We start from the raw sequence: 113,854 nt of genomic DNA, 5'->3' as shown, positions 1-113,854 counted from the left end.
GCCCGCCGCGCGCACGACGCGTTCGAGCGCCGCGAGCGGCGCCGGCCGGTTGCACGCGGCGCACCAGCCGTCCGTCACGACGACGGGCCGCCCGCTGCGCGCGCCCCAGCCGCGTCCCGCGCGCTCGCCCGCGAGCAGCCGCACGACGTCGTCGACGTCGTGGTGCCCGAACGTGCGCACCACGGGCGCCGTCGCCCCCGCCGCGAGCCTGACCAGCGGGTACGCCGCCGCGTCGACCAGCACGACCGACGGCGCGAGCAGGTCCACGACGTCGACCAGCGCGTGCAGCACCGAGCGGTGCACGACGCCGGCGGGAGCCCCGAGCCGGGCCGCGACGCGTGCGGCGACCCGGCGGGCGGCTGCCGGCTCGTCGAGCGCCGCGGCACGGCCCGTCGTCAGGGACGCCCACCCCCCGGGGCCGCCCGCCGGGTGGTGCAGGCCGAGGAACAGCGAGGACGTCAGGTCCAGCACGTCGCACGCCCCTAGGCCCGCACGCGTGCGCGGCTGCGGCGGGCCAGCAGCACGGCCGGCATCGTCGCGTCGACCCCGAGCTGCAGGTCCACCCCCGTGACCGTGCGGTACGCGTGCACGTACCGGTGCACGGGGTCGCGCATGAGGCGGGCCCAGTTGGCGGCCGAGTCGGCCGTCAGCGAGATGTCGCTCCAGTCGCCCCAGCGGACGCTCATGACGAGCTGCTCGCCGTGCACCGCCAGCTCGTGGAAGCTCATGACGGACGTGTCGCCCCAGCCGCACAGCGTGCGCACCGTGTCGACCTTGTCCATCCAGGGCTCCTCGTACGGCACCATCGGCCGCCCGCCCAGGAACTCGCGCATCTCGGGCTGGGCCAGCACGTACTGCATGGCCATCGTCTCGACGCGCGACTGCAGCGCCACGCCGTCGAACTGGTTCTCCGCGCCCGGCGCGAGGGTCCGGTGCAGGTCGCGCAGCGCGTTGAGGACGGGGAACCCGTCCGCCACGACCGTGGTGTCGTCGTCGAGCCGATGGAACCGCAGCGCCTCGTGCAGCAGCGTGTGGAAGGACTCGAGGAACTGGCTGCGCCGCTCCACGTACTGCAACGAGCCGGGCACGGCGCGGCCGATGAGGCTCAGCCCGTACTCGTACTCGTACTCGGCCGCGCGGCGCCGCACGGTCAGGCGGTCGATCTCGTGGTCGCCCCACGTGTACAGCAGGTTGCGCAGCGGCCGCAGGTAGCTCAGGGAGAACCGCTCGAGCGCGAGGCCGTTCGGCAGCCGCCGGTTCTGGAAGCGCGCGAGGATGAGGTTCATCGCCTGGAACGACGCGCCCTCCTCGTTCCAGTACGTCCAGATGAGCTCGACGGGCGCCGGCCGGGCCAGCAGCTCCTCGTCGATGTCCGCCACGCCGTCCGCGGCCGTGCGGCCGAGGCGCGCGTCGGGGTACCGGCTCGCGACGTTCTCGAGGTACGGGAGGTTGCCGCCCTCGAGGTAGTTGCCGCCGGGGTCGATGATCGTGGTGGTGTCGCGCTCGAGGAACTCCCGGGTGGCGCGCAGGATCACGTCGTACGCCGCGGGCGAGAACGCCCCGTTCGTCTCGCGCTGCAGCGAGCGGTCGACGTGCAGCTGGTACTCCGCGAACCGGCGTGCCCGCGTGACCCGCAGGATCTCCTGCGTGAGCACGACGTCGCTCGTGGGGGTCGTCGCCGTGCGCGCCAGCTGCACGCGCGCGGGCGGCGGCTCCTCGTCGGCCGTCACCGTGCCGACCACGTGGAACTCGCTCTCCGCGACCACGACCTCGGGCGTCACGCCGACGTCGACGACCTGCGCGACGTACGGCCCGGAGGGCGCGTCGACGAGGGGCACGCCGATCTTCGCCGCCGTGCCGCTCGCGTTCGGGTGCACCGGACGGTCGATCGTCCCGAACTCCGCCGGACCGGCCAGCCGCGCCTCGTACCGGTGGTTGCGGACGAGCTCGGTGGCGGTGAACCGCACCTCGCCGTCGACGAACCGGGGCGTCTGGATCTTGACCATGGCTCTTCCCTTCAGGGCTGGGCGCTGGCCGCGACGGGTGCCGCGGGGCGCTGGTGTGCGGGACGGGGACGCGCGTGATGGGGGCGCGCCATGACGTCGATGGACGAGCGGACCGCCCAGGCGGCCAGCACGTCCGCGAGGACCGCGGACTCCTGCTGCGGGGCGACGAGCCCGGCGCCGCGCGCCTGGCCCATGACGGCGAACACGAGCGTCGGGGGGCGCCGGGCCAGCACGCCCAGGTCGTCGCCCCACGTGCGCCGCAGCGTCAGCAGCCGCTCGGGCGTGCGGGTGGCCAGCGGCAGGACGTCGGCGATCGTGCGACCGCCGAGCAGGCGCGGGCGGTGCCCGGCCATGAGGTCGGCGAGGTCGTCGGCCGTGCCCTCGAGGCGCGCGATGTCGGCGCGCAGCTCACGCGTCACGTCCTGCACCGGGTAGCAGGCCTTCCACGCCGCGACGAGCGCGTCCCACTGCGGGTGCGGGTAGAACGCGCGGCCGATCGCCGCGGACAGCAGCACCCGCACGTACGGCATGGGGTGCGGGTCGCCCCGCGGCGGCCGGAACGTCAGGGAGCGCGGCAGGCTCACGACGGCCAGCAGACCGAGCGTCGAGGAGATGCCGAGCTTGCCGACGGACCACAGGTCCGCGACGCACTCCGAGACGGTCGAGTGCCACCCGTCCCACGCGGCGGCCTCCGCCGGCCCGGCACGCGCGCGTCGCCGCGCGATCGCGTCCTGCAGGGACGGCACCAGCTCGAGCTGGGCGGCGACCTGGTGGCCGACCTCGTGGATCAGCGACGACGCCACGCCGTGCCCCACCATCCGCTCGCGCGGGACGCGGATGACGGCGACGGGCGACAGGCGCCCGCCCGGCAGCCGCGTGCGCGCCCGGCGGATCGCCGCGCCCGCACCCCGCGCGAGGTAGCAGACCAGCGGCGGCGGCTCCACCGGCGGGTCCGGCATGCCGACCGCGTCGGCGGCCAGCCGGTCGAGGCCCGACAGCCACACGCCGGTGCCCTGCTCGCTGCGCTGCGTCACCACCTCGGCGAACACGTCGAGCTGGGACAGGACGTCGTTGAACCGCATGCGGATCGCGACGAACCGGCGCTGCTGCTCCCACGCGGGTGCGGACGCCCCCGGCCCGGTGAGCCAGTCGAGGAAGCCCTCGACGTCGTCGCGCAGGGCCGTGCGCCCGACGTGCAGGAACCGCTCGATCGCCCGGTGGGCGTCGTACGGCAGCGCCGCGGCCAGCACCATCGTCTCGGTCATCACGAACGGGCGCAGGCGTCCCAGGCGCACGAGCAGCGCCTCGGCCTCCTGCGCGACGAGCGCCGGCGCGAGGGCGGCACCGTCCGGGACCTGGTCGCGGTCCGCACGCGTGCTCATGCGAACTCGAACCCGGTCTCGCCGGTGCCGTCGTCGGCACCGTCCCCGGCGTCCGCGCCGTCGTCCCACGGCGTGCTCCACCCGGGCCACGGCTCGGCGACGGGCCAGACGTCACCGCCCCACACGCCCCACCGGGAGCCCGGGCGCGGACCACGGCGGCGGCTCGGCCGGCCGGCGGACCCGTACCCGCCGGACGCGCCGTACCCGCCGTACCCGCCGGACGCGCCGTACCCGCGGCCCTGCGACCGCCCAGCGCGCGGGCCGTACGCGGGTCCCACGCGCTGGCCGCGCCGGCTGCGCCACCCGGGCGTCGAGGGGGTCGACGAGCGCAGCAGCGCCGGTGCGTAGCGGCGCGCGGCGGCGATCGTCGCGCTGCGGGCCACGGTCCGCGGCGGCACCGAGGGCGGCGCGGCGGCCGCGTACCGGGCGGTGGCCCGGCCGAGCTGCACGAACCGGCGGGCCGCCTCGAGCTCGGCCTCCTCCTCGCCGAGCGCCTCGGCCTCCTCGGCCTCGAGGAGGTTGGAGGCCATCGAGCCGAGCTTGCCGCCGATCGCGGTGCCGACGCCCGGTGCGACGAAGCTGCCGATCGCGGAGCCCACCATCGGCAGCGCGACCTTCGCGACGCTCTTCAGCGCGCCCGTGACGGCCTTGCCGACACCCGACTTCAGGAACTTGCCGGCGCCCTTGACGAGCTTGCCGAGGAACTGGTCGAGCTCCTCCTCGGACGTGATCTCGAGCAGCTCGTACGCGAGCTCGTCCTCGGACTCGCCCTCGCCGGACCACTCGCCCTCGGACTCGCCCGACCACTCGGACTCGCCGGACCACTCGCCCTCGCCGGACCACTCGCCCTCGCCGGACCACTCCGACTCGCCGGACCACGCGGACTCGGACTCCGACTCGCCGGACCACGCGCTCTCGCCCGAAGCGCCGGGCAGCTCCCACTCCTGCAGGGACACCTCGCCGGACGACTCGCGCCGGTCGTTGCTCTGGTAGGTCATGGCACCTCTCCTCACGCGTCGAGCAGGACGATGTTGCGACCGCGGCGGACCCACCGGCCGGTCGTGCGGTGCCCGCCGGGGCGGGTCGGGCCGCCGGGTGCGGGCGGTCGCATGCCCGCGACGACGGGGGCGAGCGGCGGCAGGTGGCGGCGGGCCGCGGCGGTGGCGGCACGCTGGGCGGCGACCTGCGGCGGCATCCCGGGGGGCGCAGCGGCCGCGATCCGTGCGGTCTCGTCGGCGAAGCGCACGAACGCCCGGCTGACCTCGTACTCGCGGTCCTCCTGGGACAGGCCCTCGAGGTCGGCCTCGAGCCTGCCGGCGACGAAGCCGCCGACCTTGCCGCCCGCGTCGGCGCCGATCCACGGCACCGCGCCACCGACCATGCGGCCGACGTGCGGCAGCGCCTGCTTGGCGGCGGACTTCAGCAGCCCGCCGACGGCGCGGCCGGCGCTCGACGACGCGAACGCCTTGCCCGCGCTCACGGCGCTGCGCAGCACGTCGCCGAGGAACCGGTCCAGCTCCTCCTCCGACGTGACCTCGAGCAGCTCGGTCGCCAGGCCGATCTCGCCCTGCCCCCCGAGCTCGTTCTCGGACTCGCCCTCCCAGGCGTTCTCCTGGCCCATCTCGAAGAGGGCTCGGTCGATGTCATGCATGGGCGCATCCCTTTCCCCGCTGCGGACTCCGTCACCCCCTACATGCACGTTCCGTGCCACGGGCGTGCGGGGGCTGCGGGGTCACGGGTGCGAAGGGCCGTTCGCACCCACGAAGCCCGCTTCCGCCGTCCGTGCCGGTCACCGGGCGTGATCCGGTTGACGTGGGGGACCGGTGTCCCCGAAGGTCGGGTCCATGCGAGCGGCCATCGCCCTCTCCGGCGGCGACGACGGCGACCTCGACCGGGCGAGGCTCCGGTTCTCCCCTCCCGACAACGAGGCGCCCGCGGCCGTCGGCGTGAGCGGCGTCGTCGGGCGGTCCCGCGACGCCGCGGTCCTGCTGGTCGGCCTCTCCCGCTACACGGCGGGCGTGCAGATCGACCTGGCGGTCCGCCTCCGCCTCGACCCGGAGCCGTCCGACCACCTGCACGCGATGCCCCACAGCGGTCTGCTCGTCGGCGTCGAGCTCGCCGACGGCCGGGCGGTCGTCGCGGGCCGGCCCACCTGGCCTGCGCCGGACGGGCCCTTCCTCGCGCACCTCGGCGGGGGCGGCGGTGGCCGCGAGTGGTCGAGCCGGCTGTGGCTGACCCCCGCGCCGCCGCCCGGTGACCTGGTCGTCGTCGTCGCGTACCCGGGCCTCGGCATCGACGAGTCACGCGTCACCGTGGGCGCGGCCGCGCTCGGGTCCGCCGCCGGCCGGGTCGAGGTCCTGTGGCCCCGCGAGCCCGAGCGGCCGCAGCCCGCGGTCGAGCCGCCCCCGGCCGACGTCCCGCCGGGCGGCTGGTTCGCCGCCGCGCTCGCCGACCCGACGACCTGAGCGCACCGCGCCCCGGGTGCCCGGCTCACGGCCCGGGCGCACGGCTCACGGCGCGGTGGACGCGGCCGCGCGGTACTTGGCCACGGTGCGGCGGGCCACCCGGATTCCGCGGGCCGCGAGGCGCTCGGCCGCCTCGGCGTCGGTGGCCGGCGGGTCGTCGGACGCGAACAGGGCCGCGACCGCGTCGCGCGCCGCGTGCGACGTGCCGAACAGGTCGGCGAGCGGCAGCACGCGGGGGCCCGGCAGGGCGACGACGGCCCCGGCGACGACGCGCGAGACGGTCGACGCGTGCAGCCCCAGGCGCGCGGCCACCTGCGCGCGGGTCAGGGGCCGGTGCGCCGACGGCCCGTGCCGCACGAACCCCTCCTGCACGTCGACGGCCACCGCGGTGACGCGACGCAGCGTGTCGGCGCGCCGTCCCAGCAGGTAGACGAGCTGCCGGGCGGCCGCGACGTGGGCGTCGCGCCACGCGGCGGCGGCGTCCTCGAGCGGCAGGGCGGTGAGCTCGTCGTCGAGCCCGATCCCGAGGTCGTCCGGCCCGAGCGCGTCGACGACGAGCCGCCCGTCGACCTCACGCACGACGACGTCCGGCGGCGTCGCGGGGCCGTCGGACGCGCCGCGGGGCAGCGGCGCGGGCGTCAGGCGCCGCACGACGTGCATCGCCGCCTCGAGCGCCGCGGGCGACGCACCGACGTGCCGCGCGAGGTCGGGGGTGCCGATGCGGGCGAGGTGGTCGCGGACGAGCACGAGGACGAGGTCCGGCGCGCCGTGCCGCACGTGCCAGCCCGCCTGCGCGACGAGGCTCGCGTGCAGCCCGCGCTCGGCGGTGCCGGGGGGTGCGACGGTGCGGACGGCGGCCAGGGCGGCCGCGAGCCGCGGCGCCGGCGGGTCGGGCGCGTCGGGCGGCAGCAGGCCGCGGTCGTCGAGGAGCGCGACGGCCGCGTCGACGTCACCCTCGGCACCCGGCGGGACCAGGGCGCGCGCGTCGAGGCGCACCCGGTCGCGCTCGTCGGCCGGTGCCGCGGGGTCGCGTGACCGCAGGTCGGCCCCGGAGCCGCTGCACGTCGGGCACCGGCCGCGGCGCAGCGGCGAGGCGCACCAGCGGCACCGCCGGGGGGTCCCGCGCACGAGCGCGGGGTTGTCGGCCACGCGGGCCTCGACGTCCGCGTCGACGTCGGCCTGCGTCGCGGCGAGCACGTCGAGCAGCTGCCGCGCGACCGTGGTCAGCGTGGCGTGCTGCTCCAGCCCGTGCTCCGTCGCCGGGCCGTGGACCGGCTCCACCCCACCAGTGTCGCCCCGTCCCGGGTCGGCGCCCGTGCGGGTGTCGCGACGGCCGCCGCCGCCCGCGCCGGGGCCCGTGCCGTAGGCTGACCGGCAGATCCAGCACAACTGAACACGCTGCTCGAACCGCGGCGGGAGAGCTCCCGTCGGCCGCCCCCGGGTGGTCGTGCGGGGCGCCGAAGGAGCAAGTTCCCCTCCGAATCTCTCAGGCACCCGTACCGCCGTGGCCAGGCAACTCTGGAAAGCGGCGCCGGCCAGGTCCGGTGCCCACCGACGGTGCAAGCCGGCGCGCCCCGGGGTCTCGTCCGTCCGCGGACGACGCCCACGGCGGACCGGCAAAACTCTCAGGTCACCCCGTACGGGGTGGATGACAGAGCGGGGAGCCCCTGCCCGTCCCGGTCCGTGCACCGCCACGTCCGGACGACCCCGTGGAGCAGCTCGTGACCGATCTCGTGACCGATCTGGCCGTGCCGTCCGTGGCTGCCGCCGCGTCCGCACCCCCGTCCACCGCGCCCGTCCGCTCGCCCGCAGCCGACGGCTTCGCCGACCGGCACATCGGCCCGCGCGGCGACGAGACGTCCCGCATGCTCGCGACCCTCGGGTACGCGGACCTGGACGCGCTCGTCGACGCCGCGGTGCCCGCCGCGATCCGCACCGAGCGTCCCCTCGACCTGCCCGCGGCCCGCTCCGAGGAGGAGGTGCTCGCGGCGCTGCGCGGCATCGCGTCGCGCAACCAGGTGCTGCGCCCGATGATCGGCCAGGGCTACTACGGCACGGTGACGCCCGCGGTGATCCGCCGGGGCGTCCTGGAGTCGCCCGCCTGGTACACGGCCTACACGCCGTACCAGCCGGAGATCGCGCAGGGCCGGCTCGAGGCGCTCCTGAACTTCCAGACCGTCGTGTCCGACCTCACGGGCCTCGACGTCGCGAACGCGTCGCTGCTCGACGAGGCGACGGCCGTCGCCGAGGCCGTCGCGCTCATGTGGCGGGCCTCGCGCGCGACGACGGGCACGGTCGTGCTCGACGCCGACCTGTTCGGCCAGTCCCTCGCCGTGACGCTCGGGCGTGCCGCGGCCGTCGGGCTGCCGGTCGTCGTCGCGGACCTGACCGACGGGCTGCCGGAGGTCGACGGGCCGCTCGTGGGGGTCGTCGTGCAGCAGGTCGGGGCGTCGGGTGCGCTGCGCGACCTGCGGCCGCTCGTCGCCGCTGCCAAGGAGCGCGGCGCCCTCGTCACGGTCGCCGCGGACCTGCTGGCGCTCACGCTCGTGACGTCGCCGGGCGAGCTCGGTGCCGACGTCGCGGTCGGCTCGGCGCAGCGCTTCGGCGTCCCGCTCTTCGGCGGCGGACCGCACGCGGCGTTCATGGCCGTGCGGACCGGGCTCGAGCGCACGCTGCCCGGGCGCCTGGTGGGCGTGTCGGTCGACGCCGACGGCGCCCCGGCCTACCGGCTCGCGCTCCAGACCCGCGAGCAGCACATCCGCCGCGAGAAGGCCACGAGCAACATCTGCACGGCGCAGGCGCTGCTCGCGATCGTCGCGTCGATGTACGCGGTCTACCACGGGCCCGACGGGCTGCGGGCGATCGCGCGGCGGGTGCACGGCCACGCGCGAGACGTGCAGCGCGGCCTGCGCGACCTGGGCGTGACGGTCGTCCACGACGACGTCTTCGACACCGTGCGCGCGCACGTGCCGGGCCGTGCGGCGGACGTGGCACGGGCGGCTGTCGACGCGGGCATCAACGTGTGGGTCGCCGACGCCGACCACGTGCAGGTCGCGTGCGACGAGACGACGACGGCGGACGACGTGGTGGCGGTGCTGGGTGCGTTCGTCGTCGCGGGCGTCACCACCGCCCCGGTCGCGGCCGACGGGACCGTCTCGTTCGGCGCGTTCGGGGGTGGCCCCACCGAGCCGCGCGCCGAGCTGCTGCGGACCACGGAGTACCTCACGCACCCCGTGTTCCACGTGAATCGTTCCGAGACGGCGATGCTGCGCTACCTGCGCCGCCTGTCCGACAAGGACCTCGCGCTCGACCGGACGATGATCCCGCTGGGCTCGTGCACCATGAAGCTCAACGCGACGGCCGAGATGGAGCCCATCTCCTGGCCGCAGTTCGCGGACGTCCACCCGTACGCGCCCGCCGACCAGACGCGGGGCTACGCGGCGCTGGTCACCGAGCTGCAGGACTGGCTCGCCGAGATCACGGGCTACGCGGCCGTGAGCGTCCAGCCCAACGCCGGCTCGCAGGGCGAGCTCGCCGGGCTGCTGGCCATCCACGCGTACCACGAGGCCACCCGGCCCGAGGGAGCCGAGCACCGCGACATCTGCCTCATCCCGGCCTCGGCGCACGGCACCAACGCGGCGTCGGCCGCGCTCGCGGGCCTCAAGGTGGTCGTCGTCGCGACGGCCGAGGACGGCGAGGTCGACCTCGCCGACCTGCGCGCGAAGCTCGACCAGCACGGGCCCCGCGTCGCGGCGATCATGATCACCTACCCCTCGACGCACGGCGTCTACGAGGCGCACGTGCGCGAGGTCTGCGACCTCGTCCACGCCGCGGGCGGGCAGGTCTACATCGACGGCGCCAACCTCAACGCGCTCGTCGGGCTGGCCCGGCCGGCCGAGCTCGGGGGCGACGTCTCGCACCTCAACCTGCACAAGACGTTCTGCATCCCGCACGGCGGCGGCGGCCCGGGCGTCGGGCCCGTCGCGGTCGCGGCGCACCTCGCGCCGTACCTGCCGGGCGACCCGACGCCGGGGGCCGCGGGCGTGCCGGTGCCGGGTGCGAGCGGCCCCGTCGTCGCGCCCGTCGCGGCCGCGCCCTGGGGCTCGGCCGGCATCCTGCCGATCTCGTGGGCCTACGTCGCCCTCATGGGGCCGGACGGCCTGCGCCGCGCGACCGAGACCGCCGTCCTGGCAGCGAACTACCTGGCCACGCGCCTGCGCGAGCACTACCCCGTGCTGTACGCGGGCCCCGGCGGCCTGGTCGCGCACGAGTGCATCCTCGACCTGCGCCCGCTGACGAAGGCCACGGGCGTCACGGCCGAGGACGTCGCCAAGCGGCTCATGGACTACGGCTTCCACGCGCCGACGCTGTCGTTCCCCGTCCCGGGCACGCTCATGATCGAGCCGACCGAGAGCGAGGACCTCGTCGAGCTCGACCGGTTCGTCGACGCGATGGTCGCGATCCGCGCCGAGATCGCGGACGTCGCCGACGGCCGCTGGCCGCTGGCGGGCTCGCCGCTGCGCCAGGCGCCGCACACCGCGGCGTCCGTCAGCGCGGACCGCTGGGACCAGCCGTACGGCCGCGAGCAGGCCGCGTTCCCCCTCGCGTCGCTGCGCGCCGACAAGTACTGGCCGCCCGTGCGCCGCATCGACGGCGCCCGCGGCGACCGTCAGCTCGTGTGCTCGTGCCCGCCCGTCGAGGCGTACGCGGACGACGTGCGATGAGCGCGCCCGGCACGCCGAGGCCCGACGTCCGACCCGCCGCCACGCCAGGAGTCCCGATGACCGACCTGCGTTCCCCGCTGCACGACGAGCACGTCGCCCTCGGTGCCGCGCTCACGGCGTTCGCCGGGTGGCAGATGCCGCTGCGCTACACGTCCGACCTCGCGGAGCACACCGCGGTCCGCACCGCGGCCGGGTTGTTCGACCTGTCGCACATGGGCGAGATCGAGGTGGCAGGGCCCGACGCGGGCGCGTTCCTCGACCGTGCGCTCGTCGGCGACCTCAGCGGCCTGCGGCGGCTGGGCGCGCGGTACACGATGATCGTGCAGCCCGACGGCGGGGTGATCGACGACCTCGTCGTCTACCGCACGGGCGACACCGCGTACCTCGTCGTCGCGAACGCGTCGAACCACGACGTGGTCCTCGCCGAGCTGCGCGAGCGTGCCGGTGGCACGGGGCTCGACGTGCAGGTCGAGGACCGTTCCGCCGCGACCGCGCTCGTCGCCGTGCAGGGGCCGCGCGCGCTCGCGGTCGTCGAGGCGCTGGACGGGCTGACCGCGGACCCCGCGGGGCCGGCCGACGTCACGCCCGCGACGCTGCGGTACTACGCGTGCCTGCCGATGCGGTTCGACGACGCCCCGGTGCTCGTCGCGCGCACCGGATACACGGGCGAGGACGGGTTCGAGTTCTTCGTCGCCGCCGACCGTGCGCCCGCCCTGTGGCGGGCGCTGCTGGCGGCGGGCGCCGAGCACGGCCTCGTCCCCGCGGGCCTGTCGGCGCGGGACTCGCTGCGCCTCGAGGCCGGCATGCCGCTGTACGGCAACGAGCTGGACCGCACGACCACGCCGCACGACGCCGGCCTGGGACGCGTGGTCCGGCTCGACAAGGTCGACGCGGACGGTGCGCCGATGCACTTCGTCGGGCGTGACGCGCTCGCCGCCCGCGCGGTCTCCGCGCCCGCGCGCGTGCTCGTGGGCCTGCAGGGCCTGGGGCGTCGCGCCGCGCGTCACGGCTACGACGTGCTCGCGTCCACGGCACCCGACGCGCCGGTCGTCGGCACCGTGACGTCGGGCGCGCCGTCGCCGACGCTCGGGTACCCCGTGGCGATGGCCTACGTGACACCCGAGATGAGCGCCGAGGGTGCCGAGCTCGCGGTCGACGTGCGCGGTCGGCGCGAACCCGTGCGCGTCGTGCCCCTTCCCTTCTACCGTCGTCCTCGGTGACGGTCCGCAGCACGCGGTCCGCCCGCACGTCCGCACGACCCGACCCGACAGGAGCACCCATGGCTGCCGAGCTGCCCGAGACGCTGCAGTACACCGCCGAGCACGAGTGGGTGGACGCCTCGGTGCCCGTGACGGTCGGCATCACCGCGGTCGCGGCCGACGCGCTGGGTGACATCGTGTTCGTCGAGCTGCCGTCGGTCGGCTCGGACGTCGCGGCGGGGTCGGTCATCGGCGAGATCGAGTCGACCAAGTCGGTCTCCGAGCTGTTCTCGCCCGTGACGGGGCGCGTGGTCGAGGTCAACCAGGCCGCGGTCGACGACCCGTCGCTGGTCAACTCGGACCCGTACGGCGAGGGCTGGCTCCTGCGCGTCGAGGTCACGTCGACGGGTCCGCTGCTCTCCGCCGAGGAGTACGGCGCGCTCAACCCGTGAGCCGTCCGGGTGACAGGTGGCGGGGTGCGTCCGTTCGGGTGAGACCTGGACGGTCGTCCATGCGTCCGGGTGCTTGCCCGAACGGGTGATGTGGCGCACAGTGCTGGTGACGACGTCTCAACCGTGATGTATCAGGGGGGCCTGGGCGTCGTCTGACAGGTGCAGCGATCGGCACCGCGGGGGGGTCTCACGGTGATTCAGAGAAATCGGCGAAAGTCGCGTCATAACCCTGACGTGCGCCGCTCTCATCCGGTACGCAGCCCACGCGGGGCCGGAGAGCCCGGGCCCGCCGCCCACCGGAGGACATCATGAGCATGCTGGACACGACCGTGAACCCGCACATCCTGGGTGCACACTCGCTCACGCGGCGCGAGCGCGTCGTCCTGGCGGAGCTGACCGAGGACGTGACGCTCGAGGACATCGCGACGCGGCTGTTCGTCACCCGCAACACCGTGAAGTCCCAGGTGCGCAGCGTGTACCGCAAGATCGGCGTGTCGACGCGCGCCGAGGCGGTCGCCTGGGCCGAGGCCCACGGCATCCGCTGACGTCACCGCCCCGCGGAGGGGCGGGAGGGATCCCTCCGCACCCGTACCACCCAGGTTCACGCGTCACGCCCGGCCGGTCCTCCCCGGCTGTGCGAACGACGTGAACAGCCGGGCACAGTGTCGTGACCCGGCCGTGACAGACGGCTGGCACACTCGAGGCATGAGTCCTGTGCTGGTCGTGGCCGCCGCCGTGGTCGACGACCTCGACGATCCCCGGCTGCTGCTCGCCGCCCGTCGCGCGACCCCCGCCAGCCTCGCCGGCCGGTGGGAGTTCCCCGGCGGCAAGGTCGAGGCCGGCGAGACCCCCGAGGACGCGCTCCACCGTGAGCTGCGCGAGGAGCTCGGTGTGCGCGTGGGGCTCGGTGTCGAGCTCCTGGGCCCGGACGACGGCGCCTGGCGCATCTCGGAGGAGTACGTCATGCGGCTGTGGTTCGCCGAGGTCCTCGAGGGCGGTCCCGAACCGCTCGTCGAGCACGACGAGCTGCGGTGGTTGCCCGCCGGGCAGTGGCTCGACGTGCCGTGGCTCGACGCCGACGTGCGCATCGTCGAGGGTCTCCTGGACTTCGTCGCCAGCTTCGCGCGGGACGACCGGCGGTCGGTCGACCGCTCGGCCTGAGGGCCCGCCCGACGGTCCCGCCAGGGTGTTCGCCTGCAGCGAAATCGGACCCTCGAGCGATTGGCACTCTCGGTACGAGAGTGCTAATTCTTGACATGTAGCCACCCGGCGGCGGGGACCGCCGGGGTAGCGCCGGGATCCGGGGGGACCGGACCCATGTCAAGGAGGTGATGGGGCATGGCTACTCGTTTCGACCCGTTCCACGAGATGGACCGCGTGCTCGGCCAGGTCCTCGCGGCCGACCGCGCCTCGGCCACCATGCCGATGGACCTGTACCGCGACGGCGACCACTACGTGCTGCACGTCGACCTGCCGGGCGCCGACCCGGGCACCATCGACGTCAGCGTGGACGACCGCACCCTGACGATCCGCGCGCAGCGCAGCCCGCGCACCGAGCACGACGTGCAGTGGCTCGCCAAGGAGCGCCCGGTCGGCACCTACGCCCGCCAGCTCACCGTGGGCCGCGGGCTCGCGCTCGACCGCATCAGCGCCACCTACAACGACGGCGTCCTCACGCTCACGGTGCCGGTGGCCGAGGAGGCCAAGCCGCGCCGCGTCGAGGTTCAGCACGGCGCCCCCGCGACGCCCATCGAGGCCACCGCGACCGCCGACTGACACCTCCCACCGGGTGGGCGCCCGCCCGCCCGCCGGCTTCATGTTCGGGTGGACGCGCGCCGCCGACGTGACGGTCCAGTGCACGGTCCCCGGGTTCGAGTACCCGCGCCCGGGCCTGGGCGACACGTTCCGGCTCGTCGGTCCGGTCGGTGTGCCGCGGGCCGGCAGCGTCGACGTCGACCCCGCGCTCCTGCCGGCCTGGTGGGGGGACCTCGACGGCCGGACCGTCGTGCACGTCACGCAGGGCACGGTCGCCAACGACGACCTCGGCCAGCTGCTGCGTCCGACGATCGACGCGCTCGCCGACGAGGACGTGCTCGTGGTGGCGGCGACCGGCGGCACACCCGTGGAGCGCCTCGGGCCGCTGCCCGGCAACGTCCGCGCCGCGACGATGGTCCCGTACGCCGCGCTCCTGCCCCGCACGGACGTCATGGTCACCAACGGCGGGTACGGCGGGGTGCACTGGGCGCTCGCGCACGGCGTCCCGCTGGTCGTCGCGGGGTCGACCGAGGACAAGGCGGAGGTCGGCGCGCGCGTCCGGTGGAGCGGCGCCGGCATGCAGCTGCGCGGCAACCGCCCGGCGCCCGACCAGGTGCGCGCGGCCGTCCGCACCGTCCGGGACGACCCCGCGTACCGCGCGGCCGCCCGGCGCCTGGCCGAGCAGATCGCGGCGTCGCCGGGCGTCGCCGGGGTGGTCGAGGCCGTCGAGGGCGGCCGTCCGGTGCCGTCCGGACCGCCGGCCTGACGGCCGCCACCGGGGCGCGCCCCGCCGTGCGCCCCGCCACGGACGGCCGTACGGTCGGACGCGTGACGACAGGTGCACGGCAGGTGCTGACCGACGGGTTCGGGAGGGTCGGTCCGGTGGTCCGGGCCGCCCTGGAGGGCACGGACGCGGCGGCGCGGACGTGGCGCCCCACGCCGCAGGCCACCACGCTCGCGTGGCTCGCGTGGCACGTCGCCCGCGGGCAGGACTCCCAGGTCGCGCCGCTCGCCGGTGTCGAGCAGCTCTGGACCGCGGACGGGTGGGCCGAGCGGTTCGGTCTCCCGTTCGACCACGACGCCACGGGCTACGGGCAGTCGCCCGACGAGGTCGCGCTCGTCGACGCCCCGCCCGACCTGCTGCTGGGCTACCTCGACGCGACGACCGCGCAGACCCTGGCGTACCTCGAGCGCGTCGAGGACGACGACCTCGCGACCGTCGTCGACACGTCGTGGGACCCGCCGGTGACGCTGGGCGTGCGGCTCGTCAGCATCCTCGACGACTGCGTGCAGCACGCCGGCCAGGCCGCCTACCTGCGGGGCCTGCTGCCGCCGGGCGTGGCACCCGCCTGATCCCCCGCCGCTGTGGGTGCCCGACGGTAGCGTCCCGGACGTGACGGAGTTCGAGGTCGACGCCCCGCTGTGGCAGGTCGAGAACGGGTCGTGGGTGTTCGCCGCGCTGCCGTTCCCCGTCGCCGACGAGATCGACGACCTCACCCGGGGCCGTCAGGGCGGCTTCGGGTCGGTGCGCGTCGAGGTGACGCTGGGCCCGACGACGTGGCGCACGTCCCTGTTCCCGGACAAGGGCCGGGAGACGTACGTGCTGCCCGTGAAGAAGGCCGTGCGCACGGCCGCCGACGTCACCGCGGGCGACGTGGTGCACCTGCGGCTGCGGCTCGTCGACGTGTGACGCGACCTCAGGAGGTGACGCGCCCCTTCGCGAAGTACGCGAGCGGGCCCACCCAGTTGACCAGCAGCGCGAGGCCCCAGGCGATCTTCGGCCCGTTCACCTGGTCGGCCGGCCGCTTCACCAGGTCCCGGAACGCCGACGCGGTGAGCGCCACCTGCGCCGCACCGACCGCCGCGACGACCACGCGCTGACCGCGTCGCATCTCGCGCCACTTCTTCTGCTTCAGGTGCATGTCGGACCTCCGTGTCGGTGGGCACGCGCCGCGGGGACGCCGCCCCCATCGTCCACCTGTCCGGCGTGCGGCGCTGGGCAGGACGTCCCGTCGTGCGGCGGAACGCACCGCGTCCGCCCCCACCGCGCCGTAGCCTGGCGCCATGGAGCTCACCCTGGGTCTCGACGAGGCCCTCACGCTGGCCCGCGCGGCCGACGCCATCCCGTCCGCGGTGACCGACGTCCGCGGGAGCGACCGCCTGGTGCAGGCGCAGGTCAAGGTGCACGAGCTGCCCGGCGTGCCCGGTGCCGTGCGCATGGCGACGCGGCTCGCAGGCCCGGTCGACGTGCGCGTCGAGGACCGTGGCGTCACGGGCCGCACGTGGAGCGTCGCGGTCGTCGCGTCGCACCCCGTGATGCGCATGGACCTCAGCGGGTTCGTCACCGAGGCCGTGCGGGGGCAGCTCGGCAAGCTGCCGCCGGGCGTCGCCACGGTCCACACCCACGAGGGTGCGACCGTCGTCGAGGTCGATCTCGACCGCCTGGGTCCGCTGGTCGGCGAGGCCCTGCCCGCGGCGCGCGCCCTGCCGGTGCGCGTCGACGACCTCACGCTCGGCGACCGGCTGCGCCTGACGGCCACCATCGGCTGAGACGGCCGGGCCCCCGGGGGCTCACCCGGGGGCCGACGCTCGCGCCGGTCAGGCCCCCGGCTCGACGACCGCGAGCGAGCGCAGGTGCCCCACGAGGATCTCCTGCGAGCCCTTCGCGAGGTACTCCCCCGACCACCGCTCCTTGAGCTCGATGCGCGACCCGTCGTGCAGCTCGACGGTCGCCTGCACCGGCGACGCGCGCCGGACGGTCGCCGTCCGGACGTCCTCGTAGGAGACGAACCGGTGCACGTGCGCGAGCTGGTGCACGGGCGCCGACTGCACGACGCCGACGAGACGCGCCTTGCCGCCGTCCGTCTTCTTGGGGCACGGCACCAGGACCAGGCCGCGGTCGAGGACGACGACGTCGTGGTCCGTGCCGTCGACCGAGACGTTCGCGAGCCCACCGAGCACCGACGCGCCGTGGGCGGTCGCACGCTCGTGCACCTGCCCGACCGCCTGCGCGTCCACGCCGAGGCCCGCGAGCCAGGCGCGCACCTGCTCGACGCCCGCGGGGTCGGCGGCGAGGTCCGCCCACGCCGCCAGGTCCGGCTGGTCACCCTCGCGGTCCCGCAGCGTGGCGGGGCCCGTCCAGTCGAGGTGCCAGCGCGCGGCACCGCCGTTGACGAGGGCCGAGGACAGCACGGGCTCGAGGGCGCCGGCCAGCGGGTGGGGCAGTCGCTCGCCCGCGGGGCCGACGGTCGGGCCCCCGGGCTCGATGCCGAGCTCGCGTGCCAGGTGGTCGCCGCGGCCCTGGGCCACGAGGTCCAGCACGGTGCCGAGCGTCGCGCGCGGGACGCCGGCGAGCCGGGCGGCCGCGCGGTGGACGCTGTCCGCGCTGCGCTGCTGCACGGCGGCGACGGCCGGCGGGATCAGCTCGGGCCAGGGCAGCCGCCGGCGGTCCTCGACGGCCAGCACCTCGTCGGCCAGGTGCGCCGCGAGGACCTCGATCCGCGGGACGAGCACGGTCGCGGGCCGCGGGTCGGGGGTGTGGGGGACGTCAGGCAGCCGGTCCATCGCGACGACGCGCTCCCCGACGGGCGGGTGGCTGTCCCAGCGTCCGGCCCGCTCGGTCCGCGGGGTGTCGCGCACGGCCGCCAGCTCCTCGGCCCGCCCGGCCAGCAGGTGCCCGAACCCTGCGAAGAAGGCGTCCGACGTCGGCGCGAGGCCGACCTCCCACCCGGCGTTCACGTAGCACTCCAGGTAGAAGTCCCACGCGGCGTCGAGCACGGGCACCTCGCGCAGCGCGGACTGCGCGGTCGCGCGGCCCACCGCCGCGACCGACATCGCGTCGGCGGCCAGCTCCTGCCGGCGGCTCGTGGCGGCGGAGACGAGCAGGTAGAGCTTGCCGTACTGGCGCAGCAGCCAGCCCGCCGGTGAGCCCGCCAGCTCGGCGAGGGTGGCGCCGATCGCGACGCGGCCGCGGTGCACGACCACGGACAGCCGCGTGTCGTCGTGCGAGTAGTGGCCCATCTCGTGGGCGAGCACCGAGCGCAGCTGCGCGACGGTCAGGCCCTGCAGCAGCGGCACGCCCAGCACCATGCGCCGCGTGCCGCCGACGAGGCCGAGGAACCGCGCGTCCTCCATGACGCCCGCGTTGACGTCGGGCGCGAGGCGGATCTCGTCGGGGGCGCGCGTGGCCGTCAGCACCGCGAGCTCGTCGACCACGGCCCACAGCTCCGGGGCGTCCGCGCGCAGCAGGGCCGGGCCCTGCGGCGGCGCGGGTCGTGCCCGTGCGACCTTCCACAGCGCGACGACGACGCCGGCGAGCGCGACGACCGTGACGACGCCGAGCTTGACCGCGAGCGGGCCGCTCCCCGACCGGAACGCGAGCACGGTCGCCGCACCGAGAGCGGCGATGACGAGCAGCGCGACGACGTAGAAGCCGGCGAGCGTGACGACCGCGACGACGGCGCGCGACCTGGTGCTCATGTGGTGCCTCCTGGACTCCCCTGGGGGCGCGGGCCGCCCGTCCGCGGGGGAGCGTAGCGGCGCGGGAGGGCTCCGCGTGGGCGAACGGGGAACGAGCTGTGGACGGCGCGCACATCCGGTCCAGGCCCTGGTCACGGTCGAGGGAATCGCGCAGGTCCGTGCGGCTGAACCCCTCGCGCACGCCCGATACCTGCCGCTACGCTGTACCACGTAGTCGCAGTGCTGTGTGTGTCCCGTTCTCCGGAGCGGACGACGGCCACCGTGATTCACCGGTCCCGGTCGTCGGGTCCGTAGTAACCGCATGAGGAGAATGACGTGCCCACTGGCATCGTGAAGTGGTTCAACGCTGAGAAGGGCTTCGGCTTCATCGCCCCCGAGGACGGCGGCCCGGACGTCTTCGTCCACTACTCGGCCATCCAGACGCAGGGCTACCGCTCGCTCGAGGAGAACCAGCGCGTGCAGTTCGACGTGCAGGCCGGCCCCAAGGGCCCGCAGGCCTCGAACGTCGCACCTGCCTGAGCGACGAGCTCACCGAGCCCACGGGCTCACCGAAGGGCGTCCCGACCACTGGTCGGGGCGCCCTTCGTCGTTTCTGCGGGCTATCCGGCCGCCCGCAACCCCTGAGTAAGTTGCGCCTCTACCTAGTCAGCCGTACTGTCTAGCCATGCCCTCCCCCACCACGCCGCCCGACGCGAGGCCGGCCACCGCCGGCGTCGACTGGCCCGGCGAGTGGCTGCGCGGCGTCCTGTCGCTGTGCGCCCTGCGCGTGCTCGCCGACGGCGCGACGTACGGCTACGACATCGCCCAGCGCCTCGCCGCCGCGGGGCTCGGCGAGATCAAGGGCGGCACCCTCTACCCGCTGCTCGGCCGGCTCCACGCCGCCGGGCTGCTCACCGAGGAGTGGCGCCCGGGCGACGGCGGCCCCGGGCGCAAGTACTACGCGCTGACCGACGCAGGCCGCGCCCACCTGCGCGACGAGAGCGCCCGGTGGGCCCGCTTCGCCGACCTGACCCAGACGTTCGTCACGAGCCCGGAGGACGCCCGATGAGCACCGAACCGACCGACATCGCCCCGCACGTCGACGCGGTGTGGGTCGACGCCTTCGTCGTCGAGCTGCGGATGCGCGACGTGCCAGGAGACGTGATCGGCGACGTCCTGTCCGAGGTGGAGTCGCACGTGCTGGACTCCGGCGCCGACGCCGCCGACGCCTTCGGCGACCCGGTGCAGTACGCCGCGCAGATCGCCGAGACGGCCGGCCGGCCCACACCCGAGGACCCCCGCACGATGGTGCCGATCGCGCTCGGCGGCGCCGCGCTCGTCCTCGCGGTCGACGGCGTCGTCGCCTGGTCGGGCGACGGGGCGCTCGAGGTCACCGGCGGCACCCTGTGCCTGGTGCTGGCGGTGCTCGCGATGCCGTTCGTGGTGCAGCGGCACGGCACTCCCCTGCTGCGCTACCTCGTCGCGAGCTCGTTCTGGCGGATCTGGCTGCTGAGCACGGTGCTGCTGGGCGCGCTGGTCGGTCTCGCGCTGCTGACGCGGTCGTGGCACGTCGTCACCCTGCCGGCAGCACCCGTCGCGGTCCCTGCGCTCGCGGTGCTCGCCGTCACGGCCGTGCTCGGCCTGCGCGACCGCTCGCTCGTGGACCCGGTGGTGGCCCCCGGCGCCGACCGAGCGGCCGCCGAGGCTGCGGCACGGCGCGACGCCCGCCGGACGACCCTGCTGGTCACCGGCATGCAGGTCGGCTGCCTCGCCGTGGCGGTGGGCATGACGCTCCTGCTCACGCGACTGGCGGGGTGACCCCGCCGCGGCGCCCGGGCACCGCGGCGGTCAGCGGCTCCAGCGCCGCACGACCAGCGCCAGACCGGCCGCGAACGTCGCGCCGGCCACCGCGAGGTACGGGCCGTAGAAGCGCCGCAGCACCGGCGCCGCGGCACCCGCGGCCGCGCCGACCACCGCACCGACCGCGAGCGACCGCGCGCCGCGCGCACCCAGCGCGTGCGCGGCCAGGGGCCCGGCCGGCACGCCCGCGGCGCCGGCCTCGGCCGCGTAGACCTTGACCGGCACGCCGTTGAGCGCCTGCCGCCAGATGCCCCGGGCGCCGGCCGCGGCGAGGTCGGCGGCGGCCCGCGAGCGCATCGCCGGCGTGGTCAGCGGCGCGGGCGGACGCTCGCCGCGGGCCGTCAGCGCGCGCGTGACCAGGATGCCCGCGACCGACCCGGCCGCGAGGAACGCGGCGGCCGGCAGGACGCGGCGCGGGTGGGCTGCGGCGACCAGCACGAGGTACATCTCCGAGGTGACCGGCAGGCTCACGGCCTCCGCGAACCCCCAGCCGAACGCGCCCGCCATGCCGGCGGGCCCCGACATGTGGTTGCGCAGCACCCGCCAGGTGCGCGACCGCGACGGCACCGGCGGCCCGGCCGCCAGCATCCCCTCGATCTGCGCGACGAGCGGTGCCATGTCCGTCAGCTCGTGCGGGTTCACCGGGTGACCCACCCGCACCTCGACCGGCCCCGGCGTCAGGCGGCCCTTCTTGGCGAGCAGCTCGCGCGTGCCGACGACGGCCACGGGCAGGATCGGCACGTCGAACTCCTGCGCGATGCGCAGCGCCCCGCTGCGGAACCGGCCCAGCCGCCCGTCGGTGGAGCGCGTGCCCTCGGGGAAGACCAGCAGGCTCGACCCGCTGCCGAGCACCTGCGTGGCGCCCTCGATGAGCGACTCGTACCCGCCGCCGCCGTGGCGCCGCACGGGCACGGCCCCGATCACGAGCTTGAGGAGACGCGCCTTCCAGGGGTCGTCGAACCAGTAGTCCCCCGCGGCGACCACGACCGGCTTGTACGGCGCGGGGAACGCCGCGACGAGCGCCGGGGTGTCGGCGTGCGACTGGTGGTTCGCGACGACGACCATCGCCTCGTAGGGCGCCGAGCCGACGACCCGGAACCCGCCGACGAGGTGGAACACGTTGCGCCACACCGAGTGCCGCACCGCACCGGCCAGGTTGAACCCCGGGGGCAGACCGACCCGACGTCGCAGCCGCCGGAACGTCTCGGCGGGCGTGTGGCCGTGGTCGTCGCGCGGGGCGTCGTCCGTGCTCACGCCAGCACCCAGGCGAGCGGCAGGACCAGCAGCAGGGAGTCGACGCGGTCGAGCAGCCCGCCGAAGCCGGGCAGCCACGTCCCCGCGTCCTTGACGCCCGCGCGTCGCTTCACCATCGACTCCACCAGGTCACCTCCCACGCCGCCGAGCACCACCGCCACCACCAGACCGGCCGAGAACGCACCGAGGACGACGAGCACGATCGTCCCACCCACGGCGGCACCCACCAGACCGCCGACCGTCTTGTTCGGGCTCAGCGGCGACAGCGGACGTCGCGCCCACGCGAACCGCTTGAGCCCCTGACCGCCGCACCACGCCGCGACGTCGGTCGCGGCGGCGGCGAAGCACAGCAGGAACGCGTCGGAGCCGACGAGCACGAGGTGCGCGAGCGACCAGCACAGCCAGATCGACCCGAACGCGGCGCCCGTCGCGCGCTCCACGCCGCGCTCGAGGTCCCCCGACAGCACCGCGGGCACCGCGCACAGCAGGGCCACGAGCGGGACCAGCGCGAGCAGGCCCGGGTCGAGCCACGCCGCGAGGGGGTACGCGACGGCCAGGACGAGCAGGATCGCGGTCTCCGGGCGGGGCAGCCGGGTCATGCGGGAGAACTCGCGGACCGCCTGCAGCGCGAGCAGGGCCGCGAGCAGCGCGGTCGGGCCGGGGCCGAGCCACATCGGGATCCCGATGACGGGCAGGATCAGTGCCCACGTCGTCCACCGGCGCCGCAGCTCCGGCTTGCGCGACAGCAGCACCGGGACGGCCGCGACCGCGAGGATCGCGGCGGTCAGCACGAGCAGGAAGACCGCACGGCCGTCGAGGTCGAGGTGCCACGTGCCGAGCCGCAGGTCGAGGGCGTACGCCGTGCGGTCCAGGCCCGTCCACGCGGCGAGGGGGTCGACCACCCCGGGACGCTGCGACGGGTCGAGGCTCACGCCCCGGCCCTGGTGACGGGCGACGTGAGCACGTGGTGGGCGCGCAGCGCCCGCACGACGCCGGTCAGCACCGACCCCACCACGACGACGACGGCCACCGCGGGCAGCAGCGTCGGGACGGCGGCCGCGAACACCGCGAACGCGCAGCGCTCGGTCTTGCCGAACGGGCCGCCGTTGAACCGCGGCGTCCCGGCCCCGGCGCCGGCGAGCGACACGAACGTCGGCAGCGTCGCGGCCACGGCCGCCACGAGCACCCACGACAGGGGCGTCAGACCGGCGACGGCGTCGCCACCGGTCCGCACGGCCAGCACGGCCAGGCCCGCGAACATCAGCAGGTCGGACACGCGGTCGCCGAGCTCGTTGAGGACGAAGCCCCACGGCCGCGCCACACCGCGCGCACGGGCGACCGCGCCGTCCAGGTTGGCACCCGCGAGGCGCACGGCCAGCAGCACGAGCGCCGGCAGCCACCAGCCGAGCGCGATCGCGGCACCCGCGAGCACCGCCCCGAGCACACCCACGGCGGTGAACGCGTCGGGTGAGGTCCCGCGCGCCACCGCACCGGCGACGAACCGGTGCAGCCGACGGGTGTACCAGGGCTTGAGCGCGTACAGCGACGGCATGGCGCGACTGTACCGACCGCTCGACGTGCCGCGGCACGTCCGGGCCGCGCGCCGGGCACCCCCTAGACTCGCCCCGTGATCTTCAAGGCCGTCGGCGAGGGGCGCCCGTACCCGGACCACGGGCTGACGACGCCCGCGCAGTGGGCGGACGTCCCTCCGCGCCAGGTCCGGCTCGACGAGCTCGTGACCACCAAGCGGACCCTAGACCTCGAGGCGCTGCTCGCGGACGACTCGACGTTCTACGGCGACCTGTTCGCCCACGTGGTCGAGTTCAAGGGGATCATGTACCTCGAGGACGGGCTGCACCGCGCCGTGCGGGCGGCACTGCACCAGCGGGCGATGCTGCACGCGCGCGTCCTGGTGCTGACGTGAGTGCGGTGCGCCGCAGGCCGGTGAAGGGCAGGACGTCGTGAGCGACCAGGACCGTGGACGCGCGCTGCGCCGCAGGCACATGCAGGAACGGCAGGCCGTCGTCTTCGGCGTGCTGCTCGCGTGCCTCGCGGTCGCCGGGCTCGGCTCCGCCGCCCTCTACACGGACAGCCTGTCGCTGCCGTTCCTCGAGCGCGGGTTCTCGGTGAAGCCCACGGTGGACACCGCGGCGCTCGCCACCTACTGCCCGCCCGAGGGCGCGCTGCCCGTCCCGACCAGCCAGATCACGGTCGACGTGTACAACGGCGCCGGCATCGGCGGGCTCGCGGGCACGACCGCCACGCAGCTCGCGGACCGTGGCTTCGTCATCGGCGTCACCGAGAACGCACCCTCGGCGGTCACCGGCACCGCGCGCATCATCTACGGCGCGTCGGGCAGCGCGGCCGCCTACACGCTGCAGGCCTACGTCCCCGACGCGGTCCTGCAGAACGACGCCCGCGGCGACGCCCTGGTCGACCTCATCGTCGGCAAGGAGTTCACGGGTCTCCTCCCCCAGGAGCAGGTGGTCCTGGACCCGGCCGCGCCGCTCGTCGGCCCGGAGGGCTGCACCCCGTTCGCCGAGATGACGGCCCCCGCCGCGCCGCAGCCCACCGGCGAGCAGCCCGCGCAGGAGCAGCCCGCCGAGGGCTGACCGCCCGACGACCTCAGCGCGGCAGCTCCTCGCCGCCGGGGACGGACGCCGGTGTCGCCGGCTCCTCGTGCGTGCCGCGCCACCGCGCGACGGCCCGCATGAGGTGGTAGAGCCCGATCGCGACGGCGGTGCCGATCGCGATGCCCTCGAACCGCAGCTCACCGGCCTGCCACGTGAAGTTCGCGATGCCCACGATGAGCGCCACCGCGGCGGGCATGAGGTTCACCGGTGCCGAGAAGTCGACCTTGTTCTGCACCCAGATCCGCGCGCCCAGCAGGCCGATCATGCCGTAGAGGACGGCCGCGGCGCCGCCGAGGACGCCCGCGGGGATGGTCGCCACGACCGCCCCGAACTTGGGCGACAGCGCCAGCACGAGCGCCGTCGCGGCCGCCACCCAGTACGCGGCCGTCGAGTAGACGCGCGAGGCGGCCATGACGCCGATGTTCTCGGCGTACGTCGTCGTGCCCGACCCGCCGCCCGTACCGGCGAGCGTCGTCGCGAGGCCGTCGGCCATGAGCGCGCGGCCCACGTACGGGTCGAGGTCGCGGTCGGTCATCGCGGCGACGGACTTCACGTGGCCCACGTTCTCCGCCACGAGCACGAGCACGACCGGAAGGAACAGCCCGAGGACGCTCAGGTCGAACGTCGGGGCGACGAAGGGCGGCAGGCCCACCCACGCGGCCTCGCGGACGGCCGCCAGGTCGACCTCGCCGCGCAGCAGCGCGACGCCGTACCCGACGAGCACGCCGACGAGGATCGACAGGCGCCCGAGGATGCCCCGGAACAGGACCGTGACCAGGACGATCGCGAGCAGCGTGACGGTCGCGGTCACGGGTGCGGCCCGGAAGCCCGAGCACGTGCCGTCGGGCTCGCAGGACCCCCACGCGGCGGGTGCGAGGTTGAAGCCGATGAGCGCGACGATCGTGCCCGTCACGACGGGCGGCATGAGCGCGTCGATCCAGCCCGTGCCCGCCAGGTGCGCGACGACGCCCACGACGAACAGCGCGAGACCGGTCACCAGGATGCCGCCGACCGCGACCGACTCGCCTCCGGTCGCGGTGGCCGCCGTGACCGGTGCGATGAACGCGAAGCTCGACCCCAGGTAGCTGGGCAGCCGGTTGCGCGTCACGAGCAGGAACAGCGCGGTGCCCAGGGCCGAGAAGAACAGCGTGGTCTGCGGGGAGAAGCCGGTGATGAGCGGCACGAGGAACGTCGCGCCGAACATCGCCACGACGTGCTGCATGCCGATGCCGACGGTCCGCCCCCAGGCGAGCCGCTCGTCGGGGGCGACCACCTCACCGGGCGGCACCGTCCGTCCGTCGCCGTGCACGGTCCAGCCCCAGCCGCTCATGTCTGCTCCTCGCGTCGCGTGGTCCTCGCCCGCTCGCGAGGGTAGCGAGCGCGGACCGGTGGCGTCAGGGACGGACGTCCGGTGCACGACGCCCGCCTCACGAACGACGCATTCCGCCCGTCACCGCCGGTGCCTGACGCACGTGGTGGACGCGGCACCGCCGCCGCCCCCGGGCGCTCGCGGCATTCCTCCCGGATCGTCCCTCGCCCGGCCGTCGTCGCGTAGCCTGGCGCGGCATCGTCACACCGAGGCAGGGGGCACCCATGTCCGCACCGTCAGGGGCGTCGCCTCGCACCGCGCCCGGACGGTTCGCCAGGGCGGCGCCGCCGAAGGCCTGGCGCACCCCGCTCGTGTGGGTCGCGTTCCTCCTCGCCCACGCGTGGGTCGCCCACGTGGGTCTCGTGGTGTGGGTCTGGACGCTCGGCGACCTCGGGCTGTACCGCTGGTGGGCCTACATGGCGTTCGTCGACGGCAGCTGGCCGGTGCTCGACTACGAGTGGGTCTACCCCGCGGGCGCGATCGTGCCCATGCTCGTCGCGGGGTTCGCCGGGCTGGCCGAGGGCGGTCCGTACCCGCTCGCGTGGCTGGCGCTCGTCGCGGTCCTCAACGCCGTGGCGGTGGCGCTGCTGCTGCGCCGCCCCCACGGACGCGTGGCGGCGCTGTGGTTCGTCGCGTTCATCGCCCTGCTGGGACCGGCGGGCCTGGGACGCCTCGACGGGTTCGTCGCGCCGCTGACCGTCGTCGCCCTGCTCGTGGCGCTCTCCCGCCCGCGGCTCTCGGCGGCGCTGCTCACCGCGTGCGCCTGGGTCAAGGTGGCTCCCGGGGCCGCGGTGCTCCCCCTGGTGCTCGCGGCCCGCCGTCCGGTGCGCGACGTCGTCGTGCCCGCCCTCGCCGTGTGCGTGGTCGTCGTCGGGACGGTCGTCGCGCTCGGCGGCGGGGCGAACGTGCTGTCGTTCGTCACCACGCAGGGCCAGCGCGACCTGCAGATCGAGTCGATCCTCGCGACGCCCTTCATGGTCGCGGGCCTCTGGTCCACCCAGGTGACCCGGGGCTACGACGACAAGATCTTCACGTTCGAGATCACCGCACCGGGCGCCCGGGCCGTCGCCGACGCAGCCACACCCGCGCTGCTCGTCGCGGTGCTCGCCGTCACCGTGCTGCTGTGGCGCGTGCGGCGCCGCGCGGGCGAGCGCCTCTGGACCGACACCGCGATGCGCGCCGACTTCGTCGTGCGCGGTGCGTTCGTCCTCACGCTCGTGCTGCTCGTGCTGAACAAGGTCGGCAGCCCGCAGTTCGCCGCGTGGCTCGCCCCTGCGGTGGCCGTGGCCCTCGCGCTCGGCCTGCCCCGGTGGCGCGTGACGGCGTGGGGCGTGCTCGCGGTCGCCGGTGCGACGCAGCTCGCCTACCCGTGGATGTACGACGACATCGTCGACGGCGTGGCCGGGCCGACGTTCCTCCTCGCGGGACGCAACCTCGCCGTGGTCGCCCTCCTCGTCGTCGCCGTCCGGGAGCTCGTGCGGCTGCCGGCACCCGAGAAGGACGCCGGGGCGGGCGAGGGGGCATCGGCGGCCGGGGGGGGGCCCGCCGCCCCGCCCCGGGGGGGGGGGGCGGCGGTCGTAGGCTCCACCCACCCACCCCGCCACGACCGCCCGGACCACCGGGCGGCCCCGGGCGACCCCTGCGAACGAAGGAACCGGCGATGACCTCGGCCGAGACGCCCGTGCACACGCGACTGCGGGACCTGCCCGCCACCTTCTGGTGGCTGTGGACGGCCCAGCTCGTCGTGTGGATCGGCCGCTTCGTGGTCCCCTACATGACGCTGTTCCTCACGTCGTCGATCGGCATGTCGGCGGCGGGTGCGGGCCTGGTCGTGGCCGCCTACGGCGCCGGGGTCGTGGTGTCGTCCCTCGCCGGCGGGGTCCTGGCGGACCGGTTCGGCCGGCGCCGGGTGCTGATCGGCAGCGAGCTGCTCAGCGTCGTCGTCCTCGTCGCCATCCCGCTCGTCGACGGGGCCCTGCTGATCGCCGCTCTGCTGACCGTGTACGGGCTGTTCAACGGGGCGGCGGGACCGGTCATCCACACGATGGTGGGCGACCTGGTGGAGCCGCGGCACCGGCGGGCCGCGTTCAACTACAACTACTGGGCCGTCAACCTCGGCTACGCCATCGGCCCGCTCGCCGCCGGGTTCATGGCCGAGCACTCGTTCGCGCTGCTGTTCTGGTGCCAGGCCGCCCTCGTGCTCGTCTCGACGTGCCTGGTCGCGGCGAAGGTCCCCGAGACGCAGCTGCCCGCACCGGCGCCGGTCGTCGGTGAGCCGGCCACGACGGGCCGGGGTGACGGGCTGGTGTCCGTGCTGCGCGACCGGGTCTTCATGACCTTCGCCGCCGTGATGTTCGTCTACTCGGTCGTCTACGTGCAGTCCATGACGACCCTGCCGCTGGTGATGACGGAGCAGGGTCACCCGTCGAGCCACTTCGGGATGCTGCTGACGCTCAACGGCGTGCTGCTGTGCGTGCTGCAGCTGCCGACCGCCCGGTACTTCCAGCGGTGGTCGCGCGACCTGGTGATCGTCGTCGCGATCGCCGTCACCGCTGTCGGCGTCGGGCTGCAGGCGGCCGCGTCGTCGCTCGCGATGTACATGGTCACCGTCGCGGTCTGGACGCTCGGGGAGATGGGCTCGCACCCCCAGGCGACGTCGCTCACCGCGGACCTCGCGGACACCGCGCGCCGCGGCCGCTACCAGGGCGTGTACGGCGTGACGCACTCGCTCGCGATGGCGGTCGGGCCGGTCGCCGGCGGCCTCGTCCTCGACTCCTACGGCTCGCGCGCGCTGTGGCTCGGCGCGGCGGGGCTCGCCCTCGTGGTGTCGGTGCTGCTGGCCGTGACGTCGCGCTCGCGCCAGCGGCGGGTCGCCGCGGTGATCGCCGCCGACGCCGCCGCACGGGCGGCCGTCGCACCCCCCGTCCCGGAGCTGTCCCGCTCGTGAGGACATCCGCCGGACATCTGCCGGAGACCAGCCCGAGACACCCCTGGGTGAGCCTGTGCCACGGTCGCCGACCTCGCCCCCACCAGCACCGAAGGAGCCGGTCACCATGGACGTCACCGCATCCCTCCTCGCCGAGGCGCCGACCCCCCGTGACGCGTCCCGGACCGACGCGCCCCGCGCCGTGGGGCCCGTAGCCCGCCTGCAGGGGCTCGACGTGAGCCTCGAGCGCAACGGGGTTCGCTCGCAGATCCTGCACGGCATCGACCTCGAGATCGGGCGCGGGGAGATCGTCGGGGTCGTCGGTGAGTCCGGCTCCGGCAAGAGCGTCATGAGCATGGCGCTGCTGGGGCTGCTGCCCGAGTCCTCGCGGCCCCGGATCGACGGCACGCTCGAGGTGGCCGGCCTGGACCTGAGCACCGCGTCGCCGCAGGAGGTGCGCGAGGCGCGCCGCACCCGCCTGGGGGTCGTGTTCCAGGACCCGATGACGTCGCTCAACCCGACCATGCACGTCGGCACGCAGGTCGCGGAGAAGGCCGGGTCCCGCGAGGAGGCGATCCGCCTCATGCGGGCGGTCGGCATCCCGCAGCCCGAGCGGCGCTACGGCTGCTACCCGCACGAGCTGTCCGGCGGGCTGCGGCAGCGCGTCATGATCGCGATGGCCGTGGCGGGCGACCCCGAGCTGGTCGTGGCCGACGAGCCGACGACGGCCCTGGACGTGACGGTCCAGGCGCAGGTGCTCGCGCTGCTGGCCGGCATGCGCGACCAGCTGGGCTGCTCGCTCGTCTTCATCACGCACGACCTGGGTGTCGCCGCGCAGGTCGCCGACCGGATCGTCGTCATGTACAAGGGCCGCATCGTCGAGACGGGGACGACGCGTGAGGTCCTCGAGTCGCCGCGCCACCCCTACACGATGGGCCTGCTGGGGTCGCGGCTGTCCCTCGACTGCGACCGGACCCGCCCGCTGTGGGCGCTGCCCGCGGAGGCGCCGGGCGCCGGTGGCTCCGGGAGCGGCTGCGCGTTCGCCTCGCGGTGCCGCTTCGCCGTCGAGGCCTGCACGACGACCGCACCCGCGCTCACCGTGCTCGGCGACGACCCGCGCAGCGCCCACGCGGCCGCGTGCCTGCGGGCCGCCGAGCTCGCCGGCGAGGCGTCGGCGCCCGTCCTGCTGCCGCCGCTGCCGCCCCTGGCCGCGCCCGACCGCGGCGCCCCGGTCGTGCAGGCCGCCGACCTGGAGTGCACGTTCTCCGTGCGCGACGAGCGCGGGCGCCGGGCGCGGCTCGCGGCGCTGCGCGGCGTGACGTTCGACCTCCAGCCGGGGGAGTCCGTCGCGATCGTCGGGGAGTCCGGCTCGGGCAAGTCCACGCTGCTGCGCGTCGCCGGCGGCCTCGAGCGGCGGTTCACCGGGTCGCTGCGCGGGCCGCGCGGCACCGACGTGCAGATGGTGTTCCAGGACGCCGGCTCGTCGCTCACCCCCTGGCTCACGGTCCGCGAGGTGCTGCACGAGCGCCTGCCGGGCGGCACGCCGCGCGATGTCAGGGAGGAGAAGGCGCTCGCGATCCTCGACCGGGTCGGCCTGCCCGCCGCGGTGCTCGACGCGCTGCCGGGCGAGCTGTCGGGCGGGCAGCGCCAGCGCGTGGCGCTGGCGCGCGCGACGATCGTGCCGCCCCAGGTGCTGCTGTGCGACGAGCCGACCAGCGCGCTCGACGTCTCGGTGGCGGCGACCGTGCTCAACCTCGTCAACGAGCTGCGCCGGGACCTGGGCATCGCGGTCATGTTCGTCACCCACGACCTCGCGGTCGCGCGGATCGTCGGCGACCGCATCGCCGTGATGTACCTCGGCCGCATCGTCGAGGTCGGCCGGGCCGAGGACGTCATCGCGCACCCGCGGCACCCGTACACGCGCAACCTCGTCGCGGCCGTGCCGCAGCCCGGCCGGACGGCCGAGCCGCTGGCCGGTGAACCCGCGAGCGCGCTCGACCCACCCACCGGGTGCGCGTTCCACCCCCGCTGCCCGGTCGCGCTGCCCGAGTGCGCGAGCACCGTGGTGGGCGTCCAGCTCGCCGCGGTCGGGGACCGTCCGACGTCCGACGTGACGCTGCGCCACGAGGTGGCGTGCGTGCGCAGGGGGGAGTCCTGATGACCGACGTCCTCGTCCCCGCCGACGGCCGCGTGGGCGCCGGCGCGGGGCTGCCCGCCCCGGCCGGCCCGGCGCCCCGCTGGCGCGGCGGCGCCCGTCGCCGGAGCGCCGGCACCGACACCACGGCGCGCCGCGCGCTGGACCGGACGCTCATCGGGCTGCTGCTCCTGGTGACCGTGGTCGCGGTGCTGGCACCGGTGCTCGCGCCGTACGACCCGGTGCAGCCCGTGGGCGTCCCGAAGCTCGCGCCGTTCGCCGACGGCCACGTGCTGGGCACCGACCAGATCGGCCGCGACACGCTCTCGCGGGTGCTCGTGGGTCTGCGGACGTCGTGGCTCCTCGCGCTCGTCGTGACGACGGTGGGCCTGCTCGTGGGCACGGTGGTCGGGCTCGTCGCCGGGATGGCCGGCGGCTGGGTCGACGCGGTGCTCATGCGCACGACCGAGGTCTTCCTCGCCCTGCCGTCGATGCTCGTCGCGGTGGCCGTGGCCGCCGCGCTGGGGCCGGGACTGGCGAACACGTTCCTGGCCGTGACGGTCGTGTGGTGGCCGTACTACGCGCGGATCATCCGCGGCGAGGTGCGCGGCATCATGGCGCGGCCGCACGTCGAGGCGGCGCGCATGGCGGGCGTCGGGCGGCTGCGGGTCATGCGGCGTCACGTGCTGCCGGGCGTCGTGCCGACGGCCGTCATCACGGCCAGCCTCGACGTCGGCAACGTCGTCATGGTGCTGGCCTCGCTGTCCTTCCTGGGCCTGGGCCAGCCCGCACCGGCCCCCGAGCTCGGGTCGGACACCTCGCGCGGCCTGGTCGAGATCCTCGACGCCTGGTGGATCCCGCTGGTCCCCGGGCTGGTCGTGATGCTGCTCAGCCTCCTGTCCAACCTCGCCGGTGACGCAGTGCGCAACCGGCTCGCCCACCGGAGGTGACCGCCGTGCCCCACCTGCGCTTCCTCGCCGTCCGCCTGGCCTCGCTGCTCGGCCTGCTCCTGGTCCTGTCGTTCGTGCTGTTCTTCCTGCAGGAGGTCTCGGGCGCGGACCCCGTCGCCGCCACCATCGGCGGCAACGCCTCGCCCGAGGCCGTCGCGGCGGCACGCGAGCGCCTCGGTCTCGACGACCCGGCACCCGAGCGGTACCTGTCGTTCGTCGGCGGTCTCGTCACGGGTGACCTGGGGACGTCGTTCCGCACGCGCCGCCCGGTGATGGACGACATCTCGGCCTACCTGCCGGCGACGCTCGAGCTCGTGCTCGTCGCGTTCGCGGCGGCGCTGGTGCTCGGGATGCTGTTCGCGGTGTCGAGCATGCTGCGCTGGCGGCTGTCCGGGCTGTTCCGCGGCCTGCTGTTCCTCGGCTCGACGGCCCCGACGTTCATGCTCGGGATCGTCGGGCTGATCGTGTTCTACAAGCTGCTGGGCTGGTTGCCGGCGTCGGGGCGGGGAGGTGTGACGGGCGGCCCGACCGGCATGACGATCCTCGACAGCCTGCTCGCCGGCGACGTGGGTGCGGCCGGTGACGCGCTCGCGCACGTCGCGCTCCCGGCGCTCGCGCTCGCGGTGGGGCCCGCCCTGGCGATGGGGCGCGTGCTGCGCTCGAGCCTGACCGAGACGCTGCGGTCCGACCACGTGCGCACCGCGACCGCCAAGGGGCTCACCGAGTTCCAGGTGCTGCGCCGGCACGTGCTGCGCAACTCGCTCGACGCGGCGCTGTCGATGAGCGCCCTGCAGCTCGGCTTCATGTTCGGCGGCGTCCTGCTCATCGAGGGCGTCTTCACGTGGGGCGGGCTCGGGTCCTACCTGTCCGCCAGCCTGCCGGTCGCCGACTTCCCCGCGATCGCGGGTGTGACGTTCGTGCTCGGCGGGCTGTACGTCGTCGTCAACACGGTCGCGGACGTCCTGCAGTCCGTCGCCGACCCGCGTATCTCCGTCTCCTGAGGGGCTCACCCGTGCACCTGCGTCCCACCCGCCCCACCGCCCCCGCCCGCCTGCTCGGCGCCGTCGCTCTGGTCGCGCTCGTCGCGTCCGGCTGCTCAGCCGCCGCGACGGGTGCCGCCCCCGACCCGGCCACGCTGCGCCTGGCGGAGACCGGCGAGTACTCGTCGCTGCACCCGCTGGAGTACCCGCTGGGCATCACGTCCAAGCTGTACGACGGCCTGGTCGCGGTGGGTGCGGACGGCGTGCTCGAGCCGGGGCTGGCCGCGGCGATGCCCGAGCCCGACGCGACCCTCACGTCGTGGACGGTCCGGCTGCGCACGGGCGTGACGTTCAGCGACGGCTCGCCGTTCGACGCCCAGGACGTCGTGGCGGTGCTCGACGCCGTGCGCGACCCGGCCGTGGGCTCCTGGATGGCGGCGGACTACGCGATGATCGAGCAGGTCACGGCGCTGGACGCCACGACCGTGCGGATCGACCTCGCCTACCCCTACGCCGGTCTGCCGGCGCGCCTGACCCTGGGCATCCCGGCGTCCGAGGCCCTCGGCGGGGACGTCGTCGGCTCGCCGCTGGCCACCGAGCCGGTCGGCACCGGGCCGTACGCGCTGGCCGAGTGGCGCCGCGGCGAGTCCATGACGCTGACGGCCCGCGACGACTGGTGGGGCGGCACGCCGCAGGTCACGACGATCCACCTCGCGTTCGTGCCCGACGAGAACGCCCGCGCGCAGCGGGTCCGCGCCGGGGAGGTCGACGGCGCCCAGCTCTCGCCGCGCACGGCCACCCAGCTCGCGGGGGAGGACGGCATCGAGCTCGTCACCAACCCGTCGGGCGACTTCCGCGCGATCTCGCTGCCCGTGACGCTGCCCTTCTTCGCCGACCCGGCCGTGCGCGTCGCGCTCAACCTCGGCACCGACCGCCAGGCCATGATCGACGGGATCCTCGCCGGCCACGGCGTCGCGCTGGCCACGCCCTTCACGCCCGCGCAGGGCGACGCGTACGAGCCCGCCGCGACGTTCGCGCACGACCCCGCGGCGGCCGCCGCGCTGCTCGACGCGGCCGGCTGGGTGCCCGGCCCCGACGGGACGCGCGCGAAGGGCGGCGTGCCGTTCGCGTTCACGCTCATGTACTTCGCGGAGGACACGCTGCGGCGCGACGTCGCGCAGGCCTTCGCGTCCGACATGGCGGCGCTCGGGGTCGACGTCGCGCTCGAGGGCGTCGACCGGCCGTACGCCGTGACGGCGATGGACGAGAAGGCGTTCGTGCTCGGCGGTGGCGACATGCCGTACGACCCCGACGCCCAGGCGTACCGCCAGCTGCACTCCGACTTCGCGGTGTTCGCGCAGGACGACGCCTACTCCAACCCGTCGGGCTACGCCGACCCCGAGGTCGACGCGCTCCTCGAGGCGGCGCGCCGCGAGGGCGACCCCGCCGCGAGGTCCGCCCTCTACCGCGAGCTGCAGGGCCGGCTCGTGGCGAACCCGCCGCTGGTCACGGTGTTCGCGCTCGAGCACACCTACGTCGCGCGCGGCCTGGACGCCTGGGACGGGATCGACCACGTCCTGGAGCCGCACGAGCACGGCGTGGCGTGGGGCCCGTGGTTCGACGTGCAGCGCTGGACGCGGCGGTGAGCGCCGACGTGGCGGTGGGCACCGACGTGGCGGTGGGCACCGACGTGGCGGTTCTCGACGCGCCCGTCGGACGCCGCACCGGCACCGTGCCCGGGCGGGGCGCGGCCGTGCTGCGGCTCGTGCGGCGCCGCCTGCTGTGGACCGTGCCGCTCGTCGCCCTCGTCAGCCTGGCCGTGTTCGCGCTGGCCGCGGCCTCGCCGACGGACGCCGCGGCGGCGTTCCTGGGCGCGCGCGACGAGTTCACCGGCGGGGCGGCCCGCGAGCGCGTCGAGCAGCTCGTCGCCGGCACCCGCTGGTTCGACGCCTGGTGGGGCTGGGTGTCCGGCATGCCCACGGGCGACCTGGGGGTGTCGACCACGGCGCGCACACCCGTGGTCGACGTCGTCGCGGGGCGGCTGCCCTGGACGCTGCTGCTCATGGTGCTCGGGCTGGGCGTGGGCGCCCTGGCCGCCGTGCCGCTGGCCCTGCTCGCCGCCCGCTCGCCGCGTGGCGTCGTGGCCCGCGTCCTGACGTCGGGCCTGTGGGCGCTGTCGGCCGTGCCCGCGTTCGTCGTGGCGATGGGCCTGGTCGCGGTGCTCGCGCTCGGCCTCGGCTGGCTGCCCACCGGCGGGCTCACCGACCCGGGGGCGCCGGTCGGCCCCGGTCAGGTCGGCCGCCACCTCGTCCTGCCCGTGCTGTCGGTCGCGCTGGCGCAGGTGCCCTGGATCACGCTGCACCTGTTCCGCGCCATGACCGTGCAGCTGCACAGCCCCGCCACGGCGGCCGCGCGCCTGCGCGGCGTCCCCGAGCGGCGCGTCCTGACCCGGCACGTCCTGCCGCCGGCGGCCGTGCCGACGCTCGCGATCGCCGGCGCGCGCCTGCCCGAGGTCGTGGCGGGCTCGGTGCTGGTCGAGGAGATCTTCTCCTGGCCCGGTCTGGGCCAGTCGCTCGTCGCCGCGGCGCTCGCGCAGGACTTCGCGCTGCTCGCGACGGCCACCGTGCTGCTGACCGTGGTCGCGGTGCTCGGCGGGCTGCTCGCCGACCTGTGCCTCGTGCGGATCGACCCGAGGACGGACCCCGATGGCCTCTGACACCCTGCTCGCCGGCAGCCGCCGGCACCCGCCCGCCCCGCGCCGCGCATCCCGGGCGGGCGGCCACGGCACGGCTCCGCGGCGACCTCTCGGTCGCGCGTTCGCGGTCGGCGGGCTCGTCCTCCTGGTCGCCTACGCCGTGCTCGTCCCCGTGCTGCTGCCCGTGGACCTCGACCTCGTCGACTACGGCACGGGTGCGACCGGACCCTCGCCGGCGCACCCGTTCGGCACCGACCTCGCGGGTCGCGACCTGTTCGTGCGCAGCGCGCACGGGCTGCGGGTCTCGCTCGTCGCCGCGCTCGCGGGGGCGCTGGGTGCCGTGGTCGTCGGTGCCGTGGTCGGGGCGGCCTGCGCGCTGCTCGGCGGTCGGGCGGACCGGTGGGGCATGCGCGTGGTCGACGGCGTCAACGCCGTGCCGCACCTGCTGCTGGGCATCGTGGTGGCGGCCGCGCTGCGCGGGTCGCTCGTGACGATCGTGCTGGTCGTGGCGGCCACGCACTGGACCCAGACGGCCCGGCTCGTGCGGGCCGAGCTCCTCGCGCTCGGCGCCCAGGACTTCTACCGCGCGGCGGTCGCGCTGGGCTTCACGCGTCGCCAGCTGCTGCGTCACCACGCCGCACCGCGCCTGGCCACGCAGCTCGCCGTCGCCTTCGGGCTGCTCGTGCCGCACGCCGTGTGGCACGAGTCGACGCTCACGTTCCTCGGGCTCGGTCTGCCGCCGCACCAGCCGTCGCTCGGTGCGCTGCTCGACCTGGGGCAGCAGGCGCTGCTGTCCCACGCCTGGTGGACGCTCGCCGCGCCGGCCGGCCTGCTCGTCGCCGTCACCGTCGGCCTGGCCGGCTGCCTGTCCGGCCGCGAGGGGGAGCACCATGCCTGAGCCGACTCCCGAGCACGCGTCCGCCACCGTCACCGTGCGCGGCCTGACCGTCGCGCACGCCGGGACGGTCGTCGTCGACGGCCTGGACCTCGACGTCGTGCCCGGCCGCGTGCACGTCCTGCTGGGGGCGTCCGGCGCGGGCAAGTCGACCGTCGTCGCCGCGCTCACCGGCACCCTGCCGCGCGGCGCGCACGTCACGGGCAGCGCGACGCTCGCCGTCGACGGTCGGACGACGGCCCTGGTGCCGGCCGGGCGGCACGTGCACCGGCTGCGCGGCCGCGTCGTGGGCACCGCGCCCCAGGGCGCGGGTGCCGCGTTCACCCCGACGGCGACCGTCGCGCAGCAGCTGCGCGAGGTGCAGCGCGCCGCCGGACGCGGCCCGCGCCTGGGTGCCGCGCACCCGCACCGTGCGTCGGGCGCCGCCGAGCAGCTCGCCGAGCTCGCCGCCGCGGCCGGGGTCGAGCCGGCGTGGCTCGACCGGTACCCGCACCAGCTGTCCGGCGGTCAGCTCGCGCGGCTCAACCTCGTCGCCGCGATGGTCAACCACCCGCCGGTGCTGCTGGCCGACGAGCCGACGGCGGGCCTCGACGCGGACGCGACCCGGACCGTCGGCGTGCTGCTCACGTCCTACGCGCGGGCCGGGCACGCCGTGCTCGTCATCACGCACGACGTCGCGCTCGCCCGGCAGGTCGCGGACACCGTCACGCGGCTCGCGGCCGGACGCGTCGTCGCCCACGGCAGCCCCGACGCGGTGCTGCACGACCTCGCACCGACCGTGCGCACCCGGCCGGCCGTGCCCGCGGACGCCCCGGCGCTCGCCGCGCACGGCGTCGTCGTGACTCGCGGCGGGCGCACCGTGGTCGAGGCGACCGACCTCGTGGTGCGCGCGGGCGAGGTCGTCGGCCTGACCGGGCCGTCGGGCGCGGGCAAGTCGAGCCTGTGCGCCGTGCTCGCCCAGCTCGAGGTGCCGGCCGCCGGCCACGTCACCCTGGCCGGGCAGCGCGTGCAGGGAGCGGGCCTGGCGCTGCCGCCCGCGCAGCGCCGCCGCGTGGCGTGGGTCTCGCAGCACCCCCGCACCGCGGTCGACGCCCGGCTGACGCTGCGCCGCGCGATCGAGCTGCCCGCACGGCTCGCGGGCCTCGACGTGGACGCGGCCGTGCCGGCCGCCGCCGTCGGCCTCGACCCGGCGCTGCTCGACCGCCGCCCGCACGAGGTGTCCGGCGGCGAGCTCCAGCGGGCGTGCGTCGCGCGGGCGCTGGCCGTGGGCCCGGAGTTCCTCGTCCTCGACGAGGTCACGTCGATGCTCGACGACCGCACGGCCGCCGACGTGCTCGACACCGTGCACCGCGTCGCGGCAGCCGGCACCGGGGTGCTCCTGGTGAGTCACGACGTGACCGCGCTGGCGGGCGTCTGCGATCGTGTCCTGGCGCTGCGACCCACCCCGCACCGACCTCACCACCTCGTCAAGGAGAACGCATGAGCACCACCGTCGCAGGCTTCGTCGGCGTCACCGGCAACGCCGGTGTCAAGGACGGCGTCCCCGACGTCAGCCTCGTCCACGCCACCGGCGCCACCACGTCGTCGGCCGTGTTCACGCAGTCGCTGTTCGCCGGGCCGAGCGTCGAGCTGAGCCGCAGCGGCGACCTCGCCGCGCTGCGCGCCGTCGTGGTCGTCTCCGGCAACGCGAACGTCGCGACGGGTGCGCAGGGCCTCGCCGACGCCCGCGCGCTGCGGGACTGGGCGGCCGAGCGCGCCGGGTGCGCGCCCGAGCAGGTGCTGGTGGCGTCCACGGGCGTCATCGGCGTGCCGTACCCGCGCCAGCGGATGACCGAGCGGCTCGCGGCCCTCCCGGCGGCCGAGCCCGTCGACCTCGACGCGGTCGCGCGGGCGATCATGACGACCGACACGACGCCCAAGGTCGCGACGCGCGACGTCGGCGGCGCGCGCGTGGTCGGCATCGCGAAGGGCGTCGGCATGATCGAGCCCGACATGGCCACCATGCTGTCGTTCGTCTACACGGACGCCGAGGTGCCCGCCGCGGACCTCGACCGCGTCTTCCGCTCGGTCGTCGCGCGCACCTACAACGCGGTCAGCGTCGACACCGACACCTCGACGTCCGACACGGCCGCCATCATCGCGTCGGGCACCGCTGGGCCCGTCGACCTGGTCGAGCTCGAGGCGGCACTGCTCGAGGTCTGCACGGCGCTCGTGCGCATGATCGCGTCGGACGGCGAGGGCGCCTCGACGCTCATCGAGGTCCGCGTCACGGGCGCCCGCGACGACGCGCAGGCCAAGCTCGTCGGCAAGGCGATCGTCAACTCCCCGCTGGTCAAGACGGCCGTGCACGGCGCCGACCCCAACTGGGGACGCGTCGCCATGGCGATCGGCAAGTGCGCGACCGAGACGGACATCCGCCAGGAGGACGTGCGCATCGCGTTCGGCGGCCTGGAGACGTACCCGACGCTGCCGACGCCGCAGGTCCGCGCCCAGCTCGAGGAGTACCTGCGCCGCGACGAGGTCGTGATCGAGGTCGACCTCGGCGTCGCCGACGGCGCGTTCACCGTCTACGGCTGCGACCTCACCGACGGGTACATCCGGATCAACGCGGACTACACGACCTGACGCCACCGCGGTCCGCGCACGGGTGTCGCGGCCAGAGGCGGTGCCGGGTCGACAGGACGGGTGTAGACGCGCGTCTACACCCGTCCTAGGCTCGTGACATGGAGACCGTCGGGACGCGTGACCTCAAGCAGAACCCCCAGGCGGTCGTGCGGCGCGTGCTCGACACCGGTGAGCCGCTGGAGATCACGACGCACGGTCATCCCACCGGGGTCCGGCTCGTCCCGGACGCCCCCGCCCGCCGGACGTGGGTGCGGGGAGCCGATCTCGGTCGGATCCGCCCGATGGGGCGCGACGCGGCCGAGCGCCTGCACGACGACCTCGCACACGTGGGCGACGACGAGCCGACGGATCCCTGGGAGACGCGCGCGTGATCGTGCTCGACACGAACGTCCTGATCGACCTGGATCTCTACGCGCTCGACCCCGACGCGCAGTACGCGGCCAGCATCCTGTCGCGGGCCGAGCTCGAGTTCGGCGTGCGAGCAGCCGGCAACGCGGTCGACACCGCCACCCGGACGCGACGCCTCAACGACCTCGACCTGGTGTTCGACTGGCTCCCGTTCGACGTGGAGTGCACGCGGTCGTACGGGCTGCTCGCGTCGGCGGCGCGCGCGACCGGCGCGAGGGTCCGGGGGAAGGACGCGCTGATCGCCGCGCAGGCGCACCGGTACGGCGCCGCGGTCATGACCGCGAACCTCGCCGACTTCCGACCGTTCGACCATCTCGTCGAGGTCGTCGCACCGACGCCCCGCTAGCAGCAGCCCGGCCCACCCCCGCGCTGTGCCGTCACGTCAGCACCACCAGCTGCTGCGTCGTTCGCGTCATGGCGACGTACCGGTCGACCGCGCCCTCGATGCCGTCGCCGAACCCGTCCGGGTCCACGAGCACGACGAGGTCGAACTCCAGCCCCTTGGCGGTCTGCGGCGTCAGCGCCCGCACGCGCGGTCCGTTGGGGAACGTCGGGTCGCCGATGACGGCCGCGACGCCCTCGTGCGTCGCGAGCCAGTCCTCGACGACGGACGCCAGGTCGGCGCGCGACCCGTATTGCACCGGCAGGCCGGTCGAGCGCACCGAGGTCGGCACGTTGGCGTCCGGCACGGCCACCCGGATCACCGGCTCGGCCTGCGTCATGACCTCGACCGGCGTGCGGTAGTTGATGCTCAGCGAGGTCAACGCGACGCCGCGCAGCCCGACGCGCTCGAGCCGCTGCGTCCACGACTCCGGGAAGCCGTGCCGCGCCTGCGCCCGGTCCCCGACGATCGTCACGCTGCGCGACGGGCACCGGGTCAGCAGCATCTGCCACTGCGCGTCGGTGAGCTCCTGCGCCTCGTCGACGACGATGTGCGCGAACGGCCCGGCGAGCAGGTCCGGGTCGGCGGTGGGCAGCCCGGCCTCGTCGACGAGCGCGCTGCGCATGTCGTCACCGCCGAGCATGTGCATGACGCCCAGCGTCGAGTCGTCGCCCGCGGCGAGGTTGTCGACGACGTGCGACATGTACTCGCGCTCGGAGGCCACCTGCGCCTCACGCCGGCGCCGGCGCCGCGACACCTCGGGGTCGCCGACACGGCGACGGGCCGCGTCGAGCAGCGGCAGGTCGGACTCCGTCCACGCGCGCGGGTCGTCGCGCTGCAGCAGACGGACCTCCTCGGGCGTCAGCCACGGCGCGCACAGCCGCAGGTAGGCCGGCACCGACCACAGGTCGGCGACGACGTCGGCCGCCTCCAGCACGGGCCACGCCCGGTTGAAGATGCCGGTGAGCTCGCGGTCGCGCGTCAGGGCGCGGCGCAGCTGGTCGGTGGGGACGTCGTCGGCGAGCCCGTCGGCGATGATCTCGACGAGGGCCTCCCACGCCTGGTCGCGGCCCTCGTTGTGCGGGATGCCGGGGTCGGGCGCGTCGAACGCGTCGGCCCAGTCGTCCGCGCTCAGCATCACCTCGCCCCACGGCGTCATGAGGCGCATGCCGTCGGCCGGCGGGCGCTCGGAGAACCGCACCGCCGGCTCGACCGCACGGACCATCGCGGCCGACGCCTTGAGGCGCGCGACCCGCGGGTCCTGCTCCGGCAGCGCGGTCGCACCCTCGGCCACGAGGTCGCGCAGCGTGCACGTCAGCACGCCCTCCTCGCCGAGCCCCGGCAGCGCGTCGGCCACGTAGGACAGGTACTGCCGGTGCGGGCCGACGAGCAGCACGCGCCCGTGCCGGTCCCGCAGCCGCGGGTCGGAGTGCAGCAGGTACGCCGCCCGGTGCACCGCGACCACGGTCTTGCCCGTGCCGGGCCCGCCGTCGACGACGAGCGGCGTCCGCGCGGGGGCGCGGATGATCGCGTCCTGGTCGGCCTGCAGCGTGCCCAGCACGTCCCGCATGTGGGCCGAGCGGCTCGCGCCGAGGCTCGCGATGAACGCCGACTGGTCGTCGAGCGCCGCCGCCTGGTCGTACCCCTCGGGCGTGAAGACCTCGTCCCAGTAGTCCGTGACGCGTCCCTCGGTCCAGCGGTAGCGACGGCGGCTGACCAGGCCCATCGGGTGCGCGAGCGTCGCCGCGAAGTACGGCTCGGCCGCCGGCGAGCGCCAGTCGACGAGCAGCCGCTCACCCGTGCTCGTCGTCAGACCCAGCCGTCCGACGTAGACCGGCTCCGGGCTGTCCTCGAGGACCATGCGCCCGAGGCACAGGTCGATGCCGAACCGCTCCAGCAGCCGCAGCCGCCCGCTGAGCCGGTGGATGTCCTGGTCCCGGTCCAGCGCCGCCTGCCCGTGACCGCCGGGCGCGCGCCGCAGCCGCACGATCCGCTCGCGCAGCTCGGCCGTCTGCTCGTCGAGCGTCGCCGCGAGCGCGGCGAACTGCTGCTCGTCACGGGCGACCAGCGCGGGGTCGGCCTTGGCGGCGCGGCTCTCGGGGAGGGCGAACGCGCGGGTGGAGACGGGTGGCACGGCATCAGCTCCGGGTCGTACGGCGCCGTCGGCGCGGGCGTGAGCGGTGATCATGCGCCGTCGACCGGGTCTTGCCGCAAGACCCCCGGTGCGCTATACGTTGGGAACGGAGACGAGCCTACGCTCGCCGCCGACGAAGGCCGTCCGTCGGGTACGGACGGCCTTCGTCGTGCCGGGGCCCGACCGGGCCGGGATCCTCGTCAGCGCCGCCGCAGCGCCGCGTCCAGGAGGGCCGGCGGCTCGTCGAACTTCTCGCCGGGGGCCAGGTCGACGCCCGGCGGGACGATCGCGTCGATCGCGTCGAGCACGTCGTCGTCCAGCACGGTGTCGGCGGCGTCGAGCTGTGCGCGCAGGTGCTCGGGGGTCCGCGGGCCGATGAGCGCGCTGGTCACACCGGGGTGCGCGGTGACGAACCCGAGGGCGAGCTGGATGAGCGTGAGCCCGGCGTCGGCCGCGACCTTCGCGAGCTGCTCGACCGCGTCGAGACGGGCGCGGTTGGCGGGCACCTCGAGGTCGAACCGCTCGGGCAGCACGCCGGACCGGTGCGTGGTGACCGGCCGCCCGGCGCGGACGGCGCCCGACAGCCAGCCGGACGCGAGCGGGCTCCACGCCAGGACGCCCAGGCCGTACTCCTGCGCGACGGGCAGCACGTGCGCCTCGACCCCGCGCTGCAGGGCCGAGTAGCTGGGCTGCTCGGTGACGTAGCGGGACAGGCCGCGCTCGCGGGCCGCCCACTGCGCCTGCACGATCCGGTAGGCCGGGAACGTCGAGGAGCCGAGGTAGCGGATCTTGCCGGCGCGCTGCAGGTCGGTCAGGGCAGCGAGCGTCTCCTCGTCGGAGGTCTCGGGGTCCCACCGGTGCACCTGGTAGAGGTCGACGTGGTCGACGCCGAGGCGGCGCAGGCTGTCGTCGAGCGCGCGGGTGAGCCAGCGGCGCGAGCTGCCGCGGTGGTTGGGCTCGTCGCTCATGGGCATGACGGCCTTGGTCGCCAGGACGACGTCGTCGCGACGGCCGGCGATCGCGCGGCCGACGAGCTCCTCCGACTGGCCCGCGCTGTACCAGTCGGCGGTGTCGACGAGGTTGATGCCCGCCTCGAGGGCGGCGTCGACGATCGCCGTGGCGTCGTCCTGGGTGGTGCGGCCGATGGCGCCGAGGTTCATGGCGCCCAGGGCGAGGGTGCTGACCTGGACGCCGGTGCGTCCGAGCGTGCGGTAGCGCATGAGGTCCTCCGGGGTGGGTGAGGTGGCGGCGGTCCCGCCGCCGGGGGGCTGGCCCCGACTCGACCGTGGTGCGAGGATGACGAAGCGGAGCGCCGCTCCACACGATACGGAACGCTGTTCCGCTTAGCAAGGGAGAACTGCGCGTGCCCTCGACCGAGCCCTCGACGACCGACGCCGTGCGGCCCCGCCGGGCCGACGCGCAGCGCAACGAGCGGGCGCTCCTCGAGGCTGCCGCCGCGGTGTTCGTCGAGTCCGGCGTCGACGCACCGGTCCGCGAGATCGCGGGCCGCGCAGGCGTCGGCATGGGCACGATCTACCGTCACTTCCCGACCCGGGCCGACCTGGTCGTCGCCGTCTACCGGCACCAGGTGGAGGCGTGCGCCGACGCCGCACCGGCCCTCCTGCGCACCCGGCCGACGCCGTACGACGCCCTGGTCGCCTGGGCCGACCTGTTCGTCGACTTCCTCGTCACCAAGCACGGCCTGGCCGCCGCCCTGCAGGACGACCGCTCGGGGTTCGAGGCGCTGCACGCGTACTTCCTCGACCGCCTCGTCCCCGCGTGCGCGTCGCTGCTGGCGGCGGCGACCGAGTCGGGCGAGGTGCGCCTCGAGGTCGGTGCGCAGGGTCTGCTGCGGGGGATCGGGAACCTCTGCGCGTCGGGGGCGTCCGACGCGTCGTACGACGCGCGCGTGATGGTGCACCTGCTGCTCGCAGGCCTGCGCGTGCCCCCGCGACCGGCACCGGGCACCCGGTAAAGTCCTTCCATGGCAATCGCTATCCACGTCTCCGTCCACGGGTCCGACGACGCCGTCGGCACGCAGGACGCACCCCTGCGCACCATCGACCGCGCGGCGCAGCTCGCCCGCCCCGGTGACACCGTCACCGTGCACGCCGGCACGTACCGCGAGTGGGTCCGCCCGCGTCGCGGCGGCCGCAGCGAGGACCGCCGCATCACCTACCAGGCCGCCGAGGGCGAGCACGTGCGCATCACGGGCTCCGAGCAGGTCACCGGCTGGGAGCAGGTCGGGGGCGGCGTCTGGCGCGTCGAGGTGCCGAACACGCTGTTCGGCGAGCTCAACCCGTTCGCCGTCGAGGTCGACGGCGACTGGATCGTCCGTCCGGGCCGCGACGACCCGAAGAAGCACCTCGGTGCCGTGTACCTCGACGGCCGCCGCCTCGGCGAGGTCGCGAGCGTCGACGCCGTCGCGGACGCCCCGCGCCGCACCGAGCTCGTCGACGACTGGACCGGCACGACCGTGCCCGTCGCCGACCCCGACTGGACGCCCCGCGTGTGGCACGCCGAGGTCGGCGCCGACGTCACGACCATCCACGCGAGCTTCGGCGACGCCGACCCCAACGCCGCGCTGACCGAGATCAACGTGCGGCCCACGGTCTTCTGGCCGACCGACCACCACGTCGACTTCATCACCGTGCGCGGCTTCGAGCTCGCGCAGGCCGCGACGCAGTGGGCGCCGCCGACGGCGAACCAGCCGGGCCTCATCGGCCCCAACTGGGCGCGCGGCTGGGTCATCGAGGACAACGACATCCACGACGCGACGTGCTCGGCGGTCTCGCTGGGCAAGGAGGCGTCGACGGGTGACAACTACGCGTCCGACCGCGGCGACAAGCCCGGCTACCAGTACCAGCTCGAGTCGGTGTTCTCGGCGCGGCAGATCGGCTGGGACCGCGAGCACATCGGCTCGCACGTCGTGCGCCGCAACCACATCCACCACTGCGGCCAGAACGCGGTCGTCGGGCACCTGGGCTGCGTGTTCTCGCGCATCGAGGACAACCACATCCACGACATCGCCAACGACCGCGACTTCTACGGCCACGAGATCGCGGGCATCAAGCTGCACGCGCCGATCGACGTCGTCATCGCGAACAACCGCATCCACGACTGCTCGCTGGGCATCTGGCTGGACTGGCAGACGCAGGGCACGCGCATCACGCGCAACGTCCTGTGGGACAACAGCCGTGACCTGTTCATCGAGGTCAGCCACGGCCCGTACGTCGTGGACCACAACGTCCTGACGTCGCCCGTGTCGGTGGAGAACCACAGCCAGGGCGGCGCGTACGTGCGCAACCTGCTGTGCGGGACCGTCGGCCTCAAGCAGATGCTGGACCGCGCGACGCCGTACCACCGGCCGCACTCGACGCAGGTCGCCGGGTACGCGCTGATCCTGACGGGCGACGACCGGTGGATCGGCAACGTGTTCGCCGGCGGCGACCTCGACGTCGCGTACGCGCCCACGTCGTGGGGCCGCATCGGCTCGCAGACGGGCACCAGCGCGTACGACGGCTACCCGACGTCCCTCGAGCAGTACCTGACGGAGATGGGCGACCGCTGGGACGGCGACCACAACCGCTTCGGCAGCCGCGTGCAGCCGTACTGGTCGCGCGGCAACGTGTTCGTCGGCGGTGCCCGCCCGGCGGACGTGGAGTCCGACCCGCTGGTGCTCGAGGGCCCGGCGCGCGTCGAGGTCGTCACGCAGGGCGACGAGGTGTGGCTCGAGGTCGACGTCCCCGGCGCCGACGCGGCCGTGCTCGACGCGATCACCGACCTGCCGCCCACGCGGCTGGTCGGCGCGGAGTTCGACGACGTCGACGGCAGCGCCGTGCGGTTCGACACCGACGCGGTCGGCGAGCCGCTCGACGGCGCGCGCCCCGCGGGCCCGCTCGCGGCCGGCCTGACGAACGCGCGCATCCGGCTCCTGTAGGGCACGCCGCGCGAGATCGAGGGATCAGGGCACCCGAGTCCCGGATCCCTCGATCTCGCGCGCGTGGCCGGACGTCGGGCACAGGGTGACGGCCCGGCCGGTGAGCGCGAGCAGGTGCTCGGCGGCCGAGAGCACCTCGGCGAGCGCGTCGGGGTGCGCGAGCCGGAACACGGACGACCGGCCGTCGGGGCGCGAGGTCACCAGGCCGCAGTCGCGCAGGCAGGCCAGGTGCTTGGACACGGTCGACTGCGCGAGGCCGAGGTGCTCGGTGAGGTCGACGACCCGGTGCTCGCCGAGCGCGAGGTGCTGCAGGATCGTCAGGCGGGACGGCTCGCCGAAGCCGCGGAAGAGGGACGCCGCCGCCTCCAGCGCGTCCGTGGCGGCGTGATCGGCGGCGTGATCGGCGGCCGGGGCTGTCATCGACACAGGGCGATGCTAGGTCGCGCCGTCGACCGGTGGAACCCCGCCATCGGTTAGCGTGACGGCGCACCGCGACCGCCGTCGTCGTCCGGCTGCGCGTCGCCCCCGCCTCCCGCGCCGCGCGCCGGCGCCCTGACGGCCGAGCGGAGCGCCCCGCGCGGCCCGTCCGCCGCGCCCTCGCCCCGAACGGAAACACACCGTGCCCGACCAGCGTCCGCCCCTGCCCGACCCCGCCCCCGCACCCGTCGTGGTCGCCGGCCCGCCCGAGGCCGACGAGTCCCACTCCGTCCTCGCGGCCCTGCGCTCGCCGCGCCGGCTGCGCACCGAGACGCTCGCCGGGCTCGTCGTCGCGCTCGCCCTCATCCCCGAGGCGATCGCGTTCTCCGTGATCGCGGGCGTCGACCCGCGCGTCGGGCTGTTCGCGTCGTTCACGATGGCCGTGTCGATCGCGTTCCTCGGCGGCCGGCCCGCGATGATCTCCGCCGCCACGGGCGCGGTCGCGCTCGTCGTCGCCCCCGTCGCGCCGCGGTACGGCGTCGACTACCTGATGGCGACCATCGTCCTCGCCGGCATCCTCCAGGTGGTGCTCGGGCTGCTGGGCGTCGCGCGACTCATGCGCTTCGTCCCGCGCTCGGTCATGGTCGGCTTCGTCAACGCGCTGGCCATCCTGGTGCTGATGTCCCAGGTGCCGCACCTGACGGGCGTGCCGTTCCTGGTCTACCCGCTGGTCGCGGTCGGCGTGGTCGTCATCGTGCTGCTGCCGCGCTGGACCACGGCGGTCCCCGCGCCGCTGGTCGCGGTCGTCCTGCTCACGGCCGCCACCGTGCTCGGAGCCATCAAGGTCCCGACCGTCGGGGACGAGGGGGAGCTGCCCGAGTCCCTGCCGAGCCTGCTGGTCCCGCACGTCCCGCTGACCCTGGAGACGCTCCGGATCATCGCGCCGTACGCGCTCGCGGTCGCGGTCGTCGGCCTGCTGGAGTCGCTGCTGACGGCCAAGCTCGTCGACGACATCACCGACACCCACTCGAACAAGACGCGCGAGGCGTGGGGGCAGGGCGGCGCCAACATCATCACCGGCTTCTTCGGCGGCATGGGCGGCTGCGCGGTGATCGGCCAGACGATGATGAACGTCAAGATCTCCGGGGCCCGCACCCGCATCTCCACGTTCCTGGCGGGCGTGTTCCTGCTGGTCCTCGTCGTGGGGCTCGGCGACGTCGTCGCGGTCGTGCCGATGGCCGCGCTGGTCGCGGTGATGATCATGGTCTCGGTCGGCGCGTTCGACTGGCACTCGGTGCACCCCCGCACGCTGCGCCGCATGCCCCGCTCCGAGACGGCCGTCATGCTCACGACCGTCGCCGTCACGGTCACGACGCACAACCTCGCCTTCGGGGTCGGCGCCGGCGTCCTCGTCGCGACGCTCCTGTTCGCACGCCGCGTGGCGCACTTCACGACGGTCACGCGCCTCGACACCGACGACGACGACGGGCAGCGCGTCTACGCCGTCGAGGGCGAGCTGTTCTTCGCGTCGTCCAACGACCTCGTCTACCGGTTCGACTACGCGGGCGACCCGCAGGACGTCGTCATCGACATGTCGAGGGCGACCGTGTGGGACGCGTCCACGGTCGCCACGCTCGACGCGATCCGGCACAAGTACGCGAGCAAGGGCAAGACCGTGACGATCGTCGGCATGGACCCGGCGAGCGCGCAGCGGCACGACCGGCTCGCGGGGAACCTGGGCGCGGGCGGCTGACCGCCCACCGCGCGCCCGCACGACGCGCACGACGCGCGGCGGGCGCCCGGCTCACGCGTCGAGCGCGCCCCGCACCACCGACACCCCGGAGTGCGCCGGCTCGCCGTCGAGCGGCTCGTCGCTGACGTCCACGACCGGGAACTCCGCGAGGTCCAGGCCCGGCGGCAGCGCGAACTCGCCGCTCGTCCCGTCGAGCGTGCCCAGGCTGACGAGCCCCGACACGTCGGGCTTGAGCAGCCAGACCTCGAGGAAGCCCTCGCCCGCGGGCGCCTCGTCGAGGTCGACGACGAGCGAGCGCGACCCGTCGGCCGCGGTGCGGACCTGCGCCGTGCCGGTCTCCGACCAGCCGGGCAGGGGCTCGAGCACGGCGCTCGCGACGAGCGTCGAGGGGTCGGACCGCAGCTGCCACCACGCGGACGCGCCGGCGCCGCCGACGACCAGGCCGGCGGCCGCCGCGACGGCGAGCCAGGCCCGGCGCATGCGGCGCCGCGGTGCGAGCGGTGTGACGGTCGCCAGGGAGGGGTCGGCGCCGGCGCCGCCCGTCGGCTCGGCCTGCGCCGGCTCGTCCTGCGTGGGCGCGTCCTGCGCCGCCCCGACCGTCAGCTCGCCGCGGGCCGCCGCGTGCGCACGCTCACCCAGGCCGAGCTCGGCCGCCACACGGTCCCAGACCTCGGGCGCGGGCGCCACGAGCTGCGGCTCCGGGCCGGACTCACGGGCCAGGTCCGCGACGCCGCGCAGCGACGCGACCTCGGCGGTGCAGCGGGGGCAGGCGGCGACGTGGTCCTGCTCGCCGGGGGTGCCGACGGGCTCGCCGAGGGCGAGGAGGGCGAGCGTCTCGTCGTCCACGTGCAGGTCATCGGACAGCACCATCCACCTCCCATCGGGTCCGCAGGCGCGCCAGGCTACGTCGCACGTGACTCTTGACCGTCCCGAGCGGCAGTCCCATTCTCGCGGCGATCTGGTCGTGCGTGAGGTCGTCGTAGAACGCGAGCCGCAGGATCGTGCGCTGCGGGTCGCCCAGGTCGTCCAGGGCGTCCGCGACGACCACGCGGTCGACGACCCGCTGGTCGAGCGTCGCCGCCGGCACGCGGTCCGGGTCGGAGGCCACCTGCGGCTCCTCGCGCAGCCGGCGGTCCCGGGTCCGGCGCTCGTGCGCGTCGGCCACCGCGTGCTTCGTGATGCCCAGCAGCCACGCGGGCAGCCGGGCACGGTCCGGGTCGAACCGTGCCCGGCCACGCCAGGCCTCGACGAACACCTGCTGGGTGACGTCCTCGGCCTCCGACGCGTTGCCGAGGGAGCGCACGGCGACCGTGTGGACCAGGCTCGACCACCGGCGGTACGCCTCGCCGACGGCTGCCTCGTCCCCCGACGCGAAGGCTCGTCCGAGCTCCTCCACGTCGTCGGGCACGGTGGCCGACGTGCTCACCCGCGCTCCCTCCGTCACCGTCACCGAGCCGCGCACCCCCTGTGCGCCTCACGCCGCTCATCCACCTGCGGCGTCCGTGACGGGATCGGCGGTGACAGCGACGTTGTCGGCATAGTGCCCGACTTCGCGGTCGAACGCCCCTCCACACGTGACGAGCACGATCCTGGGTGCACCCGTCCGGTCGAACCACTGCTCGACCGGGGCGTCGCTCTTGGGCACCTGGGCGACGTCCCGGACGGCGTACACGTGCACCACGCCGTCCGAGGTCGTCACCTCCACCCGGGCTCCGGGGGACACGTCCCGCAACCGCGAGAAGGGCCCGATCCCGGTGGTCCAGGAGTCCACGTGCGCGGCAACGACTGTCGCCCCCTCCGGCGTCGCCGGTGCCGGCCCGTAGCGGTACCAACCGGCTCGGCCGGCGTCCTGCGGGATCTCCATCGAGCCGTCGTCCGCGACGCCCACGGCGTCGATCGGCATGTCGAGGCCCAGGTCCGGCACGACGATCCGCACGGGTGCGGGCGCCGGGACGGGGAGCGAGCCGAGGCCCGCGTCGACGACGGGCACGTCGGGGACCGTGGGTCCCGGCGGTGGCGTCGTGGGTGCGGCCGTCGCCGTGGGCGACGACGTGGGCGGCGGGGGGTCGGCCGGGGCCGGCCCGCACGCCGACAGGGCGAGCAGCGCCATGAGCGCCGTCGCCGGAGCCACCAGCGCCGCCGCGCGCAGGGGGCGCGCGCGGCGGCGGGCGGCGGGCGCGCCCGGCTGCCGACCCGCGGGTGCAGGTCGGTCGCCGGGCACGTCACGCCTCACGGTGCGTCTCGCCGACAGGGGATCAGCGACGCGCCGTGGCCCGCTGGGCCACCTGGCGTCCGGCCACGGCCAGACCGGTGAGCCCGGCGGCGACCAGCATGGTCAGCGCGACCGGCAGGACCGGCGAGCTGTCGGCCGCGAGGCCGACCTGACCGGCCTGGACGCCCGCGGGGTCGGAGTGCAGGCCCGTCACGGACTGCGTCGCGACCGCGAGGTTGCCCGCCTCGAGGGAGCCCCACGCGTAGACGACCGTCAGGGCGCCTTCGGTGACCGGGACGTCCGCCGGGCCGAGCACCGCCGGCTCGGTCGTGCCCGCCGCGACGACGGTCGCCGAGACGGTGCCCGCGGGCAGGTCCAGCGTCTGCTCGTTCGGGTTCGTCAGGTTCTTCACGACGGCGTTGCCACCGGCGAGGACGTCGACGGCCGGCGCGGCGGCCACGTGGCGGACCGTGAGACGGCCCTGGCCGGCGGCGGTCGCCTTGGTGTCGTTGGTGAAGAGCGTGGCCGTCGGCTCGCCCTCCGCGTCGAGGTGCGCGACGGCCGTGTAGTTGCCGCCGCCCGCGAGCGTGAGGTCCACCGGGCCGATGGCCGGCGAGGACGCGTCCGCCGCGTCGGCCGCCGTGATGGCCACGGTGTAGGTGCCGGCCGGCAGGTCGAGCGGGCCGGCGAGCGTGCCGGGCGTGAAGTCGTCGAGCGTGCGCTCGCCGTTCACCCACACGTCGACGGTCAGGTCCGGCACGCCGTGCAGCACCGAGAGCTTCGCGGAGCCGCCCGTGGCAGCGGAGGCGGGGAGCGCCGCGAACGAGGCGACGAGGCCGAGGGCCAGAGCACCGGCAGCCGTGCCGGTGAGGAGTCGTGCGCGCATCGGAGGGTCCTTCCGTGGGGCCCGCGCGACGGCGGGCGAGGACGTGCTGACACCCCTACTTCCCCCGCAGGCCCCGATCCGGATGCACCTGGGGCGAACTTTCTTCGCGGAGGGTCCCGCGCGGGTCGTCGTGCGGGCTTGCGGCGACGAAGCGCGCGCCCGCCGGGTGACCTGCGGCGATGAGGGTTGCGCAACAGTGGCGTTGCGTAAAAAAGGCCTCTGACCTGCGGGTAAGCAAGCCCTTCCTTGCTGGCGGGATCGGTGGGGCGGGTCTAGCGTCGAGACGTTCCCGCCCCACGCCCCACTCCCCGGAGGTCCCCATGAGCACCCTCGCAGAGCTCCCCGCCGTGGCCGAGTGCTCGGTCGCCGGCTGTTCGTACAACGACCACTCGTCCTGCCACGCCGCGGCCGTGACCATCGGCGGCGGCACGGGCGACGCGCAGTGCGCCACGTTCATCCCGCTGGGCGTCAAGGGCGGGCTCGACCGCGTCGTCTCGCACGTCGGCGCGTGCCAGCGGCAGGACTGCTCGCACAACTCGCACCTCGAGTGCGGTGCGCCGTCCGTGCGCATCGGCGCGGGCCACGACATCGCCGACTGCCTGACCTACACGGCGCGCTGACGCGCCGGCCCGACGGCCCCTCCGCTCGCGTCAGGGGTCCGCGTCAGGGGTGCTCGGTGGTTCAGGGGTGCTCGGTGATCTCCACCATCGTGCGGACCAGCTCGGCACCGTGCGGCACCAGCTCGCGCTCGCCGGGCAGCAGCCCGGGGGCGACCGAGCGCAGCGCCGCGGCGTCGTCGAGCGCGGCGAGCGGCGAGACGTCGCTCGCGTGCAGGAACGCCGCGAGGAGCGCGCGCGCCGCCTGCGAGTAGTCGCCGCCCGCGTCGACCGCGACCTCGGCGATGAGGACCGCCGTCACGGCGACGTCGAGCTCGGGCGTCCCGGTGCGGGCGTTCGCCCAGTCGACGAGCATCGGCCCGTTCTCGGTGAGGACGACGTTGCCCGGGTGCAGGTCCAGGTGCACGACGGACGGCCCGCCGTCGAGGTGCGGCCAGTCCCGGTCCTGCGGCAGGCGCCACGACGCGGGTGCGGGCACCGCGTGCAGCATGCCGTGCAGGTCGGCCAGCACCTGCGCGGCGTCGGCCAGCGTGATCTCGCCGGCCGTCATCGCCTGCAGCAGCGTGGGGCCGTGCACGCGCGTCATGACGATGTCGGACCCCTCGGCCCGCAGCACGTCGGGCGTCGGGTAGTCGAACGTGCGCACGTGACGCAGCAGCTCGACCTCGGGCGTGGCGTCGCGGCCCTCGCGGTACCGGCGCAGGACGCGCTCGTCGTCGAGCGCGTAGACGTCCGCCGAGGAGCCCGAGGTCAGCAGGTGCCCAGGGGCGTCCCCGGGCGGCGCCGAGCCGCGAGGAACCACGTCACCCGGGTGCATGCCCACGACGGTAACCCCGTTCGCCCGTTCTGTCGCGGGATGCCCGGGTCGCGGAGGGCGCCGAGCGGCGCGCGGCGGCGTCAGGAGGTCGGCGCCCGTCAGTCGCGCAGGTCGTCGGGGAACCGGTCGTCGTCGAGGTGTCGGCCGGGCCCCCGCTGCTCGGGCGTCGTCGTGCCGTAGGGCCACAGCCCGGCGCCGAGGACGCCCGGCGGCAGGGTCGGGCCGAGGGGTCCCGGCGGCCCTGCGTCGTCGTCGCCGGACGGTCGCGGCAGCGTCGCGTCCGCGGGCCCCGCGGGGCGGGGGATGCCCTCCCACGGCTCGGGGCGCGCCAGGTGGGCCACGCGCTGCACCGCCTCGGCGTGCGTCTCGGGCAGCGGCTCGACCCACACGCGGACGGGCTGGCGGACCGAGGCGCGCACGTCGACGTCCTCGCAGCGGCGCATGATGTCGGCGCGCAGGTCGGCCACGCGACCCTCCACGTCGTCCGCCGAGCGCGTCAGGACCACGAACACGCCGCCGCCCAGCGTCGCCATCGGGTGCCCGAGGCCGAACGCCTCGCGCAGCGCCGCACCCACCGCGGCGGACCGTGCGGCGCGCAGGAGGCCGGTGACGTGGCCGGCGGCGACGTCGACCACCGTCAGCCCGTGCAGCAGCGCCGGGTCGACGTCCTCCTGCTCGGCGTCGAGGTACGCCTCCGCGAGCCGCACCGACAGGTACTGCTGCGTCGGCAGCCCCGTCTCGGCGTCCACGCACGCGCCCGTGGTCACGAGCACCGCCTGCGCGTCCGACCAGCCCTCGTTCAGCGCGCGGACGGCGTCCAGCGGGGGCATCGCGCGGCCCGTCGAGCGGTACAGGCACACCAGGTCGTCGAGCGCCTCGCCGATGCCCACGCCGTGCTCGCCGCGCGCGCGACCGAGCTCGAACGCGGCCGCGGTGGCGTCGGTGCCCTCGAGCACGGCGACGGCCAGGGCGTCCACCGCGGGGTGGTACCAGTCGGACGGGCGCCGCCAGACCGACGCGACGCTCTCCTCGCGCCAGCGCTCCCGCAGCCCCTCGGGGAGGGCCTGCCCGTCCTTCTCGATGTGGGTCGTCACACGGGTAGGGAGTGCGCGGCGCGCGGATCATGACGCGGGTACGGGGGTTTTCATCCGATCGGACCACACATCACCCGGTCGCCGTGCTCACGGGGTGCCCGGGCGGGACTCGCGCGCCCCGCCCGTCGCACGCTCGTGGCCCCGGGTGAATCCGTCCGTGCGGCCGTCATCCCGGCCCCACGACCTGCGCAAGCGCCTCACCCGCCCGGGTAACCGGTACGCGGAGTCCTGTTCATCCCATCGGTCGGGTATGGCAGGCTGTCGCAGCGAGGTCGCCCGTGGGTCGGCGACCCGACGGCGACCTGACGGGGACGGCGGCGTGGCCACAGGCGGGAGCGAGAGCGGGGTCATCGAGGATGACGCCGCGCTCCTGCGCGCCACCCGGGAGGGTGACGCCGCGGCCTTCGGCCGCCTCTACGAGCGCCACGCCGGTGCGGCGCTCGTCGTGGCCCGGCAGTACACGCACTCGTCCGCCGACGCCGAGGACGTCGTCTCCGACGCCTTCGCCAACGTCCACCGTGCGCTGCGGGGCGGTGGCGGCCCCGAGAGCGCGTTCCGCGCCTACCTCTTCACGGTCGTGCGCCGCGTCGCCGCGGTGCACCGCACCGCCGGGCGCCGCACGCAGCCGACCGACGACGTCGCCGTTCTCGAGACCGCCTCGACGCCGGTCGAGACGGCCGAGGCGCCGACCCTCGCCGGGTTCGAGCGCAGCGTCGTCGCCCGCGCCTTCCGCTCGCTGCCGGAGCGCTGGCGCGAGGTCCTGTGGCACAGCGAGGTCGAGGGGCTGACGCCTGCCCAGATCGCGCCGATCGTCGGGCTCACGGCGAACAGCACGGCCGCGCTCGCCTACCGTGCCCGCGAGGGGCTGCGGCAGGCCTACCTCCAGCAGCACCTGCAGGACCCGCTGGACGACGGCTGCCGTGCCGTCGCGGGCAAGCTCGGCTCCCACGTGCGCGGCGGGCTCGGCACGCGGGACACGCGGCAGGTCGAGCAGCACCTCGACGACTGCGGCGAGTGCCGGGCGCTCGTCCTGGAGCTCGGCGACGTCAACCACGGCATGCGGGCCGTCGTCGCGCCGCTCGTGCTGGGGCTGCTGGGCCTCGGTGCCCTGGCCCACGAGCTGCCGGTCGGCGGCGGGCTCGCCGCCGGTGCGGCCGCGCTCACGCACCAGGGCGGCGTCGCCGCGTCGGGCGGGGCCGGCGGTGCGTCCGGTGGCGCCGGCGCCGCGGGCGGCACGGGCGCCGGTACGGGTACCGCCGCGGGCGGGACGGTGGCGGGCGGGACCGTGGCGAGCGGTGCGGCCGCCAGCGGTGCGGCGGCGGGCGCCGCGACGGGTGTCGGCGGCGTGCTCGCCGGTCTCTCCGCGGGCGCCGTCGCGGTCGCGGTCGCGGTGGTCGTGGTCGTCGCCGCGGCCATGGTCGGGGCTGTGCAGCTGCTGTCCGGGCCGGACGGCGTGGTCGCCGAGCCGCTACCCGACGTGTCCGGCGCCTCGGAGACCGCCGCGGCGTCCCCGGGCCCGTCCGCGACCCCGGCGCGCACGCCGTCGGCGAGCCCGACGACCGTGCCCGAGGAGGACGACGCGGCCGCCGACGCAGCAGCCGCCGCCGCCGACGCGCCCGGGACCGTCGACGAGGCCCGGCCGGGGCGGACGCGCCCGACGCCCGCCGCCACGCGCGCGCCGGCGACCCCCGGCGCACCGGGCGCCGGTCCGAGCGCGGGACCTGCGGTGCCGGGGGCGCCGGGCACGCCGGGTACGCCGGGCGCGCCGGGCACCGACCCCACCGTCGACCCGACCACCGCGCCGACGCCGGCACCGACCACCCCGCCCCCGCCGGCACCGGCCGATGTCGTCGTCACCGCGCCGGGAGGCGGCATCGCCCTCACCGCCGGGGTGGCCGGGCAGGCGATCGCGCTGACGGTCGGCAACGCCGGCGGGCTGCCGGCCGCCTCGCTGGTCGCCGACGTCGCGCTGCCGGCCGGCGTCACGCTCGTCACCGGCGAGGTGGCGGCCGCGGGCTTCGGGTTCTCGCCCGCCGACGACGCGGTCTGGTCGTGCGTCACCGACGGGGCCGGTGGCGGCGCCACGTGCACGCTGCAGGAGCTGGCGCCCGGGCACGAGGCGGTCCTCGCGCTGACCGTCGCGGTCGACGAGTCGTACCTCGCGTCCGGCGACGAGACGGTGCGGGTGCGCATCTCCGGCGACGGGGCGAGCTGGGAGCCGGCGCCGATCCGGATCGCCGTCGCGCCGTCACCCGCGCGCCTGGCCTCCGGGGAGCAGCCGCCGACCGACGTGCAGCTCGTCACGGGGCGCAGCCACCTGCTCGAGGTGCCGGTGCGCAACGCGGGTGGCACCGCCGTGACCGCCGGTGCCCCCGCGGTCGTCGAGGTCGAGCTGCCGCCCGGCGTGTCCGCGACGGGCGCCGCGCCGTGGGCGTGCACCAGCGCCGACGGGTCGATCGCGTGCCGGCACGGTGCGCTGGCCGCCTTCGAGCACGCGACGCTCGGGCTCACGCTGACCACCGCGCCCGCCGCGGCCACGGGTTCCGGCTCGGTGCAGGTGCGGCTCACGCCGTCCGCGCACCGGCCCGTCGAGACCTACGACGTGGCCTACCGCCTGGTGCGCCCCGCGATCCTGACGACGGCGGTCCCCGCGACGCTGGACGTGGCACCCGGCACCCCGGCCGCGCTCGCCGTCGAGGTCGGCAACGAGGGTGACCTGACCGCGACCGGCACGACGCTGACCCTGGCGGCGCCCGTCGGCGCCGCGATCGCCGCGGCCGGCGGGGACGGCTGGACGTGCACGGGCGACCTCGCCACCCGGACCTGCACGGCCGACCTCGTCGCGGGCGCCCGCAGCGCGCTGACGGCGACGGTGGAGGTGCCGGTCGGGACCGTCGGCCCCGCCGGCGCCGTCACGGTCACCGTCGCGGGCCCGGGCGCCGACGTGCCGGTCGCCTCCCGCACGGTCGCGCTGACCTCCGTCGAGCCGGTGCTCACCGTCACGGACGCCATCGCGGTCGTCGACACGTACCACGGCGGCACGCTCGCGTTCGCCGTGGGGGTCGCGGGGGAGCGGGACGACGGCCGGCCCGCCGCGGCCGCCACCGACGTCCTCGCCACCGTGACGCTGCCCCCCGGCGTCACGGTCGAGCGGACCGGCGCGGGGTCCAGGACGGCCGGGTGCACCGACAGCGGCAGGTTCGTGACCTGCGCCCTCGGTGAGCTGCCCGCGGGCGGTGTCGTCCCCGTCGAGCTGCGGATCCGCGCCGCGGGTGCCGTGCTGGGGACCGTCGACGTCCGCGTGACGGCCACCGGTGCGCAGCCGGTGACGACCTCGACGAAGGTCGTCGTGCCCTCCGCGAACCTCACGCCCGTGTGGACCGGTGTCGGTGACCTCGACGTGGTCGAGGTCGGTGCGCCGCTCCTGCTGTGCGCCGATGCCCGGGGCGGTGTGTGCCCCTCCGTGCAGCGCGAGACCGACAACAACGGCCTCGACATGCGCCCCCTCGACCAGGTGCCGCCGCCCGGGGACCGGGCTCGTGTGCCGGTGTCCTCGCAGACGCTCCTCGACCTGCCGGACGGCCGGCCGGTCGTGTGGGCGGGGCTGTACTGGTCCGGTGTGCGGGGGACCTACGACCCCTGGAGCGGGCCGCTCGACACCGCACGCCTGCGGGCGCCCGACGGGACGTGGAGCGACGTCACCGCCGGCGCCGTCACGCAGGTCTCGGACACCAACGGGCGGCGGTACTACCAGGCGGCCGTGGACGTCACGGACCTCGTGGCGCGCGGCGGCGGTGGCAGCTGGGCGCTGGCCGACGCGGCCGTCAGCGAGGGCCGCACCGACCGGGACCCGAGCTACTACGCGGGATGGTCGCTCGTGGTCGTGCACGGGACGCCGGCTCCCGACGGCACGTCCGGCGCGTCGTCGGTGACCGTGCACCAGGGCGGCGCGTGGATCGGCACGTCCGCGGCGGCCCCCGCGTTCGCGTTCGTGGGCGAGGCCGGTGCCCGCACGCGCATCGGCGTCGTCGCGTGGGACGGGGACCGCGCCAACCGGGGCGACCAGCTGACCCTCTCGGGCGTCGGCCCGCTGACGCCGCTGCGCTGGGACGGGACGGCCGTCGTGGGCGGCGGGTCGGCGGACAACGCGTTCGACTCCACCGCGACCGGCTGGACCTACCCCAACGCGCTCGGCGTCGACGCCAAGGGCTTCGCGGAGGTCACGCTGCCGTCGGGGGTCGGGACGCTGACGCCCAGCACGGCCGGCGACCAGTACCTCATCGGTGTCGTGACCGTGCGCACGGCGCAGGCACCGCTCTCCATCGCGGTGAGCTGAACCCTCGCGGTGAGCTGAACCCGTCCTCCCACGCCGCCGCCCGTGGCGCTTCCGCCGTGCGGTCGGGTCCGGAAGGTGCGCTGCCGAGCCGGACGGGGTCCCCCGATCCCGTGCGCCGGCTCGGCAGCGCGTGTCCTCAGCGGGCGTCCCCCGAGCCGCTGAGGACGTCTGGGGTGCCCGCCGGGGAGTCGTCCACCGGGTCGAGCAGCCGGAGGTGGGGGAGGCGGTCGCCGAAGCGACGCACCTCACCGGTCGTCCCCGGCACGAGCGAGAGCGCCGCGAACGTCTCCGAGCCCGGCAGCGCCTCCTGCGCGAGCTCGCGCAGGAGGTCGGCGGTCTCGGCGATCTGCTGCGCGGTCGGGCGCGGGCGGTCGTCCGTGCCGTCGGGCTCGTCGTCGACGTCGTCGGGCAGGCTGACGTAGAGCACGAAGCCTGCGCGGGGGCCGTGCGGCGGCACCGGGGCGACCGGGACGGGGCGTGGGACGGCGCGGCGGCCGCGCAGCCGAGCGGGTGAGGTCATGGGAGTCTCCGGACTGGGGTGACCGGCGGCGGTGCCTGCAGCGGTCGGCGGACGGACGGGCTGGGGTCGGGTCAGGCCCAACAGCAGCACGGATGCCACCCGTAGGCGCGCACACGGCCGTGACCGGCGCGCAGAGGGGACGTCTCGGGACTCACCGGACGATCGTGGCACGGTGGGCGCTGTCACCCCAAGGAGTTACCCGTGACGTCTCAGGCCTTGGTACCGCGCTCCCACGAGTCGGTACGCGCTCCCACGAGCGCCGGCCGGCGGCCGCAGCCGCGTCAGACGATGCCGTACAGGCGGTCGCCCGCGTCTCCCAGGCCCGGCACGATGTACGCCTTCTCGTTGAGCCGCTCGTCGACCGCCGCGACGACGACCTGCACGTCCGCACGGTCCCCGACGAACTGCTCGACCACGCGGATGCCCTCGGGGGCCGCGATGAGGCAGACCGCGGTGACGTCCCGCGCGCCGCGCTGCAGCAGGTAGTCGATCGACGCGACGAGCGTGTTGCCCGTCGCGAGCATCGGGTCGAGCAGGAAGCACTGGCGACCCGTGAGGTCGTCCGGCAGGCGGTTGGCGTACGTGATCGCCTCGAGCGTCTCCTCGTCGCGCTGCAGGCCGAGGAAGCCGACCTCGGCCGTCGGGAGCAGACGCGTCATGCCCTCGAGCATCCCGAGCCCCGCGCGCAGGATCGGCACGACGATGGGGCTGGGGTTCGCGAGCTTCACGCCGGTCGTCGTCGCGACGGGCGTCACCACCTCGACGTCGCGCGTGCGCACGTGCCGCGTCGCCTCGTAGGCGAGCAGGGTCACCAGCTCGTCGACGAGCTGGCGGAACGTGGGGCTGGCCGTGTCCGCGTCACGCAGGACCGACAGCTTGTGGGCGACGAGCGGGTGGTCGGCGACGTGCAGGCGCATGAACGTCAGGGTAGTGCGAGGATGCCCCCGGCCGCCCGGGACGGTGCGGAGCGCACGCGACGAGGTGCGGCGCGCGACGTCCGGGTCGGGGGCGGGTGCGGGACGGCGTGGGGGAGGCGGGCGTGGACGAGCGGACGGACGTCGAGCTGCCTGCGGCGACCCCCGTGCCCGGTGACGTCGACGGGCCGAGCGCGGCGGAGGCCCCGCACGTCGTCGTCGGGATGCCGTCGCCGTCCGCGACGCCTGCGGACGAGGCGGCGATGGAGCTGGCTCTGGCCGAGGCCCGTGCCGCGCTGACCAGCGGCGACGTGCCGGTGGGCGCCGTGGTGCTCGGCCCCGACGGCGCCGTCGTCGGCCGCGGGCGCAACGTGCGCGAGGCCGACGCCGACCCCACGGGTCACGCCGAGGTCGTGGCGCTGCGGGCCGCGGCGAGCGCGCTGGGCTCCTGGCGCCTGGACGGCTGCACGCTGGTCGTGACCCTCGAGCCGTGCCTCATGTGCGCCGGTGCGGTGCTGCAGGCGCGCGTCCCGCGCCTGGTGCTCGGCGCGTGGGACGAGAAGGCCGGCGCGTGCGGCTCGCAGTGGGACGTCGTGCGCGACCGCCGGTCCCTGCACCGCGTGGAGGTCGTCGCGGGCGTCCGCGCCGAGGAGTCGGCCACCCTCCTGCGCGACTTCTTCCACCCCCACCGCTGAGGCCCACCCCGCCGAGCGCGGTACTCCACCACCGAGCGCGGCACTCGTTTCACCTGCGCTCGGCGGTCGACTACCGCGCTCGGCGTCGGGCGGGCGTCAGTGGGGGAGGGCGGGCAGGAGGTCGGCTAGCTGGGTGAGGGTCTCGCTCGTGCCTGCGTCGAGGGTGAGGGTCGCATAGACGTCGCCGCGCGTGGCGCCGCGGTTGACGACGACGACGGGCCGTCCGGAGCGCGCGGCGTGGCGGACGAACCGCCGGCCCGAGTGCACGGTCAGCGACGAGCCCGCGACGAGCAGCGCGTCGGCGGCGTCGACCATCGCGTACGCACGCTCGACGCGCTCGCGCGGCACGTTCTCGCCGAAGTAGACGATGTCGGGCTTGAGGATGCCGCCGCACGTGCGGGACGGGTCGTCGGGGTCGGGCTGCCAGCACGACTGCACGCGGAAGTCCGCGGTCTGCTCGACGACCGCGTCGGCGTCGGGCGCGATCTCGACGTCGGCGACCTGCCCCACCCGCTCGACGAACCCCGGGTTGAGCGCCTCGAGGCGCTCCGCCAACGCGGCCCGCGGCACGACCCGGTGGCACCGCAGGCACACGACGCGGTCGTACCGCCCGTGCAGGTCGATGACGTGGCGCGAGCCCGCAGCCTCGTGCAGCAGGTCCACGTTCTGCGTGATGACCCCGAGCACGACCCCCCGCTGCTCCATCGCCGCCAGCGCGCGGTGGCCCGCGTTCGGGACCGTCCGGTGCACGTGCCGCCACCCCACGTGGTTGCGCGCCCAGTAGTGCCGACGGAACGCCTCGTCGCCGACGAACTGCTGGAACGTCATCGGCGTGCGCGGCGGCGAGTCCGGCCCGCGGTAGTCGGGGATGCCGGAGTCCGTCGAGACGCCCGCGCCCGTCAGGACGGTCAGCCGGAGCCCGCTCAGTAACGCGACGACGTCCGCGAGGGAGCCCCGCGTGACGGGGACGGTCGGGGACGTGCTCACCTCTCCACGGTACGACGGGTCCGCGCACGACCGCGGTCGCGACGGATTGGGTCCGACGGCGCCGAGCGGGTACTGTGACCCCCCGAGGTAGCGTGTCCGAGCGGCCTAAGGAGCACGCCTCGAAAGCGTGTGTGGGTGAAAGTCCACCGTGGGTTCAAATCCCACCGCTACCGCCGCGGGGTACTGACGAAACTCAGTGCCTTGAAGTGACAGAACCCCTCGCGGGGGCCCGGAAGGGCGTCCCGCGGGGGGTTCAGTCGTTCCTGCGGCGTTCGTTCTTGCCCTTCGCGGACGGACGACGGGCACGAGTCGGCGCAGACTCGCTCAGATGACCGTGCCCGGGCACGACGACAGGCCCACCGGCCTGGGGCCGTGGGCTTGTCGAGGGTGCTGGGGTTGTCGCGGGGGTCAGGCTGCGGCGGTGGGCGGGCTCAGCGCCGCGGGCGGCTCGTCGTCGTCGAGGGCGATCTCCTCGTACCCGGCGATGGCGCGGTCGCGTGCGAGCAGCATGTCGTCGTTCTGGAAGCCGGTGCGCCTGGCCCACGTGCGGACCATGCGCAGGTTGTAGTGCACGATCGCGAAGGTGGTCATGATCGCGGTGGCGGCCAGCCCGACGACGCGGATCCAGCCGCGCTGTACCCCTTCGCCGTCGCGGGCCTTCATGTTCCCGAACACCGCCTCGATGGCGGTGCGGCGGCTGTAGTCGGCGATCCACGCGTCGGAGCCCCAGCGGTGCTCCTGGCGCAGCTTGGTGGCCACGGAGGCGGGCAGCACGAGCGTCGGCTGGTTGTAGACCTTCATCCGCCGGTCCCGGGCTGTGGCGAGGTCGCGGCGGTGCTGCGGGACCTTGAACTGGCGGCTGCCGTCCTTGCGTGCACGGCCGTTCGGCGTCAGCGCGTACTGGGCCAGCTCGGCCTGTGCCCGGCGGAACTTCTCCAGGGCCGCGAGGTTGGTCCGGTACGCGTCGTGCTTGTCCGTGGCGGCGCCGGGCTTGGGCTCCCTGACGACGAGGTGCGGCGGTGGCGGGATCGCGTGGAGGTGCTTGGGCGTCCACGGCACGTACGGCCACCCGTCGATCATGAGCACTCCCGTGGCGGGATCGGGGCGGGCCCCGCGGTCGGCCGGGTGCATGTCGATCGTCTGGGCTACCTCGCGCGTGAGCAGCTCGTCGGCCCATCCTGACGCTTCCCAGTAGGAGAAGCCCCGGTCGACCAGGACCTTCGCCAGGTCGTGCCCGGCCGCGCGGTACTCGTCGAGCATGCGGAGTGTCGGCTTCGGCGTGTTGTAGCCGTTGGGGGTCACGACGAGCGCCTCGACGAGCTTGAGGGTCGCGAACTCGCTCTTCGCGGGGTGGATTCCGACACCGGCAAGCAGGACGTGGCCGAAGAAGCTGTCGTTGGCGTTCTCGTGCGTCTTGGTCTGGTGGCCGTGTCGGGCGTCGGGGTCCCACGAACCGCCTGCCTGTCGGGCGAAGGCACTGTCGCCGCGGTAGTCGTCCTCGCCCTTGGCGCTGGGGAGCGGGCCGCGAGGCCGGGCGGCGGTCCGGATGCTCGTGGCGTCGACACCGAGCGTGTCGGCGTGCGGGACGTCGGTCGGCACGGAGGCCCGGACCAGCTCGTTGAGCCACCGGAAGGTCTCGTCCTCACGGGCGGCGCGCTCGTCGGAGGTCAGGCTCGTGGTGTGGGGCGAGTAGTCGAGCAGGGTGCAGATCCGCTTGAACAGGTAGCGGACCTGCCGCAGCGTGAGGACCTGCCAGCGCCGTCCGATCTTCCGGCGGACACCGAGGCGGTCTTGCAGGCTGACCACGATGTCCTCGGTGAGGACCTGGTGGACCTTGATGAGCGTGGCGCTGCGTTGTCCGGTGCCGAACACCACGATGCAGGCCGCGAGCAGGGTCTCGACGTCGAGCTGACGTGGGGCGCCGCCCTTGCCCGCGCGCAGCTGTTGCTCGAGCTCCACGGCGAGGCCGCTGCGTCGCACGACCTCGCGTGCGCGGACGAACTCTCCCTCGCGGATCACGGCCGGGCCGCCTTACTGGGAGTGCCGACGGCTGCATCGCGCACCTGTGCCACGAGCACGTCGACGACCGCGGGATCGGCCGGCGGGCAGAGCGGGAGGAGGTCTGCCAACGAGCGTGCCGACCGCAGTCCGGCCATCCGGAGCAGGTTGCCCAATGGGATGGCGGCGTTCATCCACGCGAACAGCCACGTGGTGCGCAGCCGGTGCGGCTGGATCTGCACCGCGGCGTCCTCACCGGCCGTGACCATGCCGTGGCTCGCGACGTAGGTGACGTTGCGGCGGGTCGCCTTCTTGCCGAGGACGAGGGCGTCCGGGCCCTCGTCCTCGCTGAGCTCGAGCGCACGGATGACCAGGGCCTCGTACTGACGTCGCACGGGGACCGATCTGGCCCTCGCACCGGGCACCGTGACGAGCAGGTAGACGGTGCCGTCCGGGCCGTGGTGCTCCTGGATGTGCTGACGGCGCAGCAGCCGTAGGTCCGTCGCCGAGAGCCCTGCGCCCAGGCCGAGGCCGATGAGGAAGCAGGCGTTGCGCTCCTTGGTGACGGTCGGCTGGTTGGTGGCCAGCCATGCGAGCTCGTCGCACTCGGCGGGCGTGTAGGGCGCGTCGATGGGGACGTAGGTGAAGCGGGTCTCTTGCCGGTCGGCGTCCAGCGAGCGCACCGCGCGCCGCAGCACGGTGCGTGCGGTGCTGACCGTCTCCTGCGGAACGTCCTGGCGACGCATCCAGCTGCCGCCGGGGCCCGCGTACAGCTCGACGAGCGGCTGGGAGAGCAGGTCGAGCGCGTCCGGTGGCGAGGCGGGGTCTGGTCGGCCCGGCAGTGCCGACGCCCAGACCAGGAACGGGACCACGATGCTGGCGACGTTCCTCGCCGAGACCACCGACGGGGGCCGGGAGCCGACGACCAGGCGCAGCGTCAGGGGCCGCAGCCTCGCCCACTCGGCGTCGGAGAGGTCGGCGGGTCGGTACTGCTCGACGGCGTCACGCACTGCCGGGTCGAGCGAGGTCGGGTCCGGGTCAGGCGCCAGGCGTGGACCTGCCTGGATGCGGCGGGCGGCTGCTCGCTCGGCGCGCTCGTTCGCGAGCTGCCGCCGGTTCGACAGTGGCTTCGCTGGGCGCGTGGTGGTGGGCTTGGTGGCTCGGACCACTCCCTTCTGGATGTCGCTGTCCGCGGCGTGGAGGTATGCCCCCAGCACCGTCTGGTCGATGCCCACGGTGCTCGTGCTGCGGGCTGTGACAGTGGCCTGGACCGGTCGGTCTGTCTCGATCGCGGCGCCGGCCAGACGGCTGGCCGTCAGGGCCTTGCCGGTGGTCTGGCCCATCACGGCTGCGAGCGTCGCGACCGAGCGATCGGCGCAGACGACCTGGGCGAGACGCACGGCGCGCGAGGCCGGTCGCCGACGCGGATGAGGCCTTCCTGCGACCCGCGCGATGCCGACCAGCGCGCGTTGCAGGCTGCGCAGGCGACCGACGTGGTTGTCCCTGGTCCGGGAGTAGCCCGCGAACTTCTCCTTGAAGGCCGCGATGGACGCGTCTCGCAGCAGCACTGTGAAGTCGGGCTCGGACTCCCGGTCCCAACCGGACGGGGCCGCCAGGAACGTGCACAGCGACGACAGGAGGCACTTGGCGTCCTCAGCAGTGGTCGGCCCGGCGGCCCGGACAAGGCGCCGGGCGGCGGGGGCGGCGACCTCCCACTGGGCGGCGGTCAGGCTCTTGGGGACGAAGGCGTCGATGCGGTGGGCGATGGCGGCAGCGGTGGTGGTCATGGGCGGACCTGTCCCGACCGGGATCCCGAGCGCACTGTCCGCACGGCAGCTCCCGCGTCACCCCTTGGGACACCGAACAGAGCGCTCAGGGGTACGTCCGAGCGCTCAGGCGCTCCGCACCACCGGAGGCGAAAGGTCGCCGGGGTGTCCAACCAAGGAGAACCGATGTCCGGACGCATCAACCAGCCGCGCCGCCACCGCGCCCAGCGGCAGGCACGCCTCGCCGAGCTTCTGCTCAAGCGTGACCAGACCGCCAAGGAGTGGGCCGAGCGCTTCTCCCACGGTCTGGACGGTGTCCCTCAGCTCACCCTCGAGCTGATCCACCTCGAGGCTGCCCTCACCGACGGGTGGCCGCACCTCACCGACCGATGGGTCGGGGAGTGGGCCGTGGCCGACGTCCGCAAGCTCCACGACCCGGACGCCGGCACCGAGCCAGGGTGCGCCGTCTGCACCGGACGACTCCAGCCGAGCATCGGCTGACACTCCCTGCGGGGCGAGGCATCACGCCTCGCCCCGCAGGCACGTCTGTGGAGAGTGTGACGGAACGGGGTGCCCGAGCGGGCCGCTCGGAGTCGCACGGCTCGCGCCGGTGCCCGGGGCCACCATGGGTCCCGGATGCGCGTGGGTAGGCTTCTGCACCGTGATCACCGGCGAACTGAAGAGCAAGGTCGACCGCGTCTGGGACGCCTTCTGGTCTGGGGGGATCTCGAACCCGCTCGAGGTGATCGAGCAGATCACCTACCTCCTCTTCATCCGGCGTCTCGACGACCTGCAGACGGCCGAGGAGAACAAGGCCAACCGCCTTGGTACCCCGGTCGCGCAGCGCTTCTTCCCTGACGGTGACGCCCCCACCGGCGTGCCGTACGCGCACCTGCGCTGGTCGTACTTCAAGAACCAGGCGCCGCAGACGGCGTTCGACCTGGTGGACAAGCACGTCTTCCCGTTTCTGCGCACTCTGGGCGCAGACGGTTCGACGTACGCCGGGCACATGGAGGGCGCGCGCCTCACGATCCCCTCGCCGGGGCTGCTGGCGAAGGTTGTCGACCTGCTCAGCGACGTACCGATGAACCGCCGCGACACCAACGGCGACCTGTACGAGTACATGCTCGGCAAGCTCGCGCAGTCTGGCCAGAACGGTCAGTTCCGCACCCCGCGCCACATCATCGAGCTGATGGTGCAGCTCATGGCCCCCTCGCCGCAGGACGAGATCTGCGACCCCGCGTGCGGCACGGCGGGCTTCCTCATGGCCACGAGCGAGTACGTGCGCGAGCACCACCCGGCCGTGCTGACCGACGGAGCGCAGCGGACCCGGTACCACTCGTCGATGTTCCACGGGTACGACTTCGACCGCACCATGCTGCGCATCGGGAGCATGAACATGCTCATGCACGGCGTTGAGAAGCCGGACATCCGCTACCGCGACTCCCTCTCGGAGGCGGCTGGCGGTGACGAGGGGAAGTACTCCTTGATCCTCGCGAACCCGCCGTTCGCGGGCTCGCTGGACTACGAGGCTGTCAGCAAGGACCTGCTCAAGGTCGTCAAGACGAAGAAGACCGAGCTGCTGTTCCTGGCCCTGTTCCTGCGGCTGCTGCAGCCGGGCGGCCAGGCGGCGGTGATTGTGCCCGACGGGGTGCTGTTCGGTTCGTCAACGGCGCACAAGGCGCTGCGCAGGACGCTGGTCGAGGATCAGAAGCTCGACGCCGTCATCAAGTTGCCGTCGGGTGTGTTCAGGCCGTACGCCGGCGTTTCGACGGCGATCCTCATCTTCACGCGCACCGACTCCGGCGGCACCGACGACGTGTGGTTCTACGACGTGCGGGCTGACGGGTACTCGCTTGACGACAAGCGGAACCCCGTCGAGGCCAACGATCTGCCGGACGTGCTGGCCAGGTGGTCGAAGCGCACGACGACGGAGCGCGACCGCGCTCGCACCGAGCAGTCGTTCGTGGTGTCCAAGGCGGACATCGCCGCCCAGGGGTTCGACCTGTCGCTGAACAGGTATAAGGAGACCGTTCACGCGCATGTGGAGCACCGGGTGCCGGCAGAGATCATCGCCGACATCAAGGTACTCAACGACGACATCGCTAAGGGCGTCGAGGCCTTGGAGGCGATGCTCGGATGATTCCGACGGTGCATCTTGGCGATGTTGCGACCATTGAGCGGGCTGGCGTTGACCCATCAGACCTACCCCCGGATACGCGCTACCTCGGACTCGAGCACATTGAGCGCGGTGGCCGAATCATCAGCTACGAGACGGTAGGGGCGGCAGGGCTGGCTAGCACGAAATTTCGGTTCTCCCGAGACCACGTACTGTTCGGAAAGCTCCGCCCAAACTTGGGGAAGATTGCGCGCCCTGAGTTCGACGGAGTGTCGAGCACCGACATTCTGCCCATCAGGCCTGGGATGCGTCTCGATCGCGATTACCTCACGCACTATCTTCGGCAGCCCTCCGTGGTCCAGTACGCAGCAACGCGTGCGACTGGCGCGAACCTACCAAGGTTGAGTCCGAGCGCACTGGCGGCATTTGAGATCCCGTTGCCGCCGATCGAGGAGCAGCGGCGGATCGCGGCGATCCTCGACCAGGCAGGCGCGATCCGCACCAAGCGCCGCCAGGTCCTCGCCCACCTCGACGCGCTCGCGGAGTCGACGTTCCACGCGATGTTTGAGGGGGAGCCAGCGACCGCGACGGTGGCAGACATCGGCAGCAGTATCCGTACCGGACCGTTCGGCAGTCAGTTGCTCCACAGCGAGTTCGTGGACGAGGGTGTCGCTGTCCTGGGTCTTGACAATGTAGTGGGAAACGATTTTCGCTGGGGCGAACGTCGATTCATTACCCCGGCAAAGTACGAGCGGCTCAAGCGGTACACGGTGCAACCTGGTGACGTGCTCATCAGCATCATGGGGACGACCGGTCGATGCGTCGTGGTCCCGGATGGCATTCCGACGGCCATCAACACCAAGCACATCTGCGCCATCACGGCCGACAGGTCGCGCGTCGAGCCAGCGTTCCTCCGCGCGTCCTTCTTGTGGCACCCGACTTCGCGGGAACACCTTCGCCGCCAGACCAAGGGTTCGATCATGGACGGCCTCAACATGGGCATCATCAAGGCGATGCCAGTACCGACACCGGGGCTCGATCGGCAGAAGGAGTACGTGGCTAGGGTTGCCGCGGTGGACGCCCAGCGCGCAGTCGTCGGACGCGCGCTCGCGGCGGACGACGAGCTGTTCGGGTCTCTCCAATCCCGCGCGTTCCAAGGGGAGTTGTAGCCGTGTCCGAACTGAACGCGACGGAGCTGGGCATCCCACAGTGGTGGCAGTTCATGCACCCGGTGCTTCAAGTGGCTTCGAACGGCAAGGAGTGGGCTCGCCGGGACCTCTACTCAGCGGTGCTCGACCTCGCCGGCGTGTCTGATGACTTGCGTGCGGTCCAGTACGAGGCGTCGGGCAACTTCGCTGCGGAGAACCGGGTTGGCTGGGCGAAGTCCGCTCTTACGCGCGCTCGGCTCCTGGAGACGGTGCGCCGCGGCGTGTTCCGCATTACCGATGCCGGTCGGGAGTTCCTTGCGAGCCATCCGCAGGGCTTCACGCAGAGCGATCTCCAGGCGCTCCCCGCGTGGGACGAGTACGAGGTCAAGCGACGTGCGGTGGCAGCCATCGATGACGACGCACCCGTCGCGGTCGCTGACGTCACCAGCGATCCCGACGAGCTGCTCGACGCCGCCGAGTCCGCGACCGAGCAGAGCGTCGCCGTCGACCTGCTGCAGCGGCTCCGTGACGGGGACTGGCAGTTCTTCGAGCGCACTGTCCGCCGGCTCCTTACCGCCATGGGGTACGGCACGGAGGGCGCGAGGCTGCGCACCACCCGCTCCGGCGATGGCGGTATCGACGGCGTCATCAACCGCGACGCGCTCGGGCTGGACCGGATCTACATCCAGGCCAAGCGGTTCCGTGACGCGTCCGTCGACAGTGACACGGTGCGTACCTTCCTCGGGTCCCTCGACACGCAGCGGGCGAGTTTCGGGGTCTTCTTCACCACGAGCCGCTTCACGAAGGACGCAGAGGACGCCGCGGACCGGAGCAGCAAGAGCGTCGTGCTGGTCGACGGGCAGGAGCTGGCCAAGCTGATGATCCGGTACCGGGTCGGGACCCAGGTCCGCCGACGGGTGGAGATCGTCGAGGTCGACGAGGACTTCTTCGAGTAGGTCGGCACTTCCACCCCCTCGCCTCCATCTGTCCGCGTCCAGGTTCTGCAATGCTTCGGGCGATCGATGGCAGCGCCGCACTAGGGGAGCACGTGACCAACTTCGGGTTCTTGCGGGACGAGTTCCCGGTGGTGTTCGCCGAGGCCGCGCGAGCGGAGCAGTTCGCCAGGGTGGACCCGCGCACGTCGTGCTTCTACTCGCGCCGTGCCCTGGAGGTCGCTCTCACCTGGGTGTTCCAGTACGACACCTCGCTCAAGCAGCCGTACAAGGCCGACCTGTCGGGAATGATCCACGAACCGACCCTGCGGCAGCTCGTAGGCAACGACGTCCAGGCGAAGATGGAGATCGTCCGCAAGAAGGGCAACGCCGCCGTCCACTCGACGCACGCCGCCTCGGGGCAGGACGCGGTGGTGACGCTCCAGCAGCTCTTCCACGTCCTGTACTGGTACGCCCGCACGTACACCAAGCACCCGGGGAGCATCCCGGCGAGCCTGCAGTTCGACGTCGCCGCAGTGCCCGACCCGGGGGCGACCAAGGCCAAGACCCAGGCCCAGCTCCAGTCCCTCGCCGCGGACCTGGAGAACAAGGACGCGCAACTCGCCGCAGCCGCCGAGAAGACTGCCTCACTGGAGACGCAGCTCGCCTCGCTCCGGGCGCAGGTCGCCGCCGCCAAGGCCGCGAACGAGGCGGTCCCAGACACCCACGACTACGACGAGGCCACGACCCGCGACCTCTTCATCGACACCCTGCTCGAAGAGGCAGGGTGGGTGCGCGACGCCGCCGACGGCAGCCCCAACTACACGATCGAGCACGAGGTCGCCGGCATGCCCAACGTGCAGGGCGTCGGGTTCGTCGACTACGTGCTCTGGGGTGCCGACGGGCGGCCACTGGCCGTCGTGGAGGCCAAGCGCACACGCCGCGACCCGCAGGTGGGGCAGCAGCAGGCCAAGCTCTACGCCGACGCGCTCGAGGCCGAGTACGCGCGTCGCCCGGTCGTCTACTACACCAACGGGCACGAGCACTGGATGTGGGACGACCACGCCGGGGCCGGCTACCCGCCGAGGAAGGTCGCGGGCTTCCGCACGCAGGACGAGTTGGCGTACCTCATCGGTCAGCGCGGCGACCGCGCGAGCCTGCTGACGGCGCCGATCGACGAGAACGTCGCGGGGCGGTACTACCAGCAGCGCGCGATCCGGGCGATCGACAAGGCCTTCGAGACGGACAACCAGCGTGAGGTGCTGCTGGTCATGGCGACGGGGTCGGGCAAGACTCGCACCGTCGTCGCGCTCGTGGAGCAGCTCATGAAGGCCGGCTGGGTGCGGCGCGTGCTGTTCCTGGCCGACAGGAAGGCCCTGGTGAAGCAAGCCGCTGATGCTTTCAAGGAACATCTCCCAGAGTCGTCACCCGTCAACCTGGTGACCGACCGGGGCGGCGAGGGCCGAGTCTTCGTCTCGACCTACCCGACGATGATGAACCTCATCGACACCCGCTCGGAGGGCACCCGCAAGTTCGGACCTGGGTTCTTCGACCTCGTCATCGTCGACGAGGCGCACCGGTCGGTGTACCAGAAGTACCGCGCGCTCTTCCACTGGTTCGACGCGCTGCTCGTGGGGCTTACCGCCACGCCCAAGGACGAGATCGACCGCAACACCTACGAGCTGTTCCACCTCGAGAACGGCGTGCCCACTGACGCCTACTCCTTGGAGCAGGCCGTAGCCGACCAGTACCTCGTGCCGCCCACGCCCATCTCGGTGCCGCTGAAGTTCCAGCGTGAGGGCATCCGGTACGCCGAGCTCTCCGAGGCGGAGAAGGACGAGTGGGACGCGCTGGAGTGGGGCGAGGACGGCCCGCCGGACGAGGTCGACCCCGACGCGCTGAACAAGTGGCTGTTCAACACCGACACCGTCGACAAGGTGCTCCAGACGCTCATGACCCACGGCCTGCGGGTCGCGGGCGGTGATCGGATCGCCAAGACGATCATCTTCGCCAAGAACGATGCCCACGCCCGGTTCATCGCCGAGCGGTTCGACCACGCCTACCCGCAGTACAAGGGGGAGTGGGCCCGCGTCATCACCTATTCGGCGACGTACGCGCAGTCGCTCATCGACAACTTCGCCACGACCGAGAAGGCCCCGCACATCGCGATCAGCGTCGACATGCTCGACACGGGCATCGACGTGCCCGACGTCGCCAACCTCGTCTTCTTCAAGATCGTCCGCTCGTCGTCGAAGTTCTGGCAGATGATCGGCCGCGGCACCCGCCTGCGCCCCGACCTCTTCGGGCCGGGGCAGGACAAGAAGGAGTTCTACGTCTTCGACTTCTGCCAGAACCTCGAGTACTTCGGGCAGAACCCGACCGGGCACGAGGGCTCGGTCCAGCAGTCGGTGTCCCAGCAGATCTTCACGGCCCAGGTCGAGCTGCTCCTCCGCGTCCAGCAGCTGACAGTCGACACGACAGCGGACGAGAGCGACGACGGCACGACGGCACTGCCCGCCCTGCGCGACGACCTCAAGGGCTCGCTTCACGACAAGGTCGCCGGCATGACCCTCGACAACTTCGTCGTCCGCCCACACCGACCCTGGGTCGAGCGGTTCAGCGTGCGAGAGGCGTGGCCCGGGCTTGATGAGCAGACCGCCCGCGACGTTGTCGAGCACCTCGCCGGACTGCCCACCACGGTCGTCGACGAGGACGAGAAGGCCAAGCGGTTCGACCTGACCATGCTCAAGCTCCAGCTCGGTGTGCTGGACCCGACGCTGGCCACCGACCGGCTGCGGCGCCAGGTCCAGCAGATCGCCTCCGGGCTGCTGGAACAGACCAGCATCCCGCAGATCAAGGCTCAGGCCGTCCTGCTCGAGGACCTCGCAGGCGACGAGTGGTGGGTCGACGTCACCGTCCCCATGCTGGAGCTCGCACGTCGACGGGTGCGTTCCCTGGTCCGGCTGCTCGCGCGCACCAAGCAGCCGATCATCTACACCAACTTCGAGGACACCCTTGGGCAGTTCGAGATGGTCGACCTCGGGCGGCCGCACGTCGGCGTCGACCCCGAACGGTTCCGCGCGAAGGCCCGCGCCTACCTGCGCGCCCACGAGGACCACACCGCCCTGCAGAAAGTGCGCCGCGGGCGTCAGCTCACACCGACCGACCTTGACGAACTCGAGCGCATGCTCGCCGAGTCCGGGGCTGGCACTGACGTCGAGATCGCCGAGGCTAAGGCTTTCGAGGGTGGGCTCGGTGTCTTCATTCGGTCGCTGGTCGGCCTCGAGCGATCGGCCGTCGAAGAAGCGTTCGGGGAGTTCCTCTCAGGAACGACGTACACAGCCGAGCAGATCGACTTCATCCACCTTGTCGTCGCCGACCTCGCATACAACGGCGTCATGAAGCCCGAAGTGCTCTGGGAGTCGCCGTTCACCGACGACGCTCCGGGTGGGCCCGACGACGTATTCGACGGGGTCGAGATCGATCGAATAATCGATCGGATCCGCCACCTCAATGCGACAGCCGAGGTCCCTGTGGCTTCATAGTCTGCCTCGAGCCGAGACTAAGTTTGTGGCTGCGGCCGCAGGCTCGGCAACCTTGCTTAGTCAGCGGGTGTCAGGCGTTGTCCGGGGATACTCGCTTCGCAAGCATCGGCGGCGGCGTTGAATCGCGCCTCTCGACTAGTCGTCAACAAAGGGGTGTGGACGGAATGGTAAATGGTGACTTGTTAGACGCTGCACGGATGTCTCCGGGTTTGAGCCGCAACCTCGCGGTCCTAGTTGGAAACGGTCTCAGCATCGCCTACAACCCAGAACTCGCCCTGCCGTCGCTGACAGCAGCGCTGCTAGAGCGCATTGCGGAGATTCCAGGTGGCGGTTCAGAGGCCGTGTCCGCGATGAAGCAGATCGCAGAGCGCGCTCTTCCGGACGGGGCCTGGACCGACGGGGACTTCGAGACGCTGGTCGGAGCCTTCGGCGCAGAAGGTGCAACTATGCGGTACCTGTCCAATCTGGCAGAGATCTTCGTGCCGGAAGATGAAGAACTCGCCTCGGCTCTTGATCGGGTTGCCAAGTTCGCAGGCCAGGTGCGGGACTTGGGAATCAGTCACGTTCTCGAGACGATCTTCGAGCGGTCGCGGACTGAATATGATCGGGCGCAAGGGCTTTTTGAGCTGTGCCGTGCGATAGTTGGGAGCTTCTCGGGCCGCATCACCATTGGCAACCTAAACTACGACACACTTCTTCTTTCTGCTCTCTTGGAGACGTGCGCCGCCGAGCTTGCTGACATGGGCCACGGATATCGCAAGGTGCGCGTTTCCGTTGGATCGGCAACATACGAGGTGCCAGCGCTCCGACGGGCGGCCAGCGACTTCCCGAGCGACCGGCGGGTGCAACTCCTCCACTTGCACGGAAGCCTGTCCTTCTGGGCGGACCCCAACACGAATGTGTATGCCAAACTCGACACTGGTTTCCTCGAGACCTATGGCCTGTGGAAGGCCGTCCGCGATGGCGAACTTGACGAGCGCCCTGTCGTCGTCCTAGCAAATCAACGTGACAAGTCCGACCATGTCAAGCAGTATCCGTTTTCGCTTGCGTATCAAGTGTTTGAGGAGCGCCTCGCGCAGGCGAATTACTGGTTGATCATCGGCTACTCTTTCAGGGACTCGTGCGTGAACGAGCGTTTGCGTGCCACTTTCGCTGACCGGGAGGCCAGCGGGAAGCCCAGAGTGCTGGTCGCGACCTACGGCGCGAGTCCAACGACAAGAGACGTCGAGCGAGCGATGGGGTGGGGCGCGGAGGACGGTGACTCCTCGGACTGGCTAACCGTCTTCCGAGACGGCGCGGACGCACTGAGAGAGTCGAGCGCCTGGACCGCGTTCAGCTCGTAGCTGCCCCGCTGTGCTGCTCGGGCTGGCGGATGCGCCGCAGCCACCGGGCGGCGAGTTGGCGAGCTCGTGGTGGGTGCCGTGGCCATCGCAATGGCGACAAGCAGCCGATACCCGCCCACCACAGGCATACTCACCGAGATGGGTGGAACGTGCAGCGTTGGACTTGACCGCATTGAGGGGGAACCATGCGAGCGATCGTCCGTGGTGGCCGGGCAGATGGCAGAGTCATCGAGTCCTACAACGAAGCCCGGGTCGTACCTCGCGCCGGACTTCGTATACGAGTCGACGTCGTCGGTCACGCGCGGGTCTGAGCGAGGCAACCCCTACCGGTTCGCTGGGTACGAAGACATCGACGGTGAGCGGTTCGCGATCCTGAGTCCGGTGTAGCGCTGGGGATCGGAAGTGCGTGCAGGACGCCGGGTCTCGGGACCCGAGCGTCTCGGTGCGAGTGGGGACAGCCCCGGTGGCCCTGCGCCCCCTGCAAGGTGCCGATCTCCGGTATCGAGTGCAGCGGCGTGGAGTCACGGTGATCGCCTAGCCCGCGCCCGCCTGCGAGGAGGCGCGCGATTCGGGCACCGGCTCCTCGGTCCGATAGCCCTGGTCAGCGCATTGCGGTGTGAGCGCTTCGCTCGTTTGGTGTGACGGTCTTCCTCTCGCCTGGGTCTTCGCGCACTTGAGAGCAGTTGTGTCACCACCCCGCCGCGGGGTACTGACGGAACTCAGTGCCTTGAAGTGACAGAACCCCTCGCGAGGGGCCCGGAAGGGCTCCTCGCGGGGGGTTCAGTCGTTCCGGCAGGGCTCGTTCGGGCCGTTCGTGGCTGGACGATCGGCGCGAGCCGGCGTTGGCTCACTCAGACGACTCTGTCTGGGTACGACGATGGGCCCACCGGCCTGTGGCCGTGGGCTTGTCGAGGGTGCCGGGTTGTCGCCGGGGTCAGGCTGCGGTGGGCGGACTCAGCGCCGCGGGCGGCTCGTCGTCGTCGAGGGGGATCTCCTCGTACCCGGCGATCGCGCGGTCGCGTGCGAGCAGGATGTCGTCGCCCTGGAACCCGGTGCGCTTGGCCCACTTGCGGGCTGCGCGCAGGTTGTAGTGCACGATCGCGAAGGCGGTCATGATCGCGGTGGCGGCCAGCCCGACGAGGCGGATCCAGCCGCGCTGCACCCCTTCGCCGTCGCGGGCCTTCATGTTCCCGAAGATCGCCTCGATGGCGGTGCGGCGGCTGTAGTCGGCGATCCACGCGTCGGAGCCCCAGCGGTCGGGCGGCGCGGATGGGCCGCACCGAGCTGCCGTTGCACGTGGCGTGGTCCGCCCAGGATCGATGTGTCGACCTCGGGGACCGTCGCGCTCGCGCCCGGGCTTACGAGCAGCTGCTCGTCGAGGGCACGGCTGAGGACATCGCCGCCGCGGTCGACGGTGCCCCGCTGGTCGCGTGTGGTCGGACCTGGTTCTCCCTCAGGCTGTGCGCGCGGCGTGGGAGCCGCGCATCAAGGCAGCGACAGGTCGGGCCGCGTGAGTCAGCACCCACCGCTGACCGACTTCCAGGTCGAGGTCGTGCGCCTGTTCACTCTTCCTGAGGCGGACGGATAACTGCTCGCCGGTGGTGCGGCGCTCGAGGAATCCCCAGAACGGTGAACAGTGCGGTACATCTGAGCGCTGTTCGCAAGGAGTGGAACGTCTTCTACCGCCGATTCGAGGTGGAGACCGTGATGCCGGCACGCCAGGACGTTCTAGACGAGGCGATCCGGATCGATGAGATGCTCGGCCACGTGTTCCGACCAAGGGAGCGTTGACGATGTACTGGCTCGGCCCCGCTGTGGACGGCGGCCTCGGTCCAGGCGTCGACTATGACGTCACCCGTGACCCGCACCTCGTCGGTGAGCTCACCTACGAGTTCGACGACTGGACCGGCGACGACATCACCGAGACGGCCGGGTACTGGCTGGTGAGCGACAGGCTCGCCCAGGCCCTGTCAGCGTCACCACTGACTGGCTGGGAACTCGCGCCGGTGCGTGTCACCACGTCCGACGTCTTCGATCAGCTGCACCCGGACGGGCTGGGCATGCCGACGTGGCATCGCCTGGTCCCCACCGGTACTCCCGGCGACGACATCACGCTCGTGGGCAGGGTGTACCTGTGCGTCAGCGACCGAGCGCTGCAGCTGCTCCGTCACTTCACGATCGAGCACGCGGCCGTGCGCCCCGTCTCGGAGATACCGACGCGGTGATGTGCGATCGGCGGAGCTGGAGCGCGCCTCTCGGTAAAGGAAGTGGCCATTACTGGAGCGCTGCGCTGATAGAACCCGCGTCCATCTGTGGTTCGCGGACGAGCTCGTCGATCGTTGGCCGAACGCTCATCAGTGGTGGCTCGGCTGCCTCGAGATCGCCCGTCAGACGCTCGCGTACGTCATCCGCCGGCAGTAGCTCCTCGACCTGCTGACACCGTGCTCGATGCCGGACAGCACCTCTCGCTACCCGGACGGACGGCCTTGCCCCTCGTCGTTCCCCCGCCGTGGCCGCCGCATCGTGCGGGCGGAGTGCCGCCCGTCACTCGCTCCCGGCCGGTGACGGTGCCGATGTCGGGAGCAGCAGCCGCACGTCGGGCAGCTGCACCAGCACGCCCCCTGCCCGCAGCCGGTCCATCGTGGTGTCGTCGAGGCCGTTGCCCTTGCCGCGCACGATCACCGCCGCGGATCCCGAGGTGAGGTACGCGACGGCGTCGTGCTGCCAGCGCGCGTTGTGGCGGCGCGAGACCGGCCGGCCCTGGTCGTCGCGCGTGCCGACGAGGTACGTCTGGCCGGAGACGTCGATGCGCGTGGCGCACCCCTGCTCCTCGTCGCGGGACAGGACGTCGAGCACCGCGAGCGCGCCGGGGGAGTCGGCGCGGACGCAGCCCGTGGCCGGGATGAGCTCGCGGGCCTCGGCCAGCGGACGCAGCTCCGGCGGCGGTGCCCGCAGCGCACCCGTGGTCAGCCCGAGCGCGCAGGTGGCCAGCGCCGCGACCCACACCCGGTGCCCGGAGGGGACGAGCGACACCCCCGCGGCCAGGACGAGCGCCACGGCGGCCGCGCTGTAGGCGGCGTAGTTCGCGTAGTACGACGGTGCGGCCAGGACCACCGCCACCTGCGCCACGAGGACCGCGACCCACAGCCGCGCCCGCCGACGCCGCCACGCGGCGAGCCCGGCGCCGACGAGGAGCACGCAGACGGCGCCCGTGACGGCCGCCCGCGCCGGTGCAGCGGCGTCGTGCAGGGCCGTGCCGGTCCCGGTGATGCCCTCGAGCCGATCGAGGACCGTGGTCGCGGTCCGTGGCCGGCCCAGCTGGGCCAGCAGCACCATGCGCACCGTCGCGGTGGGCGCGGCGACGAGGAAGGGAAGCACGACCAGCAGGGCGGACGCGGCGGCACCGGCCGTCACCCGGAGCGCCGGCCGGCGGCCTGCGGTCCACGCCGCCCAGGCGATCACGACGACGACCGGCGCCGCGTTCCAGATCTTGACCGTCGGCCCGAGCCCGAGCACGAGCCCGCCCGCGTACCACCACCAGCGGGAGGCGTCCGGGGCACGCGCCCGCTGCAGCAGCGACACGGCGACCAGCAGCGTCAGCGTGCCGAGCGGCTCGAGCAGCGTCAGGTGCTCGGCCTGCGCGGCGGCCGCCGAGAGGGCGTAGAGCCCGCCGGCGACGACGGCGGCGGCCGTGCCCCAGCGCCGTGCCAGCAGCACCACGAGCACGGTGTTCACCACGCCGACGACGAGGAACCCGACCCGCGCCGCGGCGAGCGCGCTCGGGTCGCTCACCCAGCGGGTGAGGGCGGCGAACGGGGCGAGCGCGAGGGCGACCCCCGGTGGGTGCAGCAGCAGGAAGTCCCGGTACGGCAGCCGGCCGTGCACGAGCGCGACGGCCGCGGAGAAGTACACGCCGTCGTCGTAGCCGTGGTACGCGCGCAGCCCGGCGGCACCGCCCAGGAGGCGCCAGCGCATGACGAGCGCCAGGACGCCGGCCGCGCAGGCGACCGCCCACGCCGTGGCGCGCCCGTCCTGCGTGCGCGCCGCCCCCCTGTGGCCTGCACGAGCCATGCCGCCAGCGTCGCAGCGCGTGGCGGGTGCTGCCACAGGCCGGTCGTCCCGGCCGCCGACGGCGGAGGTTCAGACGCGCGCGACCACGTCGTCGCCCGTCGGCTGCTGGTCCGGCGCGCGGCTCTCGGTGGCGTCGTGGCGCAGGACCGCAGCGGCGAGCAGGCCCTGCCCCACGGTGTAGGTCAGCATGACCCAGAACCCCTGACCCGCGAGGTCCCACGACGGCACGAACGCCTCGAGCGCGATGAGCGCGTCGCTCACCAGGAAGATCGCCCCGCCCAGCGCCGCGACCCGTCCGAGCCCGGTCGCCAGCACCGCCATGGCGGTGAGCAGCACGCCGTAGACGCACACGGGCACTAGGAGGCTCCCCGCGTGCGGTGCGCACAGCGCCACCAGCGTCACGAGCACCGCGGCGTACGGGAGCACCAGGACCCGACGCCGGTGCAGCACGGACCTGCGCACCCAGGGGAGGAACGCCACGACGTAGGCCACCTGGGCGAGCAGGAAGAACCCGACCATCACGAGGAACGACAGGTCGTCGGCGACGAGCGACGGCACGAGGTCGCCGAGCCACGAGAACCCGAGGGCGACGAGCACCCAGCGCACCAGCCGGCCGCGCGGTGGCCGCGTGGCGGCCAGGACGACGGCGGCGAGCGCCGGCATCAGGGTCCACTGGCTCACGGTCGACAGGTCCTGCGCGCCCGTCGCCTCGGCGGTGAGGTGGACGAGCACGAGCACGACGGCGACCGCTACCCAGATGCGCGCGGTGATGGACAGCGAGCGTCCCACGACGACCTCCTCCGCCGCGGGGCTGTGCACCCGGCGACCGACAGTGCGGGACCCCGTCGTCCCGGCGCGCCGATGCTAGACCGCGCACGGCGTGCTCGCGTGCAGGTCAGAGCGCAACCCGTTGCTGCACGACCCGTCAGCGGCCCAGCTCGCTCGGCACCGCCGCGGTGAACCCGAAGAACTCCGCGGCGAGCTCCGCGGTGTCGACGTCGGTGTTGGTCCGGCCCACGACGCGCGACCAGGCCTTCGGGCCGGGCACGGTGTGGCCGCCGCCCACGACGGTGAGCAGCACGACGGGGTCCTTGCCCGGCGCGCCGAACTCCTCGCGGACGACGTGGGTGCGCCCCGCCGCGGGGAGGTCGGTGCGGGTGGGGGTGAGGTCGAGGCCGTTGCGGGCGGCGAAGTGGCGGGCGGTCGCGGGGGCGGAGATCCCGCGGCCGCGGGGCAGGAGCCCGAGCAGCCTCGCCTGCCCGCCCTCGTACGGGACGACCGGGTCGGCCGTCCCGTGCACGAGGGTGAGGGGCACCGATCCGGGTACCACGCCGGTCGCGTTCTCCTCCGCCGGCACGGGCAGGGCGGCGGCCACGACGACCGCGCCGCGGATGCGGCCGGGGGTGCGGTGCAGCAGCCGCAGCGTCAGCCGGCCTCCGTTGGAGTAGCCGACCAGGAACGGTCGGTCGTCGGTGAGCCCGAGCTCGGTGGCCAGGCCGGTCGCGGGGCGGGCGGCGCCGACGCCGTCGCGGTGGGCGGGCTGACGCCCGTGCAGGCGCTCGTCGTTCCAGCTGCGCCTGTGCCCCTCGAGGTAGGCGACGACGGCGCCGTAGCGGGTGGCCAGGGTGTCGAGGAGGTCGCCCGTGGCGCGGCGGAAGACCGCGGGGGTCTGCGTCGAGCCGTGCAGGACGAGGACCAGGGGGCTCGTGGCGCGGACGTGCGGCGGGGTGAGCAGGAGGTAGCGGCGGCGGCGGCCGTCGACGTCCACGGTGCGTTCCTGGAGGCTCATGCGGCCGCTCCGATCTGGAAGAAGTTCCGGTTCGGCGTCAGCATGCCACAAACGGAAGGAATTCCAAATGGAGGACGCTCCGGTTGGCGTAGCCTGACGCGGTGACCGAGGCCCCCGGACCGCTGCGCGCCGACGCCGCCCGCAACCGCGCGCGGCTGCTCGACGTCGCACGCGAGCACCAGCGCCGCAGCGGGACGGTCCCCCCGCTGGCCACGCTGGCCCGCGAGGCGGGGGTCGGGGTGGGCACGGTCTACCGGCACTTCCCGACGACGGGCGCGGTGCTGGCGGCGCTCGGTGAGGACGGGATGCGCCGGGTCGTCGAGGCCACCCGGACGGCGGCCGCGCACCCGGACCCGGCGCAGGGGCTCGCCGAGGTCATCGGGTTCGTCGTCCGCGGGCAGTGCGTCGACCCGGGGATCGCCGCGATGCTCGAGCCCGACGAGGGGTGCGGACCCCAGCCGTTGGTCGAGGAGCTCGGCGGGCTCGTCGCGATGCTGCTGGACCGGGCACGCGCGGCGGGCGCGGTCCGTGCCGACCTCGACGCCGGTGACGTGCGGCGGCTCGTCGTCGGGATCGCGCACGCCCTGCGGCTGCCCCCGGGGGTGGACGCGGGCCCCGCGGGTGAGCGGACCGTCGACCGCTACGTCCGCGTCCTCGTCGACGGGCTGCGGACCGACGACAGGTAGGCCTCCCGCGGCGCGTCGCACCCGCGCGCACGCCAGGATGTCCCGCGTGACCCTCTATGCGCAGACCCCGTGGCGCCGCAGCCGTCAGATCGTCGGCGACCTGTTCGTCGTCGCCTGGGTGGTCCTGTGGGTCCGCCTGGGCCTGTGGGTGCACGAGGTGGTGGGCCGGCTCGGCGCCCCCGGACGCACGCTCGAGGACGCCGGGTCCTCGCTCTCGGAGAGCCTGACGTCCGCCGGTGACGCCGTCGGGCGCGTCCCGCTCGTCGGCGACGACGCGCGCGGCCCGTTCACGGCGGCGGGTGGCGCGGCCGACTCGATCGCCCGCGCGGGCGTCGAGGTCCAGCAGGGGGCCTCGCAGCTCGCGCTGCTGCTCGGACTGCTCGTCGCGGCCGTCCCGGTCGTGCTCGTCGTGGGGGTCTGGCTGCTGCTCCGCGTCCGGTTCGTCCGCCGCGCGCGTGCGGCCGGCCGCATCCTCGACTCGGCAGCCGACCTCGACCTGTTCGCCCTGCGCGCTCTGGCGACGCAGCCGGTCCGGGCCCTGGCCCGCGTGAGCGACGACCCGGCCGCGGCGTGGCGCCGGGGCGACCCGGAGACCGTGCGCGCGCTCGCGGCGCTCGAGCTCGGCTCGCTCGGGCTGCGCGCTCCGGTCGGGCCGCCGTCGCCCTGAGCCGGCCGGCACCGACCTCGCGTCGCCCCACGGGCAACGCGCGCGCCGACGCCGGGTGTGCTCGACTGCCCACAACGGCGGACGCGTCACGCGAGAGGATCCGGCGATGGCGAGCTCGATGACGAGGCTGGCACAGGCGGCGATGAAGTGGGCGCCGCGCCTCATGGCGGCGCTCGAGGGGCTCGAGCAGCTGAACAAGCGGTTCCCCGACGCGCCCGGCAAGGCCGCCGCGTACGCGCGCCGGCTGGGGAGCACGTTCTCGCAGGCACGGGCCAGGCGCTCGGCGGGCGGACGGGTGCGGCACACGCTGACGGTCGTGCGGGAGGCGACGGCGGCGATGGAGCTGGACCGTCCGGGGGATGCGGAGTTCGCCGCGCGTGCGAGTGCCTGGCGACGCAGGGCCAACGACCTCGAGGCGGCGCTGACGCTCGCCGACTCGGTCGGGGGCAGGCCCGGGCGCAGGCTCACCGGGGAGCTGCGGGCCCGGACCGACCTGCTGGCGCGTGAGGTCATCGACGCGTTGGCCGAGTCGGTGCGCTCGGCCGGCGAGGGGTCCGCGCAGCCCTGACGGCCGGGCTCACGACGCGGCCCGTGGCGGGCCCCGCGCTTCCGGCTTACGGTCAAAGGAGGTGGCGCGGCCCGACGTCCGAGGAGGCCCCCGTGACGAGCCCCGCGGAGACAGCGGCGCGCAAGCGCCCCAGGGGCAGCCCGCTGCTGATCGTGCTCATGATCATCGTGGTCGTGCCCTCGGTGCTGGTCGCCGACGACTGGGGAGCCGGCCCCGCCGGGATCATCGGGGGCCTGACCGGCCTGTTCTCGCTCGTGGTCTTCATCGGTGGCCCGCTGCGCCCCGACCTGCGCGTCGCCGCGGTGATGGGGCCGCTGCTGGTCGTCGCCGCTGCGGTACCGCGTCTGGTGGCCGAGACGTCGCGGCCCGCGGCGATGGCGCTCGTCGTGCTGCTGGTCTTCGTGGCCGCGCTGCTCCCGCTGATCGGGCCGCGGTTCGCCAACGCCGGCCTGGGGCTGGGCATGACGACGGTGTTCGGGTACGGCTACGCGCCCCAGGGCGGGGCGGACCACCGCCAGGTGATCGCCGCCGCCGTCGCCGGTGTGGTCGTGGCGCTCCTGCTGCGGGTCCTGCTGGGGATCTCCGACCCGTCGAAGCCGACGCGCGAGCAGGTCGCGGCGGTGCTCGTCGCCGACGACCCGGGCGCCGCCACGGCGACCGCGTTCGGCACGTGGCTCACCGACGGCCGGCCGCGCTGGCTCGCGGACGTGCTGGAGCAGGGCTCGCGGTACCGCGTCGCCCTGCGCGGTGCCGAGCTCGCGGGTGCCGCCCCCGACGCCACGGCCGCGCTGCGGACCCGGGCCGGTGAGCTCGCCGCGCGGCTGAAGGCCAAGCCGGGCCGCGCGCAGCACGACTCGGCACCGGCCGCGACGACGGGCGGCGAGGCGGGTGTGGCCGACGCCGCCCGCGCGCTGGACGCCGTCGAGCAGGCGATGGCCGGTCGCGACACCACGCCGGTCCGGCTCGACCGCGACCGGCGCCACCACCTCCAGGACGCCGTGCTGCACCCGTCGGCCCGGCTGCGGTCGGTGCAGGTCCGGCACGCGGTGCGCACCGCGCTCGCGGTGCTGGTGATGCTGCTCGTCACGTCGCGTCTGCAGCGGGGCGACCCGCTGGTCTCGACCGTGCTGCTGACGACGTTCGGCATCCTGCAGGCCAGCTGGAGCGGCACGGTCACCAAGGCGAGGAACAAGATCATCGGCCTGGTCGTGGGCTCGTTGACGGTCGCGGTGGTCCTGCTGGTCGTCCCGTCGCGCTACCTGGTGACGGTCGCCCTCGTCGCCCTGTGCCTGGGGCTCTGGTACATCGTCACGCGCCCGGCGCTGGGCGGTGCGTTCATGGTCGTCGTCAGCGTCGGGTTCAACTCGGTGACCCGTGACCTGAACGCGGTCGACCTGCTGCGGCAGTACGTGGTGCTCACGGTGATCGCGGTGGTGGTGGGCGTCGTCCTCGGGTTCGCCGTGGTCCCGGGGTTCCGGCCGCCGCCGCTGCGGCGACGTGTCGAGGCTGCGGCGACGGCGACGGCGGCGGCGCTGCGCGCGTCGAGCGGCGCGGGCCCGCAGGGACCCGAGACGCTCGCCCTGTTCCGGGACGCCGTGCGCGAGCAGGACGAGCTGGTCCCCGACGGCGACGAGCTCGACGACCGGCAGCTCGCCGCGCTCGACGCGCTGCGCACCGGCCTGCGCGACCTGAGCGTCCTGGCCGGAGGGGCAGGGCTGACCGACGGTGAGCTGGAGCAGCTGGTGCGCACGCTGAGCGTGGACGGCCGGGCGGACGCGGACGAGCGCGCCGGCGGTACGCCGGCGGCCGCCGGACCGGCGTCGTCGATCCTGCGGGGGCTGGCCGAGCAGGCCGGGTCGGCCGAGCGGTACCTGCTGCGGACGCTGCCGGCCGGCGCCTGAGCGTCGGGGTGGCGACCCGATCGGTCAGACCTCGACGGGCCGGACGCCGAGCTCGCCGAGCAGCGTCAGGACGCGGGCGCGGATCTCGTCACGGATGGGCCGCACCGCCTCGACGCCCTGGCCGGCCGGGTCCGCCAGCACCCAGTCCTCGTACCGCTTGCCGGGGTAGAACGGGCACGCGTCCCCGCAGCCCATCGTGACGACGACGTCGGACGCCTGCACCGCGTCGGTCGTGAGGAGCTTCGGCCGCTCGGCGCGCAGGTCGATGCCCACCTCGAGCATCGCCTCGACCGCGGCGGGGTTGGTCCGCTCGGCGGGGGCGGACCCGGCCGAGCGCACCTCGACGGCGCCGCCCGACAGGGCGGTGAGAAACCCGGCGGCCATCTGCGAGCGGCCGGCGTTGTGGACGCAGACGAACAGCACGCTGGGCCGGTCGGCGCCCGTGGCGATCTCGGTGCTGGTCTCGGTCCCGGCGGTGGTCTCGGTCATCGGTGCTCCTCGGTCTCAGGGGGCGGTGGTGGGCAGCAGCTCGGTCAGCAGGGCGCGCACGCGGGCGTCGATGTCGTCGCGGATGGCCGCGACGCCCTCAGGAGAGGCGAGGGCCGGGTCGCCGACGACCCAGTCCTCGTAGCGCTTGCCGGGCAGGACCGGGCACGTGTCGCCGCAGCCCAGGGTGACGACGACGTCGGCGGCGCGGACCGCGTCGTCGGTGAGCGGCTTGGGGAACACCGCGTCGGCGTCGGTCCCGAGCGCGTCGAGCAGCGGGCGGACCGCGGCGTGCACGGCACCGGCGGGTGCGGACCCGGCGGAGCGGACGACCACGGCGTCGCCGGCGTGGTGGTGCAGCAGGGCGGCGGCGAGCTGGGAGCGGCCCGCGTTGGCGACGCACACGAACAGCACCTGCGGCACGCGCGCCGCGGCCGGCGTCGCGACGCGGGTGATGTCGGCCAGGCGCTGGGCGGCGAACCGCTGCGCGGTCGGGACGAGGTGCGCGCTCACCCCGGCGCCGCGCGCCAGCGCCGCGTACGACTCGCGCACGGTGCGCAGCACGAGGTCCGGCACGAGATCCGGGAAGCGGGCGGCGAGGTCGTCGGCGACGCGGGTCAGGGTCGCGTCGACGTCCGCGAGCCCGGTCAGCGGGCGGTCGCGGGGAGGCGTGGTGTCGACGGCGGCCGGTGCGAAGGCGTCCAGGAGCGCGGACACCGCACCCTTCACGCCGGGCGCGACGCGGTACCAGACCCACGTGCCGCGCCGCTCGGAGGTGAGCACCCCCACGTCCTTGAGCACCTTGAGGTGGTGGGACACCGTGGGCTGGGAGACGTCGGCGACGCCCCCGATGTCGCACACGCAGGCCTCACCGGTCGGGCTCGTGGTGATGAAGGACAGCATGCGCAGACGCAGCGGGTCCGCCAGCGCCTTGAGCACGGTGGCGACCTCGGTCGCCGCCCCGGCGCCCATGGCGTGCGCGTCGGGGCGGGGGCCGGGCCGGGGGGTGCAGCCGGTGTCGGCGACGGGGGTGGACGGCGTCGTCATGGGCGGACCTCCGCAGGGGTGGGGACGGCGTACGGGTCGGTCGCGAACCAGCGGCGTGCCGCCCACAGGGACACGTAGACGAGCCCGACGAGGACCGGGACCTCGATGAGCGGTCCGACGACCCCGGCCAGCGCCTGCCCCGACGTCGCGCCGAACGTGCCGATCGCGACGGCGATCGCGAGCTCGAAGTTGTTGCCGGCCGCGGTGAAGGCGAGCGTCGTCGAGCGCGCGTACCCGAGGTGCAGGCCCTTGCCGGCCGCGAGGCCGACGCCCCACATGACCGCGAAGTAGACCAGCAGCGGCAGCGCGATCCGGGCGACGTCGAGCGGGCGGCGGGTCACCGCGTCGCCCTGCAGCGCGAAGAGCAGCACGATCGTGAACAGCAGCCCGTACAGCGCCCACGGGCCGATCCGCGGGACGAACGCCGACTCGTACCAGTCGCGCCCGCGCGTGCGTTCCCCGACCCAGCGGGACGCGAACCCGGCGGCCAGCGGCACGCCGAGGAAGACCAGGACGTTGAGCGCGACCTCGCCGACGGAGACGTCGAGCCCCTGGGTGTCGAGGCCCAGCCACGCGGGCAGGACCGTCAGGTAGAACCAGCCGAGGAGCGAGAACGCGACGACCTGGAAGACCGAGTTGATCGCGACGAGCACGGCGGCGGCCTCACGGTCCCCGCACGCGAGGTCGTTCCAGATGACGACCATCGCGATGCACCGCGCCAGGCCCACGACGACGAGGCCGGTGCGGTACTCGGGAAGGTCGGGCAGGAACAGCCACGCGAGCGCGAACATCAGCGCAGGCCCGACCAGCCAGTTGAGGACGAGCGAGCTGACGAGCAGGCGGCGGTCGCCCGTGACGGCGGCCACCCGGTCGTAGCGGACCTTCGCCAGCACCGGGTACATCATCACGAGCAGCCCGAGCCCGATGGGCAGCGAGATCCCGCCGACCTCGAGGCGTGCGAGCCCGTCCGCGAGGGCGGGCACGAACCGGCCGAGCCCGAGGCCGGCGAGCATGGCCAGGCCGATCCAGGCGGGCAGCCAGCGGTCGAGGGTCGACAGGCGCGGGGCGGCGACCTGCTCGGTGGGGGCGACGGTCCCGGTCCTCGACGACTCTCGCTGCTTCGACACATGTCTATATTGACAGCGATCAAGACAGCGGCGGAACCAGCAGCAGATGAACACGTCGTGAACCTGCCGTCCGCGTCGCGGCACAATGGACGCGGCACGTCGGCCGTCGAGGGGGACTCACGTGACATCTGCACCGGGCACGACCGTCGAGGCGCCCGCCCGCGAGCCGCTCGTGCCGGAGGGCCCGCCGCTCGCCCCCGCGCGTCTCGCGCGCCACGCCCGCCACCTCAACCTGCCGGGCATCGGCGTCAGCGGGCAGCGACGCCTGGCCGCGGCACGCGTCCTCGTGATCGGTGCCGGCGGGCTCGGCAGCCCTGCGCTGCTCTACCTCGCGGCCGCGGGCGTCGGCACGCTCGGCATCGTCGACGACGACGTGGTCGACGAGTCGAACCTGCAGCGCCAGGTGCTGCACCGGACCGCCGACGTGGGCCGTCGCAAGGTCGACTCGGCGCGCGAGGCCGTGCTCGCGGCCGACCCCGAGGTGACCGTCGAGGTGCACCCCGTGCGGCTGAGCGCGGCCAACGCGCTCGACATCGTCTCGCGGTACGACCTCGTGCTCGACGGCTCGGACAACTTCGCGACCCGGTACGTCGTGAGCGACGCGACGTCGATCGCGGGCGTGCCGCACGTGTGGGGGGCGCTCGAGCGGTTCCGCGGCCAGGTCAGCGTGTTCTGGTCCCGCCCGCCGCAGGGCCACGCGCCCGTGACGTACCGCGACGTGTTCCCCGAGCCGCCCGCGCCGGGCACCGTGCCGACGTGCGCCGAGGGCGGGGTGCTCGGGGCGCTGTGCGCGACGATCGGGTCGGTCATGGTGACCGAGGCCGTCAAGCTCGTCACGGGTGCGGGGCGCTCGCTGCTGGGCCGGCTCGCGATCTACGACGCCGCCGACGTGACGTGGCGCGAGCTGCGCGTCGTCGCCGACCCGACGCGCCCGCCGGTCACGCACGTCGCGGAGCCCGAGGTCGAGGTCTGCGACGTGCCGTCGCCCGCACGGGTCTCGGCGGACGCGGCGATCTCGGCGCTCCAGCTGCGTGACCTGCTCGACTCCGCCGCCCCGCCGTACGTGCTCGACGTGCGCGAGGAGTTCGAGCGGGACATCGTCACGATCCCCGGGTCCGTCCTGGTGCCGGCCGGGCAGCTGCTCGGCCCGCGGGGCGGCGACGCGCTCGCGGACCTGCCGAGCGACCGGCTCGTGGCCGTGTACTGCAAGGCCGGGTCGCGGTCCCAGCGCGTCGTCGACGCCGCGCACGCCGCCGGACGCGACAACGTCGTCCAGGTCGCCGGTGGCGTGCTCGCCTGGGTCGACGACGTCGACCCGACGCTCAGCCGGTACTGACGGCCCGGACCCTCACAGGGCCAGGTCGAGGTTGCCGGGCGGGCGTCCCACGAGCCCGTCCGTCGGCGAGGACGCGAGCGCGTGCTCGCGGCGCGGGATCCGCCCGGCGAGCCGCGCCGCGCGCCCGGCCCGGACCGCGAGCGCCATCGCGCGGGCCATCCGCGGCGGGTCCGCGGCCCGCGTGACGGCCGACGCGACGAGCACGCCGTCGCACCCGAGCTCCATCGCGAGGGCCGCGTCCGACGCGGTCCCGACGCCCGCGTCGAGGATCACGGGGACCTGCGCGCGCTCCGCGATCGCCGCGATGCTGCGCGGGTCGAGGATGCCGAGCCCCGAGCCGATCGGGGAGCCGAGCGGCATCACGGCCGCGCACCCGACGTCCTCCAGGCGCCGCGCGACCACGGGGTCGTCGCCCGTGTACGGCAGGACCGTGAAGCCCTCGCGGACCAGGCGGTCCGCGGCCTCGACGAGCCCGAACGGCTCGGGCAGCAGGGTGACGTCGTCCGCGAGCACCTCGAGCTTGACCCAGGACGTGCCGCACGCCTCGCGGCCGAGCTCGGCGGTCAGCACGGCCTCGCGCGCCGTGAAGCAGCCCGCGGTGTTGGGCAGCGCGCGGATGCCCAGGCGCGTCAGCAGCGCCCACACCGACTGCTCACCGCCCGGGCGGACGCGGCGCAGCGCGACGGTGGTCAGGCGGGTGCCCGACGCGACGAGCGCGTCCTCGAGCCGGTCGAGGTTCGGGGCGCCACCCGTGCCGAGCACGAGGCGCGGACCGACGACCGTCCCGGCGACGACGAGCGGGTCGTCCCCGTCCCACGGGGCGACGACGGGCGCCGCGCCCGCGGGCGTCGCGGCGGTATCGGGGCTGGTCGGCGCGCTCATCCGCCCTGCACCGCCGTGACGACCTCGAGCCGCGCGCCGGCGGGCACCGGGGTGTCCGCCCACAGACCGCGCGGCACGATCGCGTCGTCGAGCGCCGCGGCCACGCCCGTGGGTGTCCCGGCGGCGCACCCCGCGGGAGCGGTCGCGGCGTCGGAGAGCAGGCCCTGGACGACGGTCGCCACCGTCAGGCCGGCGTCCCACGGCTGCGGGACGCCGTTGACCGTCACGACGGGGGCGGGTGGTGCGGCCACGACCGGCAGCTCCTCGGTGTCGGCGGTGCGGGTGTCGGCCGTGCGGGTGTCGGTGGTGCGGGCGTCGGTCGTGCGCGTCTCGGTCATGCGGGGCCTCCGGTGGTGGTCGGTGCGGTGGGGGTGAGCAGGCGCCGCGGGTCGCACGCCCGCGCGGCGTCGGGCGGGTCGTCGCCGGTCAGCAGCGCGTCGAGCGTCGCGGCCGTCAGGGGTGTCTGCAGGACGCCGTTGCGGTGGTGCCCCGTCGCGAGGACCAGGCCGGGCAGACCGCTGAGTCCCACCAGGGGCAGGTGGTCGGGCGTCGCCGGGCGGGACCGCGTCGTGACGTCGACCAGCGGCAGCTCGTCGATGCCCGGGACGAGCGCGCGCGCGTCGCGCAGCAGCGCGAAGACGTCACCGGACCGCGTGCCGGCCGGCGGTGCGCCCTCGTCGCTCGTCGCCCCGACGACGACCTCGCCGCTCGAGCGCGGCACCAGGTAGACGGGCCGGTGCTGCACGGTGCCGCGCAGCAGAGGCAGGCCCGCGAACCAGGGCGCCCCGCGCGCGTCGAGCCGCAGCGTCGTGCCGACGACGGGACGCACGGGCACCGCCACCTCCGGAACGTCGCGCACGAGGTCCGCCGACCGCGCCCCCGCGGCGAGCACGACGAGGCCGGCACGCAGGGTCCCGCCGTCCGCGGTACGCACGCCGACGACGTCGCCCCGGGCGTCGCGCACCAGGCCCGCGGCGGTGGCGGGCACGACGCGGGCGCGCGCGTCGCGGGCGAGCACCGCGCGCAGGGCTCGCGCCACGGCGCGCGGATCGACGTGCTGCTCACCGGCCGCCCACGTCGCGGCGGCCAGGTGGGGCCCGAGCAGCGGGACGCGCTCGCGGGCCTCCGCCGACGTCACCTCGTGCACGTCCAGCCCCCACGACCGCTGGAGCGCGAGCAGGTCGCGGCACCGCTGCGCGTCGGCCGCGTCGTACGCGACGGTCAGCGTGCCCGACGCCGCCAGGCCGACGTCCACGCCGGACGCCGCCGTCAGCTCGCGCGCGAACGCGCCCCACAGGGCGGCCGAGGCGACGTTGACGCGCGCGAGCCCGTGCTCGCCGTGCTCGGCCTCCGAGACGGGCGCGAGCATGCCGGCGGCGGCGTGCGTGGCCCCGCCGCCCGGGTCGGGGTCGACGACGGTGACGCGCGACCCGGCGCGGACCGCGCGCCAGGCCGCGGTCAGGCCGATGATCCCGCCGCCGACGACGAGGACGTCGACGCTCGCCGAGGAGGTGCGGGCGGTGGGGCGGGCAGGGCTCGCCACGCGGTGCTCCCTTCGCTGGCATGACCCAGATCAGGTTCGACGGTCGGCTCTGACGCCCTCTCAGCCCCGCTCCGTGCGGGGCTCCCGTGCGCCGGCCACACTACGCTGCCCGACATGTCCGACGCCTCCGACGTCCGCGCGCAGCGGCGTAGCCGCCTCGCCGACGCGCACCTGTACCTGTGCACCGACGCCCGGCGCGCGGCCGGCGACCTCGACCGGTTCCTGCACGCGGTGCTGGCCGGCGGCGTCGACGTGGTCCAGCTGCGCGACCGCACGCTCGACGTCGTCGACGAGCTCGCGATCGGTGCCCGTGTCCGTGACCTCGCGCACGAGCACGGGGCCCTGTTCGCGGTCAACGACCGCGCCGACCTCGCGGTCGCGCTGCGCGCCGACGTGCTGCACACCGGGCAGCGGGACCTGCCCGTCGCGCAGGCGCGGGCGCTCGTCGGGCCCGGCGTGCTGCTCGGGCGCTCGTCCGGCGGTGGCGAGGCCGCGGCCGCGGCCGACGAGGACCCCGACGTCGACTACTTCTGCGTGGGGCCCGTGCGGGCGACGCCCACCAAGCCGGGCCGCGAGCCCGTCGGGCTCGACGCCGTCCGCGCGGTCGCCGCCGCCGCACCGGCGACGCCGTGGTTCGCGATCGGCGGGGTCGACGAGCCGCTGCTCCCCGACGTGGTCGCCGCGGGCGCGCGCCGCGTGGTCGTCGTGCGCGCGCTCACGCAGGCGCCCGACCCGCGGCACGCCGCGGAGCGGCTGCGCGCGCTCGTGGCCCCGGTCCCCGACTGAGGCCGCCGCGACGCGGCCCGGACGTCAGAACGGGAGCGGCGCCCGCAGCACCCCCTGGCCGATGAACGTGGCGATCGCATCGAGCCGTCGCTCCGAGTCCGCGCAGGCCTGCGGGGTCGCGCCCTGCCGCCACACGCGCGTCGCCTCGATCCACGCGAGGTCGCGGGTGAACGTGACGACGAGGTCGGAGAGCCAGTTCGCGCCGACGTCCCACGGTGCGCCGTCGGGTCCGCCGGACAGCAGCGACCCGAGTTCCTCGCGCAGCCCGTCCATCTCGAGCGCGAACACGTCGTTGACCAGGTCGTAGTCGTGGTGCTGCGCACCGTCGGCCCCCTCGGCGTCGGGCGGGACGGTGCGCCAGGTGGCGACGAGCGCAGGGGCGAGGTCGTAGTTGATGTGGGCGTTCACGCCCAGCACCGCGAAGTTCACGGGCGCCACGTCCGGGTCGCTGCGGTGGTCGAACAGCACGCGCCACACCCCGGGTGCCGTGGCGTCGTCGTCGGCGTGGTCGCGCAGCGCCTGGAAGAACCGCTCGGCGAACTCCAGGTCGAGCCGCACCAGGAACGGGGACGACCGGAACTCACCGCTCGCGACCATCTCGCCGATCCGGCGGGTGATGGTCAGGTAGAGCCGGGTGAAGGACGCGATGCCGTCGTCCGGCCCGCGGGGTGAGGACGTCGCGGCCTCGTCGAGGACGGCCTCCAGCCGCTCGACGACCTCCGGGATCGACGTCGGTGGTGTGTCGCCCGCGAGCCGGGCGAGGCGCAGCAGGTCGGGTGCGCCCGGCGTGGCGCCGGCCGGGCGGCGGGTCTCGGGAGCGTCCATCCATCAGCTCCTGTCCGCTGCCGGCCGCGTGCCCGGCCGCCGCCGCAGCACCAGTGCCCCGTACGGCTCGAGCTCCACGGCGTCGACGGATGTCCCGTCGAGCTGCTCCAGCCCGCCGTCGGCCACCTCGGGGGTGACGCTCACAGCGTCCGCGTGCTCGCTGACCAGCACGACGACCTCGCGCCCGTCGCCCTGGACGAGCCGGTCGACCAGCACCCGCGGGTCGTCGGGGACGCGCACCGGGCGCTCGACCCCGGCGACCGTCGCGAGCGCGTCGTACAACCGCCACGTGTCCTCGGGGTTGACGCGGCCCTGCGCGCTCGCGAGGTACTCCAGCGGGTAGGTGCACAGCACCGCGCGCCCGGCCCCGTGGTCCTTGACGACCACCGCCGGCCGCCCGTGCGCGTCGCGCGCGACGACCGTCGCGTCGAGCACCGTCACGGGCAGGTACGCGCGGGCCTCGGCGTTGCCCGCGACGCGGAACCGCAGGACGTCACCCGCGTGCAGCGACCCGAGGTCCGCCTCGAAGGTCAGGACGACCTCGTCGTCGTCGATCGGGTCGACGAGCCCGTAGGCGAGCTCGCGCTGCACGCCGAACAGCTCCTCGGTGCGGATCCACCACGGCCCGCGCTGCACGGGCGACTCCCCGGCGCAGTACGACGCGTAGACGGTCGCGCCCGCGGCGGCCAGGTCGACCAGCTGCACCCACGACGGCCCGCACAGCTGCTTGACCGAGGGCAGCAGGTACAGGTCGTACCCGCCGGGCAGGCCGCCGTCGGTCTGCTCGCGCACGACCCCCACGGGCAGGTCGGCCGCGCGCGCCGCGACGTACGCCTGCTCGCCGGTGCGGACGATGAGCGCGCGCTCGTCCTCGTTCGTGAACGGGTAGTCGGCCGCGAGGTGCGACGGCACGACGAGCGCGGCCTGCGCCGGGGCGCGCTCGCACCGCGGCAGGTCGATCTCCCGGAGCGTCGCGGCGAACCGCTCGAGCTCGAGCAGCGGCGGCTTGGGCTCGCCGTCGGACGTCGTGATGCCGAAGTGCAGCTCGAACGGGTGGTGGGCGTACGGCCGCTGGCCCAGGACGGTGTCGTAGTCGGTGTTGTTCCACGCGATCCAGCCGGTCGCACCGGCCAGGAGCGTGGTGTGCAGGAGCTGGCGGTAGTACGCGGCGGCGCCGGCGGGGGAGACGAAGTCGCTCGAGAGCCCGAACTCCTCCATCACGACGGGCCGCCCGCCCACGGCCGCGAGCTCGCACACCCACGCGGCCTTGAGGTGCTGGCGCACCTGGTCGGACTCCATGCGGTAGACGTGCGGGCCGGTGAAGTCGACGAGGTGCCCGAGGTCCACCGTCGAGTAGCCGTTGTCGTGACCGGTCTGCTCGATGCCCCACGCCCCGTCGCCGACGGACACGGGCTGGTCCCCTCCACCGGCCCGCACGGCGTGCACCATGAGCCGCGCCCACGCCTCGACGTCCTCACGCCGGCCCTCGCCGCCGTAGATCGGCATCTCGTTGGAGATCAGCCAGCCGGCGACCGCGGGGTGCGCGGCGTAGCGGGCCGTGAGCGTGCTGATGTACCAGGCCTGCCGCCCGACCATCCAGACGTCGGTGTACAGGTCCCGCCCCGCGCGCCACACCGGGTCCCAGTTCTCGCCGGACATGTGCCCGACGAGGAACGTCGGGATCGTCGTCATGCCGGCCTCGGTGTGCGCGTCGAGGAAGTCCGCGTAGTGCGCGCACTGCTCCTCGTCGAGCGTCGTCGGGGTGGGCATTATGTCGGGCCAGTAGAAGAACGAGCGCGTCATGGTCAGCCCGTGGCGGGCCAGGACGGCGAGCTCCTGCCGCACGAGCGCACCGTCGTAGCTGCGCCACATCAGCGGACCGCCGGCGCGGGACCAGAAGTTGGCGCCCAGCCACGTCACCGGCCCTCCCGGACCGGCGACGTGGCTGGAGGGGCGCGGGACGCCCCGGCTCACTTGACCGCCCCGGCGGTCAGCCCGGCGACGAAGTGCCGCTGCAGCAGCAGGAACCCGATGACGACCGGGATGCTCACGACGAGCGAGGCCGCCATGATCTCGTTCCAGTACACGTTGGTCTGCGTCGAGTACTGCCGGATGCCGACGGCCAGCGTGCGGTTCGCCTCGGTCGTCATCACCGACGCGAACAGCACCTCGCCCCAGGCCGTCATGAAGGCGTAGATCGCCACGGCGATCACGCCCGGCCGCGCCGCCGGCAGCACCACGCGCAGCAGCGCCCCGACGGGGGAGCAGCCGTCGACCCGCGCGGCCTCGTCGAGCTCCTGCGGGATGTTGTCGAGGTACCCCGACAGCATCCAGATGGAGAACGGCAGCGAGAAGGTCAGGTACGTGATGACCAGGCCGATGCGGGTGCCGACGAACTGGAAGCCCGTGCCCTGCTCGATGTTGACGAAGATGATGAACAGCGGCAGCAGGAACAGCACGCCGGGGAACATCTGCGTCGAGAGCACCGTCGTCGTGAACACCGACCGGCCGCGGAACCGGTAGCGGGACACCGCGTAGGACGCGAAGATCGCGATCACGAGGCTCGCGATCGTGGCCGCGCTCGACACGACGAGGCTGTTCACGAAGTAGCGCGCGAGCGGCACGGTGGTCCACATGTCGATGAACGGCTGGAACGTGATGGTGCTCGGCCACCACGAGAACGCCCCGCGGACGTCCTGCAGCGGCTTCAGCGACGACGTGACCATGATGTAGAGCGGCAGGGCGGTGACCGCCGCGAGCACGACGATCACCGCCGCGCGGAACGTCTTGAAGGCCCGGGTGTCATGCACGGCGCGACCTCCGGTTCAGCGCGATCAGGTAGGTGCCGGTCACGAGCAGCAGGAACAGCAGCAGCAGCACCGACATCGCGGCACCGGCGCCGAAGTTCCAGGTGAGGAACGACGCGTTGTAGATGTGGAACGAGATGAGGTCGCCCGCCGCCGGCTGCGCCGTGCCGAACAGCACGTACGGGGTGTTGAAGTCGTTGAACACCCACAGGAACATCACCAGGACGAGCACGAGGTTGACCGGCCGCAGCATCGGCAGCGTGATCGACCACCAGGAGCGGAACGCGTGCGCCCCGTCCATCGCCGCGGCCTCGTAGACGTCGTCCGGCACGGACTGCAGGCCGGCCGTCAGCATGAGGAACGCGAACGGCCACATCCGCCAGATCGCGACGATGACGATCGACGCGAACGCCCGCCCCCCGATGAGCCAGAACGGCTTGTCCTGCATCACCCCGAGGTCCTCGACGAGCAGGTGGTTGATGACCCCGTTGTCGCGCTGGAGCATGAAGTTCCACGTGACGATGCCGGCGTACACCGGCAACGCGTACGGCACGAGGAACAGCGTGCGGAACAGCGCCCGGCTGCGGAACGGCCGCTGCAGCGCCACGGCCGCGGCCATGCCGAGCGACCACGAGATGCCCACGACGAGCACCGTGTAGGCGCACGTGATCCCGAAGGAGCTGAGCAGGGCGCGCCCGACGGCACCGTCGACGTCGAGCGCGACCTGGTAGTTGCGCAGCCCCACGAACGGGGCCGACGTCCAGTCCCGGATGAAGAAGCGCGTGAGCTGCGTGAAGCTCATCCAGATGCCGGTGAGCATCGGCACCAGGTGGATGAACACCTCGAGCACCACCGCCGGTGCCAGCAGCGCGTACGGCAGCCACCACCCGCTCTTGCGGGTGCGGCGGCGGGGCACGGTGCGCGCGGCGGGCACCGGCGGTGCGGTGGGGGTGGTCGTGGCCACGGGGTCTCCCTCGGCGAACGCGGACCGGTGCGTCAGCCGACCGACGCCTGGACCTGGTCCTGGGCCGTCTGCATGGCCTCGCGCACGTCGTCGGCGGTGACCGTGCCGCCCGTGGCGATCGTCGCGAACATCGTGTTCATGGCCTGCCCGACCGTCGTCTCGAACTGGTCCTCGGCGGGGACCAGCGGCAGCGGCGCGGAGCGCTCGTTGTAGATCTGCGTGAACGTCTCGGCCAGCTCGGGGTCGTCGGTGAAGACGGCCTGGGCGTCCTTGAGCACGGGCAGCGACGAGAACGGCTTGCCGAGCGTCGTCTGCACGTCCTCGCTGGTCATGTACTCGACGAGCTGCAGGGCCTCGTCCGGGTGCTCGGTGTTGCCGAAGATCGAGATGTTGATGCCGGCGACGTGGCTGGCGACGTCGCTCTCGGCGTCGGAGGGCGCGGGGAAGGGCACGACGCCGTACGCGTCGGCGGCCATGCCGTTGGCCTCGATGGTCGCGTTGGCGTTGTTCTGGTTGAGGATCATCGCGGCCTTGCCGGTGGCGAAGTCCGCCACCGCGAGCGACGCGTTGTCGTACTGCGCGTTGCCGGGGTTGACGACCTCCTCGGCCTGCATGAGGTCGAGGTAGCGCACGATGCCGTCGACCACGCCGTCCTCGGTGAAGGTCGGGTTGCCCTCGTCGTCGAAGAGCTCGGCGCCGTTCTGCGTGGCGTTGATGAACGCGAAGTGGTTGTTCTCCGTGTAGCTGCCCGCGGCCAGCGCCATGCCGTACACGCCCGCGGCCGGGTCGGTGAGCGCCTGGGCGGCGGCGACCATGTCCTCCCACGTCGTCGGCGGCTCGAGGCCCGCCGCCTCGAACATCGCCTTGTTGTAGTAGAGCCCGTAGGCCAGCCCGTACAGCGGCACGGACGTCGGGTCGCTGCCCTTCTCGCCGCCGGTGGCCAGCGCGGTCTCGACGAACTTGTCGGCGCCGCCGATGGCGTCCATCGCGGTGTCGTCGAGCGGCATGAACGCGCCCGTGGCCTGCAGGGACACGGCCCACGTGTTGCCGATGTTGACGACGTCGGGCGCCTGGCCGGACGTGACGGCGGTCTGGATGCGCGTCTGCAGGTCGCTCCAGCCGATGACCTCCAGGTCGACGCCGATGCCCGTCTCCTCGGTGAACTGCTCGAGGACCGGCGTGAGCACCTCCTTGTCGTTGTCCAGGCTGGTGCCCTGGTTGCTGGCCCAGTAGGTGAGGGTGACGTCCCCGTCGCCGCCGCCGGACGTCGAGCCGCCACCACCTCCCCCGCCCGAGCAGGCCGCGAGGAGCAGGACGGGGACGGACGCTGCAGCGAGGTGGCGAAGCTTCACGGGGACTCCCTTGTCGTGTGCCGGGTACTACCTAACCGGTTCAGTTCGCAGGAGCACGTTACCCACCACTAGGCCGAACGGGAACCCTCCGTGACGAATTCGTGACAGGAGTCAGGGGGCGCGCCAACTGTGCGCCGTCGCCTCGGCCCCGGGTCAGGGCGCGGCGGGCCCCGTGCTGGACCGCACGCGCAGCTCGCTCGGGCGCGCACCGGCGCCGTCGTCCGGGGTCCCGGCGATCTCGGCCAGCAGCGCCCGCGCGCACCGGCGGCCGAAGTCCCGCGGGTGGCGGTCGAGCGCCGTGATCGGCGGCGCGCCGATCTCGCACAGCAGCGAGTCGTCCCAGCTGACGACGGACAGCCGGCCGGGCACGTCGACGCCCGCGCGCGCCGCCGCGCGCACGGCACCCAGCGCCATGACGTCGTTCGACGCGACCCACGCCGTCGGCCCGGGCCCGCGGCGCAGGCGTTCGCCGATCAGCCGCTCGGCCGTCCCCATGGTGTAGTCGCCGCGGATCGACTCGACCTCGATGCCCGCCGGGGCCGCCGCGGCACGCAGCAGCAGCTCGCGACGCTCCTCGTGCAGCAGGCCCGACGGGCCCGACAGGTGCCCGATCCACCGGTGGCCCAGGCCGTGCAGCAGCTCGACGACCTGCCGCGCGTCGCCGTGCTCGTCGGGCACGACCGTCGGCAGGACCGACCCCGGCTCGGCCGCGCCGTTGAGCACCGCGGGCAGCCCGAGGTCGCGCAGGAGCGGGATGCGCGGGTCGTCGCGGCGCTGGTCGAAGAGCATGACGCCGTCGACGCGCCGCTCACCGGCCCACCGCTCGTAGACCGGCAGGTCGCGCCCCGGCTCCGACCCGACCATGCGCAGCAGCAGACCGTACTCGGCGTCGATGAGCTCGGCCTCGATGCCCGACAGGACGAGCATGTAGTACGGCTCGGTGCCCAGCAGGTCGGGGTCCCGGGACAGCACGAGCCCGACGATGCCCGTGCGCGCACCGGACAGCGTGCGCGCCGACGAGCTCGGGTACCACTGCAGCTCACGTGCGAGCGCGAGCACGCGCGCCCGCGTCTGCTCGCTGACGCCCGGCTGGCCGTTGAGCGCGTAGGAGACCGACGCCTTCGACAGCCCGAGGCGCTGGGCGAGATCGCCGATGGTCACGCGCCCGGCCATGGGGCCGATGCTACCGGCGCCGTCGGCCCGGCCGGCCGGCGTCAGAGGAGCGTCAGCACGCCGAGCACCCCGACGGCGACGCCGAGCGCGAGCGAGACGGACACGAGCACGAGGTGCACGGTGAAGAAGCGCGTGACGTTGCCCTCGGCGTCCCGTGCGCGCGGGTCGGCGCTGACGCGCTGCCAGAACTGCGGCCACACGACGAGGTTCCACGCCCCCGCCGCGACCAGGACGAGGGACCACACGAGGGGGAGCTCCACGGACCGATCGTGGCACACCTCCGCCGCGGGGTCGTCGCTGCCGTCGGCCGTGTGACGGACGTCCCGACGCGCGTGACCGGTACGTTCGCCCGATGGGACTGCGACAGGTCGCGTGGCGTGCGTGCTACGAGCTGCTCGGCGCGCGCGTCCGGCAGCCCGCGTGGACGTTCATGAACTACGGCTGGGCGCCGCTCGACGCCACCGCGTCGCGGCTCGTCCTCGACCCCGCCGACGAGCCGGACCGGTACGGCGTCGGGCTCTACGCGCACGTCCTGGACGGTCTCGACCTCACCGGCGCGGACGTCCTCGAGGTCGGGTCCGGGCGCGGCGGGGGAGCGTCGTGGGTGGCGCGCTCGCTCGGGCCGCGGACGACCACGGGCGTGGACCTGGCGGCCTCCGCCGTCGCGCTCAGCCGCCGGGACCGCAGCGGGCCCGGGCTGCGGTTCGTCCAGGGGGACGCGCTCGCGCTGCCGTTCGAGGACGCGTCGTTCGACGTCGTGCTCAACGTCGAGTCCTCGCACTGCTACCCGTCGGTGGAGAGGTTCGTCGCCGAGGTGCACCGCGTGCTGCGCCCGGGCGGCACGTTCGCGTGGGCGGACTTCCGCGGTGCGGACGACGTCGCGGCCACGCGCGCGCAGCTGCGGTCCAGCGGGCTCGCGCCGGTGCGCGAGGACGACATCACGGCCGAGGTGCTGCACGCGCTGCGCCTCGACGACGCGCGGCGTGCCGCGCTGGTGCGGGACTGGATCCCGCGCCTCGTGCAGCCGGCGTTCCGGCCGTTCGCCGGCCTCGACGGCACGCGCACGCACGACCGGTTCACGACGGGCGCGACGCGGTACCTGTCGGCGCAGCTCGTGCGGGAGCGGTGACGCCGGACCGTCCGGAAGTGGTCAGATCGTGAGCGTGCGGGCCTGAAAGTGGTCACCTACGTGACCACGTGCGGTGCGTCAGCGCTCGCGGGGGCGCAGGCGCACGTTCGGCAGGTCGGGGGCCGGCAGCGGCGGGCCGGCGTAGCCGTGGACCTCGCCGAACCGGCCCAGCCCGGTGGTGTCGCCCGCGATCGCGGCCTGCCACTGCGCGCGCGCCTCGACGACCTCGTCGTGGGTGCGCCCCACGAAGTTCCACCACATGAGGACGGGCTCGTCGAACGGTGCGCCGCCCATGAGCACCGCCCGCACGGGTGCGTCACCGGCCTCGAGGACCAGCACGTCCCGCCCGGGCGGCGCGTACGCGAGCCACGACCGGGCGACGTCGTGGCCCTCGAAGCGCAGGTCACCGGTGTCGACCAGGACGCCGTGCTCGAACGCCGGGTCGACGGGCAGGACCACGCGCGCACCCGCGGGCACGTCGACCTGCGCCGCGACGAGCGGCGAGTACGCGCGCGCCGGTGACGCCACCGGGCCCAGTGCCCCCATGAAGACGCGGACCAGCGCACCGTCGACCGTGAACGTCGGGACGTCGGCGACGTGGTCGAACGCGCGCTCGCCGTGCCGGGCGGACTCCGGCAGCACCGTCCACAGCTGCACGCCGTGCAGCACCCGCTGCTCGGGGAACAGCGTGGGCGTGGCCTCCTCGCTGTGGCAGATGCCGCGGCCCGCGGTCATGAGGTTGAGCTGCCCCGGGACCACGACCTGCTCCGAGCCGAGCGCGTCGCGGTGCAGCACCGACCCCTCGAACAGCCACGTGACCGTCTGCAGCCCGGTGTGCGGGTGCGGGGGCACGTCCATGCCGCCCGTCGCCGCGACGTCGTCGGGGCCGTAGTGGTCCGCGAAGCAGAACGGGCCGACGAGCGAGCGGGCCCGCGACGGCAGCGTGCGGCGCACCGTCATGGCCCGCGGCCCGCCCAGCGGCACGTCGCGCGGCTCGACGAGCTCGACGTCGGCCGCCGGGCCGGCGACGCACACCTGCTCGTCGGGGTGCGGCTCGAGGTTCGTCACGCGGCCAGGCTACGTGCGGACGTGACGACGCGGGAGGGCGGCCGCCGCGCCGCCGGCCGCCGGGCCGCACTGGTAGCGTCGGCGCATGACCGACTCGCCGTACCTCGTCGCCGCCGGTGCCACCTGGGACGACGACGCGGACGCCGGCGCGTGGATCGCGGCCCGCCTCGGACCGGTGGGCACGAGCGTCGGGCACGCCGTCCCCCACGGGTACGACGCGTACGCGGTCGTGCCGTATCCGCTCACGGCCGGCGGGGCCGACGACGTCGACACCTACGAGCTCGTCCTCGACGCGCTCGCGGCCGTCACGGGCGACCAGCCGGTGCACTGCGGGCTGTGGGAGGGCTGGGGCTTCCTGCACGACCCCGGGACCGACCCGCGGTACGCGCCCGGGATGGGCGCCTTCGTCGCGTGGGACGACGACGAGGCGCCCGACCCCGCCGAGCAGCGGCGCGCCCGCGACGAGGCCCTGGCGGCCATGGCCCTCCTGCGCGTCGAGCGGCCCGCCGCCCCGCCGCTGCACCTGCCGCACCGCGCCTACCACCTGTGGACGGGTCCGCTGTGGGCCGCGCTCGCGCTGCGTCACGAGGCCGTCCCGTCGCTCGTGTGGCCCGAGGACCGGACGTGGTTCCTGGGTGCACCGATCTACACGCGCGAGCTCGCGGTGGGCGGCCCGGCCCACGTCGTCGACGCGCTCCTGGCGGACCCGCGGCTCGCGGCGCGCCGGGCGACGCCGGACGACCTGCTCGACATCGACGACTGACCGATGAGTCCGGGCCGCGGCGCCGGTCGACCTGCTGACCCCTCGACCCCACCGGAGGTACCCATGGCGACCGTCGTCTCCACCCTGTTCATCTCGCTCGACGGCGTGGCCGAGATCGACCCGGAGTGGCACTTCCCCTACTTCGACGACCGCATGGGCGCGGCCGTCGGCGAGGACTACGAGGACGTCGACGTCCTGCTGCTCGGCCGCGTCACGTACGACTCGTTCGCCGGTGCGTGGCCCGAGCGGGAGGCCGCGGGTGGCGAGGACGCGCCGTTCGCCAAGCAGCTCGGTGACGTGCGCAAGCTCGTCGCGACGCGCGGCGAGCAGGACCTGGGCTGGCGCAACGTCGAGCGCACCGCCGACGTCGTCGGCGCGGTCCGGGCGCTGCGCGACGACGCGGCCGTGGGCAAGGTGCTGGTCGCGGGCTCGGTCTCGGTGGTCCGCCAGCTCCTCGACGCGGGCCTCCTCGACGAGCTGCGGCTGCTCGTCCACCCCGTCGCGGCGCGCAAGGGCGAGCGGCTGTTCGCCGAGGCCGACACGTTCCGCCCGTTCGCGCTGCTGCGGTCCGAGGCGCTGCCGACGGGCGTGCTCCGCGTCGTCTACGCGCCGGCCGACCTGCCCGGCGCCGCGACGTACGACGACGCGAAGGACCACCTGCCGGACGCGTGACGCCCGGGGCGCGTGACGTCAGACCCGCAGCAGCGTCGCGGCCAGGTGGCCCGCGTACCCGCCGGGCGTGCGGCCGACTGGCCGGCCGGACGTGCGCACGTCGACCGCGTCCGACGCGACGACGTGCGCACCCGTCACGCGCAGCCGCGCGACGAGGTCGACGTCCTCGTGCTCGCGGGCCGGCAGGAACCCGCCGGCGCGCGCGTACGCGGACGCCCTCACCCCGAGGTTCGCACCGTGCACGTGCCCGTTGGGCAGGCCCGGGACGTGCGTCGCGCGCCACGTCTTCCACTGCGCGTCGCTGAGGTCCGCGGGGTCGGGGTGCACGGTCCCGACGACCACGTCGGCGCCCGCGTCGGCGAGGCGCACGTGCTCGACGAGCCAGTCCGGTCCGACCTGCGAGTCCGCGTCGGTGCAGGCCAGCCACGTGCGCGGGAGGTCGGCGCCGGCGAGCGCGTCGTCGACGCCGGTGCGACGGGCCGTGCCCACGTCACCGGCCTCGAGGTGCAGCGCCCGTACGCCCGCGTCCGCGCCGGCCCGGCGGCGCGCGCGGACGTACCGCGCGACGACGTCCGCGCTCGCGTCCCGGCAGGCGTCGAGCACCACGACGACGTCGACCGTGCAGCCGCCGCGCGCGAGCAGGGCGTCGCGCGCGGTGCCGAGCGCGAGCAGGCACCGCCCGAGCAGCGCCTCCTCGTCGCGCACGGGCACGACGACGGCCACGTGCGTCACGGCCGCGCGCGCGGCGCTCACCGCAGGCCCGTGCGCTCGGCCACCGACCGCGGGTCGCGGCTCCACACGTCGAGCAGCAGGTCGGCCTCGCGGTGCTCGACGAGGTGCGCCAGACCGGCGTCCTGCGCGGCGCGCGCGAGCGCCCGGTGCACGGCGTCCCCGGGCAGCGGGTAGTCCTCGACCGCGTGCCGCCAGTGGCACGCGAGCACCGTCCCGCCGCGCGCCAGACGCGTCAGCAGGTCCGGCAGCGCGTCGGTGAGGTCGGCCCACGACAGGTAGTAGCCGACCTCGGACAGCACGACGAGGTCGAACGGGCCGCCGGGCAGGGCGTCGTCGCCCGAGCCGCCCAGCGCGCCGCGCACGACCCGCGCGTGCGGTGCGTCCGCGAGGCGCTCGCGCGCGCGGTCCAGGGCCGCGTCCGCGACGTCCGTGCCCGTCAGCTCGTCGCACCGGGCGGCGAGCTCGGCCGTCAGGACGCCGATGGCGCACCCGACCTCCAGGGCGCGGGCGTAGCGGGCGTCGGGCAGCGCCGCGAGGGTCAGCGCACGCTTGCGCGCCTCGTACGGGCGGTCGGTGAAGCCCCACGGGTCGGCGTGCCGCGCGTACGTCGCGTCGAAGTACGCGGCGGGCAGCGTCGCGCGCGCACCCGGCCCGGGCCGCGCGGGCTCGTGCACGACGAACGGCTCGACGTCCCGGTCGAACCCGCGCAGGAACCGCGGGTGCAGCACGGGCGCGTCCGCGGGGTGGTCCGACAGCGGCTGCACCTGCGACGTGTGCGCCGCGACCGCACGCTGCTTGAGCACGACGGCGTGGTCGGACAGCGGCAGTGCGCGCAGGTCGTCCCACGGCACCGCGGGGTGCTCGGGCGTCGCCCAGTGCCACAGCCACAGGGGGGCCTCGGCCAGCGTGCACCCCAGCTCGTCGGCGAGCTCGGCGCACACCTCGGCCAGCACCCGGTGGTCGCGGTGGCCGTCGCCGCGCCACGTCGTGACGAGCGTCCCGACGGGCGCCCCGGCGGTCAGGACCGCGCGCAGGTCGGCCGCGACCCGGTCGCGGACCTCCCGCAGCCCGCCGTCCGGGTGGCCCAGGAGCGTCACGCCCGACGCGGGCGACAGGATCTCGACGGCGTGCCGGACCTCGTCGACGCGGCGACGCGCGAGGGCGGTCGGGTCGAGCGTCGGCGAGCCCGGGTGCGACGCGGCGCCGTCGGACACCACGACCACGTCCGCCGGACGGCCCGCGGCGGCGAGCTCGGCCAGCAGGCCACCGGCGGTCAGCGTCTCGTCGTCCGGGTGCGCGGCGACGACGACCGTGCGACCCGCGCGCGGCAGCGGCCACGGCGGCGCGGCTGCGAGGCGTGCGTCCCACACGTCCGGCGGCGTGCCGGCGGCCCGGCCGTCGAAGCTCACCACGGCGCCACGTCGCGGCCCGCGAGCGCCGCCCCCAGCGCGGCCTCGTCGCGTTCGGCGTGGTGCTGGCGCACGTAGACCTGCAGGTCCGCGACGCGCTTGGCGTGCTCGGCGTCGAGCGCGAGCGGTGCCGGGCCCAGCGCGTGGCCGACGCGCGCGAGCACGTCCTCGCACGCCCGGGCGACGCTCGCGCGCACCCGCCGGGCGACCACGGACCCGCTCACGCCCGCGTCCAGGTCGCCGTCCACGACGCGCGCGGCCTCCTCGAGCGCGCGGCGCGCGTCCTGCAGGGACGCGTCGACCGCACCGAGGTGCATCGCGACGAGCCGGTCGTCCGTGGCCGTCGCGCGCTGCCAGAGCGTGCGCGCCAGGCCCACCGCGCCGCCGTACCAGCACGCGGCCACGCCGATGCCGCCCCACCAGAACCCCGGCCGGGCCAGGTACCAGCCGGGCCCGCCGACGGGTGCGGCAGGGACGTCGTCGAACGCGACGGGCGTCGAGGGGATCTCCGTGAGCCCGCGTGACGCCCACGGCTGGTCGACGGGCGCGACGCCCGGGTCCGTCAGGGCGACCGCGAACAGCGCACGCTCACCGTCGGGCAGGTGGGCGGTCACGAGCGCGGCGTCCAGGCGGTCCGCGAGCGAGCACCACGGCTTGGTGCCGGTGAGGCGCCAGACGTCACCGTGCGGCACGGCGTCGAGCCGGACGCCCGGACCCTCGGCCGCGAACACGCCCCACGTGCGGTCGCCGTCGGCCGGCAGCCCGGCCTGCTCGCGGATCGCGAGGGCGTCGAGGTGCGGCTCGACGGCACGCGCGACGCCCAGGTCGTGCGCGCCGAGCGTCGCGAGCAGCGACCACAGGCGCAGGGTCGCGCCGGTGCCGGGACGCAGGTCGGCGGGCCAGCCACGGACGGCGGTGAGAGCGTCGTCGGGGTCGGCCGGCAGGCCGTCCGGCAGCCACGGCGTGCGCGTGCCGAGCCGGACGGGGGAGCGGGTGCGGGGCACGGACGTCCTCGGGTGGGGCGACGGGGGCCAGTCGATCATCACCGCGGGCGCCCCCGGCGGCGACCGGAACGAGCCGGCCGACGTGCGGGACGCGCGACGGCCGGGGTGCGACGCGGGACGTGCGGGGTGACGCCGGGGCCGGGCGGTGGGTCTGGTGCCGGCGTCCGGTCCGTCACAGGATGGGGGGTATGGGCGAGCCGGGGGCAGGCCAGGAGCACGTCGTCGTGATCGGAGCCGGCATCGCCGGCGTCCTGACCGCGGCAGCGCTGGCCCACGACGGACGGACCGTCACCGTGCTCGACCGCGACGACCTGCCCGACGAGCCGGCCCCGCGCCCCGGCGTCCCGCAGGGACGTCAGCCGCACCTGCTGCTGCGCCGCGGGCTGCTCGCGATCGAGGAGCTGCTGCCGGGCTTCGGCGACGAGCTGCGCGCCGCGGGTGCCGTCCCCGTCGACACCGGCGACCTCGCGTGGCTCGGTGCGGCGGGCTGGTCGCCGCCCTCGCGCCAGCTCGAGGTGCTGCTCGCGACGCGCCCGCTCCTCGAGCACCTCCTGCGGCAGCGCGTCCTGACGTCGCCGGGCGTGCGCGTCGTCGGCAGCCGACGCGTCTGCGGGCTGCGGCGCGGTGGGCCGGGGGAGCCGCGCTGGTGGGTGGACGCCGCCCCGGCCGGGTGGTCGGACGGGCCTGCCGCGGCGGGCGCCGACGCGGCACCCGAGGCGTGGCCCGCCGACCTCGTGGTCGACGCGTCCGGCCGCGCGTCGCGGCTGCCCACCTGGTTGGCAGCGCTCGGGGTGCCCCCGGCGGACGTCGAGGAGCTCGACGCGCACGTCGGCTACGCGACCGTGCGCGTCCGGCCGCCCGCCGGCGGGGTCGGGTCCGCGGGCGTCGTCGTGCTGCCCGGGCGCACCGGCGGCGGCGGCCTCGCGCTGCCCACCGAGACCGGCTGGTGGACGGTCAGCGGTGTCGGTGCGGGCGACCACCGGCCGCCGCGCGACCTGCCCGGGCTGCGCGCCTACCTCGCCGGCGCGCGGGACGACGCCCTCGCGCGCGTCGCCGCCGCCGGGCCGCTCGACGGGGACGTCGCGACGCACCGCCAGACCGGCAACCGCCGCCACCGGTACGACCGCGTGCCGGGGTGGCCCGACGGGCTGCTCGTCGTCGGCGACGCGCTGTGCGCGTTCAACCCGGTCTACGGGCAGGGCATCACCGTCGCCGCGCTGGACGCTCTCGCGCTGCGTCGCGCCGACGCGCAGGGGCGGCTGACCGGCCCGGGCGGTGCGGCGCGCGGCGTGCGCGCGTGCGCGCGGCTGGCCGAGGTGCCCTGGCAGATGGCGACGAGCGCCGACCGCGCGCTCGCCGGGCTGCCGGCGTCGCGGGCGCCCATGTCGGTGCTCGCCGGGCGGTGGATCGCGGAGCTGGAGCGCATGAGCACGCACGGCGACACCGTCGCGCAGGCCGCGCTGTCGCGGATCTACCAGCTCGTCGCGCCACCGACGAGCATGTTCCACCCGCGGCTCGTCGCCCGCTGGCTGCGCACGCGTGCCCGCGGGTACGGCCCGCCGGTGCCGCGGCCCCCGGTGCTGCCCGACGTGCTGCCGGACGTCGTGCCGGACGGGGTCGGTGGGGGGAGGTAGCGTCGTGACCCGTGGAGCTCCGGGTCGCTGCGTACGCCGTCGTCGTCGACCAGGGGCGTCTGCTGCTCGCCCACTGGGCGGAGGGCGGCCGGTCGGGGTGGACCATGCCCGGGGGTGGCATCGAGCCCGGTGAGCACCCCGAGCGCGCCGCGGTGCGCGAGGTCCGCGAGGAGACCGGCTACGACGTCGAGGTCGATGCCCTGCTGGGCGTCGACTCGCTCGTCGTGCCGGGTGAGGGGCGCATCGTCCCCGGCCCCGACCTGCAGGCGCTGCGGATCGTCTACCGCGCGCACGTCGTCGGCGGCGAGCTGGCCGACGAGGTCGACGGCTCCACGGACCAGGCGGCCTGGGTGCCCCTCGACGAGGTGGACGACCTGCAGCACGTCGGCCTGGTCGACGTCGCGCGCCGGTTCGCCGGGCTGGCCGTGCGGGACTGACGTGCCGTCGTACCGCGTGACGGCGTCCGTCGGGCTGCTGCGTCCCGGGACGGCGGCCCCCGACGTGCTCCCCGAGGCGGTGGCCGCGGCCCGCGCGCTGACCACGGTCGAGGCGTTCGACGTCGGCGTGGTCCGGGGCCGCGCACGCGTCACCGTGCGGTTCGAGGCGGCGGACGACACGGTCGCGCGGCGCATCGGGTGGGCCGTGATCGAGCGCCTCGACGAGCTCGCCGAGACGACCGACGGCCACCTGACGCGCCGCTACGGCAACCGGTGGTACCCGGCAGGCGCCCGCCGCCGCCAGGACTGACCTGCGACCGGATCGCTCTCTCGCACCACATGGGGGGTGACCCTCGTCCTCCTGGGGGTGAGAGAGCGATCCAGTTCTGCGCTCCGGTGGGGAGAGCGACCCGGTGCGCGTCGGGCGGGTCGGGGGCGCCGCGGCGCGACGCGCGGCAGGCTGGGGCGGTGACCTCCCTGGACGACGTCGTCGACGAGCTCTACGGCGGGACGCTCGACGACTTCGTCGCGCGCCGTGACGCCGCCGTGCGCGCCGCCAAGGCGGCCAAGGACAGGGAGGTCGCCGGGCGGATCGCGTCGCTGCGCAAGCCGACGGTGGCCGCGTGGGCCGTGAACGTGCTGGTCCGGGACGACCCCTCGCTCGCCGACGCGCTGCGCGACCTCGGCGAGGGCATGCGGGACGCCGAGCGGACCCTCGACGGGCCGGCCCTGCGTGAGCTCGGCAAGCAGCGTCGGGCGCTCGTCTCCGGGCTCGTCGCCCGCGCGCGACGGCTCGCGGCCGACGGCGGCCAGAAGCTGTCGACGGCCGCGGCCCAGGAGGTCGAGCACACGCTGACGGCCGCGCTCGCGGACCCGGGCGTCGCCGACGCGGTCGCGGCCGGCACGCTCACGCACGGCACCGAGCACGTCGGGTTCGGTGCCGCACCCGCCGTCCCGGACGACCGTGAGGCGGTGCTGCCGGAATCCGGCGGCAACGCTGCACGGTCCACGGGGCGCGAGGAGCGCGCGTCCGGACGGGGAGGCGCGGGCGGGGCGGCTGCGCGACCGCGTGCGCGGGACGGCGGCCCGGAGCGGGCGCACCGCACGGCCCGCACGTCGGACGGCGCGTCGGACGGGGCCTCGGCCGCGCAGACGCGTGAGCACGAACGCCGAGAGAAGGAGCGCGAGCGCCTGCGCCGCCGCCACGAGCAGGCCGTCGCCGCACGTGAGGCGGCGGAGGCCGACCTCGAGCGGGCGCGCACGCGCCACGAGGACACCGCGGCGGCCGAGCAGCAGGCGGTCGCCGCGCTCGAGGACGCGGAGACGACGTCCGCGCAGGCGTACGCCGCCGAGGAGGAGCTCGTCCGGGCGCTGGCCGACGTGCGTCGTCGGCTGGCCGACGCCCGCGCCGCCCTGCCCCGGGTCGACGAGACGCTCGTTGCCGCACGCGCTCGTGCCCGTGAGCACGAGAAGGCGGTCCGCGCCGCCGCGCGCGAGCTCGATCGCGCGACGAAGGCCGCCGACCGCGCGCGTGACCAGGAGCGACGCGCGTCCGACGAGCTGCCCTGAGCGTCGCCCGCTCCACCCGCCGGCGCCCACGGGCGTCCGGACGCCCCTGGTCCGCGCCTCGCACCGGGCCGGAGGTCCCGCGGCCGCCCGCGGTGTCCGGTCATGATGTCCCCGTGCCGACAGAACCCGACGACGACGAGCTCGAGCTGATCCGCCGCTCGGGGGCGGTGCTGCGCGTCGGGCGGCTCAGCCTCGCGGCCGGGACGGGGTCGTACCGCGTGAAGGCGTCGATGGCGCGCGTCGCGCGGGCCCTCGGCATCGACCGGCACCAGGCGCACGTCACGCTCACCGAGATCACGACGACCTCGCACCGTGGCCGGTCCTTCCGCACCGAGGTCACCGAGGTCCGCACGGTGGGCGTCAACACCGACCGGCTGGCGGAGCTGGAGCTGTTGGCCCAGCGCGTCGAGGCGCGTGCTCCCGTCACGGTCGACGACCTCACCACCGAGATCGACCGGATCGCCGCCAAGCCGCCGCTGTATCCCGTCGCGCTCAACGCGCTGTGGGCCGCGATCGCGTGCGCGGCCTTCGCGTTCCTCAACAACGGGGGCCCGATCGAGGTCGCGGGGGCGTTCGTCGGTGCGGCGCTCGGCCAGGCGCTGCGCCGGGTCATGCTGCACCGCGGTTTCAACCAGTTCGGCGTCACCATGCTGGCCGCGACCCTCGCGAGCCTGTCCTACCTGGGCTTCGTGCAGGCCCTGCACGCGCTGGGACTGACGGGCGGCCTCCACGAGGCCGGGTACGTGGCCGCCGCGCTGTTCCTCGTCCCCGGGTTCCCGCTGGCCACGGGTGCGCTCGACCTGGCCCGGCTCGACTTCTCGGCCGGCGTCGCGCGCCTGACCTGGGCGCTCATGATCTTCGTGTCGGCCGCGTTTGCGGTGTGGGCCGTGTCGATCGTCGTCGGGCTCAGCCCGGACCCGCCGCGTGAGCTCGCGCTGGACCCCGGGGTGATGACGGCGCTGCGGCTGCTGGCCTCGTTCGTCGGTGTCCTGGGGTTCGCGCTCATGTTCAACAGCCCGTGGCGCATGGCGCTGGTCGCCGCGAGCGTCGCGACGCTGCCCAACCTGCTGCGGATCGAGGCGGTCCTCGTGCTCGACTGGCCGCCGCAGGCGGCCGCCGCGTGCGCCGCCTTCCTCGTGGGGATCCTCGCCGCGTTCATCGCGCCGCGCCTCAACATCCCGCGCATCACGGTGTCCGTGCCGGCAGTGACGATCATGGTCCCCGGCGTGCCCGCGTACCGGGCCGTGTACTACCTCAGCAACGGTGACGTGACGCAGGCGCTGACCTACGGGGTGTCCGCGGCGCTGGTCGTCACGGCGCTCGCGGTGGGGCTCGCGGTGGCGCGCATGTGCACCGACCGCGAGTGGGGCTTCGAGCACTGACCTCACCTTTTGGTCGCAGGACGGGCGCCCGGTACCCTGTGCAACGTCCTGGAGACGTCGCATAGCCAGGTCTAGTGCGCGGCCCTGCTAAGGCCGTGAAGGGGTCAACCCTTCCGTGGGTTCAAATCCCACCGTCTCCGCAGCACGAAGGCCCGGTCCACGCGGACCGGGCCTTCGTCGTTCCCGGCCGCAGCGGCTCACAGCCGCAGGAGCCCCGCCGCCGTCGGCGCGAACCCGCACGCACGGTAGAACCCCTCGAGGTGCGGCTCGAAGTCGACGTGCAGCCACGCGCACCCCGCGGCGCGCACTTCCACGACGAGCCGTTCCACGAGCCGTCGCCCGGTCCCGACGCCCTGGTGCGCGGGGTCGACGACGGCGTCCAGCAGGAACGCGTGCGCGCCGCCGTCCCAGCAGGCGTGGACGAAGCCGACGAGCGCGTCGTCCGCGAAGGCCCCCACCCACGTCACGCTGTGGCGGTCGAGGCGCGCGGCCCACGGCGTGACGTCCTCGGGAACGGCGGCGCCGAACGCGCGGGCGTGCAGGGCGGTCAGGGCGGCGTCGTCCACGTCGAAGCGGACGCGCAGGTCGGCAGGCGGCACGGGGCCAGCGTCGCAGGGTCCCGCCCGCGCGGGGCCCGCCGCACCGACGGGACGTCCGCTTCGCCCCGTTGCGTCCGGACTGCTCTGCCGACATGCTCGTCGCACGTCGACGAGGACAGGGGGTCGCGATGCGTGGCATGCGTCAGGTCGTGCAGGTCGTGGTGGGTGCGCTCGCGGTCGCGGGTCTGACGGTGGTGGCGTCGCCACCGGCCCTCGGCGCCACGGTGCCCAGCGGGTTCACGGACGCACTCGTCGCGGACGTCGACAACCCGACGGCGATCGCGTTCACCGCGGACGGGCGCATGCTCGTGGCGCAGCAGGCGGGGCGGCTGCGCGTGCGCACCGCGGCCGGCACGCTGCTCTCGACCCCCGCCCTGGACCTGACGGGCCGGCTGTGCACCAACGCGGAGCGCGGCCTGCTCGGCGTCGCGGTCGACCCCGACCCCGCGACCCGCGCGATCTACGTGTTCTACACGGCGCGCGGCACGAGCACGTCGTGCCCGACGAGCCAGCGCGCCAACCCCGCAGGTGCCCCGACCAACCGCGTCTCACGCTTCGTGCTCGGCGACGACAACACCGTGGACCTGGCGAGCGAGACGATCCTGCTCGACGGCATCTACTCCTCCGAGGGCAACCACAACGCCGGTGACCTGCACGTCGGCAAGGACGGCTACCTGTACGTCACGACGGGCGACGGCGGCTGCGACTACGCGGGCGACAGTGGCTGCGCGGGCAGCAACGACGCGTCGCGCGACCGCAACGTGCTCAACGGCAAGGTGCTGCGCGTGGTCCGGACCACGGGTGCCCCGGCGCCCGGCAACCCGTTCACGGGGTCCGGGACAGCGAGCTGCCGGCTGGCCCCGGCCCCCGCGGGGACCATCTGCCAGGAGACCTTCGCGTGGGGTCTGCGCAACCCGTTCCGGTTCGCGTTCGACCCCGACGCCGCGGGCACCGTGTTCCACGTCAACGACGTGGGCCAGAACGCGTGGGAGGAGATCGACCTCGGGACCGCCGGTGCGGACTACGGCTGGCCGGTGCGCGAGGGGCACTGCGCACAGACGGGGTCCGCGTCGAGCTGCGGCGCGCCGCTGCCGGCGGGCATGACCGACCCGATCCACGACTACACGCGCTCGACCGGCTGCGGCTCGATCACGGGAGGGGCGTTCGTGCCGCACGGGGTGTGGCCGGCCGCGTACGACGACGCCTACCTGTTCGCCGACTACGTGTGCGGCCGGATCATGATGCTGTCGGACGGCACGCGCACCAACCTCGCGACGGGCCTCGGCGGGGCCGTCCACCTCGAGTTCGGTCCGTACGCCGGTAGCCAGGCGCTGTACTACACGACGTACGCGAACGGCGGCGAGGTGCGGCGCATCGCCTACACGGGCACCGAGAACCGGCCGCCGACGGCAGTGGTGACCGCGAGCCCGGCGACCGGCGCGGCGCCGCTGGCCACGACGCTCGACGGCTCCGGCAGCGCCGACCCCGACGGCGGCGCGCTGACGTACCTGTGGAGCTTCGGCGACGGCGCTGCCGACGCGACCACGACGACCCCGACCGTCCGGCACACGTACGCCGCCGGGTCGTGGACCGCGACGCTGCGGGTCCGTGACGCGGCGGGCGCGACGTCGTCCCCGGTCACCGTCCGCATCAGCTCGGGCAACACCGCACCCGTCGTGACGCTCACGTCGCCCGCGGCGGGGGCCACGTTCACGGTCGGCGACACGATCCGCCTGACGGGCTCGGCGACCGACGCGCAGGACGGCACGCTGCCCGGCGCGAGCCTGAGCTGGACCGTCGTGCGCGTCCACGACGCGCACACCCACCCGTTCCTGGGCCCGGTCACCGGGACGGGCACGAGCTTCACGGCTCCGGGCCCCGAGGACCTCGCCGCGGCCGCCAACAGCTACCTGCGCGTCAGCCTCACCGCGACCGACGCGCAGGGCGTCGAGACGACCGTGACGCGCGACCTGCAGCCGCGCAAGGTCGCCGTCACGCTGGGCACCTCGCCCGCGGGCCGCACGCTGACCGTCAACGGCGAGACGGTCACCGGCCCGACGACCGTGACGTCGTGGGCGGGCCTCGACCTGCAGCTCGCCGTGCCCGCGCAGTCCGACGCGCAGGGCGTCGCCTACGTCCTCGACCGGTGGTCCGACGGCTCGACGTCCGCGACCCGGACGTGGCGGACCCCCGCGAGCGCGGCGACCCTCACGGCGACGCTCACGGCGTCGTCGACCCAGCGCGGGCTGCGCGGCACGTACTTCGACAACAGCGACCTCACCGGCACGAGCGTCACGCGCATCGACCCCACCGTGGCCTTCCGGTGGGGTGCCGGCGCCCCCGTCGCCGGTATCGGGGCCGACACCTTCTCGGTGCGGTGGACGGGCTCGATCGTGCCGCGCTACTCGCAGATGTACAGGTTCGCGACCACCAGCGACGACGGTGTGCGCCTCTGGGTCGACGGCAGGCTCGTCATCAACCAGTGGACCGCCCACGCGGAGCGCGTCGACACCGGGACGGTCGTGCTGACGGCCGGGCAGGCGGTGCCGATCCGCCTCGAGTACTACGAGAACCAGGGCGACGCGACGATCCAGCTGCGCTGGTGGAGCGAGTCGCAGGCATGGCAGGTCGTCCCGGCGGAGCGGCTGCGCCCGAGCTAGGTCACCTCGGTGCGGGCCGCGTGCGGCTCGTGCGTCAGGTGGGACAGGTCGACGTCCCACGTGCCGTCGCGCGCGACCCGCCAGGTGCCCGTGTCGAGCATGTCGTGCCAGCGCGCGATGCGCTGGGGGAGCGTGGAGTGCGCGACGAGCAGCGGGTCGGCCTGCGGGTCGTGCCGGAACGTGTCCGGGCCGGGGCGTGACCCGTCGAGGACGAGCGGCGTGGCGTGCCCGTGCACCGCGACGACCCAGTGCGGCTGCCACGCGGTGACCGGGGCCGTCCCGGCACGCTCCTCGGCCCGCGCCGCCGAGAGGTACTCGCGCGACCGGCGCAGGCTCTCGTCGAGCGACGCGAACTCCTGCCCGGGTGCGAGGTGGGCCGGTGCGCGGCCTGGTCGCGCTCCCACACCGTCGCGCCAGGTCCAGAGCGCGGCGACCTCCTCGGTCAGGTCGTACCCGTGGCGGTGCGCGAGCTGGTCGGCCTCGGTCCACGTGAGGCCGGTCCGCAGGCGGGTGACGACTACCGCACCCAGCCCGACGAGCCGGGCAGCCCACCCGTGCAGCGCGTCGTGCACCTCGCGGGCGCTCACCGGGCCGCCGCCGGGGCTGTCACAGCCGGCGCGCCCGTGGGTGCGCTCGCCCCGGCGGTGACGGCGTCGCCGCGGTCGTGACGACCGACCACCGTGCCCTCCTTCATGCGCATGACGTGTGGGAACGCCTCGGGACCCGCGGCGGGCCGTCACCGTGACACACATGTGCACTCGTCGGCCCGCTCGTCGTGACATGCCACCCGGTCGGCCGATCGTCAGCGGGTGAAACGCCGCCCGATCGGCCCCGTACCAGCCGGTACGGCGGGGGCCGACGTGCGGCGCCCGCACCGGGTGTGGGCCACGCCGCACGGTTCGCGTTTTGGGTCCGGGCGCTGTGCCTGTATCGTTCTGGACGGCCCGCAAGGGTCGTGCGCCCGTAGCTCAATGGATAGAGCATCTGACTACGGATCAGAAGGTTGGGGGTTCGAGTCCCTTCGGGCGCGCAGCAGTGACGAAGGCCCCCCCCCCGGGGGG

Annotated in this window: 105 protein-coding genes, 3 tRNA genes and 2 riboswitches (1 of these 110 only partly in view); of the genes, 59 read left to right on the top strand and 49 right to left on the bottom strand. The window is 74.6% G+C overall.

Annotated elements, in window-relative coordinates:
- The 5 genes in view from H9657_RS04510 to H9657_RS04490 are tightly spaced (at most 11 nt apart) and all read right to left on the bottom strand, a layout consistent with a single transcriptional unit that may run on beyond the window.
- A protein-coding gene (locus tag H9657_RS04510) for an aminotransferase class I/II-fold pyridoxal phosphate-dependent enzyme (RefSeq protein ID WP_191780686.1) crosses the window boundary here: on the bottom strand, window positions 1-471 show its start. The gene continues 585 nt to the left of window position 1, outside the view; 471 of the gene's 1,056 nt are visible here — the first part of the coding sequence; the start codon lies at window positions 469-471; the stop codon falls past the left edge of the window.
- Window positions 472-482: 11 nt separating this feature from the next.
- Window positions 483-2,006 (bottom strand): hypothetical protein, encoded by a 1,524-nt coding sequence (locus H9657_RS04505; RefSeq protein WP_191780684.1) that lies wholly within the window; start codon window positions 2,004-2,006, stop codon window positions 483-485.
- A gap of 11 nt (window positions 2,007-2,017) precedes the next feature.
- Window positions 2,018-3,388, bottom strand: coding sequence for a hypothetical protein (locus H9657_RS04500; RefSeq protein WP_191780682.1), 1,371 nt, complete (start codon window positions 3,386-3,388; stop codon window positions 2,018-2,020).
- Window positions 3,385-4,386 (bottom strand): hypothetical protein, encoded by a 1,002-nt coding sequence (locus H9657_RS04495; RefSeq protein ID WP_191780680.1) that lies wholly within the window; start codon window positions 4,384-4,386, stop codon window positions 3,385-3,387. The genes H9657_RS04500 and H9657_RS04495 overlap by 4 nt, the downstream gene beginning before the upstream one ends.
- An 11-nt stretch (window positions 4,387-4,397) precedes the next feature.
- Window positions 4,398-5,039 carry a hypothetical protein gene (locus H9657_RS04490; protein ID WP_191780678.1) on the bottom strand — a complete coding sequence of 214 codons (642 nt, stop codon included), beginning with the start codon at window positions 5,037-5,039 and terminating at the stop codon, window positions 4,398-4,400.
- Window positions 5,040-5,232: 193 nt separating this feature from the next.
- On the opposite strand from H9657_RS04490, the gene H9657_RS04485 reads away from it, so the two are divergent.
- The gene (locus H9657_RS04485; protein ID WP_191780676.1) at window positions 5,233-5,853 is read left to right on the top strand and encodes a hypothetical protein; all 621 of its coding nucleotides are present in this window, start codon (window positions 5,233-5,235) and stop codon (window positions 5,851-5,853) included.
- 45 nt (window positions 5,854-5,898) lie between these two features.
- Here the strand turns inward: H9657_RS04485 and H9657_RS04480 are convergent, their stop codons facing one another.
- Entirely contained in the window at window positions 5,899-7,134 is a 1,236-nt protein-coding gene (locus H9657_RS04480) for an RNA polymerase factor sigma-54 (RefSeq protein ID WP_191780674.1), read from the bottom strand.
- Between the two features lie 122 nt (window positions 7,135-7,256).
- Window positions 7,257-7,365: riboswitch (glycine riboswitch) on the top strand.
- Between the two features lie 209 nt (window positions 7,366-7,574).
- Here H9657_RS04480 and gcvP point away from each other — a divergent pair.
- The 9 genes from gcvP (at window position 7,575) to H9657_RS04435 (ending at window position 15,673) form a co-directional block, all read left to right on the top strand.
- Window positions 7,575-10,577, top strand: a complete 3,003-nt coding sequence (gene gcvP, locus H9657_RS04475; protein WP_404813134.1) for an aminomethyl-transferring glycine dehydrogenase — start codon at window positions 7,575-7,577, stop codon at window positions 10,575-10,577.
- 56 nt (window positions 10,578-10,633) lie between these two features.
- Window positions 10,634-11,797: a glycine cleavage system aminomethyltransferase GcvT gene (gene gcvT, locus H9657_RS04470; protein WP_191780673.1), complete on the top strand. Its 1,164-nt coding sequence runs from the start codon at window positions 10,634-10,636 to the stop codon at window positions 11,795-11,797.
- Between the two features lie 59 nt (window positions 11,798-11,856).
- Window positions 11,857-12,228 (top strand): glycine cleavage system protein GcvH, encoded by a 372-nt coding sequence (gene gcvH, locus H9657_RS04465; RefSeq protein ID WP_191780671.1) that lies wholly within the window; start codon window positions 11,857-11,859, stop codon window positions 12,226-12,228.
- 308 nt (window positions 12,229-12,536) lie between these two features.
- A complete protein-coding gene (locus H9657_RS04460) occupies window positions 12,537-12,773 on the top strand; it encodes a helix-turn-helix domain-containing protein (RefSeq protein ID WP_191780669.1) in 237 nt (78 codons plus the stop codon).
- Between the two features lie 160 nt (window positions 12,774-12,933).
- A complete protein-coding gene (locus H9657_RS04455; RefSeq protein ID WP_191780667.1) occupies window positions 12,934-13,389 on the top strand; it encodes a (deoxy)nucleoside triphosphate pyrophosphohydrolase in 456 nt (151 codons plus the stop codon).
- 177 nt (window positions 13,390-13,566) lie between these two features.
- On the top strand, window positions 13,567-14,004 hold the full coding sequence (locus H9657_RS04450) for an Hsp20/alpha crystallin family protein (protein ID WP_191780665.1): 438 nt from the start codon (window positions 13,567-13,569) through the stop codon (window positions 14,002-14,004).
- Window positions 14,005-14,017: 13 nt separating this feature from the next.
- Window positions 14,018-14,749, top strand: coding sequence for a glycosyltransferase (locus H9657_RS04445; protein WP_318241285.1), 732 nt, complete (start codon window positions 14,018-14,020; stop codon window positions 14,747-14,749).
- Window positions 14,750-14,811: 62 nt separating this feature from the next.
- Entirely contained in the window at window positions 14,812-15,336 is a 525-nt protein-coding gene (locus H9657_RS04440) for a mycothiol transferase (protein ID WP_191780663.1), read from the top strand.
- 40 nt (window positions 15,337-15,376) lie between these two features.
- Window positions 15,377-15,673: a DUF1905 domain-containing protein gene (locus H9657_RS04435; RefSeq protein WP_191780661.1), complete on the top strand. Its 297-nt coding sequence runs from the start codon at window positions 15,377-15,379 to the stop codon at window positions 15,671-15,673.
- 7 nt (window positions 15,674-15,680) lie between these two features.
- Here H9657_RS04435 and H9657_RS04430 read toward each other — a convergent pair whose 3' ends face one another.
- Complete coding sequence (locus tag H9657_RS04430; RefSeq protein ID WP_191780659.1) at window positions 15,681-15,905, bottom strand: PLD nuclease N-terminal domain-containing protein; 225 nt, start codon at window positions 15,903-15,905, stop codon at window positions 15,681-15,683.
- Window positions 15,906-16,047: 142 nt separating this feature from the next.
- Here H9657_RS04430 and H9657_RS04425 point away from each other — a divergent pair, with 142 nt between their 5' ends.
- Entirely contained in the window at window positions 16,048-16,533 is a 486-nt protein-coding gene (locus H9657_RS04425; protein ID WP_191780658.1) for a hypothetical protein, read from the top strand.
- 48 nt (window positions 16,534-16,581) lie between these two features.
- Here the strand turns inward: H9657_RS04425 and H9657_RS04420 are convergent, their stop codons facing one another.
- A complete protein-coding gene (locus H9657_RS04420; RefSeq protein WP_191780656.1) occupies window positions 16,582-18,462 on the bottom strand; it encodes a M48 family metallopeptidase in 1,881 nt (626 codons plus the stop codon).
- A 315-nt stretch (window positions 18,463-18,777) separates the two neighbouring features.
- Between H9657_RS04420 and H9657_RS04415 the strand changes: the two genes are divergently transcribed.
- The 3 genes from H9657_RS04415 to H9657_RS04405 all read left to right on the top strand — a co-directional run bounded on the left by H9657_RS04415 (window position 18,778) and on the right by H9657_RS04405 (window position 20,259).
- A complete protein-coding gene (locus H9657_RS04415; RefSeq protein WP_089797961.1) occupies window positions 18,778-18,981 on the top strand; it encodes a cold-shock protein in 204 nt (67 codons plus the stop codon).
- Between the two features lie 145 nt (window positions 18,982-19,126).
- On the top strand, window positions 19,127-19,510 hold the full coding sequence (locus tag H9657_RS04410) for a PadR family transcriptional regulator (RefSeq protein WP_191780654.1): 384 nt from the start codon (window positions 19,127-19,129) through the stop codon (window positions 19,508-19,510).
- Complete coding sequence (locus tag H9657_RS04405; protein WP_191780653.1) at window positions 19,507-20,259, top strand: HAAS signaling domain-containing protein; 753 nt, start codon at window positions 19,507-19,509, stop codon at window positions 20,257-20,259. Before H9657_RS04410 ends, H9657_RS04405 begins: the two co-directional genes overlap by 4 nt.
- Window positions 20,260-20,289: 30 nt before the next feature.
- On the opposite strand, the gene H9657_RS04400 is transcribed toward H9657_RS04405, so the two are convergent.
- The 3 genes from H9657_RS04400 to H9657_RS04390 are packed head-to-tail and all read right to left on the bottom strand — an operon-like array spanning window position 20,290 to window position 23,107.
- On the bottom strand, window positions 20,290-21,555 hold the full coding sequence (locus H9657_RS04400) for a lysophospholipid acyltransferase family protein (RefSeq protein WP_318241284.1): 1,266 nt from the start codon (window positions 21,553-21,555) through the stop codon (window positions 20,290-20,292).
- A complete protein-coding gene (locus H9657_RS04395; protein ID WP_318241283.1) occupies window positions 21,552-22,457 on the bottom strand; it encodes a phosphatidate cytidylyltransferase in 906 nt (301 codons plus the stop codon). The genes H9657_RS04400 and H9657_RS04395 overlap by 4 nt, the downstream gene beginning before the upstream one ends.
- A 26-nt stretch (window positions 22,458-22,483) precedes the next feature.
- The gene (locus H9657_RS04390) at window positions 22,484-23,107 is read right to left on the bottom strand and encodes a CDP-alcohol phosphatidyltransferase family protein (protein WP_191780650.1); all 624 of its coding nucleotides are present in this window, start codon (window positions 23,105-23,107) and stop codon (window positions 22,484-22,486) included.
- Between the two features lie 75 nt (window positions 23,108-23,182).
- On the opposite strand from H9657_RS04390, the gene H9657_RS04385 reads away from it, so the two are divergent.
- Window positions 23,183-23,479: a type II toxin-antitoxin system VapB family antitoxin gene (locus tag H9657_RS04385; RefSeq protein ID WP_191780648.1), complete on the top strand. Its 297-nt coding sequence runs from the start codon at window positions 23,183-23,185 to the stop codon at window positions 23,477-23,479.
- Between the two features lie 37 nt (window positions 23,480-23,516).
- Window positions 23,517-24,167, top strand: a complete 651-nt coding sequence (locus H9657_RS04380; protein WP_191780647.1) for a LytR C-terminal domain-containing protein — start codon at window positions 23,517-23,519, stop codon at window positions 24,165-24,167.
- A gap of 13 nt (window positions 24,168-24,180) precedes the next feature.
- Here the strand turns inward: H9657_RS04380 and H9657_RS04375 are convergent, their stop codons facing one another.
- A complete protein-coding gene (locus tag H9657_RS04375; protein WP_191780646.1) occupies window positions 24,181-25,518 on the bottom strand; it encodes a uracil-xanthine permease family protein in 1,338 nt (445 codons plus the stop codon).
- 263 nt (window positions 25,519-25,781) lie between these two features.
- On the opposite strand from H9657_RS04375, the gene H9657_RS04370 reads away from it, so the two are divergent.
- From H9657_RS04370 to H9657_RS04315, 12 genes are all read left to right on the top strand, one after another.
- Window positions 25,782-27,221, top strand: coding sequence for a glycosyltransferase 87 family protein (locus H9657_RS04370; RefSeq protein ID WP_191780645.1), 1,440 nt, complete (start codon window positions 25,782-25,784; stop codon window positions 27,219-27,221).
- A complete protein-coding gene (locus H9657_RS04365; RefSeq protein ID WP_191780644.1) occupies window positions 27,218-28,504 on the top strand; it encodes an MDR family MFS transporter in 1,287 nt (428 codons plus the stop codon). Before H9657_RS04370 ends, H9657_RS04365 begins: the two co-directional genes overlap by 4 nt.
- A 106-nt stretch (window positions 28,505-28,610) precedes the next feature.
- A complete protein-coding gene (locus H9657_RS04360) occupies window positions 28,611-30,641 on the top strand; it encodes a dipeptide ABC transporter ATP-binding protein (protein WP_191780643.1) in 2,031 nt (676 codons plus the stop codon).
- On the top strand, window positions 30,641-31,567 hold the full coding sequence (locus H9657_RS04355) for an ABC transporter permease (protein ID WP_191780642.1): 927 nt from the start codon (window positions 30,641-30,643) through the stop codon (window positions 31,565-31,567). Before H9657_RS04360 ends, H9657_RS04355 begins: the two co-directional genes overlap by 1 nt.
- Before the next feature lie 5 nt (window positions 31,568-31,572).
- Window positions 31,573-32,568: an ABC transporter permease gene (locus H9657_RS04350; RefSeq protein ID WP_191780641.1), complete on the top strand. Its 996-nt coding sequence runs from the start codon at window positions 31,573-31,575 to the stop codon at window positions 32,566-32,568.
- 11 nt (window positions 32,569-32,579) lie between these two features.
- Window positions 32,580-34,193 carry an ABC transporter substrate-binding protein gene (locus tag H9657_RS04345; RefSeq protein WP_318241281.1) on the top strand — a complete coding sequence of 538 codons (1,614 nt, stop codon included), beginning with the start codon at window positions 32,580-32,582 and terminating at the stop codon, window positions 34,191-34,193.
- On the top strand, window positions 34,160-35,263 hold the full coding sequence (locus H9657_RS04340) for an ABC transporter permease (RefSeq protein ID WP_318241280.1): 1,104 nt from the start codon (window positions 34,160-34,162) through the stop codon (window positions 35,261-35,263). The genes H9657_RS04345 and H9657_RS04340 overlap by 34 nt, the downstream gene beginning before the upstream one ends.
- Complete coding sequence (locus tag H9657_RS04335; protein WP_191780640.1) at window positions 35,253-36,140, top strand: ABC transporter permease; 888 nt, start codon at window positions 35,253-35,255, stop codon at window positions 36,138-36,140. The genes H9657_RS04340 and H9657_RS04335 overlap by 11 nt, the downstream gene beginning before the upstream one ends.
- Window positions 36,133-37,620 carry an ABC transporter ATP-binding protein gene (locus H9657_RS04330; RefSeq protein ID WP_191780639.1) on the top strand — a complete coding sequence of 496 codons (1,488 nt, stop codon included), beginning with the start codon at window positions 36,133-36,135 and terminating at the stop codon, window positions 37,618-37,620. Before H9657_RS04335 ends, H9657_RS04330 begins: the two co-directional genes overlap by 8 nt.
- Window positions 37,617-38,762, top strand: coding sequence for a bifunctional glutamate N-acetyltransferase/amino-acid acetyltransferase ArgJ (argJ, locus tag H9657_RS04325; protein ID WP_191780638.1), 1,146 nt, complete (start codon window positions 37,617-37,619; stop codon window positions 38,760-38,762). Before H9657_RS04330 ends, argJ begins: the two co-directional genes overlap by 4 nt.
- 98 nt (window positions 38,763-38,860) lie before the next feature.
- Window positions 38,861-39,133, top strand: a complete 273-nt coding sequence (locus H9657_RS04320; protein ID WP_191780637.1) for a type II toxin-antitoxin system Phd/YefM family antitoxin — start codon at window positions 38,861-38,863, stop codon at window positions 39,131-39,133.
- Window positions 39,130-39,516, top strand: a complete 387-nt coding sequence (locus H9657_RS04315) for a PIN domain-containing protein (RefSeq protein WP_191780635.1) — start codon at window positions 39,130-39,132, stop codon at window positions 39,514-39,516. Before H9657_RS04320 ends, H9657_RS04315 begins: the two co-directional genes overlap by 4 nt.
- Window positions 39,517-39,547: 31 nt before the next feature.
- Here H9657_RS04315 and helR read toward each other — a convergent pair whose 3' ends face one another.
- A complete protein-coding gene (helR, locus tag H9657_RS04310) occupies window positions 39,548-41,686 on the bottom strand; it encodes an RNA polymerase recycling motor ATPase HelR (RefSeq protein ID WP_191780634.1) in 2,139 nt (712 codons plus the stop codon).
- Between the two features lie 200 nt (window positions 41,687-41,886).
- On the bottom strand, window positions 41,887-42,906 hold the full coding sequence (locus tag H9657_RS04305; protein WP_191780632.1) for an aldo/keto reductase: 1,020 nt from the start codon (window positions 42,904-42,906) through the stop codon (window positions 41,887-41,889).
- Window positions 42,907-43,049: 143 nt separating this feature from the next.
- Here H9657_RS04305 and H9657_RS04300 point away from each other — a divergent pair, with 143 nt between their 5' ends.
- Window positions 43,050-43,661 carry a TetR/AcrR family transcriptional regulator gene (locus tag H9657_RS04300; protein ID WP_191780630.1) on the top strand — a complete coding sequence of 204 codons (612 nt, stop codon included), beginning with the start codon at window positions 43,050-43,052 and terminating at the stop codon, window positions 43,659-43,661.
- A 9-nt stretch (window positions 43,662-43,670) separates the two neighbouring features.
- Window positions 43,671-45,626 carry a right-handed parallel beta-helix repeat-containing protein gene (locus H9657_RS04295; RefSeq protein ID WP_191780628.1) on the top strand — a complete coding sequence of 652 codons (1,956 nt, stop codon included), beginning with the start codon at window positions 43,671-43,673 and terminating at the stop codon, window positions 45,624-45,626.
- Between the two features lie 24 nt (window positions 45,627-45,650).
- Here the strand turns inward: H9657_RS04295 and H9657_RS04290 are convergent, their stop codons facing one another.
- The gene (locus H9657_RS04290; protein ID WP_191780802.1) at window positions 45,651-46,046 is read right to left on the bottom strand and encodes an ArsR/SmtB family transcription factor; all 396 of its coding nucleotides are present in this window, start codon (window positions 46,044-46,046) and stop codon (window positions 45,651-45,653) included.
- A gap of 199 nt (window positions 46,047-46,245) precedes the next feature.
- Between H9657_RS04290 and H9657_RS04285 the strand changes: the two genes are divergently transcribed.
- Window positions 46,246-47,796 (top strand): SulP family inorganic anion transporter, encoded by a 1,551-nt coding sequence (locus H9657_RS04285; RefSeq protein ID WP_404813133.1) that lies wholly within the window; start codon window positions 46,246-46,248, stop codon window positions 47,794-47,796.
- Between the two features lie 51 nt (window positions 47,797-47,847).
- Here H9657_RS04285 and H9657_RS04280 read toward each other — a convergent pair whose 3' ends face one another.
- From H9657_RS04280 to H9657_RS04265, 4 genes are read right to left on the bottom strand one after another with little or no spacing between them, the layout of a single operon-like run.
- A complete protein-coding gene (locus H9657_RS04280) occupies window positions 47,848-48,666 on the bottom strand; it encodes an anti-sigma factor (RefSeq protein WP_225214540.1) in 819 nt (272 codons plus the stop codon).
- Entirely contained in the window at window positions 48,650-49,222 is a 573-nt protein-coding gene (locus H9657_RS04275; RefSeq protein ID WP_191780626.1) for an RNA polymerase sigma factor, read from the bottom strand. The genes H9657_RS04280 and H9657_RS04275 overlap by 17 nt, the downstream gene beginning before the upstream one ends.
- 57 nt (window positions 49,223-49,279) lie before the next feature.
- Window positions 49,280-50,029, bottom strand: a complete 750-nt coding sequence (locus H9657_RS04270) for a class F sortase (protein ID WP_318241278.1) — start codon at window positions 50,027-50,029, stop codon at window positions 49,280-49,282.
- A gap of 22 nt (window positions 50,030-50,051) precedes the next feature.
- Window positions 50,052-50,894 carry a DUF4397 domain-containing protein gene (locus tag H9657_RS04265; RefSeq protein ID WP_191780624.1) on the bottom strand — a complete coding sequence of 281 codons (843 nt, stop codon included), beginning with the start codon at window positions 50,892-50,894 and terminating at the stop codon, window positions 50,052-50,054.
- A gap of 320 nt (window positions 50,895-51,214) precedes the next feature.
- On the opposite strand from H9657_RS04265, the gene H9657_RS04260 reads away from it, so the two are divergent.
- On the top strand, window positions 51,215-51,514 hold the full coding sequence (locus tag H9657_RS04260) for a DUF1540 domain-containing protein (RefSeq protein ID WP_191780622.1): 300 nt from the start codon (window positions 51,215-51,217) through the stop codon (window positions 51,512-51,514).
- 61 nt (window positions 51,515-51,575) lie between these two features.
- Here the strand turns inward: H9657_RS04260 and H9657_RS04255 are convergent, their stop codons facing one another.
- The gene (locus tag H9657_RS04255) at window positions 51,576-52,328 is read right to left on the bottom strand and encodes a phosphotransferase (protein WP_191780620.1); all 753 of its coding nucleotides are present in this window, start codon (window positions 52,326-52,328) and stop codon (window positions 51,576-51,578) included.
- Window positions 52,329-52,426: 98 nt separating this feature from the next.
- Window positions 52,427-53,422 (bottom strand): hypothetical protein, encoded by a 996-nt coding sequence (locus H9657_RS04250; RefSeq protein WP_318241276.1) that lies wholly within the window; start codon window positions 53,420-53,422, stop codon window positions 52,427-52,429.
- 319 nt (window positions 53,423-53,741) lie between these two features.
- On the opposite strand from H9657_RS04250, the gene H9657_RS04245 reads away from it, so the two are divergent.
- The gene (locus H9657_RS04245; protein ID WP_191780618.1) at window positions 53,742-57,758 is read left to right on the top strand and encodes a sigma-70 family RNA polymerase sigma factor; all 4,017 of its coding nucleotides are present in this window, start codon (window positions 53,742-53,744) and stop codon (window positions 57,756-57,758) included.
- A gap of 136 nt (window positions 57,759-57,894) precedes the next feature.
- Here the strand turns inward: H9657_RS04245 and H9657_RS04240 are convergent, their stop codons facing one another.
- Together H9657_RS04240 and upp are read right to left on the bottom strand one after the other, a co-directional pair.
- On the bottom strand, window positions 57,895-58,278 hold the full coding sequence (locus H9657_RS04240; protein ID WP_191780616.1) for a hypothetical protein: 384 nt from the start codon (window positions 58,276-58,278) through the stop codon (window positions 57,895-57,897).
- 281 nt (window positions 58,279-58,559) lie between these two features.
- The gene (upp, locus tag H9657_RS04235) at window positions 58,560-59,195 is read right to left on the bottom strand and encodes a uracil phosphoribosyltransferase (protein ID WP_191780614.1); all 636 of its coding nucleotides are present in this window, start codon (window positions 59,193-59,195) and stop codon (window positions 58,560-58,562) included.
- A 221-nt stretch (window positions 59,196-59,416) separates the two neighbouring features.
- Here upp and H9657_RS04230 point away from each other — a divergent pair, with 221 nt between their 5' ends.
- Complete coding sequence (locus H9657_RS04230; RefSeq protein ID WP_225214652.1) at window positions 59,417-59,887, top strand: nucleoside deaminase; 471 nt, start codon at window positions 59,417-59,419, stop codon at window positions 59,885-59,887.
- A 96-nt stretch (window positions 59,888-59,983) separates the two neighbouring features.
- Here H9657_RS04230 and H9657_RS04225 read toward each other — a convergent pair whose 3' ends face one another.
- Window positions 59,984-60,874: a Sir2 family NAD-dependent protein deacetylase gene (locus H9657_RS04225; protein ID WP_191780612.1), complete on the bottom strand. Its 891-nt coding sequence runs from the start codon at window positions 60,872-60,874 to the stop codon at window positions 59,984-59,986.
- 86 nt (window positions 60,875-60,960) lie between these two features.
- Here H9657_RS04225 and H9657_RS04220 point away from each other — a divergent pair.
- A tRNA-Ser gene (locus H9657_RS04220) sits at window positions 60,961-61,047 on the top strand.
- Between the two features lie 235 nt (window positions 61,048-61,282).
- Here the strand turns inward: H9657_RS04220 and H9657_RS04215 are convergent.
- Window positions 61,283-62,893: a hypothetical protein gene (locus H9657_RS04215; protein WP_191780610.1), complete on the bottom strand. Its 1,611-nt coding sequence runs from the start codon at window positions 62,891-62,893 to the stop codon at window positions 61,283-61,285.
- Window positions 62,890-64,659, bottom strand: a complete 1,770-nt coding sequence (locus H9657_RS04210) for a hypothetical protein (RefSeq protein WP_191780608.1) — start codon at window positions 64,657-64,659, stop codon at window positions 62,890-62,892. Before H9657_RS04210 ends, H9657_RS04215 begins: the two co-directional genes overlap by 4 nt.
- A 165-nt stretch (window positions 64,660-64,824) precedes the next feature.
- Between H9657_RS04210 and H9657_RS04205 the strand changes: the two genes are divergently transcribed.
- The 6 genes from H9657_RS04205 (at window position 64,825) to H9657_RS04180 (ending at window position 73,725) form a co-directional block, all read left to right on the top strand.
- Window positions 64,825-65,139, top strand: coding sequence for a hypothetical protein (locus H9657_RS04205; RefSeq protein ID WP_191780606.1), 315 nt, complete (start codon window positions 64,825-64,827; stop codon window positions 65,137-65,139).
- A 160-nt stretch (window positions 65,140-65,299) separates the two neighbouring features.
- Window positions 65,300-66,781 carry a type I restriction-modification system subunit M gene (locus H9657_RS04200; RefSeq protein WP_191780604.1) on the top strand — a complete coding sequence of 494 codons (1,482 nt, stop codon included), beginning with the start codon at window positions 65,300-65,302 and terminating at the stop codon, window positions 66,779-66,781.
- Window positions 66,778-67,926, top strand: coding sequence for a restriction endonuclease subunit S (locus H9657_RS04195; RefSeq protein WP_191780602.1), 1,149 nt, complete (start codon window positions 66,778-66,780; stop codon window positions 67,924-67,926). Before H9657_RS04200 ends, H9657_RS04195 begins: the two co-directional genes overlap by 4 nt.
- Before the next feature lie 2 nt (window positions 67,927-67,928).
- Window positions 67,929-68,861: a restriction endonuclease gene (locus tag H9657_RS04190; protein ID WP_191780600.1), complete on the top strand. Its 933-nt coding sequence runs from the start codon at window positions 67,929-67,931 to the stop codon at window positions 68,859-68,861.
- Between the two features lie 92 nt (window positions 68,862-68,953).
- On the top strand, window positions 68,954-72,382 hold the full coding sequence (locus H9657_RS04185) for a DEAD/DEAH box helicase family protein (RefSeq protein ID WP_191780598.1): 3,429 nt from the start codon (window positions 68,954-68,956) through the stop codon (window positions 72,380-72,382).
- A gap of 197 nt (window positions 72,383-72,579) precedes the next feature.
- Window positions 72,580-73,725 carry an SIR2 family protein gene (locus tag H9657_RS04180; protein ID WP_191780596.1) on the top strand — a complete coding sequence of 382 codons (1,146 nt, stop codon included), beginning with the start codon at window positions 72,580-72,582 and terminating at the stop codon, window positions 73,723-73,725.
- A 934-nt stretch (window positions 73,726-74,659) separates the two neighbouring features.
- Here the strand turns inward: H9657_RS04180 and H9657_RS04175 are convergent.
- On the bottom strand, window positions 74,660-74,911 hold the full coding sequence (locus H9657_RS04175) for a hypothetical protein (RefSeq protein WP_191780594.1): 252 nt from the start codon (window positions 74,909-74,911) through the stop codon (window positions 74,660-74,662).
- A gap of 607 nt (window positions 74,912-75,518) precedes the next feature.
- Here H9657_RS04175 and H9657_RS04170 point away from each other — a divergent pair.
- Window positions 75,519-75,950 (top strand): hypothetical protein, encoded by a 432-nt coding sequence (locus H9657_RS04170; protein ID WP_191780592.1) that lies wholly within the window; start codon window positions 75,519-75,521, stop codon window positions 75,948-75,950.
- A 319-nt stretch (window positions 75,951-76,269) separates the two neighbouring features.
- Here H9657_RS04170 and H9657_RS04165 read toward each other — a convergent pair whose 3' ends face one another.
- The 3 genes from H9657_RS04165 to H9657_RS04155 all read right to left on the bottom strand — a co-directional run bounded on the left by H9657_RS04165 (window position 76,270) and on the right by H9657_RS04155 (window position 79,585).
- Window positions 76,270-77,796: a glycosyltransferase family 39 protein gene (locus H9657_RS04165; protein WP_191780591.1), complete on the bottom strand. Its 1,527-nt coding sequence runs from the start codon at window positions 77,794-77,796 to the stop codon at window positions 76,270-76,272.
- Between the two features lie 69 nt (window positions 77,797-77,865).
- Window positions 77,866-78,585, bottom strand: a complete 720-nt coding sequence (locus H9657_RS04160; protein WP_191780589.1) for a lysoplasmalogenase — start codon at window positions 78,583-78,585, stop codon at window positions 77,866-77,868.
- Window positions 78,586-78,721: 136 nt separating this feature from the next.
- A complete protein-coding gene (locus H9657_RS04155; protein ID WP_191780587.1) occupies window positions 78,722-79,585 on the bottom strand; it encodes an alpha/beta hydrolase family esterase in 864 nt (287 codons plus the stop codon).
- A gap of 101 nt (window positions 79,586-79,686) precedes the next feature.
- Here H9657_RS04155 and H9657_RS04150 point away from each other — a divergent pair, with 101 nt between their 5' ends.
- From H9657_RS04150 to H9657_RS04135, 4 genes are all read left to right on the top strand, one after another.
- Complete coding sequence (locus H9657_RS04150; RefSeq protein ID WP_191780585.1) at window positions 79,687-80,271, top strand: TetR/AcrR family transcriptional regulator; 585 nt, start codon at window positions 79,687-79,689, stop codon at window positions 80,269-80,271.
- Between the two features lie 46 nt (window positions 80,272-80,317).
- The gene (locus H9657_RS04145; protein WP_191780583.1) at window positions 80,318-80,938 is read left to right on the top strand and encodes a hypothetical protein; all 621 of its coding nucleotides are present in this window, start codon (window positions 80,318-80,320) and stop codon (window positions 80,936-80,938) included.
- Window positions 80,939-81,044: 106 nt separating this feature from the next.
- Window positions 81,045-81,506, top strand: coding sequence for a hypothetical protein (locus H9657_RS04140; RefSeq protein ID WP_191780582.1), 462 nt, complete (start codon window positions 81,045-81,047; stop codon window positions 81,504-81,506).
- A gap of 92 nt (window positions 81,507-81,598) precedes the next feature.
- Entirely contained in the window at window positions 81,599-83,407 is a 1,809-nt protein-coding gene (locus H9657_RS04135; RefSeq protein ID WP_191780580.1) for an FUSC family protein, read from the top strand.
- Window positions 83,408-83,431: 24 nt separating this feature from the next.
- Here the strand turns inward: H9657_RS04135 and H9657_RS04130 are convergent, their stop codons facing one another.
- The 3 genes from H9657_RS04130 to arsB are packed head-to-tail and all read right to left on the bottom strand — an operon-like array spanning window position 83,432 to window position 86,067.
- On the bottom strand, window positions 83,432-83,896 hold the full coding sequence (locus tag H9657_RS04130; protein WP_191780578.1) for an arsenate reductase ArsC: 465 nt from the start codon (window positions 83,894-83,896) through the stop codon (window positions 83,432-83,434).
- A gap of 15 nt (window positions 83,897-83,911) precedes the next feature.
- Window positions 83,912-84,940, bottom strand: coding sequence for a metalloregulator ArsR/SmtB family transcription factor (locus tag H9657_RS04125; protein WP_191780576.1), 1,029 nt, complete (start codon window positions 84,938-84,940; stop codon window positions 83,912-83,914).
- Window positions 84,937-86,067, bottom strand: coding sequence for an ACR3 family arsenite efflux transporter (gene arsB, locus H9657_RS04120; protein WP_404813132.1), 1,131 nt, complete (start codon window positions 86,065-86,067; stop codon window positions 84,937-84,939). Before arsB ends, H9657_RS04125 begins: the two co-directional genes overlap by 4 nt.
- Window positions 86,068-86,152: 85 nt before the next feature.
- Between arsB and H9657_RS04115 the strand changes: the two genes are divergently transcribed.
- Window positions 86,153-87,403: a ThiF family adenylyltransferase gene (locus tag H9657_RS04115; RefSeq protein ID WP_191780574.1), complete on the top strand. Its 1,251-nt coding sequence runs from the start codon at window positions 86,153-86,155 to the stop codon at window positions 87,401-87,403.
- A 12-nt stretch (window positions 87,404-87,415) separates the two neighbouring features.
- On the opposite strand, the gene H9657_RS04110 is transcribed toward H9657_RS04115, so the two are convergent.
- The 3 genes from H9657_RS04110 to thiO form a co-directional block, all read right to left on the bottom strand.
- Window positions 87,416-88,285 (bottom strand): thiazole synthase, encoded by an 870-nt coding sequence (locus tag H9657_RS04110; protein WP_191780572.1) that lies wholly within the window; start codon window positions 88,283-88,285, stop codon window positions 87,416-87,418.
- Window positions 88,282-88,623 (bottom strand): sulfur carrier protein ThiS, encoded by a 342-nt coding sequence (thiS, locus tag H9657_RS04105; RefSeq protein WP_191780570.1) that lies wholly within the window; start codon window positions 88,621-88,623, stop codon window positions 88,282-88,284. The genes H9657_RS04110 and thiS overlap by 4 nt, the downstream gene beginning before the upstream one ends.
- Window positions 88,620-89,828 carry a glycine oxidase ThiO gene (gene thiO, locus H9657_RS04100; protein WP_191780568.1) on the bottom strand — a complete coding sequence of 403 codons (1,209 nt, stop codon included), beginning with the start codon at window positions 89,826-89,828 and terminating at the stop codon, window positions 88,620-88,622. The genes thiS and thiO overlap by 4 nt, the downstream gene beginning before the upstream one ends.
- Window positions 89,819-89,926, bottom strand: a riboswitch (TPP riboswitch). It overlaps the preceding gene by 10 nt.
- A 16-nt stretch (window positions 89,927-89,942) precedes the next feature.
- Here thiO and thiE point away from each other — a divergent pair.
- Window positions 89,943-90,614 (top strand): thiamine phosphate synthase, encoded by a 672-nt coding sequence (gene thiE / locus H9657_RS04095; protein WP_191780566.1) that lies wholly within the window; start codon window positions 89,943-89,945, stop codon window positions 90,612-90,614.
- Window positions 90,615-90,638: 24 nt separating this feature from the next.
- Here thiE and H9657_RS04090 read toward each other — a convergent pair whose 3' ends face one another.
- The 7 genes from H9657_RS04090 to H9657_RS04060 form a co-directional block, all read right to left on the bottom strand.
- On the bottom strand, window positions 90,639-91,439 hold the full coding sequence (locus tag H9657_RS04090; RefSeq protein ID WP_191780564.1) for a DUF5995 family protein: 801 nt from the start codon (window positions 91,437-91,439) through the stop codon (window positions 90,639-90,641).
- 3 nt (window positions 91,440-91,442) lie between these two features.
- Window positions 91,443-93,359 carry a cellulase family glycosylhydrolase gene (locus H9657_RS04085; protein WP_318241273.1) on the bottom strand — a complete coding sequence of 639 codons (1,917 nt, stop codon included), beginning with the start codon at window positions 93,357-93,359 and terminating at the stop codon, window positions 91,443-91,445.
- Window positions 93,360-93,409: 50 nt separating this feature from the next.
- Window positions 93,410-94,249: a carbohydrate ABC transporter permease gene (locus H9657_RS04080; protein WP_191780562.1), complete on the bottom strand. Its 840-nt coding sequence runs from the start codon at window positions 94,247-94,249 to the stop codon at window positions 93,410-93,412.
- A complete protein-coding gene (locus H9657_RS04075) occupies window positions 94,242-95,210 on the bottom strand; it encodes a carbohydrate ABC transporter permease (protein WP_191780560.1) in 969 nt (322 codons plus the stop codon). The genes H9657_RS04080 and H9657_RS04075 overlap by 8 nt, the downstream gene beginning before the upstream one ends.
- Before the next feature lie 32 nt (window positions 95,211-95,242).
- On the bottom strand, window positions 95,243-96,562 hold the full coding sequence (locus H9657_RS04070) for an ABC transporter substrate-binding protein (RefSeq protein ID WP_191780558.1): 1,320 nt from the start codon (window positions 96,560-96,562) through the stop codon (window positions 95,243-95,245).
- Window positions 96,563-96,715: 153 nt separating this feature from the next.
- Entirely contained in the window at window positions 96,716-97,735 is a 1,020-nt protein-coding gene (locus tag H9657_RS04065; protein ID WP_225214538.1) for a LacI family DNA-binding transcriptional regulator, read from the bottom strand.
- Between the two features lie 41 nt (window positions 97,736-97,776).
- The gene (locus tag H9657_RS04060) at window positions 97,777-97,995 is read right to left on the bottom strand and encodes an SCO4848 family membrane protein (protein ID WP_191780556.1); all 219 of its coding nucleotides are present in this window, start codon (window positions 97,993-97,995) and stop codon (window positions 97,777-97,779) included.
- A 92-nt stretch (window positions 97,996-98,087) separates the two neighbouring features.
- Between H9657_RS04060 and H9657_RS04055 the strand changes: the two genes are divergently transcribed.
- Window positions 98,088-98,864 (top strand): class I SAM-dependent methyltransferase, encoded by a 777-nt coding sequence (locus tag H9657_RS04055; RefSeq protein ID WP_191780554.1) that lies wholly within the window; start codon window positions 98,088-98,090, stop codon window positions 98,862-98,864.
- Window positions 98,865-98,942: 78 nt separating this feature from the next.
- On the opposite strand, the gene H9657_RS04050 is transcribed toward H9657_RS04055, so the two are convergent.
- Window positions 98,943-99,932, bottom strand: a complete 990-nt coding sequence (locus H9657_RS04050) for a pirin family protein (RefSeq protein ID WP_191780552.1) — start codon at window positions 99,930-99,932, stop codon at window positions 98,943-98,945.
- An 85-nt stretch (window positions 99,933-100,017) separates the two neighbouring features.
- On the opposite strand from H9657_RS04050, the gene H9657_RS04045 reads away from it, so the two are divergent.
- Window positions 100,018-100,695 carry a hypothetical protein gene (locus tag H9657_RS04045; protein WP_191780550.1) on the top strand — a complete coding sequence of 226 codons (678 nt, stop codon included), beginning with the start codon at window positions 100,018-100,020 and terminating at the stop codon, window positions 100,693-100,695.
- A gap of 63 nt (window positions 100,696-100,758) precedes the next feature.
- Window positions 100,759-101,367, top strand: a complete 609-nt coding sequence (locus tag H9657_RS04040) for a dihydrofolate reductase family protein (RefSeq protein ID WP_191780548.1) — start codon at window positions 100,759-100,761, stop codon at window positions 101,365-101,367.
- A gap of 18 nt (window positions 101,368-101,385) precedes the next feature.
- On the opposite strand, the gene H9657_RS04035 is transcribed toward H9657_RS04040, so the two are convergent.
- Genes H9657_RS04035 through H9657_RS04025 form a run of 3 tightly spaced genes read right to left on the bottom strand, consistent with a single transcriptional unit; the run spans window position 101,386 to window position 104,512 of the window.
- Window positions 101,386-102,120, bottom strand: coding sequence for a glycosyltransferase (locus tag H9657_RS04035; RefSeq protein ID WP_191780546.1), 735 nt, complete (start codon window positions 102,118-102,120; stop codon window positions 101,386-101,388).
- Entirely contained in the window at window positions 102,117-103,511 is a 1,395-nt protein-coding gene (locus tag H9657_RS04030) for a PIG-L family deacetylase (protein WP_191780544.1), read from the bottom strand. The genes H9657_RS04035 and H9657_RS04030 overlap by 4 nt, the downstream gene beginning before the upstream one ends.
- Window positions 103,505-104,512 (bottom strand): acyl-CoA dehydrogenase, encoded by a 1,008-nt coding sequence (locus H9657_RS04025; RefSeq protein WP_318241272.1) that lies wholly within the window; start codon window positions 104,510-104,512, stop codon window positions 103,505-103,507. The genes H9657_RS04030 and H9657_RS04025 overlap by 7 nt, the downstream gene beginning before the upstream one ends.
- 188 nt (window positions 104,513-104,700) lie before the next feature.
- Here H9657_RS04025 and H9657_RS04020 point away from each other — a divergent pair, with 188 nt between their 5' ends.
- The 6 genes from H9657_RS04020 to H9657_RS03995 all read left to right on the top strand — a co-directional run bounded on the left by H9657_RS04020 (window position 104,701) and on the right by H9657_RS03995 (window position 109,674).
- Window positions 104,701-106,146 carry an FAD-dependent oxidoreductase gene (locus H9657_RS04020; protein ID WP_191780540.1) on the top strand — a complete coding sequence of 482 codons (1,446 nt, stop codon included), beginning with the start codon at window positions 104,701-104,703 and terminating at the stop codon, window positions 106,144-106,146.
- A gap of 11 nt (window positions 106,147-106,157) precedes the next feature.
- Window positions 106,158-106,583, top strand: a complete 426-nt coding sequence (locus H9657_RS04015) for an NUDIX hydrolase (RefSeq protein WP_191780538.1) — start codon at window positions 106,158-106,160, stop codon at window positions 106,581-106,583.
- A gap of 16 nt (window positions 106,584-106,599) precedes the next feature.
- A complete protein-coding gene (locus H9657_RS04010) occupies window positions 106,600-106,893 on the top strand; it encodes a hypothetical protein (protein ID WP_318241271.1) in 294 nt (97 codons plus the stop codon).
- Window positions 106,894-107,051: 158 nt separating this feature from the next.
- Window positions 107,052-108,152: a hypothetical protein gene (locus tag H9657_RS04005; RefSeq protein ID WP_191780534.1), complete on the top strand. Its 1,101-nt coding sequence runs from the start codon at window positions 107,052-107,054 to the stop codon at window positions 108,150-108,152.
- 113 nt (window positions 108,153-108,265) lie between these two features.
- A complete protein-coding gene (locus tag H9657_RS04000; protein ID WP_191780532.1) occupies window positions 108,266-109,534 on the top strand; it encodes a threonine/serine exporter family protein in 1,269 nt (422 codons plus the stop codon).
- Window positions 109,535-109,584: 50 nt separating this feature from the next.
- Window positions 109,585-109,674: transfer RNA gene (locus tag H9657_RS03995), tRNA-Ser, on the top strand.
- A gap of 57 nt (window positions 109,675-109,731) precedes the next feature.
- Here H9657_RS03995 and H9657_RS03990 read toward each other — a convergent pair.
- Entirely contained in the window at window positions 109,732-110,133 is a 402-nt protein-coding gene (locus tag H9657_RS03990) for a GNAT family N-acetyltransferase (RefSeq protein ID WP_191780530.1), read from the bottom strand.
- Window positions 110,134-110,261: 128 nt separating this feature from the next.
- Here H9657_RS03990 and H9657_RS03985 point away from each other — a divergent pair, with 128 nt between their 5' ends.
- Window positions 110,262-112,793 carry a PQQ-dependent sugar dehydrogenase gene (locus H9657_RS03985; protein WP_191780528.1) on the top strand — a complete coding sequence of 844 codons (2,532 nt, stop codon included), beginning with the start codon at window positions 110,262-110,264 and terminating at the stop codon, window positions 112,791-112,793.
- Here the strand turns inward: H9657_RS03985 and H9657_RS03980 are convergent.
- Entirely contained in the window at window positions 112,790-113,380 is a 591-nt protein-coding gene (locus tag H9657_RS03980; protein WP_191780526.1) for a hypothetical protein, read from the bottom strand. The genes H9657_RS03985 and H9657_RS03980 overlap by 4 nt on opposite strands.
- Window positions 113,381-113,750: 370 nt before the next feature.
- On the opposite strand from H9657_RS03980, the gene H9657_RS03975 reads away from it, so the two are divergent.
- Window positions 113,751-113,823 (top strand) — tRNA-Arg (locus H9657_RS03975).
- Window positions 113,824-113,854: the final 31 nt, after the last annotated feature.

It is taken from the genome of Cellulomonas avistercoris (genome assembly GCF_014836445.1).
Lineage (GTDB): Bacteria > Actinomycetota > Actinomycetes > Actinomycetales > Cellulomonadaceae > Cellulomonas > Cellulomonas avistercoris.
The sequence above is the reverse complement of the archived record's forward strand: the minus strand, read 5'-3'. Positions and strand labels throughout refer to the sequence as shown.

What these genes read in the sequence shown, in the direction of transcription:
- H9657_RS04265 (WP_191780624.1), bottom strand. Translation starts at nt 50,894, where the DNA reads ATGCGCGCACGACTCCTCACCGGCACGGCTGCCGGTGCTCTGGCCCTC.
- H9657_RS04320 (WP_191780637.1), top strand. Translation starts at nt 38,861, where the DNA reads ATGGAGACCGTCGGGACGCGTGACCTCAAGCAGAACCCCCAGGCGGTC.
- H9657_RS04370 (WP_191780645.1), top strand. Translation starts at nt 25,782, where the DNA reads ATGTCCGCACCGTCAGGGGCGTCGCCTCGCACCGCGCCCGGACGGTTC.
- H9657_RS04360 (WP_191780643.1), top strand. Translation starts at nt 28,611, where the DNA reads ATGGACGTCACCGCATCCCTCCTCGCCGAGGCGCCGACCCCCCGTGAC.
- H9657_RS04490 (WP_191780678.1), bottom strand. Translation starts at nt 5,039, where the DNA reads ATGCATGACATCGACCGAGCCCTCTTCGAGATGGGCCAGGAGAACGCC.
- H9657_RS04175 (WP_191780594.1), bottom strand. Translation starts at nt 74,911, where the DNA reads ATGAAGGCCCGCGACGGCGAAGGGGTGCAGCGCGGCTGGATCCGCCTC.
- H9657_RS04155 (WP_191780587.1), bottom strand. Translation starts at nt 79,585, where the DNA reads ATGAGCCTCCAGGAACGCACCGTGGACGTCGACGGCCGCCGCCGCCGC.
- thiE (WP_191780566.1), top strand. Translation starts at nt 89,943, where the DNA reads ATGTCCGACGCCTCCGACGTCCGCGCGCAGCGGCGTAGCCGCCTCGCC.
- H9657_RS04140 (WP_191780582.1), top strand. Translation starts at nt 81,045, where the DNA reads ATGGCGAGCTCGATGACGAGGCTGGCACAGGCGGCGATGAAGTGGGCG.
- H9657_RS04115 (WP_191780574.1), top strand. Translation starts at nt 86,153, where the DNA reads ATGGACGCGGCACGTCGGCCGTCGAGGGGGACTCACGTGACATCTGCA.
- H9657_RS04410 (WP_191780654.1), top strand. Translation starts at nt 19,127, where the DNA reads ATGCCCTCCCCCACCACGCCGCCCGACGCGAGGCCGGCCACCGCCGGC.
- upp (WP_191780614.1), bottom strand. Translation starts at nt 59,195, where the DNA reads ATGCGCCTGCACGTCGCCGACCACCCGCTCGTCGCCCACAAGCTGTCG.
- H9657_RS04485 (WP_191780676.1), top strand. Translation starts at nt 5,233, where the DNA reads ATGCGAGCGGCCATCGCCCTCTCCGGCGGCGACGACGGCGACCTCGAC.
- H9657_RS04430 (WP_191780659.1), bottom strand. Translation starts at nt 15,905, where the DNA reads ATGCACCTGAAGCAGAAGAAGTGGCGCGAGATGCGACGCGGTCAGCGC.
- H9657_RS04195 (WP_191780602.1), top strand. Translation starts at nt 66,778, where the DNA reads ATGATTCCGACGGTGCATCTTGGCGATGTTGCGACCATTGAGCGGGCT.
- H9657_RS04205 (WP_191780606.1), top strand. Translation starts at nt 64,825, where the DNA reads ATGTCCGGACGCATCAACCAGCCGCGCCGCCACCGCGCCCAGCGGCAG.
- H9657_RS04125 (WP_191780576.1), bottom strand. Translation starts at nt 84,940, where the DNA reads ATGACGACGCCGTCCACCCCCGTCGCCGACACCGGCTGCACCCCCCGG.
- H9657_RS04330 (WP_191780639.1), top strand. Translation starts at nt 36,133, where the DNA reads ATGCCTGAGCCGACTCCCGAGCACGCGTCCGCCACCGTCACCGTGCGC.
- H9657_RS04280 (WP_225214540.1), bottom strand. Translation starts at nt 48,666, where the DNA reads ATGGTGCTGTCCGATGACCTGCACGTGGACGACGAGACGCTCGCCCTC.
- H9657_RS04065 (WP_225214538.1), bottom strand. Translation starts at nt 97,735, where the DNA reads ATGGCCGGGCGCGTGACCATCGGCGATCTCGCCCAGCGCCTCGGGCTG.
- H9657_RS04405 (WP_191780653.1), top strand. Translation starts at nt 19,507, where the DNA reads ATGAGCACCGAACCGACCGACATCGCCCCGCACGTCGACGCGGTGTGG.
- H9657_RS04180 (WP_191780596.1), top strand. Translation starts at nt 72,580, where the DNA reads ATGTCTCCGGGTTTGAGCCGCAACCTCGCGGTCCTAGTTGGAAACGGT.
- H9657_RS04045 (WP_191780550.1), top strand. Translation starts at nt 100,018, where the DNA reads ATGACCGACTCGCCGTACCTCGTCGCCGCCGGTGCCACCTGGGACGAC.
- H9657_RS04365 (WP_191780644.1), top strand. Translation starts at nt 27,218, where the DNA reads ATGACCTCGGCCGAGACGCCCGTGCACACGCGACTGCGGGACCTGCCC.
- H9657_RS04090 (WP_191780564.1), bottom strand. Translation starts at nt 91,439, where the DNA reads ATGGACGCTCCCGAGACCCGCCGCCCGGCCGGCGCCACGCCGGGCGCA.
- H9657_RS04505 (WP_191780684.1), bottom strand. Translation starts at nt 2,006, where the DNA reads ATGGTCAAGATCCAGACGCCCCGGTTCGTCGACGGCGAGGTGCGGTTC.
- H9657_RS04020 (WP_191780540.1), top strand. Translation starts at nt 104,701, where the DNA reads ATGGGCGAGCCGGGGGCAGGCCAGGAGCACGTCGTCGTGATCGGAGCC.
- thiS (WP_191780570.1), bottom strand. Translation starts at nt 88,623, where the DNA reads ATGACCGAGACGCGCACGACCGACGCCCGCACCACCGACACCCGCACG.
- H9657_RS04495 (WP_191780680.1), bottom strand. Translation starts at nt 4,386, where the DNA reads ATGACCTACCAGAGCAACGACCGGCGCGAGTCGTCCGGCGAGGTGTCC.
- H9657_RS04295 (WP_191780628.1), top strand. Translation starts at nt 43,671, where the DNA reads ATGGCAATCGCTATCCACGTCTCCGTCCACGGGTCCGACGACGCCGTC.
- H9657_RS04305 (WP_191780632.1), bottom strand. Translation starts at nt 42,906, where the DNA reads ATGCGCTACCGCACGCTCGGACGCACCGGCGTCCAGGTCAGCACCCTC.
- H9657_RS04390 (WP_191780650.1), bottom strand. Translation starts at nt 23,107, where the DNA reads ATGCCGTCGCTGTACGCGCTCAAGCCCTGGTACACCCGTCGGCTGCAC.
- gcvT (WP_191780673.1), top strand. Translation starts at nt 10,634, where the DNA reads ATGACCGACCTGCGTTCCCCGCTGCACGACGAGCACGTCGCCCTCGGT.
- H9657_RS04170 (WP_191780592.1), top strand. Translation starts at nt 75,519, where the DNA reads ATGTACTGGCTCGGCCCCGCTGTGGACGGCGGCCTCGGTCCAGGCGTC.
- H9657_RS04450 (WP_191780665.1), top strand. Translation starts at nt 13,567, where the DNA reads ATGGCTACTCGTTTCGACCCGTTCCACGAGATGGACCGCGTGCTCGGC.
- H9657_RS04425 (WP_191780658.1), top strand. Translation starts at nt 16,048, where the DNA reads ATGGAGCTCACCCTGGGTCTCGACGAGGCCCTCACGCTGGCCCGCGCG.
- H9657_RS04110 (WP_191780572.1), bottom strand. Translation starts at nt 88,285, where the DNA reads ATGAGCGCGCCGACCAGCCCCGATACCGCCGCGACGCCCGCGGGCGCG.
- H9657_RS04240 (WP_191780616.1), bottom strand. Translation starts at nt 58,278, where the DNA reads ATGACCTCACCCGCTCGGCTGCGCGGCCGCCGCGCCGTCCCACGCCCC.
- H9657_RS04230 (WP_225214652.1), top strand. Translation starts at nt 59,417, where the DNA reads ATGCCGTCGCCGTCCGCGACGCCTGCGGACGAGGCGGCGATGGAGCTG.
- H9657_RS04255 (WP_191780620.1), bottom strand. Translation starts at nt 52,328, where the DNA reads ATGCACCCGGGTGACGTGGTTCCTCGCGGCTCGGCGCCGCCCGGGGAC.
- H9657_RS03985 (WP_191780528.1), top strand. Translation starts at nt 110,262, where the DNA reads ATGCGTGGCATGCGTCAGGTCGTGCAGGTCGTGGTGGGTGCGCTCGCG.
- H9657_RS04260 (WP_191780622.1), top strand. Translation starts at nt 51,215, where the DNA reads ATGAGCACCCTCGCAGAGCTCCCCGCCGTGGCCGAGTGCTCGGTCGCC.
- H9657_RS04375 (WP_191780646.1), bottom strand. Translation starts at nt 25,518, where the DNA reads ATGAGCGGCTGGGGCTGGACCGTGCACGGCGACGGACGGACGGTGCCG.
- H9657_RS04130 (WP_191780578.1), bottom strand. Translation starts at nt 83,896, where the DNA reads ATGACCGAGACCACCGCCGGGACCGAGACCAGCACCGAGATCGCCACG.
- H9657_RS04055 (WP_191780554.1), top strand. Translation starts at nt 98,088, where the DNA reads ATGGGACTGCGACAGGTCGCGTGGCGTGCGTGCTACGAGCTGCTCGGC.
- H9657_RS04455 (WP_191780667.1), top strand. Translation starts at nt 12,934, where the DNA reads ATGAGTCCTGTGCTGGTCGTGGCCGCCGCCGTGGTCGACGACCTCGAC.
- H9657_RS04165 (WP_191780591.1), bottom strand. Translation starts at nt 77,796, where the DNA reads ATGGCTCGTGCAGGCCACAGGGGGGCGGCGCGCACGCAGGACGGGCGC.
- H9657_RS04420 (WP_191780656.1), bottom strand. Translation starts at nt 18,462, where the DNA reads ATGAGCACCAGGTCGCGCGCCGTCGTCGCGGTCGTCACGCTCGCCGGC.
- H9657_RS04335 (WP_191780640.1), top strand. Translation starts at nt 35,253, where the DNA reads ATGGCCTCTGACACCCTGCTCGCCGGCAGCCGCCGGCACCCGCCCGCC.
- H9657_RS04290 (WP_191780802.1), bottom strand. Translation starts at nt 46,046, where the DNA reads ATGACAGCCCCGGCCGCCGATCACGCCGCCGATCACGCCGCCACGGAC.
- argJ (WP_191780638.1), top strand. Translation starts at nt 37,617, where the DNA reads ATGAGCACCACCGTCGCAGGCTTCGTCGGCGTCACCGGCAACGCCGGT.
- gcvH (WP_191780671.1), top strand. Translation starts at nt 11,857, where the DNA reads ATGGCTGCCGAGCTGCCCGAGACGCTGCAGTACACCGCCGAGCACGAG.
- H9657_RS04500 (WP_191780682.1), bottom strand. Translation starts at nt 3,388, where the DNA reads ATGAGCACGCGTGCGGACCGCGACCAGGTCCCGGACGGTGCCGCCCTC.
- H9657_RS04210 (WP_191780608.1), bottom strand. Translation starts at nt 64,659, where the DNA reads ATGACCACCACCGCTGCCGCCATCGCCCACCGCATCGACGCCTTCGTC.
- H9657_RS04040 (WP_191780548.1), top strand. Translation starts at nt 100,759, where the DNA reads ATGGCGACCGTCGTCTCCACCCTGTTCATCTCGCTCGACGGCGTGGCC.
- H9657_RS04355 (WP_191780642.1), top strand. Translation starts at nt 30,641, where the DNA reads ATGACCGACGTCCTCGTCCCCGCCGACGGCCGCGTGGGCGCCGGCGCG.
- H9657_RS04460 (WP_191780669.1), top strand. Translation starts at nt 12,537, where the DNA reads ATGAGCATGCTGGACACGACCGTGAACCCGCACATCCTGGGTGCACAC.